This window comes from uncultured Tateyamaria sp. (genome assembly GCF_947488715.1).
In the GTDB taxonomy this organism is placed as follows: Bacteria; Pseudomonadota; Alphaproteobacteria; order Rhodobacterales; family Rhodobacteraceae; genus Tateyamaria.
The window spans coordinates 228953-339911 of sequence record NZ_CANLAG010000001.1 but is presented as its reverse complement, the minus strand read 5'-3'; the positions used below and the strand labels follow the sequence as shown (position 1 = coordinate 339911).

General features: G+C 62.5%; 118 protein-coding genes (2 of these 118 cut by a window edge). 61 read left to right on the top strand and 57 right to left on the bottom strand.

All coding sequences use genetic code 11. The features are described 5' to 3' along the window. Window positions 1-98: the final stretch of an MFS transporter gene (locus tag Q0936_RS01635; RefSeq protein WP_299297406.1), read on the top strand. Its footprint begins 1144 nt before the window's first position; only the last 98 of its 1242 coding nucleotides appear in the window; the start codon falls outside the window, past its left edge; its stop codon occupies window positions 96-98. Window positions 99-311: 213 nt separating this feature from the next. On the opposite strand, the gene Q0936_RS01630 is transcribed toward Q0936_RS01635, so the two are convergent. Further along, entirely contained in the window at window positions 312-998 is a 687-nt protein-coding gene (locus Q0936_RS01630; protein WP_299139175.1) for a response regulator transcription factor, read from the bottom strand. Window positions 999-1161: 163 nt separating this feature from the next. Between Q0936_RS01630 and ribA the strand changes: the two genes are divergently transcribed. Both ribA and Q0936_RS01620 read left to right on the top strand, forming a co-directional pair. Then, complete coding sequence (gene ribA, locus Q0936_RS01625; protein WP_299297437.1) at window positions 1162-2250, top strand: GTP cyclohydrolase II; 1089 nt, start codon at window positions 1162-1164, stop codon at window positions 2248-2250. A 20-nt stretch (window positions 2251-2270) separates the two neighbouring features. Beyond that, window positions 2271-2750 (top strand): L,D-transpeptidase family protein, encoded by a 480-nt coding sequence (locus Q0936_RS01620; RefSeq protein ID WP_299140123.1) that lies wholly within the window; start codon window positions 2271-2273, stop codon window positions 2748-2750. A 3-nt stretch (window positions 2751-2753) separates the two neighbouring features. Here the strand turns inward: Q0936_RS01620 and Q0936_RS01615 are convergent, their stop codons facing one another. After that, the gene (locus Q0936_RS01615; protein WP_299297405.1) at window positions 2754-3416 is read right to left on the bottom strand and encodes a YggS family pyridoxal phosphate-dependent enzyme; all 663 of its coding nucleotides are present in this window, start codon (window positions 3414-3416) and stop codon (window positions 2754-2756) included. Between the two features lie 129 nt (window positions 3417-3545). Beyond that, entirely contained in the window at window positions 3546-4448 is a 903-nt protein-coding gene (locus Q0936_RS01610; RefSeq protein WP_299139178.1) for a porin, read from the bottom strand. A gap of 275 nt (window positions 4449-4723) precedes the next feature. On the opposite strand from Q0936_RS01610, the gene Q0936_RS01605 reads away from it, so the two are divergent. The 4 genes from Q0936_RS01605 (at window position 4724) to holA (ending at window position 9311) form a co-directional block, all read left to right on the top strand. Continuing rightward, window positions 4724-5212: a DUF3576 domain-containing protein gene (locus tag Q0936_RS01605; RefSeq protein ID WP_299139181.1), complete on the top strand. Its 489-nt coding sequence runs from the start codon at window positions 4724-4726 to the stop codon at window positions 5210-5212. A 90-nt stretch (window positions 5213-5302) separates the two neighbouring features. Next, window positions 5303-7840, top strand: coding sequence for a leucine--tRNA ligase (gene leuS, locus Q0936_RS01600; protein ID WP_299297403.1), 2538 nt, complete (start codon window positions 5303-5305; stop codon window positions 7838-7840). Then, window positions 7840-8313: an LPS assembly lipoprotein LptE gene (gene lptE, locus Q0936_RS01595; protein WP_299139184.1), complete on the top strand. Its 474-nt coding sequence runs from the start codon at window positions 7840-7842 to the stop codon at window positions 8311-8313. Before leuS ends, lptE begins: the two co-directional genes overlap by 1 nt. Then, window positions 8310-9311 (top strand): DNA polymerase III subunit delta, encoded by a 1002-nt coding sequence (gene holA / locus Q0936_RS01590; RefSeq protein ID WP_299297401.1) that lies wholly within the window; start codon window positions 8310-8312, stop codon window positions 9309-9311. Before lptE ends, holA begins: the two co-directional genes overlap by 4 nt. A 78-nt stretch (window positions 9312-9389) precedes the next feature. Here the strand turns inward: holA and Q0936_RS01585 are convergent, their stop codons facing one another. Then, complete coding sequence (locus Q0936_RS01585) at window positions 9390-9821, bottom strand: GFA family protein (RefSeq protein ID WP_299297400.1); 432 nt, start codon at window positions 9819-9821, stop codon at window positions 9390-9392. Between the two features lie 129 nt (window positions 9822-9950). Here Q0936_RS01585 and Q0936_RS01580 point away from each other — a divergent pair, with 129 nt between their 5' ends. Further along, a complete protein-coding gene (locus Q0936_RS01580) occupies window positions 9951-10562 on the top strand; it encodes a glutathione S-transferase family protein (protein WP_299139190.1) in 612 nt (203 codons plus the stop codon). On the opposite strand, the gene Q0936_RS01575 is transcribed toward Q0936_RS01580, so the two are convergent. Then, a complete protein-coding gene (locus Q0936_RS01575) occupies window positions 10547-11728 on the bottom strand; it encodes a TIGR03862 family flavoprotein (protein WP_299297399.1) in 1182 nt (393 codons plus the stop codon). The genes Q0936_RS01580 and Q0936_RS01575 overlap by 16 nt on opposite strands. Further along, complete coding sequence (locus tag Q0936_RS01570; protein WP_299139193.1) at window positions 11725-13056, bottom strand: mechanosensitive ion channel domain-containing protein; 1332 nt, start codon at window positions 13054-13056, stop codon at window positions 11725-11727. Before Q0936_RS01570 ends, Q0936_RS01575 begins: the two co-directional genes overlap by 4 nt. A gap of 29 nt (window positions 13057-13085) precedes the next feature. On the opposite strand from Q0936_RS01570, the gene Q0936_RS01565 reads away from it, so the two are divergent. Further along, a complete protein-coding gene (locus Q0936_RS01565) occupies window positions 13086-13427 on the top strand; it encodes an HNH endonuclease (RefSeq protein ID WP_299297397.1) in 342 nt (113 codons plus the stop codon). Between the two features lies 1 nt (window position 13428). Here Q0936_RS01565 and Q0936_RS01560 read toward each other — a convergent pair whose 3' ends face one another. The 3 genes from Q0936_RS01560 to Q0936_RS01550 are packed head-to-tail and all read right to left on the bottom strand — an operon-like array spanning window position 13429 to window position 15011. Further along, window positions 13429-13593 (bottom strand): hypothetical protein, encoded by a 165-nt coding sequence (locus tag Q0936_RS01560; protein WP_299139197.1) that lies wholly within the window; start codon window positions 13591-13593, stop codon window positions 13429-13431. Between the two features lie 54 nt (window positions 13594-13647). Beyond that, window positions 13648-14262: an enoyl-CoA hydratase/isomerase family protein gene (locus Q0936_RS01555; RefSeq protein WP_299297395.1), complete on the bottom strand. Its 615-nt coding sequence runs from the start codon at window positions 14260-14262 to the stop codon at window positions 13648-13650. Then, window positions 14259-15011, bottom strand: a complete 753-nt coding sequence (locus Q0936_RS01550; protein ID WP_299297394.1) for an SDR family oxidoreductase — start codon at window positions 15009-15011, stop codon at window positions 14259-14261. The genes Q0936_RS01555 and Q0936_RS01550 overlap by 4 nt, the downstream gene beginning before the upstream one ends. Window positions 15012-15141: 130 nt before the next feature. On the opposite strand from Q0936_RS01550, the gene Q0936_RS01545 reads away from it, so the two are divergent. From Q0936_RS01545 to lpxK, 6 genes are all read left to right on the top strand, one after another. Next, window positions 15142-16674, top strand: a complete 1533-nt coding sequence (locus tag Q0936_RS01545) for a DUF2125 domain-containing protein (protein WP_299297392.1) — start codon at window positions 15142-15144, stop codon at window positions 16672-16674. A gap of 87 nt (window positions 16675-16761) precedes the next feature. Continuing rightward, entirely contained in the window at window positions 16762-18111 is a 1350-nt protein-coding gene (locus Q0936_RS01540) for a TldD/PmbA family protein (RefSeq protein ID WP_299297391.1), read from the top strand. Beyond that, window positions 18098-18883 (top strand): 3'(2'),5'-bisphosphate nucleotidase CysQ, encoded by a 786-nt coding sequence (locus tag Q0936_RS01535; RefSeq protein WP_299297390.1) that lies wholly within the window; start codon window positions 18098-18100, stop codon window positions 18881-18883. Before Q0936_RS01540 ends, Q0936_RS01535 begins: the two co-directional genes overlap by 14 nt. Before the next feature lie 65 nt (window positions 18884-18948). Beyond that, window positions 18949-19191, top strand: coding sequence for a DUF4170 domain-containing protein (locus Q0936_RS01530; RefSeq protein WP_299139210.1), 243 nt, complete (start codon window positions 18949-18951; stop codon window positions 19189-19191). A gap of 9 nt (window positions 19192-19200) precedes the next feature. Beyond that, window positions 19201-20421, top strand: a complete 1221-nt coding sequence (locus Q0936_RS01525; protein WP_299297389.1) for a glycosyltransferase N-terminal domain-containing protein — start codon at window positions 19201-19203, stop codon at window positions 20419-20421. Then, window positions 20421-21428, top strand: a complete 1008-nt coding sequence (lpxK, locus tag Q0936_RS01520; RefSeq protein ID WP_299297388.1) for a tetraacyldisaccharide 4'-kinase — start codon at window positions 20421-20423, stop codon at window positions 21426-21428. The genes Q0936_RS01525 and lpxK overlap by 1 nt, the downstream gene beginning before the upstream one ends. A gap of 72 nt (window positions 21429-21500) precedes the next feature. Here the strand turns inward: lpxK and Q0936_RS01515 are convergent, their stop codons facing one another. From Q0936_RS01515 to Q0936_RS01505, 3 genes are read right to left on the bottom strand one after another with little or no spacing between them, the layout of a single operon-like run. Then, window positions 21501-22625 (bottom strand): CaiB/BaiF CoA-transferase family protein, encoded by a 1125-nt coding sequence (locus Q0936_RS01515; RefSeq protein WP_299297386.1) that lies wholly within the window; start codon window positions 22623-22625, stop codon window positions 21501-21503. After that, the gene (locus tag Q0936_RS01510) at window positions 22625-23323 is read right to left on the bottom strand and encodes a thioredoxin domain-containing protein (RefSeq protein WP_299139222.1); all 699 of its coding nucleotides are present in this window, start codon (window positions 23321-23323) and stop codon (window positions 22625-22627) included. Before Q0936_RS01510 ends, Q0936_RS01515 begins: the two co-directional genes overlap by 1 nt. Continuing rightward, complete coding sequence (locus Q0936_RS01505; protein WP_299297385.1) at window positions 23320-23841, bottom strand: DciA family protein; 522 nt, start codon at window positions 23839-23841, stop codon at window positions 23320-23322. The genes Q0936_RS01510 and Q0936_RS01505 overlap by 4 nt, the downstream gene beginning before the upstream one ends. A gap of 84 nt (window positions 23842-23925) precedes the next feature. Here Q0936_RS01505 and mutY point away from each other — a divergent pair, with 84 nt between their 5' ends. Then, window positions 23926-24969 (top strand): A/G-specific adenine glycosylase, encoded by a 1044-nt coding sequence (gene mutY, locus Q0936_RS01500; protein WP_299297384.1) that lies wholly within the window; start codon window positions 23926-23928, stop codon window positions 24967-24969. 83 nt (window positions 24970-25052) lie between these two features. Beyond that, window positions 25053-26189 carry an alkane 1-monooxygenase gene (locus Q0936_RS01495; RefSeq protein ID WP_299139229.1) on the top strand — a complete coding sequence of 379 codons (1137 nt, stop codon included), beginning with the start codon at window positions 25053-25055 and terminating at the stop codon, window positions 26187-26189. Here Q0936_RS01495 and Q0936_RS01490 read toward each other — a convergent pair. From Q0936_RS01490 to Q0936_RS01470, 5 genes are all read right to left on the bottom strand, one after another. Further along, window positions 26186-26746 (bottom strand): pyridoxamine 5'-phosphate oxidase family protein, encoded by a 561-nt coding sequence (locus Q0936_RS01490; protein WP_299139230.1) that lies wholly within the window; start codon window positions 26744-26746, stop codon window positions 26186-26188. The genes Q0936_RS01495 and Q0936_RS01490 overlap by 4 nt on opposite strands. A gap of 59 nt (window positions 26747-26805) precedes the next feature. After that, the gene (locus tag Q0936_RS01485; RefSeq protein WP_299297382.1) at window positions 26806-28170 is read right to left on the bottom strand and encodes an adenylate/guanylate cyclase domain-containing protein; all 1365 of its coding nucleotides are present in this window, start codon (window positions 28168-28170) and stop codon (window positions 26806-26808) included. A 154-nt stretch (window positions 28171-28324) separates the two neighbouring features. Further along, window positions 28325-29425 carry a site-specific DNA-methyltransferase gene (locus Q0936_RS01480; protein ID WP_299139232.1) on the bottom strand — a complete coding sequence of 367 codons (1101 nt, stop codon included), beginning with the start codon at window positions 29423-29425 and terminating at the stop codon, window positions 28325-28327. A 112-nt stretch (window positions 29426-29537) separates the two neighbouring features. Beyond that, window positions 29538-30113, bottom strand: a complete 576-nt coding sequence (locus Q0936_RS01475) for a ribonuclease HII (RefSeq protein WP_299297436.1) — start codon at window positions 30111-30113, stop codon at window positions 29538-29540. Between the two features lie 190 nt (window positions 30114-30303). Next, window positions 30304-30780: a hypothetical protein gene (locus tag Q0936_RS01470; protein WP_299139234.1), complete on the bottom strand. Its 477-nt coding sequence runs from the start codon at window positions 30778-30780 to the stop codon at window positions 30304-30306. 173 nt (window positions 30781-30953) lie between these two features. On the opposite strand from Q0936_RS01470, the gene Q0936_RS01465 reads away from it, so the two are divergent. The 3 genes from Q0936_RS01465 to Q0936_RS01455 all read left to right on the top strand — a co-directional run bounded on the left by Q0936_RS01465 (window position 30954) and on the right by Q0936_RS01455 (window position 32833). Continuing rightward, the gene (locus tag Q0936_RS01465) at window positions 30954-31235 is read left to right on the top strand and encodes a hypothetical protein (RefSeq protein ID WP_299297381.1); all 282 of its coding nucleotides are present in this window, start codon (window positions 30954-30956) and stop codon (window positions 31233-31235) included. Beyond that, complete coding sequence (locus Q0936_RS01460; RefSeq protein WP_299297380.1) at window positions 31207-31911, top strand: hypothetical protein; 705 nt, start codon at window positions 31207-31209, stop codon at window positions 31909-31911. Before Q0936_RS01465 ends, Q0936_RS01460 begins: the two co-directional genes overlap by 29 nt. A gap of 154 nt (window positions 31912-32065) precedes the next feature. Then, window positions 32066-32833 carry an HpcH/HpaI aldolase/citrate lyase family protein gene (locus Q0936_RS01455; RefSeq protein WP_299297379.1) on the top strand — a complete coding sequence of 256 codons (768 nt, stop codon included), beginning with the start codon at window positions 32066-32068 and terminating at the stop codon, window positions 32831-32833. A 6-nt stretch (window positions 32834-32839) separates the two neighbouring features. Here the strand turns inward: Q0936_RS01455 and Q0936_RS01450 are convergent, their stop codons facing one another. Then, window positions 32840-33970, bottom strand: a complete 1131-nt coding sequence (locus Q0936_RS01450) for a DUF3095 domain-containing protein (protein WP_299297378.1) — start codon at window positions 33968-33970, stop codon at window positions 32840-32842. Between the two features lie 109 nt (window positions 33971-34079). On the opposite strand from Q0936_RS01450, the gene Q0936_RS01445 reads away from it, so the two are divergent. The 4 genes from Q0936_RS01445 (at window position 34080) to Q0936_RS01430 (ending at window position 38570) form a co-directional block, all read left to right on the top strand. Next, window positions 34080-35252, top strand: a complete 1173-nt coding sequence (locus tag Q0936_RS01445; RefSeq protein WP_299297377.1) for an MFS transporter — start codon at window positions 34080-34082, stop codon at window positions 35250-35252. 63 nt (window positions 35253-35315) lie between these two features. Then, the gene (locus tag Q0936_RS01440; RefSeq protein ID WP_299297376.1) at window positions 35316-36338 is read left to right on the top strand and encodes an aspartate-semialdehyde dehydrogenase; all 1023 of its coding nucleotides are present in this window, start codon (window positions 35316-35318) and stop codon (window positions 36336-36338) included. 98 nt (window positions 36339-36436) lie between these two features. Beyond that, the gene (locus Q0936_RS01435) at window positions 36437-38053 is read left to right on the top strand and encodes a DUF4139 domain-containing protein (RefSeq protein ID WP_299297375.1); all 1617 of its coding nucleotides are present in this window, start codon (window positions 36437-36439) and stop codon (window positions 38051-38053) included. Between the two features lie 322 nt (window positions 38054-38375). After that, complete coding sequence (locus Q0936_RS01430; protein WP_299377822.1) at window positions 38376-38570, top strand: hypothetical protein; 195 nt, start codon at window positions 38376-38378, stop codon at window positions 38568-38570. Between the two features lie 275 nt (window positions 38571-38845). Here the strand turns inward: Q0936_RS01430 and Q0936_RS01425 are convergent, their stop codons facing one another. The 3 genes from Q0936_RS01425 to Q0936_RS01415 are packed head-to-tail and all read right to left on the bottom strand — an operon-like array spanning window position 38846 to window position 40847. Further along, window positions 38846-39157, bottom strand: a complete 312-nt coding sequence (locus Q0936_RS01425; RefSeq protein WP_299139256.1) for a transcriptional regulator — start codon at window positions 39155-39157, stop codon at window positions 38846-38848. Between the two features lie 3 nt (window positions 39158-39160). Next, window positions 39161-40138, bottom strand: coding sequence for a sodium-dependent bicarbonate transport family permease (locus Q0936_RS01420; protein ID WP_299139258.1), 978 nt, complete (start codon window positions 40136-40138; stop codon window positions 39161-39163). A 58-nt stretch (window positions 40139-40196) separates the two neighbouring features. Next, window positions 40197-40847 carry a carbonic anhydrase gene (locus Q0936_RS01415; protein WP_299296913.1) on the bottom strand — a complete coding sequence of 217 codons (651 nt, stop codon included), beginning with the start codon at window positions 40845-40847 and terminating at the stop codon, window positions 40197-40199. A 159-nt stretch (window positions 40848-41006) separates the two neighbouring features. On the opposite strand from Q0936_RS01415, the gene Q0936_RS01410 reads away from it, so the two are divergent. From Q0936_RS01410 to Q0936_RS01400, 3 genes are all read left to right on the top strand, one after another. Then, window positions 41007-41396, top strand: a complete 390-nt coding sequence (locus Q0936_RS01410) for a hypothetical protein (RefSeq protein ID WP_363323298.1) — start codon at window positions 41007-41009, stop codon at window positions 41394-41396. Window positions 41397-41464: 68 nt separating this feature from the next. Continuing rightward, window positions 41465-42844 carry a M17 family metallopeptidase gene (locus Q0936_RS01405; RefSeq protein ID WP_299296908.1) on the top strand — a complete coding sequence of 460 codons (1380 nt, stop codon included), beginning with the start codon at window positions 41465-41467 and terminating at the stop codon, window positions 42842-42844. Window positions 42845-42849: 5 nt separating this feature from the next. Continuing rightward, window positions 42850-43623, top strand: coding sequence for an NlpC/P60 family protein (locus tag Q0936_RS01400; protein WP_299296906.1), 774 nt, complete (start codon window positions 42850-42852; stop codon window positions 43621-43623). A gap of 142 nt (window positions 43624-43765) precedes the next feature. Here Q0936_RS01400 and Q0936_RS01395 read toward each other — a convergent pair whose 3' ends face one another. Then, the gene (locus Q0936_RS01395) at window positions 43766-44113 is read right to left on the bottom strand and encodes a DUF2794 domain-containing protein (RefSeq protein ID WP_299139273.1); all 348 of its coding nucleotides are present in this window, start codon (window positions 44111-44113) and stop codon (window positions 43766-43768) included. A 112-nt stretch (window positions 44114-44225) separates the two neighbouring features. On the opposite strand from Q0936_RS01395, the gene paaI reads away from it, so the two are divergent. From paaI to Q0936_RS01380, 3 genes are all read left to right on the top strand, one after another. Further along, window positions 44226-44660: a hydroxyphenylacetyl-CoA thioesterase PaaI gene (gene paaI, locus Q0936_RS01390; protein ID WP_299296904.1), complete on the top strand. Its 435-nt coding sequence runs from the start codon at window positions 44226-44228 to the stop codon at window positions 44658-44660. Next, a complete protein-coding gene (paaK, locus tag Q0936_RS01385; RefSeq protein ID WP_299296902.1) occupies window positions 44657-45934 on the top strand; it encodes a phenylacetate--CoA ligase PaaK in 1278 nt (425 codons plus the stop codon). The genes paaI and paaK overlap by 4 nt, the downstream gene beginning before the upstream one ends. Before the next feature lie 66 nt (window positions 45935-46000). After that, window positions 46001-47290 carry an MFS transporter gene (locus Q0936_RS01380; protein WP_299296899.1) on the top strand — a complete coding sequence of 430 codons (1290 nt, stop codon included), beginning with the start codon at window positions 46001-46003 and terminating at the stop codon, window positions 47288-47290. 284 nt (window positions 47291-47574) lie between these two features. On the opposite strand, the gene Q0936_RS01375 is transcribed toward Q0936_RS01380, so the two are convergent. Both Q0936_RS01375 and Q0936_RS01370 read right to left on the bottom strand, forming a co-directional pair. Next, a complete protein-coding gene (locus tag Q0936_RS01375) occupies window positions 47575-49233 on the bottom strand; it encodes a DNA polymerase Y family protein (protein ID WP_299377819.1) in 1659 nt (552 codons plus the stop codon). 77 nt (window positions 49234-49310) lie between these two features. Further along, window positions 49311-49928, bottom strand: coding sequence for a TetR/AcrR family transcriptional regulator (locus Q0936_RS01370; RefSeq protein ID WP_299295991.1), 618 nt, complete (start codon window positions 49926-49928; stop codon window positions 49311-49313). Between the two features lie 138 nt (window positions 49929-50066). Between Q0936_RS01370 and mbfA the strand changes: the two genes are divergently transcribed. The 7 genes from mbfA (at window position 50067) to Q0936_RS01335 (ending at window position 55804) form a co-directional block, all read left to right on the top strand. Further along, complete coding sequence (mbfA, locus tag Q0936_RS01365) at window positions 50067-51041, top strand: iron exporter MbfA (protein ID WP_299139287.1); 975 nt, start codon at window positions 50067-50069, stop codon at window positions 51039-51041. A 28-nt stretch (window positions 51042-51069) separates the two neighbouring features. Then, a complete protein-coding gene (locus Q0936_RS01360) occupies window positions 51070-51993 on the top strand; it encodes an AEC family transporter (protein ID WP_299295988.1) in 924 nt (307 codons plus the stop codon). 95 nt (window positions 51994-52088) lie between these two features. Further along, entirely contained in the window at window positions 52089-52919 is an 831-nt protein-coding gene (fghA, locus tag Q0936_RS01355; protein WP_299295986.1) for an S-formylglutathione hydrolase, read from the top strand. Beyond that, the gene (locus tag Q0936_RS01350; protein ID WP_299377815.1) at window positions 52916-53365 is read left to right on the top strand and encodes a YaiI/YqxD family protein; all 450 of its coding nucleotides are present in this window, start codon (window positions 52916-52918) and stop codon (window positions 53363-53365) included. The genes fghA and Q0936_RS01350 overlap by 4 nt, the downstream gene beginning before the upstream one ends. Beyond that, window positions 53362-53982 carry an HAD family phosphatase gene (locus Q0936_RS01345; RefSeq protein ID WP_299297003.1) on the top strand — a complete coding sequence of 207 codons (621 nt, stop codon included), beginning with the start codon at window positions 53362-53364 and terminating at the stop codon, window positions 53980-53982. The genes Q0936_RS01350 and Q0936_RS01345 overlap by 4 nt, the downstream gene beginning before the upstream one ends. Then, the gene (locus Q0936_RS01340) at window positions 53979-54893 is read left to right on the top strand and encodes an ornithine cyclodeaminase (protein WP_299297001.1); all 915 of its coding nucleotides are present in this window, start codon (window positions 53979-53981) and stop codon (window positions 54891-54893) included. The genes Q0936_RS01345 and Q0936_RS01340 overlap by 4 nt, the downstream gene beginning before the upstream one ends. Continuing rightward, a complete protein-coding gene (locus Q0936_RS01335; protein ID WP_299296999.1) occupies window positions 54890-55804 on the top strand; it encodes an alpha/beta hydrolase in 915 nt (304 codons plus the stop codon). Before Q0936_RS01340 ends, Q0936_RS01335 begins: the two co-directional genes overlap by 4 nt. Here the strand turns inward: Q0936_RS01335 and Q0936_RS01330 are convergent. After that, window positions 55801-57042, bottom strand: a complete 1242-nt coding sequence (locus Q0936_RS01330; RefSeq protein ID WP_299296996.1) for an MFS transporter — start codon at window positions 57040-57042, stop codon at window positions 55801-55803. The genes Q0936_RS01335 and Q0936_RS01330 overlap by 4 nt on opposite strands. 133 nt (window positions 57043-57175) lie before the next feature. On the opposite strand from Q0936_RS01330, the gene zapE reads away from it, so the two are divergent. Continuing rightward, window positions 57176-58231 (top strand): cell division protein ZapE, encoded by a 1056-nt coding sequence (gene zapE, locus Q0936_RS01325; RefSeq protein WP_299377812.1) that lies wholly within the window; start codon window positions 57176-57178, stop codon window positions 58229-58231. Window positions 58232-58237: 6 nt separating this feature from the next. Here zapE and Q0936_RS01320 read toward each other — a convergent pair whose 3' ends face one another. The 5 genes from Q0936_RS01320 to Q0936_RS01300 form a co-directional block, all read right to left on the bottom strand. Then, on the bottom strand, window positions 58238-58822 hold the full coding sequence (locus tag Q0936_RS01320; RefSeq protein WP_299139307.1) for a hypothetical protein: 585 nt from the start codon (window positions 58820-58822) through the stop codon (window positions 58238-58240). A 138-nt stretch (window positions 58823-58960) separates the two neighbouring features. After that, window positions 58961-60241 (bottom strand): folylpolyglutamate synthase/dihydrofolate synthase family protein, encoded by a 1281-nt coding sequence (locus tag Q0936_RS01315; protein ID WP_299298802.1) that lies wholly within the window; start codon window positions 60239-60241, stop codon window positions 58961-58963. After that, entirely contained in the window at window positions 60238-61167 is a 930-nt protein-coding gene (accD, locus tag Q0936_RS01310; RefSeq protein ID WP_299298799.1) for an acetyl-CoA carboxylase, carboxyltransferase subunit beta, read from the bottom strand. The genes Q0936_RS01315 and accD overlap by 4 nt, the downstream gene beginning before the upstream one ends. Before the next feature lie 75 nt (window positions 61168-61242). Next, the gene (locus tag Q0936_RS01305; protein ID WP_299298796.1) at window positions 61243-62157 is read right to left on the bottom strand and encodes a CPBP family intramembrane glutamic endopeptidase; all 915 of its coding nucleotides are present in this window, start codon (window positions 62155-62157) and stop codon (window positions 61243-61245) included. Then, window positions 62154-65231 (bottom strand): ABC transporter transmembrane domain-containing protein, encoded by a 3078-nt coding sequence (locus Q0936_RS01300; RefSeq protein WP_299139311.1) that lies wholly within the window; start codon window positions 65229-65231, stop codon window positions 62154-62156. The genes Q0936_RS01305 and Q0936_RS01300 overlap by 4 nt, the downstream gene beginning before the upstream one ends. Window positions 65232-65400: 169 nt before the next feature. On the opposite strand from Q0936_RS01300, the gene ilvD reads away from it, so the two are divergent. Genes ilvD through Q0936_RS01280 form a run of 4 tightly spaced genes read left to right on the top strand, consistent with a single transcriptional unit; the run spans window position 65401 to window position 68996 of the window. After that, window positions 65401-67164, top strand: a complete 1764-nt coding sequence (gene ilvD, locus Q0936_RS01295) for a dihydroxy-acid dehydratase (protein WP_299139313.1) — start codon at window positions 65401-65403, stop codon at window positions 67162-67164. Then, window positions 67145-67786 carry a hypothetical protein gene (locus tag Q0936_RS01290; RefSeq protein ID WP_299139315.1) on the top strand — a complete coding sequence of 214 codons (642 nt, stop codon included), beginning with the start codon at window positions 67145-67147 and terminating at the stop codon, window positions 67784-67786. Before ilvD ends, Q0936_RS01290 begins: the two co-directional genes overlap by 20 nt. A gap of 51 nt (window positions 67787-67837) precedes the next feature. Then, window positions 67838-68611, top strand: a complete 774-nt coding sequence (locus tag Q0936_RS01285; protein WP_299377809.1) for a DUF6478 family protein — start codon at window positions 67838-67840, stop codon at window positions 68609-68611. A 13-nt stretch (window positions 68612-68624) separates the two neighbouring features. Continuing rightward, the gene (locus Q0936_RS01280; protein WP_299139319.1) at window positions 68625-68996 is read left to right on the top strand and encodes a hypothetical protein; all 372 of its coding nucleotides are present in this window, start codon (window positions 68625-68627) and stop codon (window positions 68994-68996) included. Here Q0936_RS01280 and Q0936_RS01275 read toward each other — a convergent pair. The 7 genes from Q0936_RS01275 to Q0936_RS01245 form a co-directional block, all read right to left on the bottom strand. Beyond that, entirely contained in the window at window positions 68975-69178 is a 204-nt protein-coding gene (locus Q0936_RS01275) for a DUF2783 domain-containing protein (protein WP_299297294.1), read from the bottom strand. The two genes, Q0936_RS01280 and Q0936_RS01275, sit on opposite strands and share 22 nt — an antisense overlap. Beyond that, a complete protein-coding gene (locus tag Q0936_RS01270) occupies window positions 69175-70794 on the bottom strand; it encodes an FAD-dependent oxidoreductase (protein ID WP_299297292.1) in 1620 nt (539 codons plus the stop codon). Before Q0936_RS01270 ends, Q0936_RS01275 begins: the two co-directional genes overlap by 4 nt. 283 nt (window positions 70795-71077) lie before the next feature. Beyond that, a complete protein-coding gene (locus Q0936_RS01265) occupies window positions 71078-72028 on the bottom strand; it encodes an MBL fold metallo-hydrolase (RefSeq protein WP_299297291.1) in 951 nt (316 codons plus the stop codon). Window positions 72029-72040: 12 nt separating this feature from the next. After that, window positions 72041-72691, bottom strand: a complete 651-nt coding sequence (maiA, locus tag Q0936_RS01260; RefSeq protein WP_299297289.1) for a maleylacetoacetate isomerase — start codon at window positions 72689-72691, stop codon at window positions 72041-72043. 61 nt (window positions 72692-72752) lie between these two features. Next, window positions 72753-73757: an ABC transporter substrate-binding protein gene (locus Q0936_RS01255; protein ID WP_299297288.1), complete on the bottom strand. Its 1005-nt coding sequence runs from the start codon at window positions 73755-73757 to the stop codon at window positions 72753-72755. Next, entirely contained in the window at window positions 73736-75094 is a 1359-nt protein-coding gene (locus Q0936_RS01250) for a sensor histidine kinase (protein ID WP_299297287.1), read from the bottom strand. Before Q0936_RS01250 ends, Q0936_RS01255 begins: the two co-directional genes overlap by 22 nt. Further along, the gene (locus Q0936_RS01245; RefSeq protein WP_299139337.1) at window positions 75084-75749 is read right to left on the bottom strand and encodes a response regulator transcription factor; all 666 of its coding nucleotides are present in this window, start codon (window positions 75747-75749) and stop codon (window positions 75084-75086) included. The genes Q0936_RS01250 and Q0936_RS01245 overlap by 11 nt, the downstream gene beginning before the upstream one ends. A gap of 103 nt (window positions 75750-75852) precedes the next feature. On the opposite strand from Q0936_RS01245, the gene Q0936_RS01240 reads away from it, so the two are divergent. The 6 genes from Q0936_RS01240 (at window position 75853) to Q0936_RS01215 (ending at window position 82253) form a co-directional block, all read left to right on the top strand. Beyond that, window positions 75853-76836: a tripartite tricarboxylate transporter substrate binding protein gene (locus Q0936_RS01240; protein WP_299297286.1), complete on the top strand. Its 984-nt coding sequence runs from the start codon at window positions 75853-75855 to the stop codon at window positions 76834-76836. A 340-nt stretch (window positions 76837-77176) separates the two neighbouring features. Beyond that, complete coding sequence (locus tag Q0936_RS01235) at window positions 77177-77671, top strand: tripartite tricarboxylate transporter TctB family protein (RefSeq protein ID WP_299139342.1); 495 nt, start codon at window positions 77177-77179, stop codon at window positions 77669-77671. Between the two features lie 4 nt (window positions 77672-77675). Further along, entirely contained in the window at window positions 77676-79190 is a 1515-nt protein-coding gene (locus Q0936_RS01230; protein ID WP_299139344.1) for a tripartite tricarboxylate transporter permease, read from the top strand. Continuing rightward, window positions 79183-80376 (top strand): CoA transferase, encoded by a 1194-nt coding sequence (locus Q0936_RS01225; protein WP_299297284.1) that lies wholly within the window; start codon window positions 79183-79185, stop codon window positions 80374-80376. Before Q0936_RS01230 ends, Q0936_RS01225 begins: the two co-directional genes overlap by 8 nt. Continuing rightward, window positions 80373-81158 (top strand): citryl-CoA lyase, encoded by a 786-nt coding sequence (locus Q0936_RS01220; RefSeq protein WP_299297283.1) that lies wholly within the window; start codon window positions 80373-80375, stop codon window positions 81156-81158. Before Q0936_RS01225 ends, Q0936_RS01220 begins: the two co-directional genes overlap by 4 nt. A 102-nt stretch (window positions 81159-81260) precedes the next feature. Beyond that, the gene (locus Q0936_RS01215; RefSeq protein WP_299297282.1) at window positions 81261-82253 is read left to right on the top strand and encodes an aldo/keto reductase; all 993 of its coding nucleotides are present in this window, start codon (window positions 81261-81263) and stop codon (window positions 82251-82253) included. A gap of 6 nt (window positions 82254-82259) precedes the next feature. Here the strand turns inward: Q0936_RS01215 and hpaH (Q0936_RS01210) are convergent, their stop codons facing one another. Genes hpaH (Q0936_RS01210) through hpaE form a run of 4 tightly spaced genes read right to left on the bottom strand, consistent with a single transcriptional unit; the run spans window position 82260 to window position 86448 of the window. After that, a complete protein-coding gene (hpaH, locus tag Q0936_RS01210; RefSeq protein ID WP_299297280.1) occupies window positions 82260-83060 on the bottom strand; it encodes a 2-oxo-hept-4-ene-1,7-dioate hydratase in 801 nt (266 codons plus the stop codon). Next, entirely contained in the window at window positions 83057-83911 is an 855-nt protein-coding gene (locus Q0936_RS01205; protein WP_299297278.1) for a fumarylacetoacetate hydrolase family protein, read from the bottom strand. Before Q0936_RS01205 ends, hpaH (Q0936_RS01210) begins: the two co-directional genes overlap by 4 nt. Window positions 83912-83929: 18 nt before the next feature. Beyond that, the gene (gene hpaD, locus Q0936_RS01200) at window positions 83930-84913 is read right to left on the bottom strand and encodes a 3,4-dihydroxyphenylacetate 2,3-dioxygenase (RefSeq protein ID WP_299297276.1); all 984 of its coding nucleotides are present in this window, start codon (window positions 84911-84913) and stop codon (window positions 83930-83932) included. 14 nt (window positions 84914-84927) lie between these two features. Next, the gene (gene hpaE / locus Q0936_RS01195; RefSeq protein WP_299297275.1) at window positions 84928-86448 is read right to left on the bottom strand and encodes a 5-carboxymethyl-2-hydroxymuconate semialdehyde dehydrogenase; all 1521 of its coding nucleotides are present in this window, start codon (window positions 86446-86448) and stop codon (window positions 84928-84930) included. A gap of 129 nt (window positions 86449-86577) precedes the next feature. On the opposite strand from hpaE, the gene hpaR reads away from it, so the two are divergent. Continuing rightward, window positions 86578-87015, top strand: coding sequence for a homoprotocatechuate degradation operon regulator HpaR (gene hpaR, locus Q0936_RS01190; RefSeq protein ID WP_299139360.1), 438 nt, complete (start codon window positions 86578-86580; stop codon window positions 87013-87015). Here hpaR and Q0936_RS01185 read toward each other — a convergent pair. The 3 genes from Q0936_RS01185 to Q0936_RS01175 form a co-directional block, all read right to left on the bottom strand. Continuing rightward, window positions 87012-88244: a Tm-1-like ATP-binding domain-containing protein gene (locus tag Q0936_RS01185; protein ID WP_299297273.1), complete on the bottom strand. Its 1233-nt coding sequence runs from the start codon at window positions 88242-88244 to the stop codon at window positions 87012-87014. The genes hpaR and Q0936_RS01185 overlap by 4 nt on opposite strands. A 10-nt stretch (window positions 88245-88254) precedes the next feature. After that, on the bottom strand, window positions 88255-89739 hold the full coding sequence (locus tag Q0936_RS01180; RefSeq protein ID WP_299297272.1) for an aldehyde dehydrogenase family protein: 1485 nt from the start codon (window positions 89737-89739) through the stop codon (window positions 88255-88257). Between the two features lie 124 nt (window positions 89740-89863). Then, window positions 89864-90397 carry a TetR/AcrR family transcriptional regulator gene (locus tag Q0936_RS01175; RefSeq protein WP_299297271.1) on the bottom strand — a complete coding sequence of 178 codons (534 nt, stop codon included), beginning with the start codon at window positions 90395-90397 and terminating at the stop codon, window positions 89864-89866. A 142-nt stretch (window positions 90398-90539) separates the two neighbouring features. On the opposite strand from Q0936_RS01175, the gene Q0936_RS01170 reads away from it, so the two are divergent. After that, window positions 90540-91301, top strand: coding sequence for an IclR family transcriptional regulator (locus tag Q0936_RS01170; protein ID WP_299297269.1), 762 nt, complete (start codon window positions 90540-90542; stop codon window positions 91299-91301). Here the strand turns inward: Q0936_RS01170 and Q0936_RS01165 are convergent. Together Q0936_RS01165 and Q0936_RS01160 are read right to left on the bottom strand one after the other, a co-directional pair. Further along, window positions 91298-91648 (bottom strand): cupin domain-containing protein, encoded by a 351-nt coding sequence (locus Q0936_RS01165; RefSeq protein ID WP_299297268.1) that lies wholly within the window; start codon window positions 91646-91648, stop codon window positions 91298-91300. The genes Q0936_RS01170 and Q0936_RS01165 overlap by 4 nt on opposite strands. Window positions 91649-91669: 21 nt before the next feature. After that, on the bottom strand, window positions 91670-92983 hold the full coding sequence (locus tag Q0936_RS01160; RefSeq protein WP_299297267.1) for an FAD-dependent oxidoreductase: 1314 nt from the start codon (window positions 92981-92983) through the stop codon (window positions 91670-91672). A gap of 186 nt (window positions 92984-93169) precedes the next feature. Here Q0936_RS01160 and Q0936_RS01155 point away from each other — a divergent pair, with 186 nt between their 5' ends. After that, on the top strand, window positions 93170-94165 hold the full coding sequence (locus tag Q0936_RS01155) for an ABC transporter substrate-binding protein (RefSeq protein WP_299139376.1): 996 nt from the start codon (window positions 93170-93172) through the stop codon (window positions 94163-94165). A gap of 224 nt (window positions 94166-94389) precedes the next feature. Here Q0936_RS01155 and Q0936_RS01150 read toward each other — a convergent pair whose 3' ends face one another. From Q0936_RS01150 to Q0936_RS01140, 3 genes are all read right to left on the bottom strand, one after another. Next, window positions 94390-94878, bottom strand: a complete 489-nt coding sequence (locus Q0936_RS01150; RefSeq protein WP_299139378.1) for a YHS domain-containing (seleno)protein — start codon at window positions 94876-94878, stop codon at window positions 94390-94392. A 371-nt stretch (window positions 94879-95249) separates the two neighbouring features. Next, entirely contained in the window at window positions 95250-95630 is a 381-nt protein-coding gene (locus Q0936_RS01145) for a tautomerase family protein (protein ID WP_299297266.1), read from the bottom strand. Window positions 95631-95774: 144 nt separating this feature from the next. Then, window positions 95775-96260 (bottom strand): GNAT family N-acetyltransferase, encoded by a 486-nt coding sequence (locus tag Q0936_RS01140; protein WP_299297265.1) that lies wholly within the window; start codon window positions 96258-96260, stop codon window positions 95775-95777. Between the two features lie 105 nt (window positions 96261-96365). Here Q0936_RS01140 and Q0936_RS01135 point away from each other — a divergent pair, with 105 nt between their 5' ends. Next, complete coding sequence (locus Q0936_RS01135) at window positions 96366-97334, top strand: LysR substrate-binding domain-containing protein (RefSeq protein ID WP_299297263.1); 969 nt, start codon at window positions 96366-96368, stop codon at window positions 97332-97334. Here Q0936_RS01135 and Q0936_RS01130 read toward each other — a convergent pair. Further along, window positions 97329-98435, bottom strand: coding sequence for a class II histone deacetylase (locus Q0936_RS01130; protein ID WP_299297298.1), 1107 nt, complete (start codon window positions 98433-98435; stop codon window positions 97329-97331). The two genes, Q0936_RS01135 and Q0936_RS01130, sit on opposite strands and share 6 nt — an antisense overlap. Before the next feature lie 27 nt (window positions 98436-98462). After that, on the bottom strand, window positions 98463-99659 hold the full coding sequence (locus tag Q0936_RS01125; protein WP_299297262.1) for an aminotransferase class V-fold PLP-dependent enzyme: 1197 nt from the start codon (window positions 99657-99659) through the stop codon (window positions 98463-98465). A gap of 228 nt (window positions 99660-99887) precedes the next feature. Between Q0936_RS01125 and Q0936_RS01120 the strand changes: the two genes are divergently transcribed. The 7 genes from Q0936_RS01120 to Q0936_RS01090 all read left to right on the top strand — a co-directional run bounded on the left by Q0936_RS01120 (window position 99888) and on the right by Q0936_RS01090 (window position 106041). Continuing rightward, window positions 99888-101330, top strand: a complete 1443-nt coding sequence (locus Q0936_RS01120) for an aldehyde dehydrogenase family protein (protein ID WP_299297261.1) — start codon at window positions 99888-99890, stop codon at window positions 101328-101330. A gap of 51 nt (window positions 101331-101381) precedes the next feature. Continuing rightward, window positions 101382-102197, top strand: a complete 816-nt coding sequence (hpaH, locus tag Q0936_RS01115; RefSeq protein ID WP_299297259.1) for a 2-oxo-hept-4-ene-1,7-dioate hydratase — start codon at window positions 101382-101384, stop codon at window positions 102195-102197. Then, complete coding sequence (locus tag Q0936_RS01110; protein ID WP_299297258.1) at window positions 102197-102979, top strand: HpcH/HpaI aldolase/citrate lyase family protein; 783 nt, start codon at window positions 102197-102199, stop codon at window positions 102977-102979. The genes hpaH (Q0936_RS01115) and Q0936_RS01110 overlap by 1 nt, the downstream gene beginning before the upstream one ends. Then, complete coding sequence (locus tag Q0936_RS01105) at window positions 102969-103748, top strand: ATP-binding cassette domain-containing protein (protein WP_299297256.1); 780 nt, start codon at window positions 102969-102971, stop codon at window positions 103746-103748. Before Q0936_RS01110 ends, Q0936_RS01105 begins: the two co-directional genes overlap by 11 nt. A 22-nt stretch (window positions 103749-103770) precedes the next feature. Then, window positions 103771-104508 (top strand): transporter substrate-binding domain-containing protein, encoded by a 738-nt coding sequence (locus tag Q0936_RS01100; RefSeq protein ID WP_299297255.1) that lies wholly within the window; start codon window positions 103771-103773, stop codon window positions 104506-104508. A 65-nt stretch (window positions 104509-104573) separates the two neighbouring features. After that, window positions 104574-105296 (top strand): ABC transporter permease subunit, encoded by a 723-nt coding sequence (locus Q0936_RS01095; RefSeq protein ID WP_299297254.1) that lies wholly within the window; start codon window positions 104574-104576, stop codon window positions 105294-105296. Window positions 105297-105300: 4 nt separating this feature from the next. After that, entirely contained in the window at window positions 105301-106041 is a 741-nt protein-coding gene (locus Q0936_RS01090) for an ABC transporter permease subunit (protein ID WP_299297252.1), read from the top strand. Between the two features lie 4 nt (window positions 106042-106045). Here Q0936_RS01090 and Q0936_RS01085 read toward each other — a convergent pair whose 3' ends face one another. From Q0936_RS01085 to Q0936_RS01060, 6 genes are all read right to left on the bottom strand, one after another. Continuing rightward, window positions 106046-106915: a DMT family transporter gene (locus Q0936_RS01085; RefSeq protein WP_299297251.1), complete on the bottom strand. Its 870-nt coding sequence runs from the start codon at window positions 106913-106915 to the stop codon at window positions 106046-106048. 100 nt (window positions 106916-107015) lie between these two features. Then, the gene (locus Q0936_RS01080; protein ID WP_299297249.1) at window positions 107016-107180 is read right to left on the bottom strand and encodes a hypothetical protein; all 165 of its coding nucleotides are present in this window, start codon (window positions 107178-107180) and stop codon (window positions 107016-107018) included. Window positions 107181-107245: 65 nt separating this feature from the next. Further along, window positions 107246-108328, bottom strand: a complete 1083-nt coding sequence (locus tag Q0936_RS01075) for an alkene reductase (RefSeq protein ID WP_299297248.1) — start codon at window positions 108326-108328, stop codon at window positions 107246-107248. Window positions 108329-108363: 35 nt separating this feature from the next. Further along, window positions 108364-108984, bottom strand: a complete 621-nt coding sequence (locus Q0936_RS01070) for a glutathione binding-like protein (protein ID WP_299297247.1) — start codon at window positions 108982-108984, stop codon at window positions 108364-108366. 139 nt (window positions 108985-109123) lie between these two features. Next, on the bottom strand, window positions 109124-109597 hold the full coding sequence (locus tag Q0936_RS01065) for a nuclear transport factor 2 family protein (protein WP_299297246.1): 474 nt from the start codon (window positions 109595-109597) through the stop codon (window positions 109124-109126). A gap of 52 nt (window positions 109598-109649) precedes the next feature. Then, window positions 109650-110006, bottom strand: coding sequence for a nuclear transport factor 2 family protein (locus Q0936_RS01060; protein WP_299297245.1), 357 nt, complete (start codon window positions 110004-110006; stop codon window positions 109650-109652). A gap of 209 nt (window positions 110007-110215) precedes the next feature. Here Q0936_RS01060 and Q0936_RS01055 point away from each other — a divergent pair, with 209 nt between their 5' ends. Both Q0936_RS01055 and Q0936_RS01050 read left to right on the top strand, forming a co-directional pair. Beyond that, entirely contained in the window at window positions 110216-110749 is a 534-nt protein-coding gene (locus Q0936_RS01055) for a TetR/AcrR family transcriptional regulator (protein WP_299139417.1), read from the top strand. 75 nt (window positions 110750-110824) lie between these two features. After that, a protein-coding gene (locus tag Q0936_RS01050; RefSeq protein WP_299297244.1) for a nuclear transport factor 2 family protein crosses the window boundary here: on the top strand, window positions 110825-110959 show its beginning. The gene runs 285 nt beyond the window's last position; only the first 135 of its 420 coding nucleotides appear in the window; the start codon lies at window positions 110825-110827; its stop codon lies off the right edge, out of view.

Genomic DNA, 110959 nt, shown 5'->3' with positions numbered 1-110959 from the left:
AAGATGCGCTGCGCCTGCCCTTTGCTGTCGGGGGTGTCGTGCTGTTCGCGATGTTCCTCTACAGCGCTGCCCGCATCCGCATCCCACCCCGCCGCTGATCTGTCCCCGCGGGGACAGATTATGTTAAATCGCGAAATCCGGGCATCACAACCCCCGTGGCGCGACACCCTGCTGGCCAAAAAAAACCCGGGCACGAAGCCCGGGCAAGTCCAACAGGGAGGTACATGTTTTGCCGAAGATCGGCTCCGACATGCGCGGATATGACTGAATCTGTGGCCCGTTGATGCGAATTTCAAGTGGGCCGCAGAATGTTAGGCAATCAAACGGTAACCGCCGGATTCGGTCACAAGAAGGCGGGCGTTTGACGGATCTGGTTCAATTTTTTGACGCAGACGGTAGATATGCGTTTCCAACGTGTGGGTTGTGACACCCGCATTATAGCCCCAAACCTCGTGCAGCAGCACGTCGCGGGCGACCACGCCTTCGGTCGAGCGATAGAGGAACTTGAGGATGTTCGTCTCTTTCTCGGTCAGGCGGATCTTGCGGTCGTCTTCGGTCACCAGCATCTTGACCGACGGCTTGAACGTGTACGGCCCAAGGGTGAAAACGGCGTCTTCGGATTGCTCGTGCTGGCGCAACTGGGCGCGGATGCGGGCCAGCAGTACCGGGAATTTGAAGGGTTTGGAGACGTAGTCATTCGCACCCGCATCGAGGCCCAGGATCGTATCGGCGTCGGTGTCGTGACCCGTCAGCATCAGGATCGGTGATTTGACCCCCTGTTTGCGCATCACGCGGCACAGCTCGCGGCCGTCCGTATCGGGCAGACCCACGTCGAGGATCACGAGGTCATAGATCGCTTCCTTGGCCTTGACCAAGGCATCCTGGCCGTTGCCCGCCTCAAAGACATCAAAGTCTTCGGTCATGATGAGCTGTTCGCTCAACGCTTCGCGCAGGTCCTCGTCGTCATCGACCAGCAGGATTTTCTTCAATTGTGCCATGGGTGTATCCTCCCTCTTGGTGTTGAAGAATAGATGATGCGCCAGAGCCGTTTGAGCAAGTTTCGTGGAAATTTCTCACGCCCATGTGTCGGAAGCGCGGGAAATGTTTCAATTCGGGCGTGATTTGCTTATGTCGGGCGAAACGACGGGTGGATTTTGTAACATGGGCCTCGGGCCGGACATCACCGAAGTACTGGCACGGGCGCGCGCCGACCTGCGGATGGGTGTGCCGATTGTGCTGACAGGCGCGCAAAGTGTCGTGGCCGTGGCCGTCGAAACGGTGACAGAGGCGCGGTTGGCCGGGCTGCGCGAGACGGGCACGCCCCCGGTTCTGGCCCTGACGGCGCGTCGGGCACAGACGCTCAAGGCGCGGGCCTATGACGGTGATCTGGCGCGCATCGCCGTTCCGGACGAGGTGGCATTGGGCTGGTTGCAGGCGCTGTCGGACCCCGCAGATGATCTGGCGACACCGATGAAGGGGCCATTGGCCTCAGTCCGCACCGGCGATCCGGCCCCGCACCGGGCCGCGTTGCAGTTGTGCAAATCGGCGCGGTTGTTGCCAGCAGCGCTGTGTGTGGACGTGGCAGATGGGCTGGCCCTTGCGGCGGCGCATGGTTTGACGGTGGTGCCGATGGCGCAGGCGGCCGTGATGCTGCAGGCACAAAACCCCTTGCACGAGATTGTTCAGGCACGTTTGCCGGTCGAAGTGTCCGAGGCCGGCCGGTTGCACGTGTTCCGACCCGAAGATGGCGGCGAAGAACACTATGCAATGGAGATCGGCCGCCCGGACCGGGCCAAGCCCGTGTTGGCGCGGCTGCATTCGGCTTGTTTCACCGGTGATGTAATGGGCAGCCTCAAATGCGATTGCGGACCGCAGTTGCGTGCGGCTCTTGCGCAGATGGGGGACGAGGGGACGGGTGTCCTGCTCTATCTCAATCAGGAAGGGCGCGGCATTGGCTTGGCCAACAAGATGCGGGCCTATGCGTTGCAGGATCAGGGGTTCGATACGGTCGAGGCCAATCACCGTCTGGGGTTCGAGGATGACGAGCGCGACTTTCGCCTTGGCTCGGACATTCTGAAGTCTCTGGGATTTTCGTCGGTCCGGTTGCTGACCAACAACCCGGCCAAGGTCGCGATGATGGAGGCCAGCGGCGTGACCGTGGCCGAACGTGTGCCGCTCAAGGTGGGTGAGAACCGGTTTAACTCCGGCTATCTGGCGACCAAGGCGGCCAAGTCCGGGCATCTTCTGTGAGCCAGGCGTCGCCCGTGGATATGGTTGTGACCCCTGCGGGCTTGCGGTTTGCGGGGCGGATGTTCCCCTGCACCGTGGGTCGTGGCGGAGTGTCTGATGCCAAACGCGAGGGCGATGGGGCCACGCCACGTGGCACCCACCGGATTGTGGGTATGCTGTATCGTCCCGACCGCATGGCCCGGCCCACCAATTGGGCGGTGCCGATCCGCCCCGGTGATCTGTGGTCGGATGATGGTGGGCATGAGGACTACAACCAAATGGTGCGAGCGCCCTATCCCTACAGTCACGAGGCGCTGCGGCGGGCCGACCCGCTCTATGATCTGGTGATTCTGACGGACTGGAACTGGCCCTATGCGGTGCCGGGACGTGGATCGGCGATCTTCATGCATCGCTGGCGCAGGCCGCTGTTCCCGACAGAGGGCTGTATCGGCTTGCGGCCACGTGATCTGGCATGGATCGCCCCGCGCATCCGGTTTGAAACCCGCCTGATTGTGCGCTGACCCCTAGCGTTCCGCCGGGGGGACACGGTCGCCAAAGATGGCGGACCCCACGCGCACATGCGTCGCACCCAGCGCAATAGCGGTGGCGAAATCACTGCTCATGCCCATGGACAACCCGGTCAGACCGTTGCGCGCCGCCATCTTGGCCAGCAGCGCAAAGTGCAATGCGGGTTCTTCGTCGACCGGCGGGATGCACATCAGCCCCTCAATCGGCAGGTCCAGCGCGCGGCACTCCGCCACAAAGGCGTCGGTGTCGGCGGGCAGAATCCCGGCCTTTTGCGGCTCTTCTCCGGTGTTGACCTGAACAAAAAGGCCGGGACAACCGCCCATTTCCTGCGCCAGACGGGCCAGCGTGTTGGCCAGTTTTGGGCGATCCACGGAATGGATGGACTGGCACAGGGCCATGGCATGACGGGCCTTGTTGGTTTGCAGCGGGCCAATCAGGTGAACGTCCACATCCCCGTAGGTCTCGCGGAAACCGGGCCATTTGTCCGCCGCCTCCTGTACGCGGTTCTCGCCAAAGACGCGGTGGCCTTGGTCCAGAACGGCGGCAACACGTTCGGGTGGCTGGACCTTGCTGACGGCGATCAGGGTCACCGACCCCGGCGCGCGCCCGGCGGCGGCTTCTGCGGCGGTGATCTGGGATTGAATGTCGGACAGGGGCATCGGCAGGGCCTTGGGGTCGTTTCGCGGGACGCCATCAGCAGATAGCACCGATATGGGAAAGAAAAGAGGGCCGGACAGAAAAAGGGCGGACCCGAAGGCCCGCCCCAAATCAACAGAAGTGTGTTCGACTTAGAAGTCGAAGATCACACCCAGGTCAGCGACAGTGTTGCCGGCTGTGTTGTTGCCGATACCACCGCGCAGGGACACGCCGCCGCCCAGCGAGTGGCGGAAGCCGATCGCATAGGTTTCGTCGTTGCCTGCAACACCCGAGTCAGCAAATGCGAAACGGATTTCTGTGGCCGCGCCAACGTCGTACTTGACCGAGAAGCCGTACGATGTGTCAGCGTTTGCGTCGTAGTCGGCGATCAGGATCGAGAACGCCAGGGCGCCGAACTCACCGTCGAACGATGCTGCGACGAAGTCGTTGTCGCCAGCGTCTTCGTTACCGAAGGCGATGCCTGCGGAGAAGTTGCCGAAGTTGTAGCCGAAGCCCAGCTGCCACTCTTCGCCGCCTGTCGCGTCGTCAGTGTACGATGCGGATGCGGTGAAGTCGCCTGCGGTGTAACGCAGTTTGACTGTGGGAGCGATCAGAGCGCCGTCAGCGGATGTGCCGAAGCCGGAAGCGGGCAGGCCGATGCCGGACGACTGTTCTGCGAACGATGTCAGACCAACGCCGTAGCCGTAGTAGTTAACCACGTCGCCGGAGTCGATGACGTCGGACACGTGGCCCACGTCCAAGCGGAAGCCGCCTGTGGAAACCGCGAAGCCAGCTGCCGAACGGTTTGCAACGTTCGATGCGCCTGCTGCGTTTTCATCTGTTTGGAAACGGATACGACCTTCGAATTCCAGGCCGTTGTCCGAAGTAGTTGTACCTGTGATGGTCAGGCGGAAACGCTGCTCGATGCGTGTTTCGTCTGCGTTGCCTTCATCATAGAACAGGCCAAAACGGCCAAAGCCGCCAAAGCTAACGTCCGCAGCGGCCATGCCAGCAGTGGCGACCAGAGCGGTTGTAGCGAAGAGAACTTTTTTCATGAGTTTTCCCTCGGTTTTCAGTCACACGCCCTAACCGGGGAATCCGGTGAGGGGATGGATGCTGTCTCAACCATTTGACGGGCTATCTCAAGCAACGCATGGCACCACGCCGCAATTCCGACATGGTTGGTGCAGCTTTGCCACAGTTGTGATTCCCGGCACCACGTCGTGATTTCACGCACCGTACACATAACAACACGTATGATGCGCGCATCTTGCGAGCGCCTGCCAACTTGGCTATCACGATGAACAATCAAATACGGGTGGGAATTCCGATGACAAAGGTGCAAGTGGCAGGCCGGATTGCCATTCTGTGTATGGCGGTTGCGCTGGTCGGGTGCGGACAACGGTTCGGCACCAGCGCCCCCAACGAGGCAAACGTGGACTCCGACATCGCCCGCAGCCGGGATGGCGTGGCCGGGACGACCTTGGGCGAGGCGCTGCGCGCACGCCGCAACGAAGAGTCCATTGTAAAGGTCAACAAATACATCTGGTCCTCGACGCTCCAAGTGCTCGACTTCCTGCCGATTCAGTCGGTCGACCCGTTCACCGGTGTGATTGTCACCGGCTTTGGCACCCCTCCCGGCGGCGGGCGGTCCTACCGTGCAACTGTATTGATCAGTGATCCCGCACTGGACGCCCGGTCGCTCAACGTCGCCTTACAAACCCGCAACGGCCCCGCAAGCGCAGCAACCGTGCGCGCGGTCGAGGATGCAATCCTGACCCGCGCCCGCCAGCTACGGATCGCTGACAACCGTCTCTAGGGTCTTTCCGCGCCTTTCATTCCACACTAAGACATGCGCCGGGCCTCAACAGCCCGGCGTTTGCACATCCAGAACCAGGATACGTTTCCCATGGCCACCTACACCCCGTCCGAAATCGAAGCCCGCTGGCAGGCCGCCTGGGACGAGGCCGGTATTTTCCGCGCCACGCGCAGTGCAGACAAACCCAAGTATTATGTGCTCGAGATGTTTCCCTATCCATCCGGGCGCATCCACATGGGCCACGTGCGTAACTATACAATGGGCGACGTGATCGCGCGGTATAAGATGTCGACGGGCCACAACGTGCTGCACCCGATGGGGTGGGACGCGTTTGGTATGCCCGCCGAAAACGCCGCAATGGCCATTGGCGGCCACCCCAAGACCTGGACCTATGACAACATCGCCGACATGCGCGGTCAGATGAAGCCCCTTGGCCTCAGCATCGACTGGAGCCGCGAATTCGCCACCTGTGACCCCGAATATTACGGACAACAGCAGGCTCTGTTCCTCGACATGCTCGAGGCGGGCCTTGTCTACCGCAAGAACGCGCAGGTGAACTGGGACCCGGTCGACATGACAGTGCTGGCCAACGAACAGGTGATCGACGGCAAGGGCTGGCGCTCAGGTGCCGAAGTCGAACGCCGCGAGCTGACGCAGTGGTTCTTCAAGATTTCCGACATGGCGGGCGAATTGAAATCCGCCCTCGACGGTCTCGACAACTGGCCCGCCAAGGTTCGGCTGATGCAGGACAACTGGATCGGCGAGAGCCGCGGCATCGACATCCCCTTTGTGCGCACGGACGACCAAGGCACGATCCTGTGCTATTCGACCCGTCCCGACACGATGCGCGGCGCATCCTTTATTGCCGTGTCGCCGGATCACCCCGTGGCCAAGGCGCTCGAGGCGGAAAACCCCGAGTTGGCCGCGTTCATCGATGAGTGTCGCAAGATGGACACCACCGAGGCGGCCATGGAAAAGGCCGAGAAGAAGGGCATGGACACCGGCATCCGCGTCGCACACCCGGTCTATCCTGATCAGGAACTGCCCGTGTGGATCGGCAACTTTGTCCTGATGGATTACGGCACGGGCGCTGTGTTTGGCTGTCCCGCCCATGACCAACGCGACCTCGATTTCGCGCGCAAATACGATCTGCCTGTGCGCAACGCATTCTACATGCCCGGCGACACCACCGAAGTCGGCACCGAGGCGCTGGTGCCCGCCAAGACGGAAAAGGTCGCCTTTATCGACCATTTCGCGGGCGTCGGCGAAGTCACCAGCCAGGAGGCCATCGACGCCACCATCGATTATTTCGAGCAACACGGACTGGGCAAGGGCCAGACGCAGTACCGCCTGCGCGACTGGGGCCTCAGCCGCCAACGCTATTGGGGTTGCCCGATTCCCGTGGTGCATTGCGACACCTGCGGCGTGGTTCCGGAAAAGAAAGAGAACCTGCCAGTCGAACTGCCCGATGATGTCAGCTTTGACATCCCCGGCAACCCGCTGGACCGGCACCCGACCTGGCGCGACGTACCCTGCCCGTCCTGTGGCAAACCGGCCAAGCGCGAGACGGACACGATGGACACGTTCGTCGATTCGTCGTGGTACTTTGCCCGGTTCACCGCGCCGCGTGCCGACACGCCCACCGTGGCCGAGGATGCGGCCTATTGGATGAACGTGGACCAGTACATTGGCGGTATCGAACACGCGATCCTGCACCTGCTCTATTCCCGCTTCTTTGCCCGCGCGATGCAGATCACCGGCCATTTGCCCGAAACAGCGATTGAACCGTTCGACGCGCTGTTCACCCAAGGCATGGTCACGCACGAGATCTACCAGACCCGCGACGCCAAGGGCCGGCCAGTCTATCACCTGCCCGAGGACGTGACCGACGGCAAATTGGCCAACGGCACAGAGGTCGAGATTATCCCATCGGCCAAGATGTCGAAGTCCAAGAAAAACGTGGTCGATCCACTGGGCATCATCGCCAGCTACGGGGCCGACACCGCGCGCTGGTTTGTCCTCAGCGACTCGCCCCCCGAACGGGATGTAGAATGGACCGCCTCGGGCGCCGAGGCTGCCTATAAACACCTGACCCGCGTGTGGAACATCTGTGACCGCATCGGTGCAATGGACAAGGACGCGCCCGGTCAGGGTGATGACGATTTGCTGCGCGCGATGCACAAGGCGATCCATGACGTGACGCTGGGGGTCGAATCCTTCGGCTTCAATGCGGCAATTGCGAAACTCTACGGCTTTACCGCCGTGCTGCAAAAATCCAAGGCAGGTCATGCCGCCCAACGCGAGGCGGTGATGACACTGGCCCAGTTGATGGCCCCCATGACACCCCACCTGGCCGAAGACATCTGGGCCCATCAGGGTGGCAAAGGGCTGGTCGTGAACGCGCCATGGCCTGTTGCAAACGAGGCGATGCTGGTCTCGGACACGGTCACGCTGCCCATCCAGATCAACGGCAAACGCCGCGGCGAACTGGTGGTGCCAGCAGATATGGACAAAGCAGAGGTTGAAAAACGCGCCCTCGCCACCGAAGCTGTGCAAAAGGCGCTGGACGGTGGCACCCCGAAAAAGGTGATCGTCGTGCCGGGCCGTATCGTCAACGTGGTGGTGTAATGCGTTTGTTCAAACCTGTCTTGCTGTGCCTGACCCTGGCGCTGGCCGCCTGCGGGTTTGAACCGGTCTATGGACCAAACGGCACAGGCACCCAGTTGCAGAACCGTGTGCTGGTCGACCCGCCACGGGACCGCGAGGGGTTCCTGCTGGTTCAGCGTCTCGAAGAACGTCTGGGGCGCGCCGGGGATCCCGCCTACCGCTTGTCGGTCGAGCTGAACCTGCGTCAGGAAGACCGCGCGATTGACCCCGATGGCGACATCCGGCGCTTTCACCTGATCGGCGCGGCGACCTATGCGCTCATGGACACAAGCACTGGCACCGTGATCAGATCGGACCGCGTCGACAACTTTGTGGGCTACTCGGCGACCGGCACCACGGTGGCCACACTCGCCGCGCAACGCGATGCGCAGGCGCGCTTGATGACCATCCTCGCTGACGAAATCGTGGTGCAGTTGCAGGCGTCTGACCTGTGAAACTGTCCAGCGGTCAGGCCACTGGTTACTTTGCCAAGCCGGACACGCAGGCCGCTGGTTTGCTGATCTACGGCGCTGACGCCATGCGCATCGCGCTCAAACGCCAAGAGGTCGTAGCCGCCCTGATTGGCCCCGCGGGCGAAGAAGAGATGCGCCTGACCCGCATCGCCGCGGGTGACCTGCGCAAGGAACCCGCGCTGTTGCTGGATGCGGTCAAGGCCATCGGCTTTTTCCCCGGCCCCCGCGTGGCACTGGTCGAGGATGCCAACGAAACGGTCGGTCCAACCGTGACACAGGCGCTGGACGACTGGCAGCCGGGCGATGCCCAGATCATCGTGACCGCCGGTGCGCTCAAACCCACCTCCAAGATGCGCAAGGCGTTCGAGGTCCACCCAACCGCCTACGCGGCGGGCATCTATGACAACCCGCCCACACGGGACGAGATTGAACGCGACCTCAAAGCCGCTGGCATTGACCAGCCCCCCGCCGAGGCGATGCACCTGCTGACCGACCTGGCGCGGTCCCTTGAGCCGGGCGACTTTCGCCAGACCCTGACCAAGATCGGCCTCTACAAGATGCACGATACTAGCCCGCTGAGCGCGGATGACATCACTGCCTGTGCGCCCGCCACGATCGAGGCGGATGTGGATGACGTGCTGCTGGTGGTGGCCGATGGTCAGGCCGCAGCCATCGGGCCCGTGATGCAACGGCTTCAGGCCCAGGGCGTGAACGCCGTCACCCTGTGCATCGGCGCCATGCGCCACTTCCGCAGCCTGCACCGCGCGGCCACGGACACATCCGGACGGCCGCAAATCTGGGGGCCGCACCGGGACAAGATGCTGGCGCAGGCCCGCACATGGGGGCCCATCAAACTGGAACAGGCCCTGACCGAACTCACGGACACCGATCTCAAACTGCGATCCGCAGGCCAGCACGCACCCGCACTGGCCTTGGTCGAACGGACGTTTATCCGCCTGGCGATGCTCGCGCGCCGCTGATCCCGGCACACAACAGTGCCGCAAGGGCCGGGGCGCAGCCCCACAAGAATAGCGTCGCGCGCCAGCGCGTCCTTTGGATCACGCCCCGCCCGAGAACATCTCGATCACCTGCGCCTCTGTCATCTGGTGCCGGCCCTCACCCGCGAAACTGTAGATGTCGGGCTTTACGTCGATATAGAGCTCACCGGTAAACGGAATGCCCGACACATCCGCCAGCGTTCCCAGCCCCACATGCATCTCACCCTGCATCGGCCCCTCCGCAGTCACGCGGTAAAACAGGCTGCTGCCGCAGGTCTTGCAAAACACACGCTCCGCCCAGGGTGACGACCCATAGACCGACAGGTTCTCGGCCCCTTCCAACTCCATGCCACCGGGCGGCACAGCCACGCTCATGAACACACCACCCGACCACTTGCGGCACATGCCGCAATGACACGCCCCCGTCTCTGCAACCTCTGTGGTGATGCTGTAAGTCACTGCGCCGCATACACACGATCCGTCACGCGCCATGGTGGAACCTCCTGTTGATCCGTTCTCCGTAACTTTACGTCACCCTGCTGACATTTCACGTCAGCACCGCATTGCACTCCGCAGGGCAGGCTGCAATCCTGCGCGCATTACCGCAATGGAGGACAGCCCATGTACCGCGTCATCGGATCCGTCAAAAGTCGCGCGTTTCGCGTTCTTTGGGCGCTCGAAGAGCTGGGGCAACCCTACACGCTGATTGACGCGGGACCACGCTCCGACACCGCGCGCCAGTACAATCCGCTGGGCAAGATCCCCGCGCTGGCGGACGGCGACGACGTCATGACCGACAGCGTGGCGATCATGACCTATCTCGCGGACAAGCACGGCGGCCTGACCGCCCCCGCTGGCACTCCCGCCCGCGCCCGCCAGGATGCGATCACCCTGTGGCTGATCGACGAGCTTGACGCGATTCTCTGGACCAATGCCAAACACAGCTTTGTCCTGCCGGAGAAACTGCGGGTGCCTGCGGTCGCGCCCACCCTGCACAAGGAATTTGCCCGCAACGCCGACACGCTTGCGGACATGCTCGAGGCGTCCGGCGATTTCCTGATGGGTGATCACCTGACGGTTCCGGACATCCTCGCCGTGCACTGTCTGGGTTGGGCCTTTGGTGCCAAGTTCCCCGACTTGCCCGAACCGGTCAAAGCCTACTCCAAGCGGCTGCGCGCACGTCCCGCGTTCCGGGCGGCACAGGCGGCCGAGGCCGTTCAGGCCGACACGTAATCCACCACGCCCTGCCCGGCCCAGCGCCCCGTGGCCAGACAGGCCGTCAAGAGGTAGCCCCCCGTGGGCGCCTCCCAATCCAGCATCTCACCGGCACAGAACACCCCGGCACGCGCCCGCAGCATCAACCGGTCTGTCAGCGCCTGCGCAGGCACGCCACCCGCGGTCGAAATCGCCTCGTCCAGCGGGCGCAGGCCCGCATGCGCAACCTTCAGCTTTTTCAGCCTGCGGGCCGTGGCGACATGATCATCGGGCCACGGACGGCCCCATTCCTGCGCCAGTGCGATCTTGAGCGGGTCCAGCTTCAACACCTTGCGCAGGTGGTTCGAGAAACTCGTCTTGCCACGTGGGCGCGCCAACCGCGCGGCCACATCATCCACGCTGAGGTCCGGCAGCAAGTCGACAAACAGCGGCGCGCCCTCGCGCACCCCGCGCGACACCGAATAGATGCCGCCGCCCTCAAGTCCGCGCTGTGACACAACCCCCTCGCCGCGTGACCGGTAAGGCCCCGACCGCCAGGCCACGCCTTTGATCGGTTGGCCCCGGTGCCGCCACATGTGCTCCGACCACGCCATCGCAAGGGCCGCATTGGCAGGCGCAAAAGGTGCAAGTTCCACACCCGCGCCCCGCACCGCCTCGGCCCAGGCCCCATCCGATCCCAGACGCGCCCAACTGGCCCCGCCCAGCGCCAAAACACAGGCATCCCCCGACACGGTTTGCGGCCCATCCGGCGTGTCAAAGGTCAGCGCACCATCGTCGCCCCACCCCTGCCAGCGCCAACGCGTGCTCTGCGCCACGCCCAACCCGTCCAGCCGCGCCAGCCAAGCGCGCAGCAGCGGTGACGCTTTCATCCGGGTGGGAAACACGCGGCCCGTGGTGCCCACGAACATCTCCTGGTCCAGCCCCTGCGCCCAGGCGATGATCGCATCATTGTCAAAGGCCCGGACCATGGGCGCCAGCCAATCACCCGCCTCGGCATAGCCCGCAATCAGCGCGTCCGGTGGCGTGGCCTTGGTCAGGTTCAGACCCGACTTGCCCGCCATCAGGAACTTGCGCCCCAGCGACGGCTTGGCATCATAGACCGTAACGGCCAACCCGGCCTGCGCCATCACTTCGGCGGCAGCCAGCCCGGCGGGGCCACCGCCGATCACGGCCACGGTCTTCATCGGCTGCGGGTGCGCAACTCACCCTTCAATTCCACGGTACGGTGCGGGTAAGGTATGGTGATGTTGTTTTCCTTGAGCGCATTCCAGATCAGGAACAGCACGTCCGAGGTGTATTTGTTCGGCCCATCGTCGATCCCGTTGACCCAGAATTCGACGGCAAAATCGATGCCGCTGTCGCCAAAGCCACGCAGCTCGCAATCCGGCGGATAGGGCGCGTCCAGCACTTCGGGATGTTTGGCCACCGCCGCCTCAATGATGGCGGGGACGGTGTTGATGTCGGTGTCATAGCTGACGGAAAACGGCGCCTCATAGCGGTTGGCGGACCCGCTGTCGGAATAGTTCACCACGCGGGTGGTGATGAAATCCTCGTTCGGGATTACGATCCAGCGTCCATCGTAGGTCTCGAGGATCGCGGCACGCGCCGTCATCTTGACGATGGTGCCCGCCTCGCCGCCATCCAACTCGACATAGTCGCCCACGGTGGCCTGCCCCTCGACCAGCAGGATGACGCCCGAGATGAAATTCGACGCGATCTTTTGCAGGCCAAAACCCAGACCCACACCAATCGCACCGGACAGAACGGCCAGTGCGGACAGGTTGATGCCCATGATGTTCATCAGCACCAGGAACGCCACGGCAAAGATCAGGAACTCCACCGCCTTGGCCACAAGCTGCCGCAACGAGGGCCGCATCTCTTCCTGTTTCTGGATAAAGTCGCTGGATTGGCTGTTCGACCACTGGCCCAGCCAGAAAATCACGCCACCCACGGCCAGGAATTGCAAAAGCCACAAAAGGTCAAACGACAGGTTGCCCAACGGCACCACGGTCGCCTCAAGCCGCGCGGCAACGGTCTCGATCAGGCCCAGCGCATAAAGCGCCGCCATCGGGATCAGGATGTAGCGGCCCAGCAGCTTGAGGAACGGATCCGACACGATGTCACGCACCAGCGCACGCACCGCAAGGAACAGGAACACTCGCTTGCCAAAGGCAATCACCGCCCCGCTGTCAAAGATCGAGCGCACGACGCTTTCGCCGATGCCGGTGAACACATAGGCCAGCAGCGGCAGCAACAACGGCAGGAATTGCGCAACAAAGCGGCGGGCCTTGGCGATGATGCTGTCGCTGTCGCCGGGATCGAGCAGCCGCGACAGCGTCGGTTGCAGCTTGCGCGACACCAGAACGGCGGCGACATAGGCAACGATCAAAAGCCCGAATTGCGACCACGCCGCCGGGCTCAGCAACCACGACAGGGCCAGTTCCCAACCCTGCTGCCCATAGCCCACGATCGTCTGCACGATCTCCGGCTGGCTCTCCAGATCAAACTCCACCCGGTTGCATCCCTTGTCTCATCCCCGACATGCGCCAATTGTCATGGACTGAGCCGCTTCTGCAAGGGATCACGCGCGTGTCCGACCCGATCTGCCCGTTATGTGACCGTCCCATCCCACCGGATGCCCCACAAAGCATGCATCACCTGATCCCCAAGCTCAAAGGCGGCAAAGGCGGACCAACCGTCCTGCTACACCACATCTGCCACCGCGAAATCCACGCAACACTGACCGAGGCCGAGCTGGCGCGCGACTATGCCACGCCCGAGGCGCTGCGCGCACATCCACGGCTGGCCAAGTTCTTTGCGTGGGTCGGGAAACGTCCACCCGGCTTTGCCTCCAAGGTGCCGGGCGCGCGGCGCAAACGCTAGGTCACAGCTTGCGGTCGCGTTTGGGCAGACGCCTGTCCTGCAACCTGCGGGTCACTTCGCGCAGGGCATCGTCCACCAGCAACCGAATTCTGGCATCACGCGACAGGTCTTCCTTGGGCGCTCTGATGAGCCGCCCAGGTCGTATGATATGCTGGTCGCGCGCCATTCGGGAACCTCTGGCGCAGGGTATAGCACACCGGCCCCAATACACCCACAGGTTTCATGTGACCGGGCACATAGCCTTGATCCCGTGGGCAATCTCGAGCGGGGCGGCGACCGTATCGGCACACAGCTCCCGCGCACGGTCCACAACCGATCCGTCCGCCACGATCTCGTCCACCAGTCCCCAGGCCAGCGCGGTTTCGGCATCCACCTTGTGCCCGCCCAGCAGGATCATCCGCGTCCGCGCCGGACCAATCAGCGCGGACATGCGCACCGGGTCACTGGGTTGCGGCAAATAGCCGAGCTTCATCACCGGATAGAAAAAACGCGCCTGCGGTACGGCGATGCGCATGTCGCAGGCCAGAACCATGCCCGTGGCACCCCCCGCCACCGTGCCGTTCAGCGCCGCGATCACGAGGCCAGGCAACGCCGCAATCGCGCCCGACACCTCTTCCCACAGGGGGGACGTGGCCAGCCCCGCACGTGCGGCATCCAGATCGGCACCGGCACTGAACACACGGCCCGTGCTGGTCAAAATCAGCGCCCGCGCGCTGTGGGCCGTGCGCAGCGTATCGGCAAGATCCTGCAACATCGCTTCGGTCAGCGCGCCCGCCTTTTCGGGACGGTCGATGCGGATTTCCCAGATCGGGCCGCTGTCGTCGACGCGGATCATACCAGACCCACCCGCGCCCGGATGTCCGGGTCGCGCAGGGAAATCTCTTGCCCGATCCACGCATCGGCATCCGCCGAACACATCCACAACAGCGCCTTGGCCGGCCAGTCGGCGGGAATGTGGTCGGACCAGTCAAGCTGACTGACCGGATTGATACCGCTCGCCTTGATCTCGCGCTGCATCTGCGTGGCGACGGTGCCGGGGCTCAGGCCCATGGCGCGAATGCCGTGGTCTGCGTTTTCCTTGTGCGCACAGGCGGTCAGCATGGCGGCCCCCGCCTTGGAGGCACAGTAATGCGACCACGCCTCGACCGGGCCGTGGGCGGCACCCGAACTGACGGTGATGATCGTGCCGCCCCCGGCGGCGGTCATCACCGGCAACGCGGCGCGCATGCCGTAAAACACACCCTTGAGATTGATGTCGATCACCTGTCCCCACGCCTCAGGGTCGGCCGTCGCCAGATGCGAAATCGGCTCGATCACACCGGCATTGCCGATCAGGATGTCCAGGCCGCCAAAGGTCTCGACCGCCTTGTCCACCGCCGCCTGCACATCGGCAAACCGGCTGACATCGCAGGGCAAGGCCAATGCGCGTTCGCCAATCTCTGCGGCCAGCGCGTCGATATCGCCCGCACTGCGCGCCACCAGCACCACATGCGCCCCGGCACCGGCGAAAACCCGCGCAGTGTCGGCCCCGATGCCGCGGCTTGCGCCGGTGATCAGAACGGTCTTTCCTGTCAAATCCTGCATGAATGGTGCCTCCGTGGATATCGAACTGACCTTGTCGTATGGCGACGGGGAACATAGGTCCAGCCCAAGCCTTGACGCGTCCCTCACCCTGCCGGACGATGTCACCATATTCAGAACCAAGGATTCTCCCATGCCCAGATTTTCCCTGCTTATCAACAGCACCGCGCTTTCGTTGTGTTTGCCCGCCACGATGGCGCTCGCTGACCTGACGGCGGACGAAGTGTGGGCCGACTGGCAGGCCTACATGGCCAGCACCGGCTATGTGGTGAGCGGATCAGAGGCGCGCGGCAATGGCTCGGTCACCGTGACCGACCTGTCCATGCGCAGCGCGCTGGGTGAGACACCCGCCGATGGCGCGCTAGAGGTGTCCATGGGCACAATCGAATTCCGCGAACAGGGCGACGGCACCGTCGCCGTGGTGCTGCCCGCGCGCAATGCCTACCGGATGGACCTGGCACCCGAGACCGGGGAAAAGATCGCCATGACCCTGGTCTATGACCAGACCGACCACAACATGGTTGCCTCCGGTGATCCATCGGAAATCACCTATGCCTACACGGCGCAATCGGCGCGCATGACGCTGGACAGCCTGACGGTGGACGGTGTCGCTATTGGCGAGGACGTGGCCCGCATCGCGATGACAATGACCGACGTCGCCTATGAAAACCGCACCAGCACAGACACCCTGCGCAACGTGGCGCAATCCATGGCCGTCGCGGGTCTCAGCTATGACCTGAACTTTGCCGATCCCGAGGGCGAAGGCACCGTTGGCCTCAAGGGCGCAATGCAGGGCCTCGCATTCGAAGGCGCAGGAACCCTGCCGCTGCAAAGCGAAACGCAGGACATCAACGCCATGCTGAGCGATGGCTTTGCCTTTGACGGCGCCTTCACCACGCAAAGCGGCAACTATGACATGTCGTTCTCCGGGCCGGATGGCAGCGGCACAGTCAACAACACCTCCCAAGGGGCCGACCTCCGGGCTTCGTTGGGGCCGGACGGGTTGACCTATGACGTGCGCCAGCGCGAGGTGAACACCAACATGCTGATGACCGAGTTCCCGCTGCCGCTGTCCTTTTCCGCGGCTGAGGTCGGCACCGGCATCACCATGCCGCTTCAGAAATCCAACGAAGAGCAGGACTTTGGCCTGGCCATTACCCTGTCGGATTTCACCATGTCCGACCTGATCTGGGGCCTGTTTGACCCCGAGGGCCAGTTGCCGCGCGATCCGGCCACAATCGCCGTCGACCTGTCGGGCAAAGCCAAGGTGCTTTTCGACTTCCTCGACCCCGCACAGGCGGCGGTGCTCGAAGAAACCGGCGCACTGCCGGGCGAGCTGAACGCACTGACCCTGAACGCGCTGACGCTGGATGTGGCCGGGGCCAAACTGACCGGAACGGGCGACTTTGTCTTTGACAACGGTGATCTGGTGACATTCGACGGCATGCCGCGCCCCGAGGGCACGGTGAACCTGTCGCTGGTCGGTGGCAACGGCCTGCTGGACAAGCTGGTCGGCATGGGTCTGGTGCCACAGGATCAGGCGATGGGCGCACGGATGATGATGGGCCTCTTTGCGGTGCCGGGTGCCGGGCCCGACACGCTGAATTCGCTGATCGAAGTCACACCCGAAGGCCAGGTCCTGGCCAACGGACAGCGCATCCGCTGATCTTGGGCGCGGGGGCGATCACGTCCCCGCCCTTGCACCCTCTGGCTTGCACCGCTACCTGAAACGCACCCCAGCGGAGCATGCCCGATGACCCCATCTGATCTACCCGACCTGACACAGCGCCTGTTGGCCGCGGCCAAGGCCGCAGGCGCAGACGCCGCCGACGCCATGGCCGTGCAGGGGACCTCCATATCCGTCGATGTGCGCGAGGGCGCGCTGGAGCAGGCCGAACGCTCTGAAGGCATCGATCTGGGGTTGCGTGTCTTTGTCGGACAGAAACAGGCGAACGTGTCGTCCTCGGACGTGTCCGACCGGACGGTCGAGGAAATGGCCACCCGCGCCGTCGCCATGGCCGCCGAAGCCCCCGACGACCCTCATGCTGGGCTCGCCGACCCCGATCAACTGGTGCGCGATTGGGATGTGGATGCCCTCGAACTGAACGACACCAGTGCCGAACCCGCCCCCGACGCCCTGCGCGCCGATGCGCTGGCGGCAGAGGCCGCAGCGATGGACATCGCAGGCGTCACACAGGTGCAGCAAGCAACTGGCGCCTATGGCGCACGCGACATCTGGCTGGCGGCATCCAACGGGTTTTCAGGCGGTTACCGCCGCACGGACCGGGCGCTGAGCTGTGTGGCAATTGCCGGTACCGGTGCCGGGATGGAACGCGACTATTCCGGGGACAGCCGCATCTTTCAGACCGACCTGCGCCCCGCCGCAGAGATCGGGCGCGAGGCAGGCGAACGCGCCATCGCCCGTGCGGGTGCGCGCAAGCCCCCTACCGGCAGCTATCCGGTCCTTTTTGACGAACGTATCTCCGCCTCCCTGATCGGTCACCTGCTGGCGGCGGCCAACGGCGCAAGCATCGCGCGCGGCGGCTCCTGGTTGCGCGACCTGCTGGGCGCACAGGTCCTGCCCACCGGCCTCAACCTGGTCGAAGACCCCCACCGCCCGCGCACCGGCGGCTCCCGCCCCTTTGACGCCGAAGGCCTACCCACACGCGTGCGCAAGATTGTCGAGGACGGCATGCTGACCGGCTGGACACTGGATCTGTCGGCGGCGCGCAAACTGGGCTTTGCACCCACCGGCAACGCGGCACGCAGCACATCCGCCCCACCCAGCCCGTCGAACTGGAACGTGACGCTGGACCCCGGGACGCACAGCCGCGCCGACCTGATCCGCGACATGGGCACCGGCCTGCTGGTCACCTCGATGATCGGCTCGACCATCAACCCGAACACCGGCGACTACTCGCGCGGTGCCGCAGGCATGTGGGTCGAAAACGGCGAAATCACGTACCCGGTCAACGAATGCACCATCGCAGGCAGCCTGCCCGACATGCTCAAGCGGATCATCCCCGCCAATGACGCGCGCACCCACCTCAGCCGCGTTGTTCCGTCCCTCCTGGTTCCGGGCATGACCCTTGCAGGCAGCTGACCTTCCCCTTCTGAAAGACGCCGCGCGCATCGCGGGACGGGTCGCCACCAGCTTTGTGGGGCCCGCCGCAACGCGCTGGGACAAACCCGACGGCGCAGGCCCCGTGACCGAGGCGGACCTCGCCGTAAACGACGTGCTGATGTCGACCCTGCGCACGGCGCGGCCCGACTATGGCTGGCTGTCCGAGGAAACCGAAGACGACGGCGGGCGGCTGGAACAGGACACGCTGTTCATCATCGACCCCATCGACGGCACCCGCAGCTTTGTCGAAGGTGCGCGCACCTGGGCCATCTCCATTGCCATCGCGCATCAGGGCCGCGTGACTGCCGCGGCGATCTACCTGCCCCTGCGCGACAAACTCTATGCCGCCGGTCTTGGCACCGGCGCCACACTGAACGGGGACGCTCTGCGCGCCAGCGCCAACCCGATCAGCCCCGCCAGCAAGGTGCTCGCCGCGCGCCCGAATTTCGAGCCCAAGAACTGGAAAGGCGACGTGCCGCATGTCGACCGCCACTACCGCCCATCCCTGGCCTACCGCCTGTCGCTTGTGGGCGAGGGCAAATTCGACGCGATGCTCACCCTGCGGCCCAGCTGGGAATGGGACATCGCCGCCGGTGCGCTGATCGTGAGCGAGGCAGGCGGCACGATCACCGACCGCACGGGCGGCCCGCTTCGGTTCAACAACCCGCGCCCCATGCTCAACGGTGTTCTGGCGGCTGGCCCCGCGCTACATGCCGACCTGCTGAACCAATTGGGGCCGCACTCTGCTTGACCCCCCCTGCCAATTGCGCAAACTGCGCGCAAAGCCGCTCAACCCTGATCTGCAAAGGATACCCAATGGCCCAACGCCTGCACCTCGTCTTTGGTGGCGAACTGGTGGACCCGTCCAAAAACGTGTTCAAAAACGTCGACGACCTGCACGTCGTGGGCATCTTTCCCGACTACGACACCGCCTATAACGCCTGGAAATCCGAGGCGCAGCGCACCGTGGACAACGCACACATGCGCTATTTCATCGCCCACCTGCACCGCCTCAGAGACGAAGAAAACGCCGCCACCTCAACCGAAGAGCTGGGCTGAGGCCTGCCCATGCGGGGGTCACTGGGGCTGTCTGCGTACCGGACCCTGTCGGGGCGCAGAGCGCCGTCCGACTTTGCCCCCGCACATGACCGTCCGCCCGGTGAACTGGTGTGGATACATGCCGCCGAACAGGGCAACAACCGGGCCATCAACGACCTTGCCCACCGGCTGGCCGGGTCCCGGCACGGGTGCCATGTTCTGCTGACCACAGATCACGACAGCTTTGGCGACCGCGGCGCCCCGGCCGTTCTGGTCGACGCGATGCCCCCCGACCACCCCGTAACGGCACAGGCATTTGCTGCCCACTGGTCGCCCGATGTGGTGGTCTGGGCCTGGGGCGGCCTGCGCCCGAACCTTGTCCTCGCCACCGCCGAAAGCGGCGCACACATGATGCTGGTGGACGCCGCGCGTGACGGTTTCGATGGCCGCCGCGACCGCTGGCTGCCCGAAGTGCCCAAGCGCCTTCTGGAACAGTTTCACCACGTCAGTGCGCGCGACCGGAACGCCCACTTGCGGCTGGCGCAACTGGGCCGCCCGCTGGACACCATTGCACTGTCCGCGCCGCTGCACCCCTTTGGCCGGATGCTGCCCGCCGCCGACAGCGACATCACGGACGTGACACAGGCCCTGGGCGGGCGTCCCGTCTGGCTGGCCGCATCCGTCGCCAGCGACGAAATCGACGCCGTGCTGCGCGCACATAAATCCAGCCTCAAGGCGTCCCACCGCCTGTTGCTGATCCTCGTCACCGCAGACAGCAAGGACGCCGACACCTGCACCGAATGTGCACACCGCGAAGGCCTGCGCACCGTGTTCTGGGGGGACGGCGAAATGCCCGATGACAACTGCCAGGTGCTGCTGGTGGATACGGACGACGATCTCGGCCTCTGGCTGCGCATTGCGCCCGTGACCTTTCTCGGCGGGTCCCTGCACGCGGGCCATCAGGTCTGCGACCCCTATTCCGCCGCAGCCCACGGTACGGCGATCATCTACGGACCACATGTGGGCGTGCAGGCTGATGCCTTTACCCGCCTGATGAACGCAGGGGCCGCGCGCATCGTGAACAGCTCGGACACGCTGGGGCGCTCGGTGGGCCAGATGATTGCACCCGACCACGCCGCCCAAATGGCCATGGCAGGCTGGGATGTGGTGACCCAGGGGGCCGACAGCCTCGACCGGATCATCGACCACATCGAGACCCATCTCGACACCCGCCCCCAAGGAGCCCTCTGATGCGCGCACCGGGTTTCTGGACATCCAAGGCCGGACCACGCGACTGGCGCGCCCGCCTGCTGTCGCCACTGGGCGCACTCTATGCGCGGGCCACGGCACGACGTCTGGCCGCAGGACCGCGCGACAAAATCGGCATCCCCGTCATCTGCGTGGGCAACATCAACGCGGGCGGCACCGGCAAAACCCCAACAGTGATCGCACTGGTCGAACGGCTCCGCGACGGGTTCCACACACCCCACGTGGTCAGCCGGGGCTATGGCGGATCACTGACCGGCCCGGTCGAAGTCCTGCCCGGCCAGCACCGCGCCCAAGAGGTGGGCGACGAACCGCTGCTCCTCTCAGCCTTCGCGCGGACATGGGTGGCACAGGACCGCGCAGCAGGCGCACGGGCCGCGCGGGACGCCGGAGCCACCGTGATCGTGCTGGACGACGGGTTCCAGAACCCCGCGCTGGCCCACGACTTGTCGGTGGTGGTGGTGGACGCCGAAACCGGCTTCGGCAACGGCCTCTGCCTGCCGGCCGGCCCCCTGCGCGAACCCGCCGAGACGGGGCTGATGCGCGCCGACCTGCTGGTCTCCATTGGCCCGCCGGCGGCACAAACAGCCTTCGACGCCACACCCCTGCCGCCACAGCTGCCACGCCTGCGCGCGGCACTCACACCGCTGCAAACCGGCATGGACTGGACCGACACACCGCTGATCGCCTTCGCCGGGATCGGACGGCCCGAGAAATTCTTCGACACCCTGCGCAGCCTCGGTGCCACACTCCTGCGGGCCGAAGCCCTCGCAGACCACCAACCCCTGTCCACAGCCTTCCTCACACGACTCGAGGCCGACGCCCGCCAACACGGCGCACAACTCGTCACCACTGAAAAAGACGCCGCCCGCCTGCCCAACAGCTTCCGATCCAAGGTCATCACCCTGCCCGTCCGCCTCGCCTTCGACGACCCCGCTCCCCTCGACGCAGCCCTCACCGCACTGATGGCGCCCCAAAACACCACCGACTGACGCTGCAATCCAGAAGGGTCTGAAAAGGCCCTTCTGAATAAAATCACGTGGCGCGGCAGCGCCTCAATGATCTCAGGTGTCGTCCTCGCCCAAACGCGGGGCGGGGCGATGCAGGGTCAGATCCGCATCCGAAAACCGAATGGGCGTGCGGATGCCCGGCACACCGTCCAGCGCCACCTGCATCCCGCGCGCCTGCACCTGTGGGTCCGCCATCACATCCGCCATGTCGTTGATCGGCCCCGCAGGCACGCCTTCGCCCTCGCAAGCAGCCAGCAAATCCGCGCGGGTCCGCATCCGGGTCGCATCGGTCAAGCGGCGGGTCATCTCGTCCCGATGCGCAATCCGGTCCGCATTGCGCAGGAACTCCGGCGCTTCCGCCATGTCTTCCAGACCCAGCAAACGGCACAGGCGCTGATACTGCCCGTCATTGCCCGTCGCGATGATGATATGGCCATCCGCACATTCAAACACCTGGTAGGGCGTCAGGTTCACATGCGCATTGCCCATCCGCCCCGGCACCGTGCCGCTGGTCAAATAGTTCATCGCCTGGTTCGAAGTCACCGCCACCGCAACGTCCAACAAGGCCATGTCGATCTGCTGCCCCCGACCCGTCGTTGCGCGCTGATGCACCGCCGCCAGAATCGCCGTGGTCGCATAAACGCCGGTAAAGATGTCGGTGATCGCAACGCCGGACTTCTGCGGCTCGCCGTCCGGTGCGCCCGTGATCGACATCAAACCCGACATGCCCTGCACGATAAAATCATACCCGGCCCGATGCGCATATGGCCCGGTCTGCCCAAAACCGGTGATCGAACAATAGATCAGACGCGGGAACCGGTCCTTCAGGCTGGCATAGTCCAGACCGTATTTGGCCAGCCCGCCCACCTTGTAGTTTTCGATCAGAATGTCCGCGCCATCCAGCAGGTCCAACAACTTGGTCTTGCCCGCCTCGGTGCGAAAATCGACAACAACCGACGCCTTGCCCCGGTTGGTGGAATGGAAATAGGCGGCCGACACATCATCGCCGCGCTCTACGAATGGCGGGCCCCACTGGCGCGTATCATCGCCGCGCGGGGCCTCGACCTTGATCACTTCTGCACCCAGATCGGCCAGCGTCTGACCGGCCCATGGGCCCGCCAGAACACGCGCCAGCTCGACAACCCGCAACCCGGCAAGCGGCCCGGTCGCGGCCGTCATCAGCTGCCCGCCGCTTCGTCGATCAGGCGGGCCATCTCGGGATAGGCCATGTTGTTGTACTTGGTGCCATTGATCATAAAGCTGGGGGTCGAGTTGATCCCGTCCGCCTCGGCGTTTTCCTGATACCAGGCCACCAGCGTCCGCAGGCTGTTGGCGTCTGTCAGGCAGGCCTCGATCATGTCACCGTCCAGACCGGCCAGACGGCCCACCTTGCGCAGTTCATCCGCGATCACCGCCGGATCACCACCGCCCGCGCGGCTCCACTCCGCCTGGGTTTCGTACAGCATGTCCGTGATGCCAAAAAACGCCTCGGGCGTACCGGCACAGCGCGCAATCGCCGATGCCCACAGACCAAAGCGGTCAAAATAGACCTCGCGGTAGACAAAGTTGATCTTGCCCGTGTCGATGTAATCCGCCTTGAGCTGCTTGTACGGCCCGGTGTGGAACCGGCCACAATGCGGGCAGGTATAGCTGGCATATTCGATGACCGTCACAGCCGCATCCGGGTTGCCGATGGACATGTCCACCACGGTGGATGTGTCCAGATCCTCGGTCGAACTTTGGGCATTTGCAGCCCCCAGCAGGCGCTCAGCCTGGGCCTGTTGCTGCGGCGATTGCCCGCTGTCCTGCATGGAACTGTAGGCAAAGTAACCGGCCACGCCGATCACGACAGCCAACAGGGGGATAATGCGTTTCATGTACGTGTTCCTTGTTTTTCTTTCGTCAGGATATGCGCGCCCAATCGTTCCAGGGCTGCGCGCAATGTCTCGTCTTCGACCGGGGCCACAACGTCCCCGGCGGCGCGGTGCATCTCGGGCGCAGGCGTGCGTGGGCCTTCCGCTTTGGGCCGGTGATCAAAGGCCACGCGCCCCTCGGAAAACCCCGTTGCCGCCGTTTGGGTGATGCGAATCCGCGCGATAGCATTATAGCCGTAAACCGCGTTCACCTTTTCGCGCAGCTGGTCCTTCTGCATCTCCAGCATCGGCGCCTGTGCGCCCGTGGTCAGCAGCGTCAGCGTCGCGCCCATGCCGCCCCGGCCATAGCTGACCTCGACAGGGCGCGCGATGGCCGCCACATCCGCACCCGCCACTTCGGCCCAGTCGGTCAACAGGCGGCTTTGCGCGAATCCCCGGCTCTCGCTCGCCTGCCGGATACGCCCGGTCAGCAGCGATGCCGTCCGTTTGAACCCTTTTGTAGTGGCGCGCCGTGGGGGCATGACTATGTTCTCCATCACCTGAATTTGAACATAGCGGATGCGCGCGTGAGCAACCACCCGTGAGCACCCCGAGGATTATAAATCTTGCGTGACCTGAGCGACGACTTGCTGGACTGGTACGACGTGCATGCGCGCGCGATGCCATGGCGCGTGCCACCTGCGGACAAAAAGGCCGGAGTACGGCCCGACGCCTACGCCGTGTGGATGTCCGAGATCATGCTGCAACAGACCACTGTGGCCGCCGTCACCGCCTATTTTCAACGCTTTATCGCGCGCTGGCCCACGGTGGCCGATCTGGCTGCGGCAGCGGATGCCGATGTCATGGGTGAATGGGCGGGACTTGGGTATTATGCGCGTGCGCGGAACCTGCTGAAATGCGCCCGCGCCGTGGTCGCCGATCACGGGGGCCAGTTTCCCGCAGATCACGCCGCCCTGCTCAAACTGCCGGGGATTGGTCCCTACACGGCGGCGGCGGTATCCTCGATTGCCTTTGACCTGCCTTTCACGGTTGTGGACGGCAATGTCGAACGGGTGATGGCGCGGCTGCACGACGAACACACGCCCCTGCCTGCCGCCAAACCCATCCTGACGGCACAGGCCGAGGCGCTGACCCCGAACACCCGCCCCGGCGACTATGCGCAGGCGGTGATGGATCTGGGGGCCACGATCTGCACGCCCAAGTCACCCGCCTGCGGCATCTGCCCCTGGCGTGACCCCTGCCAGGCCCGCGCCAAGGGCACTGCGCCCGACCTGCCCCGGAAAACGCCCAAGAAACCCAAACCGATCCGCCACGGCACCGTGTACCTCGCCCGACGCAGCGATGGCGCGTGGTTGCTGGAAACACGCCCGGATCGCGGGCTGCTCGGGGGGATGCTTGGCTGGCCAGGATCGGATTGGGTGGATGTCGCAACACCCCGGCCCACGGCCCCGCCCTTTGACGCTGCATGGCAACGGCTGAATGGCGAGGTCCGGCACACGTTTACGCATTTCCACCTGATCCTCGACGTGATGATGGCCACCGTCGGCGACATCACACCGCCCCACGGGGCCTTTGTGCCAAAGGCCCAATTCCGCCCCTCCGACCTGCCCACGGTGATGCGCAAGGCCTTCGACCTGACGGTGCTGTGAAAAACGCGGCGCTGCGTCACGCTTGGCACAGCCACCGCCTTGCCCCTAGAGTGACCCGCGCGCAGACAAGAGGTAGCCCGAGCATGACCCTGCCCCCCGAAACCGTCGCCAAGGTGCAGAACGCCCTGCCCTTTGCCCTGTCGTTCCTGTTGATCCCGCTGGCCATCGTCAGCGCCGTCTATGGCGGCTGGGCCGTGATCCTGTTGCCGGTGGTGACATGGTACATGTTCTCGATCCTCGATCTGGCCGTGGGCCTCAACACCGACAATGCCGACCTCGAGGCAACCGACGACGACCTGTTCTGGTACCGCATGATCACCACCGCCTGGGTCCCTGCGCAGTTCCTGACGCTGTTTGGCCTGATCGCATATGTCGCCCCCGCCACACACCTGAACACCGCCGAAAAGATCGCGATCTTCTTCGGCATCGGCGTCATCACAGGCACGGTCGGGATCAACTACAGCCACGAGCTGATGCACCAAAAGAACAAGCTCGAGCGCTGGCTGGGCGACGCCCTGCTGGCGATGGTGCTCTATTCCCACTTCCGCTCCGAACACCTGCTGGTGCATCACCGCTATGTCGCCACGCCCCGCGACCCGGTGACCGCGCGCATGAACGAAAGCTTCTACCGCTTTTACCCCCGCGTGCTGAAACAGTGCTTTCACTCCGCCTGGAACGCGGAAAAGGCGATGCTGGCGCGCAAGAGCCTGCCCGCAACCGACCGCTCCAACCCGTTCTGGAAATATGCAGGCCTGCAACTGTTCTGCCTCGTGCTGGCCTTTGTGCTGGGCGGCTGGGCCGGGATCGGCCTGTTCCTCGTGCAGGCGGGGGTGGCCATCTGGCAGCTTGAGCTGGTGAACTACATCGAACACTATGGCCTGACGCGCAAACACCTGGGCGAGGGCAAATACGAACACGTCCAGCCCCGCCATTCGTGGAACGCCGCGCACAAGGCGTCGAACTGGCTGCTGATCAACCTGCAACGCCACTCGGACCACCACTACAAACCCGACCGCCGGTTCCCCGTGCTGCAAACCTATACCGAGGCGGACGCGCCGCAACTGCCCTACGGCTATCCGGTGATGACCATCGCCGCGATGATGCCGCGCATCTGGAAACGGGTGATGAACCCCCGCGTGCAGAAATGGCGCGACATGTACTATCCCGAGATCACCGACTGGACCGCCTATAACAAGGCCGCCAACCCGCTCCCGCGCTAGGCGTCAGGCACAGTCAAACCCGTGGGCAGGCCGTCCATGCTGGTGCGGTTTTCCCGGTCCCAATAGTCGCGGATGCCGTCCGGGCCCTTGTTGTCGTGCCAGTTCTCCATCGATGCGCGTTCGCCTGCATAGTCGAACAGCGGCACACCGTAGCCGCACGACGTCTGCACCAGATCGAAATCCAGCCGCATGATCTGGCGCGTACCCAGTGGCGCAGCCCCAGCGTAGTGATCCGCGATGATCCGGGTGAACGCCTCACTGTCCCAAGGCACCGACGTGCCGCGCCCATAAAGACGCATGATTTGCGGGGGGCCTTCCACCGCGCAGAACATGATCGTCAGCCGCCCGTCCGCCAGCATATGCGCCGCCGTCTCATTGCCGCTGCCGGTCCGGTCGAGATAGGCCACCGTGTTGTCCCCAAGGATACGCAACGCTCCGATCTCGCGCGGGGATATGTTGATCCGGCTGTCCGCCGTGGCTGACGCTGTGAAAAAGATGTGCTGCCGCAGGATGAAATCGCGCTTGGCCTGATCAAGCGCCGGAAACTGTTTCGCCATGAGTTGCCCCGTGTTTGACTGATACGCACATGTGTCGCAGACCAACAGGGCAATGGGAACTACCCGCGCTCGTCCAGCACCCAAACGCTCAGCGGTTCCGCCACACCGCGCACCTTTTGGTCGGGCGCCCGGCGAAACCCGCCCGCCGCACCCGCCGCCACCATGGCCACGTCGCTGACCACGGCACGCACGTCCAGCGCGCGGGTCATCGCCTCAAGGCGGCTGGCCACGTTCACCGTGTCCCCCAGCACCGCAAACTCCAGCCGGTTGGCCCCGATATCCCCCAGAACAACCGTGCCAAAATGCAGCCCGAACCGCGCGTCAATCTCGGGCAGGCCCTCGATACGGCGATCCCCGTTCAACGCCTCCATCCGCCGCGCCATGGCCCGCACACAGGCCACCGCCCGCGCGGCATCATCCGCCAGCGGCAGCGGCGTGCCAAAAGTCGCCATCAACCCGTCGCCCAGATACTTGTCGAGCGTCCCGCCATGGGCGAACACCTCGCTTTCCATCCGGGCGTGGAACGCGCGCAGGGTCTCGATCACCTCCTGCGGCGGACGCCCATCAGAATAGGCGGTAAAGCCGACAATATCGACAAACAGCACCGCAGCGTCATGGCTGCGGATCTGGCCCAGCGGTTCGTCCTTGGTCGACAGCTCCTCCACCATCGTGGGCGAAAAATAGCGCGCCAGATTGGTCCGCTCGCGCACCATCTCGGCACTGTCCAGAACCAGGTTATGATACCGCCGCACCGCCACCGCCAGAATGACCGACACGATCATGAACACGACAACCTGCTGGATGCGCAAATCCCAATGCACCAGATTGGGGTCCATCTGAACCGCAAGGTCGGGGTTGTCCGGGAACATCGACATCGCACCTGCGCTCGCCTGCGGGTCAGACCAGCCGAACCACCACACGCACAGCGCCCCCAGCATCCACAAGGCCAGCGTCCAGTTGCCAATCGCGATCACCGTGCGCCACGAATAGGTCAAGACACCCGCCGCCAGCAGCACATAGAAATACTGGAACACCTCGAACTGATAGATCAGCGCCGTCGGCACCGGATCGTCCAGCAACGGGTTCGGCACCAACAGCGCACAGGTCATCAACAGCAGATCGGCAAACAGCAACGCCAGCTCGGCCCGCGACTGCCCCACGCGGCCCACCCGGCGCTGCGCCAACCCCACCAGCACCAGACACAGCAGCAGGAACAGATACCAGGCGACATCCCAATTGGGGTTGAGAAACACCAGCAACAGCGCCGTCACCGACAGCGCCGCAACCCGCGCCCGCACGGCCAGATCCATGCCCTCACGCTTGTTGCGCGCCAACGCCTCCTGCGCGTGGCGGTGCGTCGGCACGGCGTCTGTGTCGCCGCCCCTGCGCTCCGGGGTTGCTTGCGCGGTGCTGATGTCGACCATGTCACTCATCCTGCCTGTCTGCGGTATGACCCCACTGTAAAGCGCCCAAACAAAAAAGCCCCGCCAAAAGAGGCGGGGCATAGGTGCAGTGCCATTGGCGAAGCCTTGGGTAAGGCCGCAGGCACCTGGCGGTGTTGGTAAATTCCTGAGTGGGCTAGTCGTGCATCTCCGACCGGATCTGCTGGCGCAGCACGTCGATGGGCACAACCTTGCCCTCGCGCTTGAAACACCAGTAGGTCCAGCCGTTGCAGCTGGGTGCGCCTTCCAGATGGGCGCCGACCTGGTGGATCGACCCCTTGATATCGTCGCCGATCAACGTGCCATCCGCACGGACCTTGGCCTTGTGACGCTTGTTCATCGAATACAGCTCTTCGCCCGGACGCAGCATGCCGCGCTCGACCAGCTGGCCAAAAGGCACCCGCGGCTCCGCCCGTTTGGAGGCCGAAACGGTCAGCGCCTCTTTGTCGAACTTGCGCACCTTGGCGATGCGCGCCTCGGCCACCTTGCGATAGGCCGCCTCGCGCTCGATCCCGATAAACTCACGGCCCAGCATCTTGGCAACCGCGCCGGTGGTGCCGGTGCCAAAGAACGGGTCCAGCACCACATCGCCGGGATTGGTCGACCCCACCAGCACACGGTGCAGCAGGCTCTCGGGCTTTTGCGTCGGATGCGCCTTGTCGCCATGCTCGTCCTTGAGACGCTCATGCCCGGTGCAAATCGGCAGAACCCAGTCGCTGCGCATCTGGATGCCTTCATTCAGCGCCTTCAGCGCCTCATAGTTGAACGTATACTTGCTGGTTTCCGACTTGCCCGCCCAGATCATCGTCTCATGGGCATTGGTGAACCGCTTGCCCCGGAAATTCGGCATCGGGTTCGACTTGCGCCACACCACGTCATTCAGGATCCAGAACCCTTCGTTCTGCAAGGACGCCCCAACGCGGAAAATGTTGTGATAGCTGCCAATGACCCAGATCGCCCCATTGGGTTTCAGCAAGCGTCGCGCCGCCTTCAACCATGCAGTCGTGAACTCATCATAGGCCCGGAACGAATTGAACTGGTCCCAGTGGTCGTCCACCGCGTCCACCTTGCTGTTGTCCGGGCGATGCAGATCACCCTTCAACTGCAAGTTATACGGCGGATCGGCAAAGATCAGATCAACAGAGCCCGCAGGCAGGCTGTTCATCACGTCAATGCAGTCACCCGCAATAATCTGGTTCAAGGGAAGCGCCTCAGCGCCCTTTACATGTTTCGTCATCGTCTGCCTCTGTCCCCGGCACATTTTGTGCTCGTTGGTTGCAGCCAATGTGAGTCATACCCGATTCGCGGTCAAATTCTTTTTTGAATCAGCACCTTACGAAAAATACTTGTCACAACATATTGTGGACGGGTTTGAACGTACGTCTATGGTGTGGGGTCACCCCAAGATTTTCCAATGCCGATTTGTGACGTTTTGAAGGATATCCCATGTTGGTCTCCCAGCCATATCCGGGATGCTGTTGCGCCAAATCCACCATGATCCGATCGCGACATATTTTGGCCACAATTGAGGCCGCCGCAATCGACACCGACCGCCCGTCTCCGCGCACCACGGGGGTCGCAGGCACCGCCAATCCACGCGGCACCATCGTTCCGTCCACCAACACGTGATCCGGTGCGCTCCGCAAACCCGCAACCGCCCGCTCCATCGCCAGATGCGAGGCCCACAAAATGTTCAGCTCTTCGATCTCCGCGACACTTGCATGGGCCACGGACACATCCCCATGCGCTAGGATCGCCGCCCAGACCTGATCCCGCTTGCGCGCCGTCAACTTCTTGGAATCGTCCAACCCCTCCGGAATAAACGCAGGGTCCAGCACAACCGCCGCCGCCGTCACCGGCCCGGCCAGCGGTCCACGCCCCACCTCATCCACACCGGCAACGCGCCCGCCAATCCGCGCTTCCATCTCAAAGTCAGGCACCGCCCCAACCTTTCATTGTTCCAAAAATATGCAAATCCCGCCGCCAGTCACACCGAACCACCGCCCTGATTGCAACCACCTAAAGCAGGCACAATTAAAAAAGGGCGGTGCCCGAACACCGCCCTCTCCAGTCTGGCCGCCCCCAAGGGACCAAGGGGGCCGCCCGCGCCCGTTCTTACCGACGGGCCATCTGAAAACCATGGCGGTTCAGGCACCGCGCACCCCACCCCTGACGCCAGCCGCGATCCGTCCAAACCTGGCGATGGCACCGATCCGGCAGGCTGTTCACGTGACGGTAATGACGCTCAAGGCAACGCTGCGTGAACAGATGCGCCCGACCCCGATCCGTGTGCAGCGTGCGCAGACACTGGTTCGGCAACAACTTGCGGTTCACCCGTGGTGGTACGGGGCGCGGATGCACGGGCCGCGGCGCGGGGGTCACGTGATGCGGCGTGTGCACCTGCTGACGCGCCTTGCGGTCGTCGCGCTTGTCCTTGATGACCGCGCCCACAATGGCCAACCCCAAAAGGGCCGCCAGGGCCGCGCCCACCTCGTCCTCTCCGGCACGGGCCGGGGCCGCCGTGAACCCGGTGATGGCAATGGCCGCCGCAGCAACGGTGGCAATGAACTGGCGGTGAATGCGAAGGGTCATGGGCAGGTTTCCTTTGTTGTGGTCAGGCCGACATCCGGCCCGTGATCTGCAATGACCCAACCCTCGCCCCACCCCGCAAAGACAGGCAATAACACCCCCCTGTTATCGAATATCACCACCACGAACCGCCTGTGGTTATTGAATATCCGCCCCGGAACCCGCACTCTGGGCCCATGAAACAGATCACACTCACCACGGCCCTCCTGCTGGGCCTCGCCAGTGCGGCACAGGCGCAATGCTACGCCGACTACAAGGCCAAACAGGACAATCCCCTGCGCTTGCACTACGGTGTGGCCCAGATCAACGGCGCCTGCGCGGCGGGCAACGCACAACAACAGCTTGGCCCCCGCCTCGCCGCACAGGGCTGGACGCTGCTCCAGGTGCAATCCGTTTTCGGCCCCGAAGGCCTCGACCAAAGGAAAAACAGTGCCGGACAATACTACCTCCGCTTCTGACATGCGGCGCACCGGCGGACGGCTGGTGACTTTCGGCATCGCAGGCATCCTGCTACTGCTCATACTCGCGGCCGCGCTCCTGTTTCTGACCCTGCCCGACGCCGGGGCCTTCGACGCGCGGGTCGAACGCATGTTCATCGAAAACGCCGACCTGACTGCGCAGGCGGAGATCAAACTGCTCGAAATCCTCGCCCAATCCGGCACCGCCTTCGCCGACACGCTGGCCAGCTACCGGCTGGTGATCTTCGTGCTGCTGGTCTTCGCCACCGCCATGATGATCGCCGCCCTGGTTTTCCTGATCCTGCTGGTGGGCTTCAACCGCCGCATGGCCCAGATCGAACGCGTGGGCATCCAGGTCAATTCCCTGCTGATCAGCCGCGAGGAAAACACCGTCTACCTCAACAACCTCGGCTTCAAACTGACCGACGCTGCCATGGAAACCATGTCCGTCCTGGCCGAGGCGCGCATGGACGACGACGTCCTGTCCGGCTCCGAAATCGAAGGCGTCATCTCAGGCCGCAACGCCGCCGACTGCGAAGAGGCCGCAGGCGCCACCCGCATCAAACGCCTGCGCGACACGCTGGGCAACCAGATCGTCAGCGAACTGCTGGTCAAGAACATCGCCCGCCGCGGCTATATGCTCAGCGTCGAAAAGGACGTGATCAAGGTCCTCTGACCCCTTCATTGTTCTAAAAAACATGCCCGCCGGAGGCACCGCCTTTGCGCCCCGCAAAGGCCAGACATCGCGTGGCGCGCCAGCGCCGCATTTCCACAGTAGCCACGGGCGCACCGCTCCGGCTAGGGTGCCTCAACACCAAAGGAGACCGCCCATGCCCGCCCCCCACAACCCGTTCAAGGCCGCGATCAAGAACGGCGAAACCGTCATCGGATGCTGGCTCAGCCTCGGCGATCCGCTCGCCACCGAAATCGCAGGCACCGCCGGGTTCGACTGGCTGCTGATCGACGGCGAACACACGCCCTACGACATCTCGCGCATGCGGATGCAGCTCATGGCGCTACAGGCCTCCGACAGCCACGCCGCCGTCCGCGTGCCCACGGGCGAAACCTGGATCATCAAACAGGTGCTCGACGCCGGTGCGCAAACCGTGCTGGTCCCCATGGTCGAAACCGCCGAACAGGCCCGGCAACTGGTCCACGACGTGCGCTACCCGCCCACAGGCGGGCGCGGGGTCGGCTATTCCGGCGCGCGGTGCAGCCAGTTCGGCGCGATCACCGACTACGGCCACACCGCCGATGACCAGGTCTGCCTGCTGATCCAGGTGGAAAACCGCGCGGGCATCGCCAACCTCGACGACATCCTCGCCGTGGACGGCATCGACGGCGTGTTCATCGGCCCCGCCGATCTCAGCGCCGACATGGGCCACATGGGCAACCTGACCCACCCCGACGTGCAGGCCACGATCAAGGGCGCCTTCGCCCGCATCGAAGCCGCGGGCAAAGCACCCGGTGTCCTCGCCACCACGCAAGAGTTCACGCAGGACTGCCTCGACTGGGGCGCACGGTTTGTGGCCACGGGCATCGACCTGCTGATCCTCGCCAATCAACTGCGCACGCTGGCCAAAACCTGGAAGCGGTGACGCCGTTCAGCTGTCCGCCTTCATGCCCACCGCGGCCTGCGTGTACCCGCCCGCCGCACCATCGATGAAATGCACATGCGTGTCCTCCATGATGGAGGGCACGATACAGGTCATCATCGCCTCATCCTGCGCGTGCATCCCGTAAACCACGGTGCCCGCCTCGCGCGCACGGTCCAGCAGCGATCGCAACCGCGCCACCGTGTCGGCATCGCAGTCGATCGTCATCTTCAACCCGTCGTCAAATTTGCGGTAATCCGCATTCGCCCCCACGGTGCGCTGGTAATGCGCCGGATCAAACCCGCCCAGCTTGATCCGCGTGGTCAGAAACACCCAGGCCATCGCCGTCTCGACCATAATCTGCCGCTTGCGCTTGGCCGCCGACACACCGGGGGGCCGCGCCGTCACCTCCAGACCCGCACCGGGCGGCGGCCAACTGAACCCCGGCCCCTCTGCAGGCGACGGGTGTCCACTGCGCTGCAAATGCGCAACCAGATCCAGAACCGCCTGCGCCACTTCGGCAAACCGGGCGGCACCCACCCCCTCGCGGGGCTGCACCAACAGCGACAGGATGGTGCCATTGCGCGCCGACATGTGGTTCCAGCGACAACTCAACCCCGTCAGATCCGGCTGCGTCCCCGCCGGCGCCTCTGGCACCGTGTCCACACCCGACTTCATGCGGTCCTCGGCCCAACTGACCCCGCCCCCGGCGAACATCGCGTAATCGACCCCCTCGGACACCGAATAGCGCGCCACCGCGACCTCACGCCCGGCGGCCCGTATGTCGGCCACCGGAAACACACCAACCCTGAGGCCCATTCCAAACTCCGCCTGCGCCCAGACCCGCACTGCCGCCAACGCAGCGGCTGCGGCCTCCGCATGTTCGGGTGGATGCGCAAACGCCGCCCCGTCTCCGCCAAACACATAAGGAAAGGCACGCCCACCCGCGCCATTGATCTGCGCCGAAATCACCGCCGCACCAATCATGTTGACCGTCTTGTACTTGCTCGCCGCAATTGCTGCGGTTGACCCGATGATGTCCGATGTGCCGACAACCCAATCATCGGGCAACGGTGTATAAAGACCGGGATCGGCCAAATCCGAGAACGCCGCCTGTCGCGGCAACTGGTCATAAAACATGCGCTGACACCTCTCTGTGCTCAACCCTAACACGCATCCCCCATCCCGCAATGACACTTGCACCCGTCACGGTCCCATGGCACGGCTGTCCGCCGGACAAGGGGGCATCATGCAAAGCGGACTTCTGCTCTTGGGGCTGGCCTATGTGCTCAGCCAGTTCTTTCGCGCCTTTCTCGCCGTGCTCACCACACCACTGCGGGATGCGCTGGGGATCGAACCCGCCGTGCTCGCCACCGCGTCGGGCTACTGGTTCCTGGCCTTTGCCGCGATGCAGATCCCCGTGGGCCGCGCGCTCGACACCATCGGGCCACGCCGCACTGCCGGATGGCTCTTGCTGGTGGGCGGCGGTGGCGGGGCCGCACTGTTCGCGCTGGCACAAGGGCCGCTCTACATCCACGCCGCCATGGCCCTGATCGGCGTCGGCTGTTCGCCTGTGCTGATGGCCAGCTTCTATATCTTTGCCCGCGAATACCCGCCCGCCCGCTTTGCCACTCTGGCCGCGCTGATGATCGGCATCGGCACCGTGGGCAACCTGATCTCGTCCTACCCGCTGGCTTTCGCGGTCGAGGCAATCGGCTGGCGCGCCGCCCTCTGGGGCCTCGCCGCGGTCTCTGCCACCGTGGCCCTTGGCGTGCTGATCACCGTCCGCGACCCCGCCCGCGCCGAGGCCGCAGGGGACGGATCACTGCTCGACCTGCTGCGCATGCCGGTGCTGTGGCTGATCATCCCGATCATGTTCGTGAACTACGCGCCCGTGGCCGCTGTGCGCGGCCTGTGGATCGGCCCCTACCTGCGCGATGTGTTCGACCTGCAAACCAGCCAGATCGGTGTCGCCACACTGGTGATGAGCCTCGCCATGATCGTCGGCACCCTCGCCTATGGCCCTCTGGACCGGCTGCTGGGCACCCGCAAATGGGTGGTGTTCGGCGGCAACACCCTGACCATCGTGCTGCTCGCCGGGCTGATCACCCAGACGGATCGCAGCGCCACGCTCTCCATCGCGATGATGGCCGCCATCGGCTTCTTTGGCGCGTCCTTCCCGGTCATCATCGCCCACGCGCGCAGCTTCTTTCCCGCGCACCTGACCGGGCGGGGCGTGACGCTGATGAACCTCTTTGGCATTGGCGGCGTCGGCGTGATGCAGTTTTTCTCGGGCCAGCTTCACACAGCCTACGCAGGCGGCGCGCCCGCCGCGCCCTACACCGCAATCTTTGTCTTTTTTGCTGTCGCACTCGCCTTTGGTGTCGCGATCTACGCACTTAGCCGTGACTCCACCGACTGACGCCCTTTCCCCCGTGGAACAATGGGTGTAAGGGCCACGCACCTACCCAAAAAGGAGACCATCATGGGGTATCGTGTCGTCGTCGCGGGCGCCACCGGTAACGTGGGCCGCGAAATGCTGAACATCCTGGCCGAGCGCCAGTTTCCCGTGGACGAGATTGCCGTACTGGCAAGCCGCCGTTCGCTGGGAACAGAGGTGACGTTCGGTGACAAGACGCTGACGACCAAGGACCTTGATACGTTCGACTTCACGGGTTGGGACATGGCGCTCTTTGCCATCGGGTCCGACGCGACCAAGAAATATGCCCCCATCGCGGCCAAGGCCGGGTGCGTGGTCATCGATAACTCGTCGCTCTACCGCTACGACCCCGATGTGCCGCTGATCGTGCCCGAGGTGAATGCCGACGCGATCGAGGGTTACGCCAAGAAAAACATCATCGCCAACCCCAACTGCTCGACCGCGCAGATGGTTGTGGCCCTGAAACCCCTGCACGACCGCGCCACGATCAAGCGCGTCGTCGTGTCCACCTACCAATCCGTGTCGGGTGCCGGCAAGGAAGGGATGGACGAGCTGTGGGACCAGACCAAAGCCATCTACAACCCCACATCCGAGGTGGAACCCAAGAAGTTCCAGAAGCAGATCGCTTTCAACGTGATCCCGCAGATCGACGTCTTCATGGAAGACGGCTCGACCAAGGAAGAGTGGAAGATGATGGTGGAGACGAAAAAGATCGTCGACCCGTCGATCAAGGTCACGGCCACCTGCGTGCGCGTGCCCGTCTTTGTCGGCCACTCCGAGGCGGTGAATATCGAGACCGAGGATTTCCTCGACGAGGACGAAGCGCGCGACATCCTGCGCGAGGCGCCCGGCATCATGGTCATCGATAAACGCGAGGACGGCGGTTACGTGTCGCCCATCGAATGCGCGGGCGACTATGCGACGTTCATCAGCCGCATCCGCCAGGATTCGACGATTGATAACGGCCTGAACTTCTGGTGCGTCAGCGACAACCTGCGCAAGGGCGCTGCCCTGAACGCGGTGCAGATCGCGGAACTGCTGGGCCAGCGCGTGCTGCAAAAGGGCTGAACGCCCACCTGATGACAGGGGAACAAGGGGCCGATTGGCCCCTTTTTCTTTGCCCATATGCGGGGCATGGTGAGGCATCCGATCTGAAAGGTTGCCCCATGCGTCTTGCTGCTGCCCTCCTCTGCGCCCTGCCCTTTGCTGCGCACGCCGACACCTTCACCCTCACCGCGCCGCCCGTGGCCGTCACCGCCTATGCCAGCGGCGCCATGGTCACCCGTACCGCCAAAATCGACCTGCCCGCTGGGCAGCACGAGGTGCGCATCGACGCGCTGGACGCCACACTGCAACCCGGCCTGATTGACATCAGCCTCGACGGAGCGACGCTGCTGTCGCGCCGATGGGACGAAAACCGCGACACGCCCTACCGTGCGCCCCGCACCCCCGCATGGCTGGACGCCAAGGCCCGGCTGGACGCCGCCACCGAAGCGCTGGCCCTCAGCGACAACCAGATTGCCCGCGCCCGCGCTATGGGTCAGGCCGCCGACGACCAGATCCGCTTTCTCAACGGCATCACCCTGCCCGGAGAGGCCGCCACAGATGTGGACGCCTTGCGCGCCATCGGGCAACTGATCGCCAGCGACGGCACCGCCGCGCGGGGCGCCATGCAGGACGCTGCCGAAGAGGTCCGCCGCCTCACCCGTGACCGCACCGACCTGACATTCGCAATCCAGCAGGCCCGCGCCGCCCTCGACGCCGTCACCCCGCGCAACGACACACCCGCCACGCTGGCCCTGCGCATCGACAAGGCCGAAGACGGGCCGCTTGCCGTCACCCTGCGCTATCCGACGCCCGACGTCGGCTGGACGCCGGTCTACCGACTGGACCTGACCGACGACACCGCCCTGACCATCCGTCGCAGCGCCGAAATCACGCAGGCCTCATCCGAAGACTGGCAAGACGTCACCCTCACCCTGTCCACCCTGTCGCCCTTCGGCCCAACGGAACCCGCCCAGCTGCAACCGTTCAAGCGCGTGATCCTCGATCCGGACGCCAAACAACCACTCGCGCAACTGCCGCGTCGGCGCGGTGTCGCCTTCGATCGCGCAAACGTCGGCATCATGGCAGAAACCGCAGCCACCCTTGCCCGCACCGACATTTCAGACATCGGTGTCACCTACACGCTGCCCGGCACCGTCACCGTACCCGCCCAAACCGGCACTGTGCAGATCGCCCTCGACACCCTGCGCTTTGACGCCAGCCTCCTGGCCCGCGCTGTGCCCCGCGCCGATGAAACCGCCTACCGCCAGGTGAATTTTGCCAACACATCGCCCGAAATCCTGCTGCCCGGTGCTGCGACCCTCTATGTGGACGGGCAGTTGATCGGCCAGACCACCCTCGACACACAGCCGCCGGGCGCCGAAACAGACATCTTCTTTGGCCGCATCGAAGGACTGCGGATCGACCGCACCGTCCTCGACCGCAACGCCGGCGACCGTGGCCTCATCTCGCGCAGCAATGAACAAAGCGAAACCATCCAGATCGACGTCGAGAACCTGACCGACCGCACTTGGGACGTCCGCCTGCGCGATGTCGTACCCCATTCGGAACAAGAAGACCTGGTGATCGAATGGACCGCCACACCGGCCCCGGATCAAACCGCCGTGGACAACCAGCGCGGTATTCTCGAATGGGAATTCGACATCGACCCGGCCACCACGCGCACCATCACCATCGACACCCGGACCAATTGGCCCGAAGGCATGATTCTGCGGTGACACACACCTGATCATGGTTTCGATCCAGTTAGCAAAAAAGTAGACCCAGCAACCATTCTCGTGCGCGGCCAGGCTAAATACAGTTTTAAACACTGTTATTTTTCGCGTAACGCACTGATTTTACTTGATTAACAAAGACATTAACACGACGCCGAAAATCCCTTTAGGAACGGCAAGAAATTAGTAATTAGCCCCTGTCATACATATCCCATCGAACGGCCGGGGGGTCGGGAGAGACAGACCGATCCGGGGGGATCGGCACACCAACACCGGTCCGGGGGGGCCGGAGAAACATAAAGAGGTGAGTGGGATGATGACTTGGATGAAACAGCTGTTGGGTGAGACAGCGAACGAGGAAACGACAACAGACATGCCGGTTGTACCGGATGTCACGCGCGCCGAACTGTCGGATCTATTTGCCGACGACCTGGCCCGCCCGGCGCTGCAAAAGCGCGCCAAGGTACGGCTTGGGAAGCCGCGCCGCCTGATGGCAGGACGCCAGCTCCAGTTTGCATGACAGCAATTGCGCCGGTGTCAGACCGTGTGTGCCAATGCGCGGCACGCGGACTGCCGGCCGGTGCATCACGTCACCAAAACCAACACGGTGCCACCCCTCAGGGGACAGGCACCGGATCAGAGCACCAAGATCGGGACGCAGGCCAACGCCGTGCCGTCCACGAATATCCGCGCGCAAGTGGGTAGTGAGTTTCCAAAGACGAGTGGCGCGCGGAGCAGTGAGGTAACGAGTGGTACGGGGTGGCCCGCCAGCAATGGCGCGCTGCCCCGCTTTCGTCAGAACCGTTCAGCGCGCAGCACTTCGCAATCGCTGACCGACACGATGCCGATATGGCGCTCAACCACGGCAAAGGCCGCCTCCAGCAGTTCGTCCAGCCGTTCGGGCCGGATCACACAGACCACCTGCACCATCCCGGTGCCACGGCTGATCTGCCCTTCGCGGCTCCAGGCACCGGACTGACCGGACCCGCCCAGCACCGGCAACACGGTCCACCCTGTGACGCCCGCGGCGGTCATGGCGTCGGTCAGACGGCTTTGCATCACCTGTTCGATGATGATGGCAACACGTTTGGCCTGATGTGTCTGCATGGCTTATCCTCCGGTCAGCGCACTGGCGATGGCCACATAGATCGGGATGCCAAGCGTCAGATTGAATGGAAACGTCACCCCCAGCGACAGGGTAAGGTAAATGGACGGGTTCGCCTCGGGCAGGGCCACACGCATCGCCGCAGGCACCGCGATATAGCTGGCCGAGGCCGACAGCACCATAAACAGCGCCACGCCCCCCGTGGTCAAACCCAGCAACAGGCCGGTGCCAAGCCCCAGCGTCGCCCCCACCAGCGGCATCACCATGCCAAAGGTCAGCACACCGGGCCTGAGCACCCCCGACCCGCCGCGCAGGCCACGCCCCGCGACCAGACCCATGTCCAACAGGAACAGGCACAGCACACCCTGGAACGGCGACACGATAAACGCCTCGATCTTGGCCAGCCCCTCTGCACCGGTGATCCAACCAATGAGGAAACTGCCCACCAGCAGCACGATGGACCCGTTCAGCATGATCTCGCGCAACAGGTCGCTGTCCATCCGGCGGCTGTCGCCCCCCCGCGAAATCAGCCACAGCGCCGACAGGATGGCCGGGGCCTCCATCGCGGCAGCCACGGCGACCATGTACCCCTCGGACGCGATCCCGCTGCCCTCCAGAACGGATGTCGCCGCCACAAAGGTGACGATCGAGATCGACCCGTAGTGCGCCGCCACCGCCGCCGCATCCAGACGGCTCAGGTTGCCCATCACCTGCAACAGCGCAAAGGCAATCAGCGGCAGCACCGCCGACAGTACCACACCCGCCAAGAGCGACAGGCCCAGCGTCACGTCCAACCCGTGATCCGCAACGCTGACGCCGCCCTTGAACCCGATGGCAAACAGCAGATAGATCGACATCCCCTTGGCCACCGCCTCGGGAATGTTCAGATCAGACCGCGCAAGCGCCGCGGCAACGCCCAGCGCAAAACTCAGGATGATGGGCGACAACAGGTTTGTCGCCGCCAGGCTCAGGATCTGATCCATGTCGACCTCTTTCGCAGGTGTAACCGGTCACGTGGTCGGATGTGCGGCAAAGTCAAAGTCACACAGGCTGAAAATCAAGCGTCTTGCCCATGAACTGGCTCATGCTGCCCTCTGCGATGTCGGTCCACAGGCCATGAATGCTCAGCGATCCATTGTTCACCCGCTCCTCGACAAAGGGGAAGGTCATCAGGTTTTCCATGGATGTGACCACCGCCAACTGTTCCAGCCTGCGCGACTTTGACCCGTCATCGGACAATGTCGCCACCTCATCGTATTTCGGTTTCAGGATATCCATCCACCGCCCGACAAAGCTGGTCTTTTCCTCCAGCTCGGGCGCACGGCCCTCGCACATGTCCAGACACCCCTGCACCCCGCCGCAACGCGAATGTCCCAGCACCACCAGATGCGCAACCTGCAACACGTTCACCGCATATTCGACCGCCGCCGACGTGCCATGGTGATCCCCGTCCGGCTCATAGGGCGGCACGAGGTTGGCAATGTTGCGGTGGATGAAAAACTCGCCCTGATCCGCGCCAAAGATGGATGTGACATGCACCCGGCTGTCACAACACGAGATGATCATGGCCCGCGGCCGCTGCCCTTCGGTCGCCAGGCGTCGATACCACGCGCTGTTCTCGGTGTAGGTCGTCGCCTTCCACCCCTGATACCGCTGCAAAAGAAATGTCGGTAACGGTTTGACCCTGTGCATGTCGGTGTTCCGCCTGTCCCTGTTCGTACTGGCTGCGGTGGTTAGCCTGAATTCGCGGCAAATTCGAGCGAAAAGACCACTCCGCCCTAACGATTTGGGAACGGTGTTCATGCGATCACCCTCATAGCCGTGGGGGCACACCACATTGGGTGAGAAGAGGTGAGAGTTTTGACAAATGTAACACAAATCCGGCTGGCAGAGCCTGTGCAGGTCAATCACGACCGGCTTGACGCGCTCTATTCCGAAATGGATCCCGTAAACGCCGAGGACGTCGTTTGCCGCGCGATGGAGGAACTGGCCCTGCGCATGGCGCATTGCGACCGGTTGTACCGGGCGGGCAATCTGAACGAGCTGCGCAAATCCAGCCGCTCGCTCATCGCCATCGCCGACCAGATCGGCATGACCGTTCTGGCCCAGGTCGCCCGCGATGTGGTCACCTGCGCCGAGGCACGCGACCAGGTGGCACTGGCCGCAACACTGGGCCGCCTGCTCCGCACAGGCGAGGGGTCGCTGACCGCCATCTGGGACTTGCAGGACATCACCATCTGACGCTCCCTTGCGGCGACCGCCAAAGCAGCTAGGGTCAGCAGCACCTGCCCAACTCAAAGGTGCCGCACATGACCCTGGCCTTCGCCGCTACAGACCCGTCCGCCATTCCCCTGCATCTGCTGGACGAAGAGGCGGCGCACCACTGGATCGACACACAAAACGATGCAACCCGCGCATGGGCCACGGCCCAAGGGTTCACCGGCGCACTGGGCCAGGTGCTGACCTGCCCCGGACCGGACGGTATCGCCTGCGCTGCCATCGGTTACGGCACCCCGGCCACCCGCGCACGTGGCCGCTTTCACCTCGCCGCAGGGGCCGCGCGCCTGCCCGCAGGCACCTACACCCTGCACCACAGCCTCGACACCGCCACCGCCGAAGTCGAGGCACTGGGCTGGTTGCTCGCCAGCTACCGCTTTGACCGGTACAAGGCGCAGTCGCCCATGCGCGCCCAACTCACCGCCCCCGACGGCATCGACGCGCAACGCGTCACCGACATCGCCAATGGCGAGGCGCTGACCCGCACCCTGATCAACACACCCGCCAGCGACATGGGGCCACCAGACCTCGAAACCGCCGCGCGCGACCTGGCCGACCGCTTCGGCGCGGCCATCACCGTCACCGCGGGTGACGCTCTGCTGGGCGCCAATTTCCCCCTGATCCATACCGTTGGCCGCGCCGCCGACCGCGCCCCGCGCCTGATCGACCTGCGCTGGGGCGACACCGGACCAACCGTCACACTGGTGGGCAAGGGCGTCTGCTTTGACACCGGCGGCCTCAACCTCAAACCCGGCGCCTCCATGGGCCTGATGAAAAAGGACATGGGCGGCGCGGCCGCCACCCTCGGGCTGGCCCAGATGATCATGGCGACCGACATGCCCGTGCAACTGCGCCTGCTGATCCCCGCCGTGGAAAACAGCGTGTCCGGCAACGCCTTCCGCCCCGGCGACATCCTGACCTCGCGCAAAGGCCTGACGGTCGAGATCAACAACACCGACGCCGAAGGCCGCCTCGTGCTCGCCGACGCGCTGGCACTTGCCGACGAAGACACGCCAGACCTGATCATCTCCATGGCCACCCTCACAGGTGCTGCGCGCGTCGCTGTGGGCCCCGACCTCGCCCCCTACTATGCCGACGACGCGGGCCTCGTCGCCGCACTGGAACAGGCCGCAGACACACAGGCCGACCCGGTCTGGCGCATGCCCTTCCACACCCCCTACGAGACGATGATCGAACCGGGCATCGCCGACCTCGACAACGCCCCCAAAGGCGGGTTCGCCGGGTCCATCACCGCCGCCCTCTTCCTGCGCCGCTTCGTCAGCCAAAGCCGCTACATGCACTTCGACATTTACGGCTGGCAACCCGGCGACGCCCCCGCCCGCGCCAAAGGCGGCGTGGGCCAAGGCACCCGCGCGCTGCTGGCCGCGCTGCCTCAAATGCTGGCCAAGTGACGCCGATGGAAACAGACCCAAGGCTGACCCCCGACCCCCATCTGGTCGACGGCACCCGTCCGGGCCAGATCATCGCCCCGCACGCCGACCTCCTGCGCCGCCCGGACGGCCCCAGAGACCGGCAACTGATCGCAGGTGCCACCGTCACGATCCTCGGCATCCAGGGCGCATACGCCTATATCCGGGCCGACCTCGACGGCTATGTGGGCTTTGTCCCCACCTCCGCCATTGGCCCCCGCACAGATCCCAGCCACATTGTCATCAACCCGGCGGCCCATGCCTACGCACAGGCCAATATCAAATCACCCGACACCACGTCCCTGACCTTCGGCACCCGCCTCACGGCCCTGGCCGAAACACCGGACTTTATCGAAACCCCGCACGGCCACGTCCCCAAGGCTCAAATCGCGCCGCTGCCCTACAAGATGACCCCAACAGACACTGCCCGGCTGTTTCTCGGCACACCATACCTCTGGGGCGGCAACACCCGCGCGGGCATCGATTGCTCCGGCCTCACCCAAATCGCCCTGACCATGGCCGGAACGCCCTGCCCCGGCGACAGTGACCTGCAACAAAACGCCTTCCCAGACGCCACAGGACCCTACACCACAGGTGACCTCCTGTTCTGGAAAGGCCACGTGGCCCTCGTCACCTCTCCAACCCACATGATCCACGCCAACGCGTTCCACATGTCCGTGGTCGAAGAACCCATCGCAACCGCAACCACCCGCATCGCCCAAAAAAACGGCGGCGACATCACCGCCCACAAACGCCCCTGACCCTTTCCTTTCGCCGGAAATACCTTCGGGGGAGCACGAGGGGGCAGACAGCCCCCTCGTTAAGGAACAACGGGAGCGCGAGGGGGCAGACAGCCCCCTCGTCAAAAAGAATAGATAGCGCCCGCGCCAGCGGACAATTGGATCACTCGACCGCGCGGATCAACTTGCGCTCCAGCACCCGCAGCACCGTCTTCAGATCATGGCCACGGCGCAGCACCTGCCCGTCGATCCCGATCACCGCATACATCCCCTGCCGTCCCCGCAACTTCGGACGCTTCTCAATCCGGTACAGCGGGTTCTCCGCCGTCCGCCGAAACACCGAAAACACGGCCACTTCGCGCAAACAGGAAATGCCATAGTCGCGCCACTCCCCCGCCGCCACCATCCGCCCATACAGCGACAGGATAACAGCCAGTTCGGTGCGGTGAAACGCAACCTGCATGCTCGGCATTTCACGGGAATTGGACGGGGGTGGCGTGTGCAACGTCATGCCATGACAGTTGCGCGACAAATCCAACATTTCAAGAGGGTCTGACGGGAATGCTTGAAAGCGTTACAAAATCGGGGCAACACTAGGTCAATCGGAAACACATGAGGCCGCAATGACCCCGAACGACCGTGCCACCCGCTGCGCCGAGGCGATGTGGGCCAAGGATGTCGCCAGCCAGTCGCTGGGCCTCGCAATTGCCGATGTCGGCCCCGGCACGGCAACACTCACCATGACCGTGCGGCCTGATATGCTGAACGGCCACGGCATATGCCACGGCGGCATGATCTTCACTCTCGCCGACAGCGCCTTTGCCTTTGCCTGCAACACCTACAACACCCTGACCGTGGCCCAGCAAAACCAGATCACCTACCTCTCGCCGGGCCAACCCGGCGAAACCCTGACCGCCACCGCGACCGAAACAGCCCGCCAGGGCCGCTCCGGCACCTATGACGTCACCGTCACCGGCAGTGACGGCCGCACGGTCGCCCTCTTCCGCGGCCTGTCCCGCACCATCTCCGGCACCCATTTCGACGAGGACCAGCCATGAAGGATCTCACCCCCGACCGTAGCACGCTGGACCCTATCGAAATCGCCAGCCGCGATGAAATCACGGCCCTTCAGACCGACCGCCTGCGCTGGTCGCTGGCACATGCCTACGCCAACGTCCCGCACTATACCCAGGCCTTCGACGCGGCAGGCGTGCACCCCGACGACCTGACCGACCTGTCCGACCTGGCCAAATTCCCCTTCACCGTGAAATCCGACCTGCGTGCAAATTACCCCTTCGGCATGTTCGCCGTGCCACGGGATCAGGTCAAACGCATCCACGCCTCCTCCGGCACCACCGGGCAACCGACCGTCGTGGGCTACACCCAATCCGACTTGGACCACTGGGGCCAGGTCGTCGCTCGCTCCCTGCGCGCGGCGGGGATGCAGCCGGGTGACCTCTTGCACAACGCCTACGGCTACGGCCTCTTTACCGGCGGGCTCGGCATCCACCTCGGCGCCGACGCACTGGGCCTCAGCACAATTCCCATCTCGGGTGGCATGACCCCCAGACAGGTCCGCCTGATCCAAGACTTCAAACCCAAGGGCATCACCATCACCCCCTCCTACGCACTCTCCGTGCTCGACGAATTCCACGAACAGGGCCTCGACCCCCGCGCCTCCAGCCTCGAGGTCGGCATCTTCGGCGCCGAACCCTGGACCAACGCCATGCGCACCGAAATCGAACAGGCCTTCGACATGCACGCCGTCGACATCTACGGTCTGAGCGAGGTCATCGGCCCCGGCGTCTCCATGGAATGCGTCGAAACCAAAGACGGCCTCCACATCTGGGAAGACCACTTTTTCCCCGAAATCATCGACCCCACCACCGGCCAACCCGTCGCCGACGGCGAGATGGGCGAACTGGTCTTCACCTCCCTGACCAAGGAAGCGTTCCCGATCATCCGCTACCGCACCCGCGACCTCACTCGCCTGCTGCCCGGCACAGCGCGCAGCATGCGCCGCATGGAAAAGGTCACAGGCCGCAGCGACGACATGATCATCCTGCGCGGTGTCAACGTCTTCCCGACCCAGATCGAAGAATGCCTGATGGCCACCCCTGGCCTCGCCCCGCACTTCCAGATCGAACTGACCAAACCCGACCGCATGGACGTAATGGAAATCCGCTGCGAAGGGCCAGACCCGGCCGCAGGCACAGCCCTCGCCGCCCGGATCAAGGACAGCATCGGCATCTCGGTTCAGGTCACAGTCGGCGCACCCGGATCGGTCGCCCGGTCCCAGGGCAAGGCCGTGCGCATCGTCGACAACCGGTAACCGCACCATACGCACCAAGCCGCTTAAACAGTTGTGCGCACCGGCAACAACGCCAATAGTCCACCCATGGCCCCTGAAACCGAATTCTCTTTTTCCGCGCTGCCCGGCCCGGCGCAGCGACACATTCGGACGTTTCAGATACACCAGTTCCTCGACCGCTTTGCGATGGGCCTGACAGTTGCCGTTGTGGCGTTGGCGCTGACCGACCGTGGCATGGACCTGTTTCAGATATCCGTGCTCTTCGGGATCTACGCGCTGACCACCATGACGCTCGAACTCCCGTTTGGCGGGCTGGCCGACAGCATAGGCCGCAAACCGGTCTTCCTCGCCGCTGTGGTCGCCAGCTTGATATCCATCGCGCTCTTTCTCGCAACCCGCGACTTCTACGTCCTCGCGCTCTCCTTTGTCTGCATCGGCTTTGGGCGCGCCCTGCGCTCGGGCACGTTGGATGCGTGGTTTGTCGAAACCTTCAAAACCACCGCGCCGCACACCGACGTGCAGCCCGCCCTGGCCCAGGCGCAATGGGCCAATGCCATGGGTCTCGCGATTGGCGCGGTTGCGGGCGGCGTCCTGCCGGACCTTCTGGGCGCACAGGCCGTGACATACGGGTTCAGCGTCTATGACGTCTCCTATGTGACCAGCTTTGGCGTGATGCTCGGCGTCTTCGCCTTCACCGTCCTTGCCATCACCGAAACACCGCGCACACTGGCCCCCAACGCGCTGTGGTACGGGTTCTCGAATGTCCCCACCGTGATCGGGGACGCGGGGCGTCTGGCGCTGAAACACCCCACACTGTCGGTGCTCTTGGCGGCCTTGGCGCTGGCCCTCATGGCCACCAACCCGGTCGAGGTGATCTGGCCAACCCACGCACGGCCCATGCTCGACGCGGGCTATGCCAACACGCTGATTGGCGTCCTGACCGCGACCTATTTCTTTTCCATTGCATTTGGCGCGTGGCTGTCCCCTTGGATCAGCCGGATGTTCAACCGGCGGCACGCAGTCACGCTTATGGCGACCTTTGCCTGCCTCGCTGGCCTCCAGATTGCGCTGGCGCTTCAGGCTGGCATCGCGGGCTTTGTTGCCGCCTTCATTCTCTATTCCATCGTGCTGGGTGCCAGCGAAACACCGGCCAGCAGCATCCTGCACACATGCGTCCCGGACCACCAACGGTCCACGATGCTGTCTCTGAGGTCGTTGATACAGCAATTGGGTGCCGCAGTGGGCCTGATGGCCGTCGGCGCAATCGCAGAGATCTACTCCACGCCCGTCGCCTGGTGTGTGGGTGCCGCCTGCCTCCTCGTGGCCGTGATCCTGACCTTTGTGCTGGTCAAACGGATTGACGCGGACCCGGCCTAGCGCCCGGCGCGCGCGGATCGGGCGTCACACCCACCTGCCCGCTTCATTTGTTCAGCAAATTTTAACCAAGGTTAACGCGGCACAAGCCCTTACCAGCGGGTTAACGCGGATGCGGGGGCCAAGCCGCCGTAAACTGTACAGTTTGCCGGGGAAACTGCACACTTTCCCGATATTGCGCCGTTTCGGCCGGTTTCCAGACCGCGCAAAACGTACAGTTTGCGCGTGAAACTGCACAGTTTTGCCCACCTCTGCCCAGCGCACGCTGCATTAACCCGACCGTGCGGTCAGGCAAAGGATCCATGACAAAACCACCCCGGCGACATCGCCCCGCCATGCGCATAGAACAGCCACAGCCGCTGACCGTCCTCCGTGTCCGTCACCCAATAGTCCCGCGTGCCGCTGCGCCAGTTCGGGTCGTCCAGCCACCATTCCGGCGCGATCCGTTCAGGCCCCAGCGCACGCTGCCGCACCAGATCACGGCCCCGCCAGCGAAAGGTTTTCGGCAGGCGCGGCGTGGCCGGGGCGTGGACCGGTTCGGGGTGCCACAGCAGCAGCGGTCGCGGGTTGCTCGGCTTGGGCCACGGCCCCTCATGCGGCTTGGACCAGGCCGCGGCCAGCACCTTCTGAGACTTCTCGGGGATGTTGCTGTCGGCAGGCTGAATGCGCCGGATCGCGTCCAGCCCCACCCGCGCGCCCAGTCGCCCGATCAGGTCGTCCAACGCGTTGGCATTGTTCAGCCGCGCCTGCACCGCCGCCCCCGCCTGCAGGTGGCCCACGGCCATCGCGTCATGCACCGGCTCGACCTGCACCGCCACCAGCCGCAGCATGTCGATGCCAAAGCCCGCGTCGATCTCGTCAACCTTCATCTCCAGCAGTGGTCGGATCCGTTGCGGGTCGTGACTGGGACGGGCCAGCCCCACCTCTACTGCCTCAACCGCATGATCACTGCGGTAGGCCTGCAACATCACACGCCGCGCACCTTTTCCCTTATCTTTCAGCGTTTTGCATAGGCGGGGCAGGAGGCGGTCAACTGCGGCCATCACGTCTTCGACGAGGCCGATGGGGTCCGGCAAGGTCATGCGCACGGCAAAATGTTCCGGCGATCTGGCAGGGGAAACCGGCTCGGGTGCGCTGCCCATGGCCTGGTCCATCCGCATCACCAATCCACGGCCAAACCGCCGCGCCAACCCGGCCCGTGGCTGGCCCAGCAGGTCCCCCACACGGCGCAGGCCCAACCGCCCCAACTGGGCGGCGACCTCCGGCTCCAGCCGCAATGCGGCAATGGGCAGGGGCGACAGCGCGCCATAGGTCTGGCCCGGCGGCGCAATGCGGGTGACATTGCCCGCCCGCGCCACCACCGGCGGGGCGGCGCCGCCCTTGGTCCAGTGCCGCCGCTTGCCTGCGCGCGACCGGGTGGCGCGGGCCTCCTGGTCGATGGCATCGCCGGACCGGTCCGACGCAGCGGCCCGCCCCGCGTAACGCGCCAGCGCCCAGGCTGCGCCGCGCGTGTCGGCCAGCCCCATCAACACGCTCAGCCCCAGGTCGGTGCAGTCATCCTGCACCACCTGCATCAGCTCTGCCTCGCCGCCAAACAGATGCGCACACCCCGTCAAGTCCACCACAAGCGCGTCCCCGTCCTCCGGCGCGACCCACGGGCTGAACTTGCCCGCCCAGCGCTGCAGCGCCTCAAGAAACCGCGCCTCTCCCGGTGCGCTGCGGGCATAGGTCAAAAGCCCCGGACACATCGCATGCGCGTCCCGCACCGGCTGGCCCACCTGCAAACCCTGCGCCTGCGCGACCCCGCTCAGGGCGGTGATCACCTGCATGTTTTGCTGGTCCTCGACAATGGCAACCGGCTGATCGGCCAGCATCGGTTGACGCCGGATCAGGCGTTCCGCCCCCAATCGAGGGAACCACAGGGACAGGATACGGCGGTCAGGCATACACAAATGTTCACTATATGTTCTCACGCAAATTAAGCTGAGGCGCGGTCCTGAGTCGAGTCGTCAGATGTCTTGGATCAGACGCCGTAGCGCGCCAGGAACGTCTCGACCGCGCTGTCGACCACCCGGTCAATGTCTGCCTCGGACACGCTGTCGATCACCCCGAAAATCAGGCGCGGCCACAAGTCGGCTTTGCACAGCTCTCCGAACTGATCCGCCGCCAGCGTCAGGTCATCAACCCGCAGCTCACCACGGTCCACCGCCGCCTGAAAATAGTCACCCATCTCTGCCCGCATCCGCTCAGGCCCGGATTTGTAGAACGCCCGCCCGATCTCGGGAAACCGATCCGATTCCGCCACACAGATGCGAAACACCTGCTGCCCGAACTGGGACGTGATGAACCGCAGGAAATGCTTGCCAACCTGACACAACACGTCGCGCGGCGGCGCGCTCATGTCGATGTTGTCGATGGCGGTCTGGCTCTGGCGGGCGCACTCCATGTTGGCCACTTCCATGAACAACAACCGCTTGTCGGGAAAGTAGCTATAGAGCGTCGCTTTGCTGACTTGAGCCGCTTTGGCGATGTCATCCACACTGGCGCCTTCGAACCCATCCGCCATGAAAACCAGCCGCGCGCCCTCGAGCACCTGATCGAATTTGCGGCCCTTACGGACAATGGGAGTTGCGTCGTTCATGGATATTCCAGCAGCCAAGTCAGGTCTTAACATAAACCGATCCGTTCAGTTTCTACAGAAAAATCGCCGCACCCCCGTCTTGCAACTTGTGTCACGGGTGTCATCATATATTAGAATAATTCTAAAAGAGGGTTGGAAATGCGGTTCTCCATTCAGCGCAAGCGGTTTCGCGATCTCAGCGAACAAGAGGTCCTGGCCCTCGCCATTTCCTCCGAGGAAGACGACGCCCGCATCTATCGCGGCTATGCAGATCGGCTGCGCGGCGACTATCCCGCCAGTGCCGCAGTGTTCGACGGTATGGCCACCGAAGAGGACGACCACCGCGCCCGTCTGATCGACCTGCACCGCAGCCGTTTCGGCGACACGATACCCCTGATCCGGCGCGAGCATGTGTCAGGCTACTACGCGCGCCGCCCGGTGTGGCTGGTCGAAAACCTCAGCCTTGACCGCATCCGTTCCGAGGCCGAGGCGATGGAACGGGACGCGGAACGGTTCTATGCCGCTGCCGCCGCGCGCACCACGGATGCCGCCACACGCAAGCTGCTGGGTGATCTTGCCGCCGCCGAGGCCGGGCACGAAGCCAAAGCCGAGACGCTGAACGATCAACATCTCGATCCCGACACCCGGTCCGCCGAAGATGACAAGGACCGCCGCCAGTTCATCCTGACCTATGTGCAACCCGGTCTCGCGGGACTGATGGACGGGTCGGTTTCGACTCTCGCGCCGATCTTTGCCGTCGCCTTTGCCACCCAGGACACGTGGACCACGTTCCTCGTCGGGCTGGCCGCATCGGTGGGCGCGGGTATCTCCATGGGCTTTACCGAGGCCGCGTCGGATGATGGCGAATTGTCTGGGCGCGGCTCACCGGTCAAGCGCGGCTTTGCCTCGGGCATCATGACAACGGTGGGCGGGTTGGGGCACGCCCTGCCCTACCTCATCCCCGATTTCTGGACCGCGACGATCACCGCGATCCTTGTGGTGTTCGTGGAACTGTGGGCCATCGCCTGGATCCAGAACAAGTACATGGACACGCCGTTCTGGCGCGCCACGCTGCAAGTTGTTGTGGGGGGCGCACTGGTTTTTGCCGCTGGAGTCCTGATCGGCAGTGGATAGCAGCCGCGCGGCGCGCTATCCCTGATCCATGTTGCCGATCCTGTTCAAGACGCTCCCCTTCTTTGCCCTCATCGGTCTGGGCTATTGGGCGGGGCGCACGCGGTTCTTCAGCGCAGAGGCCACGGCCTATCTGACAAAATTCGTGTTCTACTTTGCCCTGTCGGCGATGATCTTTCGTTTTGCAGCCAATCTGGAACTGGCGCAGGTGTGGGATGGTCGTCTGGTCGCCGCGTATCTGTGGGGCACGGCCTTTGTCTACGGGATTGCCACGCTGGTCGGGTTCCTGCGCAAGCTGGATGTGGCCACCAACGCGGTCGAGGCGCAATGCGCCGTGATCGGCAACGCGGGGTTTCTGGGGCTGCCGATGCTGGTCCTGCTCTTTGGTCCGCAGGCGATTGGGCCGGTCATGCTGGTGCTGGCGACTGACCTGATCGTGTTCTCAAGCCTGATTGTCATCCTGATCACCGTTGGCCGGGATGGGCGGATGTCCGTTGGCATTTTCAAAACCATCGGCATCGGGTTGATCAAGAACCCGATGATCGTGGCCATGGCCACCGGCCTCTTGTGGGCGGGGTTGCGGATTCCGATCCCCGCGCCGATGAACGACTTTCTCAGCATTCTGGGTGGGGCCGCCACGCCCGGCGCGCTCTTTGCCATAGGCGCGTCGCTGGCGTCGAAAACAACCGAGCGGATCGAGATTGCGGGCTGGCTGAGTTTCTGCAAGCTGGTGCTGCATCCAGCCTTTGTCGCCTTTTCCGCGATCTACCTGTTCCACGTCGAACCCTTTGGCGCGGCGATGATCATTGCCTGTGCCGCCATGCCCGTGGCGGGCAACATCTATATGCTCGCCCAGCATTACGGCGTCGCACCGCAGCGGGTGTCGGCCGCTATCCTCGTATCGACCGCCCTGAGCCTCGTCACACTCACCGCCGTTATCGCCTGGGTTAGTTGACCCATCGGCGCGCAAATTAAAGCGCGGCTGAGGCACCGCAAACTTGCCGTGGGCGCACTGGCCCGATAGCCAAGAACAAACGAAAGGAACGTCCCATGGATACGATCTCGGAAAACGCGTGCTTTGGCGGCACCCAAGGTGTCTATTCCCACCGGTCTGCTGCATGCGCCTGCGACATGACCTTTGGCCTGTTCCTGCCCCAAGAGGCGCAGGACGGGCCGGTCCCGCTGTTGTGGTATCTGTCGGGTCTGACCTGCACCCACGAGAACGCGATGACCAAGGCGGGCGCGCAGGCCTGGGCGGCGGAGCATGGCATCGCGCTGGTCTTTCCGGACACATCCCCCCGGGGCGAGGACGTTGCGGATGACGATGGCTATGACCTGGGTAAGGGGGCGGGGTTCTATGTGAACGCGACCGAGGCGCCCTGGGCCGCGCATTACCGGATGTGGGATTATGTGATGCAGGACCTGCCCGAGCTGCTGGGCAATCAGTTTGCGCTGGATATGGACCGGCAGTCGATCACCGGGCATTCGATGGGTGGCCACGGGGCGCTGACCATGGCGATGTCCCCGCAGGGACAGTTCCGGTCGATGTCGGCCTTTGCGCCTATCGTGAACCCCACCGCAAGTGATTGGGGGCGCAAGCAGCTTGGTGCATATTTGGGGAACAATGAAGACCTGTGGTCGCCCCACGATGCAACGCTGTGCATGCGTGATCGGGGGTTTGACGGGCCGATGCTGATCGACACGGGCACGGCGGATCAGTTCATCGATTTGTTGAAACCCGAGGCGCTGGCAGAGGCGGCAACGGCCAAGCGTCAGCAGATCACCCTGCGGATGCAGCCGGGATACGACCATTCCTATTTCTTTGTCTCGACGTTCATGGAAGATCACGTGGCCTTTCACGCCGAGGCGCTGTGGGCGTGACCACGCTTTATATCGATGCGGATGCATGCCCTGTTAAGGCAGAGGCCGAGCGGGTCGCGACCCGCCACAAGGTGCCGATGAAGGTGGTGTCGAATGGCGGCTTGCGCCCGTCGCAAAACCCGTTGGTAGAGACGGTTATCGTGCCCGAAGGCCCGGACGTGGCGGATATGTGGATAGCGGATCGCGCGGGCGTAGGTGACGTGGTGATCACGGGCGACATACCGCTCGCGGCCAAGTGCGTCGAGGCGGGCGCGCGGGTGCTCAAGCACAATGGCGAGGCGTTGACGGCGGCCAACATTGGCAACGTGCTGGCCACGCGGGACCTGATGGCCGACCTGCGCGCGGCGGATCCATTTCGTCAGGGCGGCGGCAAGGGCTTTACCAAGGCGGACAGATCGCGTTTTCTGGACGCATTGGAACGGGAATTGAGGGCAGCAAAACGATGACGATCAAGGCAGTGGTATTCGACATCGGGAACGTGCTGATCGAATGGCAGCCCGAGCGGTTTTTCGACAGTGTGATCGGTGAGACGCGCAGGCGCGCGATGTTCGCGGCGGTCGATCTGCACGGCATGAACGACAAGGTCGACATGGGCCACCATTTCACCGAAACCGTGCACGCCACCGCCGACGCCTATCCCGAATGGCGCGACGAAATTCACATGTGGCACGACCGCTGGATCGAGATGGCCGCCCCCGTGATCGACCATTCCGTGCGCCTGATGGGGGCGTTGCAGGCCAAGGGCGTGCCGGTGTTTTCGCTGACGAATTTCGGTATTCAGACCTATGACCACGCGGCCACGTTCTATCCGTTCCTGCGCCAGTTCGACCGGGATTTCATCTCGGGGCATATGGGCGTGATCAAGCCGAATCCGACGATCTACCAGATGCTGGAGGACGCCAGCGGGCTGTCGGGGGATGCGTTGATCTTTGCCGATGACCGCGCCGACAATATCGAGGCCGCCGCCACACGGGGCTGGCGCACGCATCTGTTTGAGGGGCCGCAGGGCTGGGCCGATCGGCTGGTGGCCGAGGGGCTGTTGACGGCGGACGAGGCCGCATGAGCAGCATCCCCTTTATTCCCTTTGCCGAAGGTGAGGCGCTGCTGGACTGGATCGGGCTGACCGATGCGCTGGCGGCTGGGCATGATCTGCCGCGGGCCGAGATTGGGGACACGTTTCTGTATCGCGATCCCGACACGCTGCTGAGCCGGGCGGCCTGGATCAACGGGCTGGGCATGGCGGTCAAGACGGCGACGGTGTTTCCGGGCAATCCGGGACGCGGTGCTCCGATGATCAACGGGGGTGTGAACCTTTATGCCGATGGTGATGGCACGCTGGAGGCGATTGTCGATTTCCATCTGGTGACCAAGTGGAAGACGGCCGGCGACAGCCTGTTGGCCGCGCGCCGTCTGGCCCGGCCAGACAGCCGGCGCATCCTGATCGTGGGCGCAGGCACGGTGGGCCGGTCGCTGCACGATGCCTATACCGCCGCATTCCCGCAGGCGGAATTCACCGTCTGGAACCGCACCCGCGCCAGCGCGGAGGCCATGGCCGCCGAACGGCCCGGCCTGCGCGTGGCGGATGATCTGGAGGCGGCCGTGCAAGCGGCGGACATCATCACCAGCGCCACCATGTCGACCGAGCCGCTGATCCGTGGCGCGTGGTTGCAGCCCGGTCAGCACATCGACCTGATCGGAGCCTACCGCCCCGACATGCGCGAGGTGGATGATGCCGCGATTTCCAAGGCGCGGGTTTTCGTCGACAGTTACGACACCACCATCGGCCATATCGGAGAGATCAAGATCCCCCTCGAGGCAGGCACCATCACCCGCGATCACTTGCAGGCGGATTACTATGACCTGGCCGGGTTCACCCGCGCGCCTGACGATATCACCCTGTTCAAGAACGGCGGCGGCGCACATCTGGACCTGATGACCAGCCGCTACATTCTGGATCGGTGGCGCACGCAATGATGTGGGTGGTATTGATCCTGCTGGGCATCGTGGCCGTCCCGCTGACCATCGAATGGACCCGCAAGGGCATATCGGAAAAGGATCGCGCCCGCGCCACGGGGCAGTTTGCCCTGCTGTCACAAGGCACGACCCATTACGAATGGCTGGGACCGGAGCGCGGGCCGGTGGCGCTGTGCATCCATGGGCTGACGACACCGTCCTTTGTCTGGCGTGGCATGGCCAAGGGGCTGGCGCTGATGGGTTTTCGGGTGCTGGTCTATGATCTCTATGGCAGGGGCCTGTCGGAACGGGTACGGGGCAAGCAGGATGCCGCGTTCTTTGTCCGGCAGATCACGGACCTGTTGGCACATGAGAACGTCAAAGGGCACCTGACCGTGTTCGGCTATTCCATGGGCGGGGCCATTGCCGCACATTTCACAGCACAGCATCCCGGATCGGTCAAACAGCTGGTCCTGCTGGCACCTGCGGGCATGTTCGATCTGGGCGGAGGCAAGCTGCGCACGGCGCGGGATGTGCCGCTGATCGGGGATTGGCTGTTTTTGCTGGTCTATCCGTTCATGCTGCGCCAAGGCATCCGCGCAGAGGCGCACCTGCCCAGCAGTGTGCCGGACATTGCCGCCCTGCAAGCCGCCGAGACGGACAGGCGCGGCTTTTTTCCCGCGGTGCTGGCGTCGGTGCGCGGCATTCTGCGCGACACAACCGAAGAGCAACAGCGCGCCATTGCTGCAGCCGGTGTGCCGGTGCTGGCCATCTGGGCCGAAGAGGACGATGTCATCCCGGTGAGCGGCAAGGACACGCTGGCACAGTGGAATCCGCAGGCGATGCAGGTGGTCGTTCCAGAGGCCACACATTCCATCACCTACACCCACACCGATCAGGTGCTTGAGGTGTTCCGTACCTCGCGGGGTTAGGCGGGGGCGGTCTGTGCCAGAGGGCGTTCGCGTATCGGCAGGTGGATGATCGCGCTAAAGGCACCGACACCCACGCCGATCCACCAGACCAGCGTATAGTCGCCATAGACGTCATAAAGCCGTCCACCCAGCCACACGCCTAGGAACGAGCCAAGTTGGTGGCTGAGAAAGATAATGCCATAGAGCGTCCCCATGTACCTTAACCCGTAAATATGCGCGACCAGCCCGCTGGTCAGTGGCACAGTGGCCAGCCAAAGAGACCCCATAGCAATCGAAAACAGGATCACGGACTCTGGCGTGATCGGGAATATGATGAACAAGGCGGCAACGATGGTCCGCCCCACATAGATGCCCGCGAGGATGTACTTTTTCGAGTACCGCTTGCCCGCCCACCCGGCGGCGAGGGTGCCTGCGATATTGGCCAGCCCGATCAGCGAAATGGCCACAGCGCCCAAGGCCGAGGTGGTCGAGATGCCCATGTTGTCCAGCATCCCCCCCGGCAGGATCGGGCCGCACAACTCGGTCACAAAGGCCGGGAAATGCGCCGTGATGAACGCAACCTGATAGCCACAGGAGAAAAATCCGAGAAAGATCAGTGTGTAGGACGGATCGCGAAAGGCTTTGACCAGCACCTGCCCAAGGCTTTCTTCAAGCTGGTGTTTGGATGCCAGCACCGGCACGCGCATCATCGGCAGGGTCAGGAGAATGGCCATGATCGCCACGGCAAAGATCAGAAACACGCTCTGCCACGGCATGCTGGACAGCAACCCTTCGGCCACAGGCGGGCCAAAGATCTGGCCGACAGACCCCGCCGCCGCCGTGATCGCAAGGCTCATGGAGCGGTTTTCGTCGCTCGACGCGCGCCCGACCACAGCGAGGATCACGCCAAAACCGGTGCCAACCACGCCAAAGCCCACAAGCCACGCATACATCTGATGCTCAAACGGCGTGGTGGACCAGGCCGACAGCACAAGGCCCGCTGCATAGACAAAGGCCCCGATGACAATCGACCGCCGGTCACCGATCTTTTCGGCAATGGCACCAAAGATCGGCTGACCTATCCCCCATGCGAGGTTCTGGATCGCGATGGCCATCGAAAACTCCGCGCGCGCCCAGGCGAACTCTTCCGCAATCGGGATCTGGAACACGCCAAAGGACGCGCGGATCGAAAAGCTGACCATTATGATCACACAGCCCACAATCAGGACGGGCGTGAACAGGGGGGTGCGAGCAGTCATGGGCGGTCTCCGACGTGTTGGGGCGACAGTACGGACGCCAGCGGGCAGGTCAAATCAGGAATTCTGCGCGTCGCTTTAGTTTCCTTGATCCGAGGCGTCTTTTCACCGGGACGGCGGCACGTTACGACGGGGTATGACCACGTTGATGCAGGCATATGATACCCTTGTCGCGGACGGCACGTTGCATCGGGACGACGCGCAAGAGGCTGTGCTGCCCCAGTTCGAGCGTATCCGCGCCGCCCTCGCGGTACCTGTCAAACGGGGGCTGTTTCGCCGCGCACCGGAACCGCCCAAGGGGCTGTACCTGTGGGGCGGTGTCGGGCGCGGCAAATCCATGCTCATGGATTTCTTTGTCACTCAGGTCAAGGCCCCGGCGCGGCGCGTGCACTTCCACGCCTTTATGCAGGAAATCCACGCCGCGATGCACGAGGCCCGCAAACAAGGGGTCGACGACGCGATTGCCCCTGTGGCTGCGGACGTGGCCGCATCCGTGCGGCTGCTGGCCTTTGACGAGATGCAGATCACTGACATTACCGACGCCATGATTGTTGGCCGCCTGTTCGAGGCGCTGTTTGCCGCCGGGGTGGTTGTCGTGACGACGTCGAACCGGGTGCCCGACGATCTCTACAAGGACGGGCTGAACCGTCAGTTGTTTGTGCCTTTCATCGACCTGCTCAAGGAACGGATGGAGGTCTGGGAACTCGCCTCGCCCACCGACTACAGGCAGGACCGGTTGAGCGGCAGCCCAACCTATTTCTCGCCCCTGGGCGCCGAGGCACGGGACCAGATGAACACGATCTGGGCCGATTTGTCCGGCCAGGATGCACATGCACTGGATCTGACGATCAAGGGGCGCACGGTGACGTTGCCGCAGTTCAGCAACGGCGTTGGGCGGGCCAGTTTCTTTGACCTGTGTGCCAAACCTCTGGGACCGGGCGATTTCCTGGCCATCGCCGCGGCGTGCAAAGTTCTGATGATCGACGATATCCCTTGCCTGTCGCGGAGCAATTTCAACGAGGCCAAGCGGTTCGTAACGTTGATCGACGCACTGTACGAGGCGCGGGTGCGGTTGATTTGTTCTGCGGCGGCACTGCCCGAGATGCTCTATCTCGAGGGCGAAGGCACATTCGAATTTGAACGTACTGCGTCGCGTTTGCGCGAGATGCAAAGCGACGACTGGGCCGCTTAGCGTCGGTCAGCCGCGCGCGTAGCGGACCAGCGCCAGCAACAGCGTTTCGGTATCGAGACGGCCCGACGACATTTGTAACTGGATGGGTGGCTTGAATTCGCCGCGCGCCGCTGCGGTGTTCAGCAGCGCGTCGATATAGGCGTTTGATTGTCCTTCGGTCAGTGCCTGCACCAGCAGGGACTGCAACCGGTCGCCATTCTGCACCTGATGCCCAAATCCGGCCAGAACGGTGGCTGTGAGGCTGCGCAGGTCGCTGCGGCTGGCGTCGGTATCGGTGAGGCGGATGGGTTGGCGCAACTGGCGGCTGACCGCTTCAGAGGCCGAAAGCGTGTCGAGTTCCAGCAGCGACGCGTCAGAGCGGCTGACCTGTGCATCGATGTCGTCCACCTGTTCCACGGCAGGCACGGGCGTGTCCACGGCAGTTGCGTGCTGGGTGCTGGGGTCCGTGCCCGGCTGCAAAAGGATCAGGCCAATGGTCACCAAAAGGAACGCAGTCGCGATCAGCAGCATCTTGATGTTTGATGTGGATGCCGGGTCGTCAATTGCGGACGATTCCGGTTGCTTGGCCGCCTTGGCCCACCGCCTGAACATTTTCGCTTCCCCCAAAGCCTGACCCGCGTGATTGTGCCAAATCCGCGGCGTTATTCCGCAAAATATAGCAGAATTCCGCCTATTTGGTCAACATACAGTGGCGTCTACTATAGGTGGATTTTCAGCGACGAGGTGAAATCAGGCGTTTTCGCGCAACACCGCACCGGCAAGGTACAGCGACCCGCAAATCAGAACCCGCGCCGATGGGACCCGGTCCAGGATCTGGCGCAGCGCGGTTGTCACGTCACTGGCGGTGTCGGATGGCAGCCCCACGGCCTGCGCGGCCTTGGCGGTGTCGTCAGCAGGCAGGGTGTTCGCCTCACCGGGGATCGACAGAGCGGTCAGGCCCTGCGCAACCTCGGCCAGCGGGGCGAGGTAGCCGCGCGCGTCCTTGGTATTTAGCATACCGCAGATCAAAAACGTAGGCCGTTCGGGCAGCCGGGACAGATGCGCGGCCAGCGCCTTGCCCGCCGCCGGGTTATGCCCACCGTCCAGCCACAGCTCGGCCCCCGATGCGCGCGCGATCTCGGCCAGCGGCCCCGTATCCAGCCGCTGCATCCGGGCAGGCCAGTGGGCTTGCGTCACAGCAGCCGTACACGCGGCCTCCTCACAGCCGAGATGGCGCAGAGCGGCCAGCGCCATGCCTGCGTTCTGGATCTGGTGATCCCCCGGCAGCACGGGACGCGGCAGATCCAGCAGCCCGGTTTCATCCTGATAGACCATCCCGTCGCGTTCCGATGCGGCGTGCCAGTGCTGGCCATAGGCCAAAAGCGGCGCGCCGAGACGTGCGGCCTGCGCCTCGATCACGTCCATGCCCGCCTCGTCCTGGGGACCGACGACGCAGGGCACACGGCGTTTGATGATCCCGGCCTTTTCGCCCGCAATCGCGGCCAATGTGTCGCCCAGGAACGCCTCGTGATCCATCGAGACCGGGGTGATCACGGTCAGTTCGGGCGTGTCGATGACATTGGTGGCGTCCAGCCTGCCGCCCAGCCCGACCTCGAGCAGGGTGTAGTCGGCAGGCGTGCGCGCAAAGGCGAGCAGGGCCGCGCATGTCGTGATCTCGAAATAGGTAATGTCCGTGCCACCATTGGCGGCATAACATTCGTCCAGATAGGCGGTCAGCGCGGGCTCGGTGATCAGCGTTCCGGCAAGGCGGATGCGCTCGTGAAACCGTGCCAGATGGGGCGATGTATAGGCGTGGACGCTGTGGCCCGCCGCCTCAAGCCCGGCGCGGATCATCGCTTGCGTCGACCCTTTGCCATTTGTGCCAGCGATGTGGATCACAGGCGGCAGATCGTTTTGTGGATTGCCCAGCGCATCCAGAAGCCGCCACATACGGTCCAACGTCAGATCTATGACCTTGGGGTGCAGCGCCATCATCCGGGCCAGGATGGCATCCGATCCGGCGGTGGTCATGGCGCGGCAGTGTCGCCTTCGGCGTCTTGGGGCTCGGGCATATCAGTCGGCGCTGGCAGGTCGCCTTTGACGGCAGGCGGCAGGCCCATCAGCATGCGGGTGATCCCGATCAACTCGTCGCGCATCTGGGTCCGGCTGGTCACACGGTCCAGCATCCCGTGATCCAGCAGGTACTCGGCGCGCTGGAACCCTTCGGGCAGTTTTTCACGAATCGTCTGTTCGATCACGCGCGGCCCGGCAAAGCAGATCAGCGCATTGGGTTCAGCGATATGCACGTCCCCCAGCATCGCATAGGACGCCGTTACCCCACCCGTGGTCGGATGGGTCAGCACCACGATGTAAGGCAAGCCCGCCTCTTTCAGCATCTGCACAGCCACTGTCGTGCGCGGCATCTGCATCAGGCTCAGGATGCCCTCTTGCATCCGGGCACCGCCTGCGGCGGAAAACAGAACCAGCGGGCGGCGCAGTTTGACCGCCTCTTCGGCTGCGGCAATGATCGCATTGCCGACATACATGCCCATGGATCCCGCCATGAACGAGAAATCCTGCGCTGCTGCGATGATGGGCGTGCGCCCGATCTCGCCTGCGGCCACCAGCATTGCCTCTTCTTCGCCGGTGCCCTTTTGGGCGGCTTTCATCCGGTCGGGATATTTCTTTTGGTCGCGGAACTGGAGCGGGTCTGCCACGGGCGCGGGCACGTCGATCTGGGTGAAAATGCCACCGTCGAACAGCGCGATAAACCGGTCACGCGGGGTGATCGCCATGTGATGATTGCAGTTCGTGCAGACGTTCAGATTGTCCGACAGCTCGCGGTGAAACAGCATGGTGCCGCATTCATCGCATTTGGTCCAAAGGTTGTCCGGGGTCTCGCGCCGCGAAAAGATCGAGTTGATCCGGGGCCGGACGTAGTTGGTGATCCAGTTCATAAAGCTGTCCTGCTGCGATGTCGGATGTCAGATAATCCGGGACGGGACCAATTGCAATCAGCGCCGTCGGTTGCGTCAGGCGCGTATGGCAAGGCGCGCGGCCAGCCACATCACCAGCATGAACCCGAAATCCACCGGCAACCACGCCGCCATCGCGGCCTCGTCCCCGATACCGAACGGCAGCACATAGAGCGCGAGGCCAGACATCTCGTCGGGTGTGCTGGTCAGCACCATGGCCGAGATGTTGTTGACGAAATGCACCGCCATCGCAGGTCCCAACGTGCCTGAGCGCGCCGTCAGGTCTGCCATCAACAGGCCAAACACCGTGGCCCAGACAGCAATGGTCACGGCATTGCTGCCCGCACTTTCGGGCAGGTAGTGGCCGATGCCAAACAGAAACGCGGGCAACAGCATCCAGATCATCGGGGATCGGAACCGCGCAGCCAGTTGTTGCTGGATGTACCCGCGAAAGAAAATCTCTTCGGCCCCGGTCTGCACCAGTACCGCAATCAGCGCGAAGGGCAACAGCAACAGCCAGCGCCCCAGACCCATGTTCCGTTCCAATGCGCCGCCATCGTCGCCATAGCCGTAGGGTGGCAAGATCGTCAGCACCACGATCAGGATCGCGAGTATCGCCAGCACGGCCATGAACTGACGCGCCGCCAAACCCAACGGGCCGATAAGCGTCAAGGGGCGACGCTTGTGCACCATGATCACCACAATGGCCGCCGTGACCGCCAAGAGGCCCAGCTGGAACAGCATCAACAGCATCCCGCCCGCTGTCTGGCCCGACGACCCGTCCGCGATCAAGGTAGACCGTGCGCCCGGCTCAAGCACCGTGAACACGGTGCTGATCAACATCCGGGACAGCGCAAGAAATATCGCCGCAGCCAGCACGATGCCCAACAGCAAACGCCACACCTGCGCACTGTGTTCCGCCGTCGCAACGAAACGCCGGTGCGGGCGGTAATCAAAGGACCAGACGCTCATTCGTCAAGCGGCGGGGGTGGCGGGCCCTCTTCCTGTGGGATCTGCACGTTGGCTTGCCGCAACAGGTCGGCGGCACCGGTCAGGTGGCTGGACACGGTCTTGAGCAGGCTCATGAGCACGTTCGAGTCGTTTTCCAAAACCGCGCGGAATTCCGCAGCGCCAATCCGCAGGAAAGTCACGTCGCTCTGGGCTGTCAGATGCAACTGGCGCGGTTCGTCCAGAATGATCGACAGGTCCCCGATCAGGCGTCCCGGTTCCACGGTGGTCACCGCACGCTCAACCCCGTTGTCTGCGTCATAGCTGAGCACCGCGGTGCCGGACACACACAAATAGGCCGCGTCCGCGCGCTCTTCCATCGAGAAGATACGCTGCCCCGGCTCGGCGTCGTACCACTGTGCGGCAAAGGCCAGCAGACGCTGATTGCGGCCATCAATGCCCGCAAACAGATCGGCCCGCGATATCGCGCGCAGCTTGCGGCTGAGGTCATCGCCCTCTTCTTCGTCTTCGTTCACTTGCAGCCCGTCAATGCGCCCGTCCTTGATTTCGACAAAGAGGTCATAGGCGTCAGGGTTCTCGAACTTCTCTTCGAGAAAGATCAGTGTGGACTCGGGCAACAGCTTGCGCAGGGCGACCCGCGTACGCCGCCGTTCCTCGGCGCTGTGGCTGGCAAGTGCGCGATCCAGAACAAGTACATCGGGGCGTTTGATGCCCGCGCGCGAAAACGCTGCGCGCTCGTGGAAGATCGTAGGCAGGTTGGTGCCGCCCAACCCCGTGCGGATGTCAAAGATCGTCTCGGCCACCAAGCGGCGCAGGTCATTTTCGGTCAGCAGATCGGCAACGAGGTCTTCGATCAACTCACCCTTGGTGCCAGCCACCATCGAAATCCGGCCATAGAGGGCATTTTCAAGCAAGGTGAGACGCGGCAAGTACGTGTCCGGCTGGATCGGCACAAACACGTTCTGCGTCTGCGCGCGCAGGGCCGCACCGCTTGTTTTTCGGATGCCCACGATGTCCTTTTTAAAGCTGTCGGGAAAGGCCGGGCCGATCTGTTCGGCGGTGAAGGCGAACGGCACGGTGAGCAGCAGGGCAAATTCGTCATCGGTCAGCGCCACATCACCCCGTTCGCGGCGGCGACCGGCGATGTCGACCAATTGCTCGTACATCTCTTCCTCGATGTTGAGCGCGGTGAACAGCGGGTGGTTGGTGCCGTCCATACCAAAGGTCTGGTGCAGCGTTTCGATCAGGGTCTGCGAGATGGCGATGCCTTGTTCGGCGAGCCCATGTTCAAACAGCAGGTTGATGAAACGTGCATCGCGGGCCAGCCCCTGTTGGCTGATGTCACGCGACGGCGCCGCAAAGAGCAGGTTGCCGCCCAACGGAACCGCCGGATTGAATTCGTCCGGGTCAAACCGATAGACGGCGTCGATCACGCCCTTGTCTTGCAAACAGTGTTCCACCGCCGGGCGCAGGTCGACAATGGCCTTGGCCAGTTCCGGGTGCGCCTTGGGGTCGATCCGGCTGTTCAGCATGCGGCGGAACATGAATTCGTCGATACCCATGGCCTGCACCAACTCAAACCACCATTTGCGGATTTCGTCGGCACTGTTCAGCCCGGCCAGTGACGGATCCAGCCAATCCGCATCCACAGTATCAAGGCTGTTGCCCGACCGCCGTGCCTCGTTCAGGACGCGGTCCCTGCGCGGGGCGTCCTCGCGCGGCTTTGGGCTGGTCATCAGCGGCATCAGCAGGTTGGTGCCCAGGGTCCCGTCAAAGAGGTAGGGGCGCGAATGGGCGTAACCGATGCGTGCCGAGATCACCGCCTGGTGCAGATGCGCCAGATCATAGCCCGCCATCTCGACCGTGCCCCGGTCGGGCAGGACCTCGCGGGTCAGCAATTCGGCCAGCGCCGTACGCTCGGTCTGGTTCTTGGCCTGGATTGCGACGCGGCTGCCTTGTGGAATGGTCAGGTCCATCCGTTCCAGCACGGGGTTGTTGTCGGTGTTGCGCACGGTCACGTTGTTCAGAACAATGTCGCCGCGCAGGTGCGGGATTTCGTCTGGCTCACCCTCGAACAGGCTCTCGTCGACCATGTCGCGCGGGGCAAACCGGTCTGTGACAATCTCCCAACGCAGGGCCATATCCTGCGTCTGGTTGTAATAGGTCAGCAACTCTTTCCACGGGCTCGACAGGTCTTTGTAGGCCGCAATCGCCGCCACCAGCGCGCCCACGGTGATGTCCCCGCGAATGGCCAGATACCCACCCACCGAATAGAAAAAGAACGGCGTCAGCTGGGTGATGAAGTTGTTGAGGAACTTCATAAAGAACTTTTGCTGATAGATACGGAAGCGCAGGTCAAAGATGTGACCGAGGCGCGAGGTGAACTGGGCCAGACGGAACCGCAGGCCGCCATTGGTGCGCAGGTCGGAAATGCCCGCCGCACTCTCACCGATCTCGGCAGAGAACGCGCGCACGTGCTTGATCCGTTCCTTGTTCAGCAGGTTGATGCGCCGTTGCAACAGCGGGATAAGCCAAGCCTGAAGCGGGATCAGCGCGATACCGGCCAGCCCGAACCACACCGATTGCAGGAACAGAAACACGAGGATGATCAGCATCTGGCCAGCCTGGAACACCGGTTGGGCCACCATATCGCCCATCAGACCGCCCATCGGCTCGGCCTCGGATGTAACCATGCTGACCAGCTCGCCCTGGCTGGTGGATCGGAAATAGCTGCGCGGAAACCGCAACATGCGGCTGATCAACTGGAACCGGAAGCGGCGCAACAGGCGTTCGGCGGTCACACCTTTCATCGTGTTCAATCGCATCTTGAGCAGGCCATGCACCAACACCGCGCCCAGATATCCGAAACACAAGGCCAGCAGGAACTGGATCTGCGTAATCTGGAACCCCAGCACGTCGATGGTCGAATCCGTGGCGCCAATGGCGTCGTTGATGATCCGCTTGGGCAACTCCAGCGTGACGTAGAGAAACGGGAAGGTCACCACCGTCAGCGCCAGCAGCATCAGCTGGTCGCGCTTGGAGTGTTTCCAGATGAACGCAAAAAGGGTGGAATCCATACTCTGACCTGATCGACCGCGTCCCTGTCCAAATGGCCGATCAAACAGCCCGGCGCGTGCCGTTTGGGAAACCTAGTGCCCGCTATGTCCCATTACAACCGCGCGTGGCGCTTGCAGGCCACTGGGCCAATGGCTATTCCGGTCTGCAACGCTTTCAGGGAGACGCCAGATGCTCAAAGGCAAGTTCGACAAATCCAAGCTGCCCAGCCGTCACGTGACCGAGGGGCCCGCACGCGCGCCGCACCGGTCCTACTACTACGCCATGGGCATGACCGAAGAAGAAATCCACCAGCCGCTGGTTGGCGTCGCAACCTGCTGGAACGAGGCGGCCCCCTGTAACATCGCGCTGAACCGTCAGGCACAGTCGGTCAAGATGGGTGTGAAATCTGCCTATGGCACGCCCCGCGAATTCACCACCATCACCGTCACCGACGGGATCGCCATGGGCCACGAGGGCATGCGGTCGTCGCTCGCCTCCCGCGAGGCGATTGCCGACACGGTCGAGCTGACCATGCGCGGCCACTGCTATGACGCCATCGTGGGTCTGGCGGGTTGTGACAAATCCCTGCCCGGCATGATGATGGCGATGATCCGTCTGAACGTGCCGTCCGTGTTCCTCTATGGCGGGTCGATCCTGCCGGGTCGCGCGCCGTCGGGCGCACAGGTGCCCGCCGAATATGCAAACCGCGACCTCACAGTGCAGGACATGTTCGAGGCCGTGGGCCACCAGCAAAACGGCACCATGACAGAGGCCGAGCTGGACATTCTGGAGCGTGTGGCCTGCCCCTCCGCCGGGGCCTGCGGTGGCCAGTTCACCGCCAACACCATGGCCTGCGTGTCCGAAGCGATTGGCCTGGCGCTGCCCAATTCGTCCGGCGCACCCGCACCCTACCAGTCGCGCGACCAGTATGCCGAGGCGTCCGGCGCGGCCGTCATGACCCTGATCGAGCGCAACATCCGTGCGCGCGACATCTGCACCCGCGAAGCGTTCGAGAACGCGGCACGTGTCGTTGCCTGTACCGGTGGGTCGACCAATGCCGGTCTGCACCTGCCCGCAATGGCGCACGAGGCAGGCATCGACTTTTATCTCGATGATGTCTGCGAGATTTTCCGCGACACCCCCTATTTCGTCGACCTGAAACCCGGCGGGCAATACGTGGCCAAGGACCTCTATGAGGTGGGCGGCGTCTATGTGGTGATGAAAGAGCTGCGCAAGGCGGGCCTCTTGCACGAGGACTGCATCACCGCCTCCGGCAACTCCATTGGCGAGGAACTGGACAAGATCCAAGGCGAGGCCGATGGCCGCGTCATCCACCCGGTTGAGACACCGATCACCAAGACCGGCGGCGTTGTGGGCCTCAAGGGCAATATCGCCCCCGAAGGCGCCATCGTGAAGGTCGCGGGCATCGAGCCTCAGCACCAGATCTTTACCGGTCCGGCGCGCGTGTTCGAATGCGAGCAGGACGCGTTCGAGTCCGTACAGAACCGCACCTATGAAGAAGGCGAAGTCTTCGTTATCCGCAATGAAGGACCCTCGGGCGGTCCGGGCATGCGCGAGATGCTGGCCACCACTGCGGCCCTGTCGGGTCAAGGTATGGGCAAAAAGGTTGCGCTGATTACCGATGGCCGGTTCTCGGGCGCGACACGCGGCTTCTGCGTGGGTCACGTTGGTCCCGAGGCGGCCCATGGCGGTCCCATCGCGCTGCTCAAGGACGGCGACGTGATCACCATCAACGCCATCGAAGGGTCGATCAATGTCGACCTGACCGACGACGAACTGGCCGCGCGCAAAGCCGACTGGAAAGGCCCGCGCGAAACGATCTATGCCTCAGGCGCGCTGTGGAAATACGCACAGCTCGTGGGTGAAACCTACAAGGGGGCGGTGACGCATCCCGGCGCCAAGGTCGAACGCCATGAATACATGGACCTGTAAGGGTCTCGTTGCGGGGACCGCTCTGGCGGTTCTCGCAGGTTGCGACGATATCGGACAGATTGACCTGGGCGGCGCGGCCACACCCGCGCCGCTGCTGACGGCTGAACTGGGCCGTGGCGCGGTGACCTTGGTGCCGCCAGATGGTTACTGCATCGACCAGCGCAGCCTGCGCGCCAGCTTTGCCCTGATCGCACGGTGCGACACGCTGGGCGGGGAAACCGGGCTGGGCCAGCCGCTTGCGATCATCACGGCAACCACCGTGGCGGCACTGGACGGCCAAGACGTGTCGCCGGCGACACTTGGTGCGAATGGTGAAACCGTGTTGAACAGCACAACCACCGACACGCTGACCCTGGCGCAGGTGCGCGGCACCCCACCGGGGCCGGGTGTACGAGACGTGTTCTGGCGCGCGGTTGGCACCATCGGGACACAGGCGGTCGGGTTTGCCATTTACGAGGCTGCGGATGGCCCCGAACTGGGCGATGATGCACCCGCCCTGTTGATCCAGACTATGACCCGCACCCAAAGCCAAACAGCCGCGACACAGGACAAATCTGCAACGACACCGGCAAAACAATCGAGCAAATCAGGTCTCGCCGGTTTATTTCAGAGAAACCTTTGACATAGATAAAGTGTCCACCACGTCAGGTGGCGCAGGACGACGCAGGGGCATATGGCAGGCAAAAGCATCAGGCTCATCGACAAACTGGCGCATCGACGCGCGATGCGCCGCTGGGCCCGTGCCGCCCGCAATGCGGGCGAAACACGGCTGGATGAACTGCGCGGCCTGCGCAGTGCCGCGCGCCTCATGCGCAGCCACCTCGACCGTCTGATCCACAAGGCCGACGAACGGCTGGCCCTGCCCGCCATCGGTGCCACCAGCTTTCCACGCCCCCACAACGCCGACTGGTCCTGGCGGCCAGAGCTGTGGCGCGGCCCGTTGCCCACACCCGGTGCATCCTCGGTCCAGACGAAATCGATGCTGGGCCGCGAGGCGACGCTGTTCCACGACTGTGCACTGAGCGAATTGACCCTGCGCCAGATCCGCAACCTGCGCGAAGAAGACCTGGCGCCCTACGGCCTGCGCATGGACGTTTTCCAGTTTGACGGCTCGTTCCTGTCGCTGGTCATCGACCTGCCCCCCGAGTCCGTGCAGGGCCTGCGCAAAACCCACCTTGTGGGTATGAACGCCATCGTCGAGATGGAAAAACCGCTCGAAATCTTTGGCCGGCTCAACATCCGGCACGGCCCCAACACCGAACAGATTGTGCGCGAACTGCCTCTCAATCAGGAAAACGTCACCGTCGAGTTCGACCTGGCCTATTCCAAGCTGAACGAAAAGCGCGTGGAACGGGCATGGATCGACCTGATCTTTGAAGGGCCGGAAATGAACCAGGTCACGCTGCGTGACCTCACCTTCTCTCGCCGCCCCCGCGCCGCATTGTGACACAGGACCGCCCATGACCACCCTGACACTGACCCCGACCAAGATGCGCCACGGCATTTGGCAAGGCCTGATTGCCCAGTCAGGCAGCGGCGTGCCACAGATCAAGGTGACGCATCTCGACAAGGACGTGCCGGATGTTCAGGTCTCTGAGGGGGGCGAGGACGGCAATTGGCTGGTCCAGGTGCCGATCCCGGCAGAGGCGATTGCCGATGGTGTGCAGGTGTTTGTCGTCACGGACTCCACCGATGGCGAAAAGCTGGGTGAATTTACCTTGATCGCCGGTGAGGCGCTTGGCGACGATATCCGCGCCGAAGTCGAGTTGCTGCGCGCCGAACTGGACATGCTCAAGCGCGCGTTCCGCCGTCACTGCGTCGAAACCACCTGACGCTGCGCCGCGGCCAGCGCCGCGCGCAATACATCTCGATCCCCCACATGATTGGCCAGCACGAGGATCAGCCGCGCGTTCAGCGCGTCGCTGCCCTCTTTGCTCAGCCCCTGATGCGCAGCCAGCAGTTCGTCGTAAAACCCGTCCGGGTCCGGGATGTTCGGATCAAGGTTGAGTGTCATGCCGTCCCCTTTCCCAGCGCCGTGCGCATTGCCGCTGTCACATCGTCCGCAGTCGCGGTGGCCCAGCGCGCCACGATATGCTGATCCGGCCGGATCAGGTAAACGGCACTGTCCGCATCCCCCAAATACCGTTCTGTCAGATACGGGCTGCCCTTGCCCGTCAGTTCGAGGTGCGCAATCGGCACACCTTCCACGTTATCCAGATCGGGCGCGGCCGTATCAATGCACAGCAACGTAAACCCATCAGACAATCGGTCTAGCAAGTACGCATCGCCCAGCTTGGCATCCACCGCAGGTGCACCCACCCGCGTCCGCGCCGGCCCATCCAGCATGTCCGGCCCATTGAGCGACAGCCCGTCATAGACACACGGCACCGACAACCGCCCCGAATTGACCAAAGGCCGGGCAAAGGCGTGGTCCCGCGCCAGTTCCAGCACCGCATTGCGGAAAACCTTGCTGATCTCGCTCTTTGGGGTCAGGAAATCCGTGGCGCGGGTGGAGTTGAGGATGTTCTCATCCGCCGCCACCGCGCGTTCCTCGGAATAGCTGTCGAGCAGCGTCTCGGGCGCCAGCCCGCGCAGCACATAGTCCAGCTTCCACGCCAGATTGTCCGCGTCCTGCACCCCACTATTGGCCCCGCGCGCGCCAAAGGGTGACACCTGATGCGCCGAATCCCCGGCAAAGATCACCCGGTCGTGGCGAAACTCCTGCATCCGACGGCATTGGAAGGTGTAGATCGAGGTCCACTCCAACGTGTATTCCGCCCCCTCACCCAGCATCGCATCGACCCGCGCGCGGATGTTGTCGGGGTGCAGTTCCTTTTCCCGGTCGATGTCCCAACCCAGTTGGAAATCGATGCGCCAGATGTCATCGGGTTGCTTGTGCAGCAGCGCCGACTGGCCCGCATCCTTGAAAGGCGGCTCGAACCAGAACCACCGCTCGGTCGGGAAATCCGCTGTCATGTGCACGTCGGCAATCAGGAAATTGTCCTCGAACACACGACCATCAAAACTGAGGCCCATCATGTCCCGGATCGGACTGCGCGCGCCGTCGCAGGCGATCAGCCACTCCGCCTCGATCTGGTAGGGGCCGTCGGGCGTGTCCACGTCCAGCAGCACGTGGTCGCCGCGCTGGTCCATCCCGGTCAGCGCGTTTCGCCCCCGTATCTCAATCGGCGCGCCCTGTTCTTGTGCTGCGCGGATCTCGTCCACCAGGAATTTCTCGAAATAGGGCTGTTGCAGGTTGATAAAGGCCGGACAGCGATGCCCATCCTCGGGTTGCAGGTCGAACTGAAACACGCGGTCATCGCCATGGAACACTTTGCCCACGTTCCACACCACGCCCTTGTCAATCATGCGCTGCCCGGCACCGAGGCGGTTGGCGATCTCAAGCGTCCGCTTGGCAAAACAAATCGCCCGACTGCCCTGCCCCACACCGTCATGGTCATCGAGCACGAGCACAGGCGTCCCCTTGCGCCCAAGGTCCAGCGCCAAGGCCATCCCGATGGGGCCGCCACCGACGATCACAACAGGGTGGCGTTGCGCAGGCATCGTCTGCGCTTCGACAGGGGCGTAGGGGTAGAGTTGGAAAGCTATGTCATAGCGCACATCCACCATATTCAGCGTCTCCCCAATTCAAACATCAAGAAAATGCCGCCCAGAACAAAAATATCGATAGCAATCGACACCAACAGCGTTTTCCGAGCATTGCGTCTCAGTGAGGCGAGCTTCGGATCCAGCTTAACTTGCGCGGATCTTTGCGTCTGACCCATAGACGGGAATTTCGACTGGTGATCACGGACTGCGTCGTCATAGGCCCTTTGGGCATTGCGCCATTTGAGGCCACATACCCAAGCCATTGCCTCCAACATCAAGTTACGAGGATTGCTCAAGACAGGCATCACCCCTGCAACGCCTCCCACATCTCGATGTCCCGCTTGTCCGTCCAGATGCGGGGATGCGCGATGCCGCGGGCCTCGTCATAAGCGCGGGCGACGTTGAAGGGCAGGCAGTGCTCATAGATCGCGTAGTCGCTGAACTTCGGATCGCATTCGGCGCGCACTGCATCCCACGCCTCTTTCAACGTGCCCCCACGCGCCGCGACCCGTGCGGCGGGGCGGTAGGTGCTGTCCACGAAATCGCGGGTGCTTTCGATGGCCTTGTTCACCATCTCGGACCCCACCAGCGCATCGCCGCGCCCCGGCGCGATGGCGTCCACACCGTAGGCCTTGATCGCGTCCAGCGTCCCGCCCCAGTCGCCGAAATACCCGTCACCACAGTAACAGGCCGAATGGTATTCGACGATGTCGCCGGTAAACATCACATTCTGATCCGGCACGTGGATCACCGCATCCCCCGCGGTATGGGCGCGGCCCACGTGCTTGATGTCCACGCGCCGCGATCCGAGATAAACGGTCATCGCATCGGAAAAGGTCGTGGTCGGCCAGGTCAGCCCCGGAATGCTCTCGTGCCCTTCGAACAGACGGGGAAAGCGTTGGAACTCGCTGTCCCAATCCTCTTGCCCGCGCTCGGCCACCATGCCGCGTGCCATGTCGGACATGATGATCTGATCGGCGCCGTAAGCCGACGCGCCCAGCACGCGGACGGCGTGATAGTGGGTCAGCACCAGATGAGAGATCGGCTTGTCCGTCACCGTCCGCACCTTTTCGATCACCTTTTCGGCCAGACGCGGGGTCGCCTGCGCCTCGACAATCATCACGCTCTCATCGCCGATGATCACGCCCGAATTGGGGTCGCCCTCGGCGGTAAAGGCCCACAACCCCTCGCCGATCTCGTCAAAGGTGATGGTCTTTTCGGTCATGTCCCCTTGGGAGGCAAAGGCCTTGGCCATGGTCGGGTCCTTTCAGGATGCGTCGGGTTGTTGGTCAGGATGTGCGGCGGCAATGGCCGGGTGCGCAAGGCAGGCGGCTTCGATCCGCGCGACATTCGGGAAGGGGTCGAGGTCCACGCCCCAGCGCCGCGCATTATAGACTTGCGCCACGATACACAGGTCCGCCAGATCAGGCGCGGCGCCAAAGGCAAAAGGCGTGTCGTCGCGCACCAACACCTCGAGCGCGGCAAACCCTTGGGACATCCAGTGGCGCATCCACTCCATCGCGCCATCGGTGCCCGCATCATAGACGTCACGCAGATGGGTCACGACGCGCAGGTTGTTCACCGGATGCACGTCCAGCGCCATGGTATGCGCCGCTGCCAGCACCTGCGCCCGCGCAACCGGGTCCGCAGGCAAAAGCGCAGGGTCCGACCACGTCGCCTCGATATAGTCCAGAATGGCGAGCGACTGCGTCAGTACCGTCCCGTCGGCCAGAACCAGCGTCGGCACCCCCTGTCCGGGGTTCAGTGCGGCATAGCTGTCCGCCCGCTGCGCCCCCGCCACCAGATCCACCGGCACGATGTCATAGGCAACGCCCTTGAGGTTCAGCGCGGCACGCACACGGTAGGACGTCGTGGAACGCCAATAGCTATAGAGGGTCAGTGGGGCAGCAGTGGTCATGTAAACAACGGGTCCTGTTTGGTTACATGCGTAATGGTTGGTTTTGTAACCAACAAGGCTGTTAACGCACCAATGCCGACGACCACGCCCCCAGGAACAACTGCCGCTTGAGGCGGTCGAGATAGACCAGCAACCCCGGTTCAAGTGACACGACATTCAACAAAGAGGGGTCAGCGGCCCCAATCGAAGGCAGAGGATAACCGGGCCGATCCTGCGCGGTCCACGCCCCCGAGATCAGATGCCCCACCAGCGCGGTCGCCGCCGCCTCGCGGGTGGTGCTGTCCAACACCAGCACCGTGCGCATCATCGTCGTGGCAAAATCACGCGGGGTGATGATCGCCACCTTGTCCCGCGTCTCCGGACGGCTCGACGCATAGCTGCCCAGCACGTTGTAGGCCACAAACAGATCGCCCCGCGCCAGATCGTCGATCATGTCGCCCGAACAGCAATATAGCTGTGCATCAAGGTTCCCGAACACTTCCATCAGGCGCCAATAGGTCTCGGACGTGCGGGCATCCTGGGTGGCAAACAGGTATCCAAGGCCCGACAGGCGCACATCGTAGGTCCCCAGCTTGCCGCGAAAATGCTCCGGGTCCGCGCGCAGCGCCTCGATCAGTTCCTGCCGTGTTTCGGGCACATCCCGCCCGGCAAAGGCCTCACGGTTCAATACCACGGTTGCAGGCTCCAGCGTAAAGCCAAAGAGGCTCTGACGCCACTGGCTGCCCGGCGCGCCATTCAACCCCGGCAACCGCCGCGCCAACCCGTCATTCGCGAGCTTCAGTTGCAGGTCCATCGCGCTGGAGATCACAACATCGAAGCAATCGGGACAGTCGGAAATCAAGGTGACGATATCGGCTGATCCGGCCACGGCATAGTCGATGTCGATCGTCGGATTGCGCTCCAGAAACCCATCCAGAATAGGCGCAAAAATATCAGTGTCCGTGCTGGACAGAACGCGCAGCGTGACCTGCCCCGCCGCCCCCTCAAAGAGACGCCTGTCTTCCAGTTCGGCAGCATGTACCAGACCGGCCCACAGACCAAAGATCACAAATGCAAGATTGCGCATGCGCCGCCCGCCTCCATGTTTCGCAATTCCAACCGCCCGCCATGGGCCTCGGCCACATCCTTGGCAATGGTCAGGCCCAGACCGGACCCCACAGTCCCCTTGGCATTGTCACCGCGCTGAAACCGTTGCGACAGCGACGCCATTTCCGTCTGTGGAAACCCGATGCCCTGATCGGTGACCGTGATCGTCGGGCTGGGCCGTGCGGTAACCGTGATTTGTATCGCACCTTCGGCCGCCGAATACTTCAACGCGTTGTCCACCAGATTGCGCACCGCGTTCTGGATCAGGATCGGATCCGCTCGCACCGGCACCGGGCCATCACTCTGCAATCCCAACTCCAGATCCATCATCTCAGCCACCGGCGTCAGACGGTCCACGATCTCAGAACAGATGGTCACCAGATCGACGTCCTGCGTCTCCAACTGGTCACTGCGAAAGGTGACCATGGCATGATCCAAAAGCTGCCCCGCCGCGCGGCTGCTTTCGTCGATGGCGCGGATCATCGACCGCAGGGCCTGCCGGTTTTCGTCCTTGTCGACGCGCATCAGCGTGGCTTCGGCATGGCTGCGCACGGTGGCAAGCGGCGTCCGTACACGGTGGGCGGCCTCGGCGATAAAGGTCTCGGACTGGGTCAGCGAATGGCTCAACCGGGTCATCAGCGAGTTGAAGGACGCAACCAGTGGTGACAGCTCAAGCGGGACCGGACGGATCACAGGCCGCAGGTCACCTGGCCCACGACGCGCCACCGAGGCCGCGATTTGCCCCAGCGGACGCAAGGTCGATGCCGACGTCCAAAGCGCCATGCCCGCCGCCAACAGAAAGAACGCGGCACCAAACACGGCTGCATTGACCGAAATGGTCCACAACGTCCCTGCCAGACTGTCCCGCGTCTGTGCCACGCTGACCGTCAACAGAACGGGCCGCGGACTGGCCGGCAGGTTGCGCGTCAGGCGCGCCACCCGCACCTGAGTGCCTTGAAACGCGCGCGTCGCGAAAATTGGGCCAGCGCCGGGATCCGCATCGTCCAACGCCAACCCGTCATAGCCGCTCAGAAACTCATTGCCCTGCTGAATGGCATAGAACACCCGGTCATCCGCCGCCGTGTCCAGCATGGAAAAGGCGGCATAGGGCACGTCCAGTTCGATCTGACCGTCGCGCACCACGGCGGCGTCCAGCAATGATGTCACCGACGCCTCCAGGATACGGTCCTGGCTTTGTTGTGCGATCTGTTGCGCATAGGTGCGCACCACGAGATAGAACAAGATCGCCAAAACCGCCGCCCCGCCGATCAACGTCAGCGTCAGGCGTCGCCGCAGGGACCATGGCCTACCCGTCATCCAACCGATACCCCAGGCCGCGATGGGTCGAGATAGTCACGCTCGACGGCTCCAGATGTTTGCGCAGGCGCCCGACATAGACCTCGATCGCGTTTTCCGTGACCGTGTCGTCATAGGAAAACAGCCGGTCCACCAGCTTGCCCTTGGAAAAGATCTGGCCCGGCGCGTTCATGAACAATTCCAGCAAGCGCAGTTCGCGGTTGCGCAACGTGACCTCTGTGTCGCCAATCGTCAGCACACTCGCCACCGGGTCCAGCGCCGCCGTACCCCGCCGTATGACGGTTTGCGCGGACCCCGTCCGCCTGCGCAAAACCGCGCGACACCGCGCCTGCAGTTCCGCGTGATCGAACGGTTTGGTCAAATAGTCATCCGCGCCAAGGTCCAGCATGCCCACCCGGTCGGACACCTCGGACCGCGCCGTCAGCACAATCACTGGCGTGTCATTGGCCTGCGCGCGGTGCCGTTCCAGAAACCGCCGCCCATCCCCATCCGGCAACATGATGTCCAACAGAATCAGGTCATATTCCCCGACCCGCAGAAAATCCGCGCCTTCGGACAGGGTCGCGGCGTGATCCATGACATGCCCATCCAGCCGCATCCGGTCGCACAGCGCGGCCGCCAGCTCTGTATTGTCTTCGATCAGCAGATATTTCATGCGCATGTGCCGGTGTTCTGACCGTGACAGGTCTGTGTCAGGTTCGGGTGTTTGACTGTCACCATTCGCGTGCAACGCATGTGAAGTCAAATGGGAGGACATTATGAAAACGTTTGAACTGAGCCGCAGGGCTCTGCTCGGTGCTGCTTTGGCGTTGGGCCTTGGCGGTCAGGCAATGGCAGATGGCCATCAGGTCGTCGACAGCATCCACTTTCTGATCCCCGGCGGCGCCGGCGGCGGCTGGGATGGCACCGCGCGCGGTACGGGCGAGGCACTGACAGGGGCTGGCCTCGTGGGCACGGCATCCTTTGAGAACATGTCGGGCGGCGGCGGTGGCAAGGCGATCGGCTTCCTGATCGAAAACGCCGATAGCAACCACGGCACGCTGATGGTCAACTCGACCCCCATCGTGATCCGGTCGCTCACAGGCGTGTTCCCGCACAACTTCCGCGACCTGACACTGGTTGCAGGCACCATCGGTGACTACGCAGCCATGGTTGTGGGCAAGGACAGCCCGATCAACTCGATGGCCGACCTGATCGCAGCCTATGACGCCGATCCCGGTGCAACAGCCGTGGGCGGCGGATCTGTCCCCGGTGGTATGGACCACCTCGTCGCCGCGATGGTGATGGAAGCGGCAGGCAAAGATGCGCTTGGCGTGAAATACATCCCCTACGATGCGGGTGGCAAAGCCATGGCAGCCCTGCTGTCGGGTGAGATCGCAGCGCTGTCCACAGGCTTCTCCGAAGCGGTCGACCTGGCCAATGCGGGCGAGGTCAAGATCATCGGCGTCACCGCACCTGAGCGCGTGGATGCATACCCGGATGCGCAGACCATGATGGAACAGGGCATCGACACCGAGTTCGTGAACTGGCGCGGGTTCTTCGGAGCACCCGGTCTGCCCGAGGCACAACTGGCCGCTTATCAGGATGCCATCGCCAAAATGTATGCAACACCCGAATGGGAAGCCGTGCGCGCCCGCAACGGGTGGGTCAACATCCACAACAACGGTGACGACTTCAAAACCTTCCTCGAAGGTCAGGAAAAGGTCATCGGCGATCTGATGAAGAAACTCGGCTTCCTCTGATCCAAAGGCGCGGCTTGCGCCGCACACTATCTAAGCTTGTGCGAGGGGATTTTCCCCTCGCGCTCCCCAAGGTATTTTTGGCGAAAGGAAGAGGAGACCGCCATGGCCTCCCCTCCCGATCAAAGGCTTTTCAACGGCCTTCCTCTCGCACGGTCATCGGCTCCTCAGCCTGTACCGTACGGGTAGACTAGAGAGCATTTTCTCAAAATTTGCTTTCCTTTCGCCCAAAATACCTCGGGGGAGTCCGCAGGACGGGGGCAGCGCCCCCAGGATCGCGCCTCCCTCTCAGGTAAATTTAATGGGTGTCCCCGCGGGGACACCCCCCGTTGGGAGGGTGATAATGGCGCTTGATCGTTGGATCGGTTTGGTCCTGCTTGGAATATTTGTGGCTTATGGCTATGCCGCCTGGTTCACGATGGATGCGGGTCTTGCCCCGTTCATGCAGCGCAATCCCATATGGCCGTCGACCTTCCCCAAGGTGTTGTCCATCATTGGCATTCTTGTGGGGCTCATCATCGTGCTTGGGCTGGAAAAGCCCGACAAGCCCCGCGACCAAGACCCTTCGGTCACCGTCTATCGCCAGCTCAAAGAGTTCAAACTCGGCCAGGCCGGTTTGCTGCTTGGTTTAATGGTTGCCTATGCACTGCTGTTGCGTCCTGCGGGCTTCATCGCCGCAACGGTGGGGTTCTTGGTCATAGGTTCCGCCATTTTGGGCGAGCGCCGCTGGATCACGATGATCGTTGTCGCGGGCCTTGCCACTGGCATCGTATGGTATCTGGTGCAGGTGGTGCTGGGCATCTTCCTGCGCCCCCTGCCAGCATTCATGGGGGTTTGAGAACATGCTCGAAGGTATCCTGATCGGCCTGCAAACGGCCTTTTCTGTTCAAAACCTCCTCATGGTCATCGGCGGCTGTCTCATCGGCACGTTCATCGGTATGTTGCCGGGCCTTGGCCCGATGTCGATCATCGCCATCATGATCCCTGTCGCCATCTCGCTGGGTGATCCCTCAGCCGCGCTGATCCTGCTGGCTGGCGTCTACTACGGCGCCATCTTTGGTGGCTCGACCTCGTCCATTCTGCTGAACGCGCCGGGGGTCGCGGGCACGGTCGCAACCAGTTTTGATGGCTACCCCATGGCCCGTGACGGCAAGGCGGGCAAAGCACTGACCATCGCCGCCATCGCGTCTTTCTGTGGCGGCACGGTTGGGGCCATCCTGTTGATGATCTTTGCGCCAATGCTGTCATCCGTGGCCCTGCTGTTCCACTCTGCCGAGTACTTTGCACTGATGGTTGTGGGCCTGTCGGCCATCGCGGCCTTTGCGGGCACCGGTCAGGTGGCCAAGGCCATCATGATGACCCTGCTGGGCCTGATCATGGCCACCGTTGGCGAGGGCGCGCTCTTTAACATGCCGCGTTTCACGATGGGGCTGATGGACCTGCAATCCGGCTTTGCCTTCATCACGTTGGCCATGGCGATGTTTGCGCTGCCCGAGGCGCTGTATCTGGTCATGGACCCCGCGCGGTCCAAGTCCGGCCAGTCCGGCGATATCAAGGATCTGCGCATCACCCGCGACGAAGCCAAATCCATTGCGCCGGTGATTGGTCGCCAATCGCTGCAAGGCTTTTTCATCGGCGTGCTGCCCGGTGCGGGGGCGACCATCGCGTCGTTCCTGGGCTACGCGGTCGAGCGCAACATCGCGCCAGAGAAGGAAAAACAGGAGTTCGGCAAAGGGTCGATCAAGGGTCTTGCCGCGCCAGAGACTGCCAACAACGCGGCCTGTACCGGGTCCTTTGTCCCGCTGCTGACGCTGGGCATTCCCGGCTCGGGCACCACGGCCATCCTGTTGGGCGCGCTCATTGCGCTGAACGTCACGCCCGGCCCTCGGCTGATGCTCGACGATCCGCAGATCTTCTGGGCGGTGATCATCTCGATGTATATCGGTAACCTTGTGCTGCTGATCCTGAACCTGCCGTTGATCCCCTACATCGCCAAGATCCTCGCGGTGCCGCGCAATTTCCTGATCCCATTCATCCTCTTTTTTACGCTGATGGGGGCCTATATCGGGCAAAACAACGCGACCGAACTGCTGTTGCTTGTGGGCTTTGGCGTCTGTGCGACCGTGCTGCGCTTTGCCGATTATCCGTTGGCACCGCTGCTGATCGGCTTCATTCTGGGCGGCATGCTCGAGGACAACTTCAGCCGGTCCATGCAGCTTTATGATGGTATCGGGTTCATCTGGGAACGCCCCATGACGCTTGGTCTGTTGATCGTCGCGGCGCTGTTGGTGATCCTGCCCAGCTACCGGGCGCGGCGCGCGCGGGCACGGGCCGAGGGCGTGGCCGACGGTGACTAAACCGCTTGCCGGCATCCGGGTGCTCGACCTGACCAATGTTCTGGCCGGGCCCTTTTGCTGCCACCAGCTTGCGCATATGGGCGCTGACGTGATCAAGGTCGAGGCACCGGGGCGCGGCGATCTTGCCCGCCAGCTTGGTGCCGATCCGGAGCTGAATGCTGCGCATATGGGCGTGTCTTTTCTCGCCCAGAACGCGGGCAAGAGGTCGGTCACCGTCAACTTCAAGCACCCCGACGGCAAGGTGCTGTTTCTGCGGCTGGTGGCCACTGCAGATGTGGTGGTCGAGAATTTTCGCCCCGGAGTGATGGACCGGCTGGGTCTTGGGTATGACGCCCTAAGGGACGTGAAACCGGACTTGATCTATTGCGCAATCTCGGGCTTCGGGCAGGACGGACCGTGGGTCGACCGCCCCGCCTATGATCAGATCATTCAGGGCGTGTCGGGTGTGATGTCGATCACGGGCGACGCTGACAGCGCCCCGCTGCGTGTCGGATACCCTGTGGCGGACACGGTGGGCGGAATGACGGCGGCCTTTGCCATTGCATCGGCGTTGAATGCGCGGCCCAGGGGCTGCTTTATCGACTGCTCGATGCTGGAAAGCGTGCTGGCCACGATGGGCTGGGTTGTCTCCAACCACCTGATCGCGGGGGCGATGCCTGCGGCACATGGGAATGAAAACCCGACATCCGCACCATCGGGCGCGTTTCAAACAGGCGACGGGTTGATCAACATCGCCGCCAACAAGGACGAACAGTGGGTGCTGTTGTCGGACCATCTGGGGCTGGCGGTCTTGCGGGACGACCCCGACTATGCCACCCGCGAAGACCGCAAGCGCAACCGGCATGCCCTGCGCGCACGTATCGAGGCGGCACTGACCGATCACACCGCGCGCGATCTGGCGCGGGACCTGAACCGCATTGGCGTGCCTGCGGGGGCCGTCATGTCCGTGGCTGACGTGCTCGATCATCCTCAGGTGGCAGAGCGCGGATTGCTGTCGCAATTTGCCGATGTGCCGGGTGTGGGGCGCGATATCTCGGTGGTGAACACCGGGGTCAAACTGGACGGCGCACCGCTCGAGGTCGGCACGCCGCCACCCGAACTGGGCGCGCATGCGTCCGAGGTCTGGGGCGCGCTGGGGCTGGACGCGTCGGACATCAGGGACCTGACCGAAAAGGGGGCGATATGAGCGACGTATCCGATTGGTGGCAGACAGAGATCATCGACATGGCCCCCGGTCAGATCCGGATGCGCGGGCATCCGATCGAGGACCTGATCGGCACTGTCGGCTTTGTCCAGATGATCTGGCTGATGACGCGCGGTGACATGCCCAGCGCCGAAGAGGCCCATCTGCTCGAGGCGGCGCTGGTTGCGGCGGTGGACCATGGCCCGCAAGCGCCGTCCATTGCGACCGCGCGTATGGCCGTGACCTGCGGTTTGGGGCTGAACGGTGCAATGGCGTCGGCGGTGAACATGCTGGACGATGTGCATGGTGGCGCGGGCGAACAGGCGGTTGTGCTGTTTCACCGCATTGGCGACCCTGCGGATACTGAGGCTGTGCTGGACGAGTGGCGCGCTGAAAACGGGCCATACATCCCAGGCTTTGGCCACCGGTTTCACACGCCAGTCGACCCACGTGCGCCGCGTCTGTTGGCGCTGGTCGATGACGCCGCAGCGGCGGATGTCGTCACTGGCCGTTTTGCTGCTATTGCGCGCGCGGTCGAGACCACGTTGGCCGAGGCCAAGGGCAAACCCATTCCGATGAACATCGACGGCGCGACAGCCGTCATCTTTGCCGAACTGGGGTTTCCGGCACCGTTGGCGCGGGGCCTTTTCTGTTTGTCGCGCTCTGTTGGCATCCTGTCTCATGCGTGGGAACAGACCCAGCAGGGCGGGCGCAACAAGGGGCCGACCCCACCCGGCTATCGCTGGACCTACACTGGCAAAAATCCAATAGATAAAAGCACTTGAGTTTTGTCCCCGCGGGGACAGCACCTGCGCGCCGCAATTCGGGTGCGTTCCGCGGCCCGGCGGCCTATACCTGCACGGGCAGCAAGGCAGGGGAGTTCAGCCATGAAAACCATCCGTCTGGGGGCAAGTGGCCCTGCGGTGTCTCAGTTCGGCATTGGCGCGATGTCATTCGCCGGGATCTACGGAAACGCCACACCCGAAGACAGCCATGCCGTGCTGCATGCCTGCCGGGATGCGGGCGTGACCCATATCGACACCTCAAACGTCTATGGCGCGGGCCGGTCCGAAGAGATCATCGGCAGTTGGTTCAAGGACACACCCGGCGCGCGGGATGACATGGTGCTTGCGACCAAGGCCGGCATCACCGGCCAGCCGGAGCGACGGTTCAACAACGATCCCGCCTACCTCACGCAGTGTCTGGACGAGAGCCTGCAACGGCTGGGTGTTGATCATGTTGATCTGTTCTATGTGCACAGGCTGGACACCGCCCACAGCCCCGAGGACGTGGCCGGAACGCTCAAGTCACTGATCGACGCAGGCAAGACCCGCGCCGTGGGCTTTTCAGAGATTGCGCCCCACACCTTGCGTCGCGCCGCCACTGAATGCCCGATTGCGGCGGTGCAGTCCGAATATTCGCTGTCGACCCGCGCGCCTGAGTTGGGGCTGATCCAGACCTGCGCCGAAATGGACGTCACGCTGGTCGCGTTTTCCCCCGTTGGGCGGGCGTTTCTGACCGATGCGCCGTTCAGCTACGCACACGGGCAGTCGATGGCCTTTACCAAGGACAACCCGCGTTTCGTCGAGCCGAACTACAGCGCCAACATCGCCGCAACCGACCGGTTCCGCGCGCTGGCCGCAGAGATGGGCGCGCCCGCAGCGGCGGTGGCGATTGCGTGGCTGGTGTCGCGCGGCGACCACGTGTTGCCGATCCCCGGCACAAAGAACACTGCGCATCTGGCAGAACTGTTGCAGGGGATGGAGATGACGTTGAGCGCGGATGATCTGGCCCGGATCGACGCCGTTCTGCCAGTCGGATGGGCCGCCGGAGATCGCTATACATCGACGCAGTGGGAAGGCCCCGAGCGGTACTGCTGACCCCGGTCAGGCAAACGCGATCTCAACACCGCCGAACCGACCGAAATCGGCCGAAATCTGCGAACCGGGCGGGCATTCCACCGGGCGGATAAAGCTGCCGGACAGGATCACCTGACCCGGCGCGATGCTTTGCCCATAGTTGGCCATGCGACGCGCCAGCCAAACGACGCTTTGCACCGGGTCGTTCAGCACCCCGGCCCCAAGGCCGGTTTCCTCGACCTCGCCATTGCGGCTGGTGATGGCCCCGACCCATCGCAGATCAAATTCGCCAGGTTGGTACCGTTGGGGCCCAAGCACGATGCCCGCGTTTGCAGCATTGTCGCTGATGGTGTCGAACACATTGCGGGTCTGCCCGGTCTGGTGATCGGCCCGCACGATCCGCGTATCGAGAATTTCGAGCGATGGCGCGACATAATCCGTCGCCGCGAGCACCGCGTCGCGGGTGACGTCAGCGCCACCCAGCGCCCCTTTCATCACAAAGGCGATCTCGGCCTCGACCCGCGGCTGGATGAAACGCCCCGCAGGGACGGTCGAGCCATGTTCGAACACCATGTCGTCGAACAGGATGCCGCTGTCGGGTATGTCGATGTTCAGCGCGTATTGCATCGCCTTGGAGGTCAGCCCGATCTTCCAGCCCACAACCGACCGCCCCTGCGTCAGCTTGGCGGTGTGAATCGCGTTCTGGATGGCATAAGCGTCATCCACATCCATCGCGGGGTATTGTTGCGACAGCAGGCCAATCTGAGTGCCCGTCGCCTCGGCGTGCAATAGATCAGAGGCGGCCTGAGCGTGTTGTTCCGGCGTCATTCAATTTCGTCCTGAATTGTGTTTCGTAAAATACCAATGCCGTTAACCTCGACCTCTACCACGTCGCCGGGTGCCAGGAATTGAGGTGGATCAAGCCGTGCGCCGGACCCCGTGGGCGTACCCGTTACGATGATGTCGCCGGGTTGCAGTGCCATGAAGGTCGAGATGTATTCGATCTCTCGCCGGATGGGGTGCATCATACGGGCCAGAACATCGTCCTGTCGCACCTCGCCGTTCACGCGGGTGATGATGCGGGCGTCGTCCAATAGGCGCGCATCAGTGAACGGGACAAGCCATGGCCCCATTGCAGCCGACCGATCCCAGTTCTTGCCCTGAGTGACATTGAATTTCGCGTGGCGCACCCAGTCGCGGATCGTGCCTTCGTTGCAGATGGTGAGCGCCGCGATGTGGTCGTAGGCATCGGCCTGCGCGATGCGGCGCCCCCCCTTGCCAATGACAATCGCTACCTCGCCCTCGTAGTCGAGTTGGTGGCTTTCGGGGGGGCGGATCAGTGGCTGGTCGTGGCCTGTGAACCCGCTGGCAAAGCGCGGAAAGAGGGACATGTATTTTGGCTGTTCGCTGCCGTCCTTGTACTCGGCATTGCGGTCCGGGAAATTCACACCGACACAGAGAATGCGGCGGGCCTCGGGCAGGACCATTTCATATTGGACATCCCTGTGCGTCACGGGCCGGTCGCGTGCAATATCGGCCAGCGTTTGCAGCCCGTCCGCACAGACCGCGTCGAACAGGGTTGGCCACTGCGGCGCGGCACTGTTCAGGGCGATCATCCCGGCATCGGTCACAGCGCCGAAATAGGTGGCGCCCTCGGCGGAGTAGGTTGCGAATTTCATGTGATGCCTTCCTGCCTGTCAGGGCGCGATGATCGGGCTGGCCTTGATCTGGCTGTCCTGTGTGTCGACGCCGACAAAGAGGGACCCGTGTTTGAACCAGCTTTCTGGTGCGGCCGCGCCCCACAGCGTTTGTCGCTGCGGGTCCTTGAGGTCCCAATGGATCGGCTCGTGGTCCGGATCGACCGTCTGGTAATCCGAGCAGTAGATCTCGATCCTGTGGCCGTCGGGGTCGAGGACATAGAGGAAGAAGGCGTTGGAAATACCGTGCCGCCCCGGCCCGCGTTCGATGTGGTCGACATAGCCCGTGGTCGCCATCAGATCGAGCAGGTCAATGATGTTCAGCGGCGTTGGCACCCAGAACGCGACGTGGTGCAATCGCGGCCCGGTGCCGTTGGTAAAGGCCATATCATGCACGCCGCCCTTGCGGTGTAGCCACGCGGCCCAGAGCCGTTTGCTGTCTGCGTCCTCGGTGTATTCGGTGACGCGAAACCCAAAGTCGGAATAGAACGCGACGCTGGCGTCGACATCGTGGCTGAAGCAGTTGAAATGGTCGATCCGCAGCGGTTTGACACCACGGTAGAGCGCATAGTTCTGATGGATGGGTGGCAGGCGGTCCATCTTGTGATAGAATTCCAGCGGGATGCCGATGTTGTCCGACGTCAGCAGGGTACGGCCCTGAAACGGGCGATCCACCCAAGACACCGGGCGGTCCCTGGCCTCGAAATAGGCATGGGCGCGGTCCAGATCATCCTCGTCAAAGGTTTTGAACCCCACGGCGTCGACGGTGCCGGGCTGGTCTGATTTCTGCAGGATGAGGCAGTGGTGGCCGCGTTCCTCCATTGCGCGCAGATAGACGTGCGTGTCGGTTTCATCGGTGACTTGCAGGCCAAGGGTGTCGACATAGAACCGCTTGGACACATCCAGATCGCGGACGTTCAGGCAGGCGTGGCTGAGGCGGACCGTGTTGAAGTCCGGGTAAAGGTTGGGGGCTGGCACAGGCATGGGCGCGTTCCTTGCTATTGCGGGGCCGTGGCGCCGAGTTTGGTGATCTTGTGTTGGCCTGTGGCAAAGCCGATGTGCTTTTGTTCCATGTAGAACTCGAACGACCAGTCGCCGCCGTCCCGCCCGATGCCCGACGCCTTGACCCCACCAAAGGGCGTGGGCAGGTGCCGGACATTTTCGGAATTGACCCAGATCATTCCTGCCTCAAGCCGGTCTGTGAAACGCAGCGCGCGCGTGATGTCATTGGTCCAGACATAGCCGGTGAGGCCGTAGGGTGTGTCGTTGGCAATGTGCAGGGCCTCGTCCTCGGTGGTGAAAGGGATAGAGGTCAGCACGGGGCCAAAGATCTCTTCGCGCGCGATGCGCATGTCGTTGCGCGCATCGGTGAACAGGGTTGGGCGCACGTAGTACCCGGTATCACCCACCACATCGCCACCGGCGGCGATGGTGGCACCGTCCTGGCGGGCGATGTCAAAATAGCTGGTCACCTTGTCATAGTGTTCCTGCGTCACCAGCGGGCCGATTTCGGTGGCCGGGTCGAGGGGGTGGCCCACGCGGATATTGTTCACCCGTTCGACCAGCCGCGCCTCGAACTCTGTGCGGATCGTGTCCTGGATCAGCAGGCGGGACGACGACGTGCAGCGTTCGCCGTTGATCGAGTAGATCATAAAGATCACCGCATCCAGCGCCCGGTCCAGATCGGCGTCGTCAAAGACGATAACCGGGTTCTTACCCCCCAGTTCGAGGTGGTTACGCTTGAGCGTATCGGCCCCCTGTTTGGTGATCATCGACCCTGTCCGGCTTTCGCCGACAAAGGCGATGGCCCTGACCTTGGGGTGTTCACACAGCGCCTTGCCTGCCTCTTCGCCAAAGCCGTTGACCGTGTTCAGCACACCCGGCGGCAGGCCGGCGTCTTCGGCGATTTCGACAAGCAGGCGCGCGGTCACGGGTGACGCTTCGGCGGGTTTGTGAACCACCGTGCATCCCGCAGCCAGGGCAGGCGCGATTTTCCAGGTGGACAGCATGAATGGCGTGTTCCACGGCGTGATAACACCAACGGGACCGATTGGCACGCGAGTGGTGATGTTCATCAGGGTTGGGGATTTAAGGTGCTGCCCATCGCGGGCCTGCACCACCTGGTCCGCGAAATAGCGAAAGTTCTCGGCACCGCGCAGTGCGGCCTTGGACATGAATTTGTAGGCCTGCCCGGTGTCCCAACACTCGCAAAGCGCGATTTCTTCGGCGCGCGCCTCGATCCCTTCGGCAATACGGATAAGTATGGCGCGCCGCTCTTTGGCGGGCATGTCGCGCCAGGCGGGGAAGGCATCGTGCGCGGCGGTGGCGGCGGCATCAATATCTGCCGCGGTGCCGCGGGCCACGTCACAGATCACGCTCTTGTCCACGGGCGAGACGGATTGGAAGACTCCCCCGGCCCCGGCAGTGTCCTGACCCGCGATCCGGTTTGGGATGCCGCCCGTGCGGAAGCGGGCGAGATAGCCGCTCAGTTTCGCGACGTTGTCGTCAAGCTGGGTCACACGTTTTCCTCCGGTCCGCATCAGTATTTCGTTAACATGTTAATTGTTGCGAAGTTAAGTATTGATATGATGAGTTGTCAAGGCACAGGGTAAGGTGCAATTGGCGGTTGAGTACAGTTTGGGCTGCATATGACGATGTCACTTCCTTCGACTTCCCGATCTTTGCCGATTGCGCTGATCCGCGCCCGCGAGGGGGTGATGGCCCCCATTCGCGAGATGTTGGCAGAAACCGGGATTACGGAACAACAGTGGCGCGTGTTACGCGTGTTGTCAGAATTCGGAGTGCTGGATGCCAAGACGCTGGCCGACCGCGCCAGTCTGTTGTTCCCGAGCCTGACGCGCATTGTGGCAACCTTGCGCGACAAGGGGTTGGTGACCCAGACCCGTGATCAAAAGGACCGTCGCCGCCAGTTTATAGAGATCACGGACGCGGGTCAGAAAATCATCGACGACCGCGCGGATGAGGCCGCACAGATTGTGGCAGAGTTCAAGGCGACGCTGGGCGCAGAGCGGTACGAGACGCTGCTGGACCTGCTCGCGGATCTGGATCCTGGCGCGCGCGCCTAACGCTTGATCTGACCATTGGCGCACCAGGCGTCAAAGATGGCCAGCGCCTTGTTCGCAAAGGCCGGGTCGTTGATGTGGCAATCCAAACGGTGCGTTTCGACGTGTTCCGGCAGTTCCGAGGTGAGCACCTCGAGAAATGCACGCAGACCGGCCGCGTCGTGCAGGTCTGCGCCTGCGCGGTCCCATTCGCCCAGCCCATGTTCCGGCAGGATCATCGCCACCGGGCCAGTGGCCGTAGATAGCTGTCGGGCATGGGCGCGGGCCACGGCCTCTCGTTCGTCCGTGTTCAACACCACGGACGTCAGCAAACGGTTGTGCGCATGGGTGAGGTGTTCTGACCATTTATCTGGCAAGGGCTGCCAGCCGACGATGTCGACCAGATCATAGCACCCCGGTGCCACGATCTGCGGTGTGCCTGCCGCCCCGGCATTGGTCAGCCTGTCCGCCCCTGCAGAGATGTTGGAACCGTGGATGTGATTGCCTAACTCTTGGGTGCAAAAGTCGAGCACACAGGCAAAGGCCCCCTGTTTGGCGAGGCTTTCGAACGCGCGCCCGCCCATGCCGGTTGCGTGGAACACCGCAACCTCGAACCCGCGTTCTTCGAGGGCGGGTTTCAGCGGCACCACGTATTTCAGTGCTGACGTGCCCAGCGACATCATACCCACCAGCAGCTTGGTCCGGTCAGGCGGTCGAACGGCCCGCGCGGCACCCAGCACAGCGCCCGCCGCCTGAGACAGCGACGCCTTGCACACGGAGTTCAGACCATACAGCCCACCCGCCCACAGGATCATCTGAGTGTCCGGTGCCAACCGTTCAGGCGGGATCAACGGTGAAAAGGATACGGTCGACACGATGTATTTCGGCACGCCAAGCGGCAAGGCGGACGCCACATCGAGTGCCAGATCGGTTCCCATTGTCCCGCCAAGCACGATCATGCCGTCAAACACGCCTTGGGCATGCAGCCGCGCCGCCAACAGGCTGGCCCCGCGCGCCATGATCTGCATCGCGTGGTTTTCATCGCCGCTGTCAATCGCGGCCTGAATTGTGCTGTCCCCTTCGTGGGCGACGTCATGTTTGGAGTAGTCCGTCGGGTGCGCCGGGTCCCCCAGAACTGAGACATCCATTGTCACCACATGGCCGCCCTGCCCCCGGATCACATCGGCGAGAAAGGCCAGCTCGTCGTTTTTGGTGTCGTATGTGCCGATCACCAGAACCGTTTTGTCGGTCATCGCGGCCTCCTTACAGTTTGATCCATGCGGTCTTGAGATTGATATACTTGTCGATGGCGTGCAGCGACTTGTCCGACCCGTTGCCCGATTGCCCGACACCGCCCAGCGGGACCGTCCCGTCCGCCCCGCCATAGGTGTTGACGTGCATCACACCCGTGCGCACGGCGCGGATCATCCGATGTGCGCGGCCAAGGTTTGAGGTCCAGACACCACCGGCGAGGCCGTAGTTCGTGGCATTCGCCAGTTGGATCGCCTCGGTCTCGGTTTCAAACGGCGTGACGCCCAGAACAGGGCCGAACACTTCCTTTTGGGTCAGGGTGGCGTCGCGGGTCACGCCGGTGACGATTGTTGGGGCCATGTAGTAGCCGCCAGTCTCAGCCAGAACCCGGTCGCCGCCGGTGACGATCTCGCCGCCTTCGGCCTGCGCGGTTGCCACGAAGCGCAGGTTGGCGTCGAGTTGCGTTTGCGAGTTGATGGCCCCGATGTTGGTGTCCAGCGCAAGCGGATCGCCCACCCGCATCCCTTGGGCCGCTTTGGCCACCTCGGCGACAAAGTCGTCGTGTATCGACGCCTCGACCAAGAGCCGCGAACCGGCGACACAGACCTGACCGGCGTTGCGAAAGATGCCGGACGCCGCAACCTTGGCGGCCTGCACCAAGTCCGGTGCGTCGGCGAACACGATGTTCGGGGATTTGCCGCCCAGTTCGAGGTAGACACGTTTCAGGTTCGACCGTGCCGCGTAGCCCATTAGGCGACGCCCGGTGCCGCCTGACCCGGTAAAGACCAGCACGTCCACATCCATCGACAGGCCCATCGCCTCGCCAACCACAGCGCCCTCACCGGTGACTGCGTTCAGCACACCCGGAGGCAAACCCGCCTCGTGCGCGAGGTCGACCATCCGCATGAGGGACAGAGAGGCGGTTTCGGCGGGCTTCAGCACAACCGAGTTGCCCATGGCCAATGCCGGAGCCAGTTTCCAGGCCCCGATCATCATGGGGAAATTCCACGGCACGATGGCACCCACCACGCCCACGGGTTCCTTGTGGATCATGCCCAGCACGTCAGACGCGGTTGGCGCGATCTCGCCGTAAACCTTGTCCAATGCTTCGGCGTAATAGCGGATCGTTGCAGCGGCGGAAACCGGTTCGGCCTTGAGCGCCATGCTGATTTCGGTGCCGTTGTCGCGGACGCCCAGGACCGCAAGTTCTGGCGCGTTTGCCTCGATCAGATCGGCCCAGCGCATCAGGATCCTTTTGCGTGCGGCGGGGGCTTGGGCGGCCCAGCGACCGTCCTCGAAGGCTGCACGCGCCGCAGCGATGGCGGCGGTCATATCCGCCGCAGTGCCCCGCGCCACGGTGGTTAGGACCCGCCCGTCGATCGGAGAGATGACATCCAGCGTCTGACCGTCCGAGGCAGGCACGTGGCATCCGTCGATCATATGTTGAAATGCGGGCACCGAACGGGCACGTAGGTTTTCGATGATGTTCTGGTCCATTGTGCTCGCCCCTCGTGTCGCACGGTGCAGGATCACCGGCGCTGTGTCACAGGGTACGCACGCGGACCGCCAGCACAAGAACCTTTGATGCGGTGGCAGGATGTCAGACTTGCAAGTCGGTCTTTCAGACGGTGGACACCAGATGGTCGCGGGCATCGCCCAAAGGTGTTGGGTCACCTGTTGCAACCGCCAATGCCATCGCACCCTGCAGCGTTGCGATGACCAAAGCGGGCGATACCGGCGTTGCGCTGCCCTTGAGGGCTGCCGCGATCCACTGGCCGAGTTGATCGTAGAAGTGGCGCACCTGATCAGAGGTTGCGCCGGGAATATTCGCGGCAACGGACCCCAGGACCATGCAGAGGCAGGTGGATTCTTCGAGAGCGTAGGCCGCCTGATATGCGTCGGCCAAACGGTTGAGCCGTGCAGCAGGCGTCTCATCGGGCAGGTCTGGCGCGCCCAAGCCCGCGATAAAGCGTTCGGCATAGCGTTGTGTTACCCGTTCGGCGAGGTCCGCCTTGGTCGGGAAGTGGTAGTGGACCGATGCGCTTTTGATGCCGATTGCCGCTGCGACGTCGCGAAAGCTGACGGAATCGAGCCCGCCTTTGCGCATCGCGCGTTCGGCGAAATCGAGTATCTGCGTTTCCCGGTCGCTGCTCATCCGACTGCTCCACACTGGTTTGGCCTATCTGTAGATAGAGGGTTGAGGTGGAAACGCAAGCGGCGGCCACTGGTGCGTGCGAGTAGACCAAGGCCCGCCGCAACAGTTGTCGATATTTTTGAAACACGATACTCCGCTCTGCATGACCAGCTCGATTGTTCAGAAATTGATGTCCCTTGTGACCGTGATCAGCGAAGCGCGCACGCCGCTGACCTTTTCCGAACTGGTGGAACAAACGGGGCTGAACAAAAGCACACTGCACCGGTTGCTGGGCATCGCGGCGGATGAACAGTTGGTGCAGCATGTCAAAGGGTCCAAGGTCTACCTGTTGGGCCCCAAGGTGTTCGATTTGGTGCGCAACGCCTATTCGGGCTATGACATTCAAGCCGTGGCGCTGGATGAGATGATGCGCCTGCACGCGCAGTTTGATGGCAACGTGACGCTGGGTGTGCCAAACGGCACGGATGTTGTGTACCTGCGACTGATCGAGGCCAAGGGATCGCTTGGTGGGATACAGCGGCCCGGCATGCGCGAGCCGGTTCATTGTTCGGCCTCGGGCAAGGCGCTGATGGCATATCTGCCCCCTGCCGTGTGTGACGCGATGCTCAGCGATCATGTGTTTGAACGATTCACCGAGCGGACGATCACCGACGCCGATACGTTTCGCGCCGCCCTGCGCGAAGTCCGTGCGCAGGGATTTGCCGCGAACGACCGCGAGGAATACGATCATTTCCTCGGAATATCCGCGCCGATCTTTAATTATATGGGCGACCCCATTGCGGTGTTGAACATCTGGACGGTGCACACCCGTCACAGCATCGACGACATCATGGGGTGGTCTGACGCGCTGGTTGCCTCGGCCCAAGAGGTCACACGGATGATTGGCGGCAAGAACCCCGACTAGTCCACCGCGCAGATGACAAAGTGCTTTTTGATGTAGTGCGGCACTGTCCACGTGGTGCGCAGGCCCGCCGCCATAACAAAGGCGTCGCCCGCCGCCACTTCGTATGTTTCGCCGGTATCGGTGGTGATCGTCGCACCCCCTTCGAGCACGTGGCAAAATTCGGTGATGCCGTCATAGTCCGCGCGGAACGCACCTGCGGTGCAATCCCAGATGCCCGATTTGACCGTGTCGTCGTGGCCTGTAAATTTCAGCTCTGCATGCTGGACGGGGTCACCGGACAGGGTGGCGTCGCCAGTGTCCTTTTTCACGCGAGGCACAGCGGTGTCGCGGAAGAGAGTGAAAGTCATATGAGAAATCCTTTGGTGGGGTCAGCCGCGGTTGAACATGGTGTCGATCTTGTCCCGCACGGTCATGGCGGGGGCGGCCAACGGGATCAGTTTGCGCGACGCCCAGTGCAGCGGCAGTGCGTTTACCGGGCTGATGGCAAAGGGCAGCGTATCAGCGGCGGCCCCCGATGCCTTTTTGACCAATGTGCGGGCCATCACTGAGGTCATCGCAATGCCCCGCCCGCTAAAGCCCAACCCGGCCAGCACGCCGGGGGCGGGTTCGTGCAGATGTGGCATCATATCCGGCGTCACGGCGATGCGCCCGGCCCACGTCGCCTCGATCCCGATGTCTCGCAATTGCGGAAAGACGGTGACAAGGCCCTCTTTCAGCCGGGCGATGCCGCCAAAGTCGGCAGAGTTGTCCGTGCTGCCCACGCAGCCAAAGACAAGGCGATTGTCGCGGTCGTAGCGCGAGTAATAGATCGCGCGGCGCGTGTCGGCGATGGTCACACCACCGGGCAGAACGCTCGCCTGCTGTTCGGCTGACAGGGGCGCCGTTGCCAGCGATATGCTGACCAGTGGAAAGAACGTCTGTCGCAATTTGGGCCACAGATCGTCGGAATAGGCATTGGTGGTCAGGATCACCTGCGGCGCGGTCACGGATCCGACTTGGGTTGTCACCGTCCATTTGCCGCCGTTGTGGGTCATCGAGGTCACGGGGCTGTTTTCAAAGAGGGTGGCACCGCGGGTCACAGCCGCATGTGCAAAGCCGCGCGTCAACGAGAGTGGTTGCACATGCCCACCCTTGGTGTGGAACAGCGAAAAGTCATAGTTGGAAGAGCCACTGGTGCGGGCTGTGGCGGCTTTGTCCTGGAACCGGATGTCGGCGCCTGCGTCTGCCCATGCCTTGCCCAACCGTTCGAGGCCACGTTGTGCGCTGCGGCAGTGGGCGGCCTGTACCCAGCCGTTTTGGACGGGATCACAGGCGATGCCGTAGCGGTCGATATCCGCAAAGAGCGCATCGGCAGACCCGAGGGTCGTTTCCACCAGACGACCGGCCAGCGCGTCACCAAACCGCTTGGCCAGACCGTCGGGCGTGGCACGCCACATAGGATTGCATTGCCCACCACTGCGGCCCGATGCGCCAAAGCCGATTTGCCGACCTTCGAGCAAGACGACATTTGCCCCGCTTTCGGCCAAGCCAAGCGCCGTCCGAGTACCCGTCAGGCCACCACCGACCACCACAACATCGGCACTGAGCCGCGACGACAGCCTATCGCAAACCGGCGCAGGGCCAGCCGTGCGGTGCCAGTGGATTTGATCACCTGTGGAATTGGGATTTTGCCCTGTTGCCATTGCTGCGCCATGCCCCGGTCTGTGAAAATTTGTGCACTGCAAACCGCCGATGCTGGCGGGTGCAGTCGGCATTCAAAGAAAAGGTTTGACGGATCGGGTGCAAGCTTTTTATTCTCAATATGCAAAATAAAAGTTTTGTATTGCAAAACTATGATCACGTAGTGACATACCAACGGGAGTACACACATGAAGACTACATTCAGCATTTTGGCCGCTGCGGCCGTCGCAATGTCAGGCCATGTCGCACTGGCAGACGGGCACGAAGAAATCACCGTGGCCTATTTCCTCGAGTGGCCCATGCCCATGATGGCCGCCAAGGCGTCGGGCGCTTACGACGAAGCGTTGGGCATGAAGGTCAACTGGGTGTCCTTTGACACCGGCACCGCGATGAGCGCGGCCATGGCGTCGGGCGACGTGCAGATCGCGGTGAGCCAGGGCGTTCCACCGTTCGTGGTTGCCGCGTCTGGTGGGCAGGACCTGCAGGTCGTCGACGTGGCGGTGAGCTATTCCGACAATGACAACTGCGTGGTCAGCACCGGCTTGGAGGTCGACAAGGACAACGCAGGCGAACTGGCTGGCAAGACAGTGGCCGTCCCCCTTGGTACAGCGGCGCACTATGGCTTCTTGCGTCAGATGGACCATTTCGGCATCGCTCTGGACAGCCTGCAAGTGCTGGACATGGCGCCCGACCAAGGGGCGGCGGCCCTGAGCCAGGGTGCGGTTGATTTCGCCTGTGGCTATGGCGGCGGTTTGAGCCGGATGAAAGAGCACGGGAATGTCCTTCTGACCGGCGACGAGAAAGAAGCACTGGGCATTCTGGTGTTCGATGTGACCTCTGCGCCTGCAAGCTTTATCGCGGAAAACGGCGACGTGGTGGCGAAGTTCCTCAAGGTGACCGCCGATGCAAATGCCGCTTGGTACGCCGACCCCAGCGACGAGAATCTGGCCGTGATCGCGGAACAGGCGGGTATGGACCTGGATGCAGCCAAGTCAGCCATCGCGACCATGAAGTTCCCCAGCGTTGAGGACCAGTTGTCTCAGACATGGCTGGGTGGCAATGCCGCGACCTTTATGAAGGGTGTGGCGGATGTGTTCGTCACAGCAGGGTCCATCGACAGTGCTCTTGGCAGCTATGAAAACGCGGTCAACACTGGCCCGTTGCAAGCAGCCAGCGAGATGTAATCGGGATCGAATTGGGCGCGTTCCCGTCTGGTCGGGGTGCGCCCGTACATTGAATTATTGGCTGCTTCCGTGGCTGATCGCCTTGACCGGGCCCTTTATCGGGTCCGGTTCTTTTGTTTTGCGGCTGACGTTTTGGGACGCTTTGAAAATTGCCGCGCGGAAAGCGGTATGACCTTGATGGGGAGAGCCAAGTACAGGCCCTCCCGTCGCGTTTGTTCAGGACCTTACAGGTCTGTCGCTTTGACGCTCTTGATCTTGACCCAGTTTTCGTCCGCTTGTGCGGTCAGGGCGGCTTGGTCCTTGTTAAAGGCGTCCAGAGCGGCCTGGTTCACGAAGACAAACAGTTTGCCGTCCACAACAGTTGCGTAGTCCGGGTTGCCGTCCAGTTTCTTGGCGTATGCGACGCCGAGCGTGCAGAAGCCGCCGTTCTGAGGCATGAACTTTGCCGGGTTTGCTTCGAACGCGGCTTGGTTTTCGGCGCTTGTGAAGTAATACGCCACACCGTCGTGCGCGGCGAAGAACTGTGCGTCACCTTCCACCTGGTTACCAGCCAGCAGGGCAACCGGATCGGCACCGTGCAGACCAAGCGGGACGCCCGCATATGTCAGGCCGGGTGCGACGTTGAATTCGTCGGCAGCAAAGGCTGGCGTCATTGCGACCGAAGATCCGAGCAGGGCAAGAACGATGGCGCTGGTTGTTGCGAAATTTTTCATGGTGTTTTCCTTTCGGCCCTTTGGCCAATGATTGTATTGGGCGTGTCAAAAATGACTACCTACATGTATGTAGATTCTTTCAACGATGCAATCTTGTGTACTGCCTGCACCACTCACCTTTGCGTGAAACACCTTTTGGAAGGGCCGCCTTTTCGTGAGTTTTGACGAAGTCACTTCCGAGTGTCTGTGCACCCGCTTGCGATAGGGAGGGATCGACCCAAGGCATCCGCTCGCTCCCCCCGGTATTGTCGTTGGAATATTTGCGGGTTCAGAGCGCGCGGAGAATCCGACCGCTGGGATGAAAGCTTGGCCAATGTGCCCGCACCTGTGTTATCAGATGCGGGATACGTTTTTTCGTTTGGATTTGGCCCCTAGACGTACTGCGCGACGCCGTTGCCGAGCGACCAGTCCTGTTTAGCGACTTCGACCAGGTTAACGAAAATGTCCTCTTTCCGAACGCCAGGATCCTTTGCAAGTTCGCGCGCGATGGCAGCGTACAAGGCCTGTTTTTTCTCGACCGGGCGACCGGCTAAAAGCGTGATCTGGATCATCACGAGATCATCGGACCGGTCGACACCCAGATAGTCGCCGCTGGTGTTGAAACAGCTCGGGCTGTGCTCGGTGATCGTTGCAAAGCGGTCATTTTCCGGGATGCCAATTGCGTCCCGCATGGCGGTATAGATCCCTTCCATCAGCGCCTTGTGATACGCGGGCGATTTGCCTGCGCGGAGGGATATCTGTGTGAATGGCATTGCAGTGTCCTTTCCAATTTCAAAACAGCGTTGTCAGTTGGGCGTGTGTTCATACGCTGTAACTAGATATCTACTTACATATAGGTAGATTGCAAAGGCAAACGAGAATCGTTCTCGAAGATCGAGTGTTAGAAGTGCAAAATATCAGAGGTTTTTGATTTGCATCGAGACGATTTTGCCGGTGTCATAGGTGCGTTCACCCAATGCGACAAAGCCGTTTTTCTTGTGAAACCCCAACGATCCTTCGTTCGGGGGCACCAGGTCCATTTCTGCGGCCATGACCAAGCGGCCTTGGGCTTTCGCGTCGGCGGAAACTTGATCATAGAGCTGTTTGCCCAACCCCTTTCCGCGGCCACCGGCGCCGATCACGATACGATCAATGTAGACAAACTTGTTCAGGCGCTCTGAAAACCACGAGAAGTTCGCGTTGTCATAGGGCGCGCCGTCCTGCATCGCTATGACAAAGCCAATGACTGCGCCAGCGTCTTCGGCGACGATGCAGAAATCCGAGACATCCAGCAGGTGGAGGAATCGGGCGCTGTCCATCGGGCTGGTGACAGCCACAACGGCTTCGTTCAAAGCGACGATGGTTTCGGTGTCTTGCGGTTTCGGGGCGCGGAATGTGATCATGGCGGCGGGCCTTTTTGAACAGGTTTCCTAACCCAACCACATCCGCACTTGTTCATAAAATATATTTTTTGACATGAGTTAGCTACCAAATGTAATTCTGCACCTATGAGACTGACATATCGCCAGGTTGAGTACCTCAGGGAGGTGGCCCGACACGACAGCATTGCAGCTGCCTGCAAGGTGCTTGCGATTTCGCAATCCTCGGTATTGGCCGCGATTGATGTGGCCGAAGACGTGACCGGCACCCAGTTGTTTGCGCGGCGCAAAGGTCACGGTGTCATCCTGACCCCTGCTGGTCGCAATTTCCTGATTTCTGCGCATCGGTTTCTGGCCTCTGGCGAAGAGTTTTCGAGGTCGCTGGAGCAGTTCTCGCAGGCCTCCGGGTCCTCACTGCGCATTGGGTGTTTCGTGCCGTTTGGCGCGCTGCTGATCCCACAGGTGATCCGGCGGTTTATCGACCTGCATGGCGGTACGGAATTCACGTTGCTGGAAGGTGATCAGACGGAGTTGCGGACATGGTTAGCGACGGGTGAGGTCGATCTGGTCGTAACCTATGACATCGGGCAGGAGTTTGGCGGTGGGACGACACCGATCTGTAAATTCCCGACACATGCCTTGGTCAACAGGAACAACCCCATCGCCGAGATGGATGTTGTGTCGCTGGAAACGCTGGCAGAGAACCCTTTGATCCTTTTGGATCTGCCGGAAACGCGTGTCTATCTGTTGGCGTTGTTTGACCTCGTGGCGCGCCGTCCGAAAATCGGGCTTCGCACGCGGTCTTATGAAACGGTTCGGTCGGCGGTGTCCAACGGGCTTGGTGTTTCGGTTCTCAACATAAGGCCCACGCTGGATACCAGCCCGGATGGTCCCAACCTGAAACGTGTGCCAATTTCTGAGGACATAAGGCAGCCGACCCTGTTTGCCGCTGACCCTTACGGTGATCAGAAACCGGCCAGCGTCGCGGCCTTTATCAAGGTTCTGCATCAATACATGGTGGATCTTGGGTCTGAACGGTTTGCCGTGGTCGACCCGCGATATGCTCACGATCTGACCTATCCGGCACCGGACCTATAGCACCCCGCCATGTTGCAATTCGGCGTGCAGACGGGTGACCACATCGCGGTGAAATGCATCTGCATGTGCGTCGGGTTGTTGGCCGGTGATGCGCGCGTGCAGCGGATCGTCGGCCCGGATATCGGAGCCTGACATCTCTTCGAGCATCGCGTGACCGCAGAATGGCACGTATAGTTCTGAATACCCGCCCTCATGCGCGGCGACCAGTTTGCCGCCTGTCACCTCCATCACTTGCCGGGTCATCATCTTGTAAGTTTCGGGCGAACACATCATGCGGGCGAGCGGGTCAAAGCCCGAGGCGTCGAACCCGCAGGCAATGATGACGAGATCGGCGTCAAAGGCCCTGAGCTTGGGCAGGACCAAGCGTTCCATCGCGTCGAGGTATGCCTTGTGCCCGCATCCCGGCGGCAGCGGTATGTTCATGTTGAAACCCGCGCCAGCCCCCTCGCCGACGACCTCGGTGCCGCCGGTGTCATGGGGATAGCAGCGATCCTGGTGGAGGGAGATGGTCAGGACATCATCGCGGTCCAGAAAGATCGCCTCGGTTCCGTTGCCGTGATGCACATCCCAATCGATGACGGCGAACTTCTTGCCCAGACCCGCCGCACGCGCGGCCTCGATCGCGATGGCGATGTTCGCCAGCAAGCAGAACCCATTGGGGAAGTCTGGCAGGCAGTGGTGTCCGGGCGGGCGAGACAGAGCGTAGGCGTTGCGGGCCTGCCCGGTCTGCACGACTTCGATGGCCTTGATCACAAGGCCTGCGGACAAGGCCGCGATCTCGAACGCGCCGGGGCCAAAGGGGGTGCGCAGGCCAAGCTCACCGCCGCCATTGTCGGATTTCGATTTGAACGTGTCGAGGTACGTCTGCGGGTGGACACGGGCCAAGTCTTCCATGCTGGCGGGCGGCGCGCTCATCATGTCGAGTTCGCCCGACAGTCCCGTCACATCCATCAGGTTCTTGAGGCGACGCTTGGTTTCCGGCGCTTCGGGCAAACCGCCCGCCACCATCGGCTGCACCAGCCCGCCCACGGGGGCCAGCAGCGCGTAGTTCCCGCCGAAATGCCAAAAGCATTTTTCGTCCCAAACAAAGGCTGTCTTGATGGTCATGTTGGTTTCCTTTGTTCTTGTTCAGACCGCTTGATGCGCGGCGAGGACACGGGCGGCTGCGCTGAGCGCTCCGGCACCGTGCGGGATGTTCTGGGCGATCATCGCCGTTTCAATCGCACCCAGCACACCCATCACCATGTGAATGTTCAGATGCCCCATGTGACCGATGCGAAAGTGGTCCTCGACCTCGTCCAGCGGGAAGCCAAGCGAATTGCCAAGGGTCACCCCCGCCTCGTCCTGACACCAGCGCCGCATCTTGTGGGCCACGCCGGGGCTGGTGTTGATCGTGGTCACGCCGGTAGCGCGTTTGGCGGGGTCCGCGATGTTGAGCGCAAGTGCACCCGCCTCAGCCCACACATCAACGGCTGCCCAGACGGCGCGGGATATGGTCGCGTGCCGCGCCCACACGGCCTCCATCCCCTCTTCGTCGACCATCATTTGCAGCGTTTCACGCAGTGCGAACATGTGGTGACCCGGCGGGCTGCCGGACCAACGGGGGTAGAAGGATTTGGATTTGGCACGGTCGGTCCAGTCCCAGTATTGGCCGGGATTGGCGCCTGCGCGTGCGGCGTCCGCTTTTTCGTTGAAGAAGACAAAGGACAGACCGATAGGGTTCATCATCCCCTTCTGCCCGGCAGACACAGCGACATCGACGCCCCAGGCGTCCATCTCGAACCGATCACAGCCCAGAGATGCGATGCAGTCCACCATGAACAGTGCGTCATGTCCCGCCACATCAATCGCCGCCCTGAGGGCAGGGATGTCGTTGCGCACAGAGGAAGACGTTTCGGACTGCACCGCCAGAACGGCCTTGATCTGACCATCCGTGTCTGCGCGCAGGACATCTTCGAGCCGTGCAGGATCAGCGTCGGAGGCCATACCATAGTCGATATACTCGACATCGAATTTATGGGTGGCCGCCACCTCACCCCATTTGTGAGAAAAGAACCCGTTGCTGAGCACGACAATCTTGTCGCCCTCGTTCAGGGTGTTCTTGATCGCCGCCTCCCAAGCGCCATGACCGTTGGCCAGATAAATCGCCGCGTAACCGTCCGTGCGAACCACCTTTTTCAACTGATCCAGAAGGTGATCCGTCATCTCGACCAGCTCACCTTCGTAGATGTTGGCCGAGGGGCGGTGCATGGCGTTCAACACGCGGTCCGGCACAACGGTCGGTCCGGGGATCGCCATGATCGGATGGCCTTTGTTCAGCGACATATCTAGGTCACCTTTCTGTGTGCGGCGGCTGCGGGGCAATTTTCTCAGGCCTAAGAAATCACAAAGCTATAAGTCTATAAAATATAAACTTTGTGCGTATATCGCTACAAAATATACATCTGCGCGAGCGCGCTGCATATACATCCAATGACGAAACTCGCATAAATTATATATTTTATGCTCTTTTGGTTCTGTGTTTCCTTTCGGCAAAACACAGGAGTCGCGACGATGAAAGACGCTCGGAGTTTCTATATTGATGGCGCTTGGGTCTCTACGAATGGGGGCACCGATGCCCCTGTTATCAACCCATCGAAAGAAGAAGCCTTTGCCACCATCACGCTGGGCAGTGCAGCGGATGCAGACGCCGCCGTCGCCGCAGCCAAGGCAGCATTTCCCGCATGGAGCGCGACGACCAAGGCCGAGCGCCTCGCCCTGTTGCGCCGGGTGCACGAGGTCTACCTGAGCCGGAGCGCAGACATCGCCGCCGCTATGAGCGAAGAGATGGGCGCGCCGATTGATTTTGCCAACGGCATTCAGACCGGCATTGGTGCCGTGCATATCGACGAATATATCGAGGCGCTGGAAGCGTTCGAATTTGAGCGTCCCCTGAATGATGCCGCGCCAAACGACCGGATTATCTATGAGCCCATCGGGGTGTGTGCGCTGATCACACCGTGGAACTGGCCCTTGAACCAGGTGACGCTCAAGGTTGGGGCGGCGCTTGCGGCGGGCTGTACGATGGTTTTGAAACCGTCCGAGGAATCCCCGATGTCATCGATGATCTTTGCGGAAATCCTGCACGAGGCCGGGGTGCCTGCCGGGGTGTTTAACCTGGTGAATGGCGACGGCCTTGGTGTTGGCACACGGCTTTCGGGCCATCCGGACGTGGATTTTGTGTCCTTCACCGGATCAACGCGCGCCGGGACAGCCATCACGAAGAACGCAGCCGATTCCGTCAAGCGCGTGTCGCTCGAACTGGGTGGCAAAGGGGCGAACATCGTGTTCGCAGATGCGGACAAGGACGCTGTGCGCCGCGGTGCGCTGCACTGCTTCAACAACACCGGACAATCGTGCAACGCGCCGACCCGCATGTTGGTGGAACGCGCGCGCTATGACGAAGCAGTCGCCGAAGCCATTGCGGTGGCCGAGGGGCAAACTGTTGATGTCGCAGGCAAGCCCGGCGACCATATCGGCCCGTTGGTCAACAAAACACAGTTCGACAAGGTACAGGCCATGATCGACACCGGCATCAAGGAAGGCGCGCGCCTTGCTGCAGGTGGTATCGGACGCCCGCAGGACCTGAACCGCGGGTATTTTGTGCGCCCCACCGTCTTTGCGGACGTGACCAACGACATGCAAGTGATGCAGCAGGAAATCTTTGGGCCGGTCCTGTGCATCATGCCATTTGACAGCGAAGAAGACGCCATCGAAATCGCGAACGACACCCCTTACGGCCTGACCAACTATGTACAGACCACCGACCCTGTGCGTGCCAACCGTGTCGCCCGCGTGTTGAAGTCGGGCATGGTTGAGATGAATGGCAACTTCCGGTCGAAGGGCGCGCCGTTTGGCGGGTTCAAACAATCCGGCACAGGGCGCGAGGGCGGCTCTTGGGGGCTGGAAGAGTTTCTCGAGGTCAAAGCAGTGGGCGGATGGTTCCCCGAAACCTGACACCATCGCGCAGAACATCCCGCGCCTTTCAACCGCGACCTAGGACATGACATGACCCTGACCCCTAACCAGATCACTCAACTTGCAACCGCCTATGACGAGGCAGAGCACACCCGTCAGGTTGTTCGCGCGCCCAGTGTGCAGCATCCCGGCTTTTCGATGGATGATGCCTACAAGGTGCAATCGGCCTGGGTGGATCAGCGTCTGGCGCGCGGTGAACGGATTGTGGGTCACAAGATCGGCCTGACCAGTCGCGCCATGCAATTGGCCGTGGGTATTGATACGCCGGACTACGGCGTGTTGACCGATGCGATGGTGATCGATGATGGGGCGGTGATTGCACCCGACCGGTTCATCTTTCCCCGGTTCGAGGTTGAGCTGGGGTTTAAACTGAAATCCGGTTTGTCCGGTCCTGATGTCACTATCTTTGATGTACTGGATGCGACCGAATGGGTGATCCCCGCAATCGAAGTGATCGATTGTCGTGCGCATCTGAGCGATCCGGAAACGGGCACGCCGCTCAACGTCATGGACTCGATTGCGGACAATGCCGCGAATGCCGGGATTATCTGGGGCGGCACGCCCGTGCGCCCGGATGACATCGACCTGCGGATGGTGCCCGGCATCCTCTACCGCAATGGCAAGATCGAAGAGACCGGCGTGTCCGCTGGTGTTCTCGGGCATCCGGCCAACGGCCTTGTCTGGCTGACCCGGCAATTGCACGCGGTTGGAACATCCCTCGAAGCGGGCGAATTTGTTCTGGGCGGCAGTTTCACGCGCCCCGTCGCCGGAAAACCGGGTGACACGATCCAATGCGATTTCGGCACATTGGGCCAGATCACGTGCTCCATCGGAAAGGACGCCTGATGCCCGCCCCGAAAAACAGGTTCAAAGCTGCGATCCAGGGCGACCGTCCGCATATGGGTTGCTGGGTTGGCCTGGCGACGCAATACGCCGCCGAAATCGTTGGGACTGCCGGATTCGATTGGCTGTTGATTGACGGTGAACATGCGCCGAATGACCTGCGTTCGATCTCCGATCAGGTGGGCATTTTACAGGCCAGCGACAGCGACGTGGTCGTGCGGTTGCCCAATGGCGACGCTGATTTGATCAAACAGGTGCTGGATGCCGGGGTGCAAACCCTGCTGATCCCCATGGTCGACAGCGCGGAACAGGCGCGCGATCTGGTGCGTGCGGTGCGTTATCCCCCGCATGGGATACGCGGCGTTGGTTATGCCTTGGGCCGTGCATCGCGGTTTGCCGCCATCCCCGACTATCTGACCACAGCGGACCAAGAGATTTGCCTACTGATCCAGGTGGAAAGCCGAAAAGGGATCGAGGCGCTGGACGAGATCCTTGCCGTTGAAGGCATCGATGGCGTGTTCATTGGCCCCGCGGACTTGTCTGTCGATCTTGGATATGCGCCCACTGCGGATGCGCCCGAAATCCACGCTATCGTCCTTGATGCGCTGGACCGTATTCATGCGGCTGGCAAGGCATCCGGCATCCTGACGCTGGACTGGGATTTCATCGCAAAGTGCATTGCCCACAACGCCAGCTTTGTCGCTGTCGGCATTGACGTTCTGACCCTGGCCAACGGTTTGCGGGCGCTGGCGGCAGACGCGAAAGAGGCAGCCGATGCTCGATAACACCTCCTCCGCCTATCTGACCGTCGACGGGCTGCACAAGTCTTATGGTGCGCTTGAGGTGATCAAGGGCGTCAGCTTTTCCGGAACTGAGCACGAGGTGATTTCGCTGATCGGAGCATCGGGATCGGGCAAGTCGACCATTCTGCGCTGCATCAACCTGTTGGAGATACCGAACCGTGGTGAGATCACGATTGACGGTGTCCGCCTGCCGCTGTCAGACGTTGGGACAGGCGACCGCAAGGTTACGGACCAAAAGGCGCTCAGCGCGATACGTGCCCGTCTGGGCATGGTGTTTCAGGGGTTCAACCTGTGGGCACATATGACCATCCTTGAGAACGTCATCGAGGGACCAGTGCACGTTCTGGGCCTGTCCAAGGCAGAGGCCCGCGGCCGTGCCGAGGCATTGCTGGAACGGGTCGGGATCGCAGACAAGCGCAACAATTACCCCACCCAGCTGTCTGGCGGACAACAACAGCGTGTCGCCATCGCGCGCACATTGGCGATGGACCCCAAGGTCCTTCTGTTTGATGAACCCACATCGGCGCTGGACCCGGAAATGGTCGGCGAGGTGCTGAACGTTATGCACGACCTCGCAGACGACGGCCGCACGATGATTGTGGTCACACATGAAATGGGCTTTGCGCGCGAAGTCTCGAACAAAGCCATTTTTCTGCATCAAGGCAGAATATCCGAACAGGGCCCACCGGACGAGGTGTTCGGCAACCCGCAATCTGCGGAGTGTCAGCAATTCCTCGCCAAGGTTCTGTAACCATCACCTAGGGAGATAAGTCATGAAATTCAGTGTTTTAGCCGTCGGCCTGTTGGCCGGGGGACTGGCAAGTGCGGCCTCGGCTCAGGACGTTCTGCGCATCGCAACCGAAGGGGCATACCCTCCGTTCAACAACGTGACCGCCGATGGCGAATTGGTCGGTTTCGACGTTGAGATCGCAGAGGCACTGTGCGCCGCAATGGAGCGCGAATGCGAAATTGTTGCGCAGGACTGGGACGGGATCATCCCCGGTTTGGTCAATGACAAATACGACGCCATCATCGCGTCCATGTCGATCACCGAAGAACGCAAACAGGCCATCGACTTCAGCGCGCCGTATTACAGCAACTATCTCAGCGTTGTTGGCGCGGATGGGACGACCGCGACACTTGAAAAGCTGGGCGATGTGTCCATCGGTGCGCAGCGTTCGACCACCGGGTCGCAATGGGCCGAAGACACCTATGGCAACCGCGCTGACATCCGTCTGTACGACACCAACCCCGCGGCGTTTTCCGACCTGTCCTCTGGCCGGGTCGAGACGGTTGTCGCGGATTTCCTGCCCGCCGCTGCATGGGTGAAGGACAACGAGGGATTTGGGTTCGTTGCCGAAAAGATCGACATCGCGGACCAGATTGGCATCGGCGTGCGCAAGGGCGAAGACGCGCTGCGCGATGATCTGAACACCGCGATTGAGGCGATCCGCGCCGATGGGACGTATCAGACCATCAGCATCAAATACTTCGGCATCGACATCTTCTAAATCAAAGAAAGGGGCCTGACAGACAGCATGTCAGGCCCCCTTTGCGTACAATCGGAAGGCGCAAGATGGAGCAGATCAACACAGTTCTAGGTCCTTTGTCCTTCGGTCAGGGGGGATGGGGTGACGATCTGCTCAACGGTGCGTTGTTGACCTTGCAGCTGGCCTTGTGTGCCATGTTGGCCGGGTTGGTCATGGGCCTGGGTCTTGCGGGCATGAAGCTGTCCAGGACCCGAATGCTGCGGTGGCCCGCCGCTGCTTACACGCTGTTTATGCGGGGCGTTCCCGAATTCCTCATTCTGCTGTTTGTCTTCTTTGGCTCTGACAGTCTGATCAACGCAGTGGCCACGTCGCTTGGCTTTCAGGGCGGCTATGAGGTGCCGAAATTTATGGCTGCTGTGGCCGGGTTGTCGATCATCTTTGCTGCCTATGCCTGCGAGATCTTTCGCGGTGCGTACCTCGCGGTGCCATCGGGTCAGATCGAGGCAGGTCAGGCGATTGGGCTCAGCCGGAGCCAGGTCTTTTTCCGCATCCGCTTTCCACAGCTTTGGCGGTTTGCGATCCCCGGTTTGGGCAACCTTTGGATGGTTGTGCTCAAGGACACGTCCCTTGCCGCCGTCATTGCGTTGAATGAGCTGTTGCGCATTGCAAAACTTGGCGGCGAGACAGAGCAAAGCCCGCTGCTGTTCTTTGTCGCCGCTGGCGCGCTTTATCTCATGATGACATCGCTTTCCGATGTGGTCCGCAGCGCGCTGGAACGGCGCGCCAGACGTGGCATGGCGGGGGCCTAGAGCAATGTATCAAGACCTGAAATTCTGGGTGTCCGATACGATTTGCGCAGGGCTTTCCCCGATATCCGGACCTCTGTTCGCCAAGACCTGTTCGCGCTTTATCGATGGGTTCCTCGTAACCACGGAACTCTTGGCGCTGGCCTGCGGCATCGGGTTCTTCCTCGCCATCGCGCTGACATTTGCACGTGTGAGCGGGCGCAGCGTTCTGGTGTGGCCTGCACAGATCTTTGTCTATGTCTTTCGGGGAACGCCACTGCTGGTGCAGCTTTGGATCATCTATTTTGGGGTTGGCAGCCTTGGGGAACAAGGGTTGGGCCCAGTCCTGTGGACCTTCTTCAAAAACCCGTGGTTGGTGGGCCTGCTGGTCCTGACCCTCAACACCAGCGCCTATGTGTCGGAGATTTTTCGCGGCGGTTTGGCGAATGTCGAAAAGGGTCAGATGGAGGCCGCCCTGTCCATCGGCATGCCTTGGCTGCGGGCGATGCGCCGGATCATGTTGCCGCAGGCCATTCGCATCGCATGGCCAGCCTATGGCAACGAATTGATCCTGATGATGAAGGGCAGCGCGCTGATCTCGACCATCACGGTGATGGATTTGATGGGGCAGACGCGAACCATCTTTGCCCGCAATTTTGACCTCAATACGTATCTGTATGCCGCCATTCTCTATCTGGTGCTGGCGGCGTGCATTTCCGTGTTCGTTGCGGTGATGGAACGGCGGTTTCGCCGTAGTGTTGGGCGCTGATCCGTCACGCAGGTTTGGATTTCCCGAACATGACGACATTGCCCGCGATGGTCAGGGCGATCCCCGCAATGGCGAGGACGGTCCACTCAAACCCCTCGAATATCGACGATGCAACCAACGCGACAATCGGGAACAGCACCGTTGCATAGCCTGCCTGAGCAGCCCCGATGCGGTCCACCAACACAAGGTAGCATGTAAAGCCGATGATCGAGGCAAAGACCGCGAGATAGAACAAGGCCGCGACGTATCGAGCCTCAGTCGGCACAGGGATCGATACCCCACTCGCCGCGGCGATCAGCAACAGCATCGCGGCACCGAGGCCCATGCCCCATGCGTTGGCGATCACGGGCGTCACACCCACAGCGCTGTTCTGGCGCGATGCCATGTTGCCAAGCGAGAACAACGCGGTGCCCAGCGTTGCCCAAGCAACGCCGACCAAAGTACCCGCTTTGGCACTGATCGTGAGGTCGTCCCAAAAGAGCAGAATCAGCCCGAGAAACCCGATGAGTCCCGCAAACAGCACCCGCCGTGTGATCGCCGTGCCGAAAAACAGCCGTGCATTGATCGCATTGAACACGGATGCCAGCGAGAAAATGACGGAGACCTGGCCCGACGTGATAAAGGACGTCGCGTTGTAGAGCGCCACGAAATTAAAGCTGAACAACAGGGCCGCTTGAAGGGCGACAAAGCGCCAGACTTTGGGCCGGGCGAGCTTGCCAAATGCAGCCAGCACCAACAGCAACAGAACCGCCGCCAGACCCATGCGATAGGCCACCGACACCATCACCGAGATAGACCCAATCTGCCAAGTGATCGCAATCCAACTCGTGCCCCAAACGAACACGGTTGCGATAAATAGTACTGCGTTGTTCATGGCTTGGTTCACTTTTGGGCAATGCGCGTCTGGCACAAATTGGCTGCATAGAATGCGTTTGGTACGGCGCTTAGTGCATGTCACCAAAGGATGACATGGGTCACAGGCACGCCTTGGAAACAGTGGGGTTATTTGCCGCGTTCTGCGCCAAATGCGCATCGTCTGCGTTCGTGTTACCGAAGATCGAGCGCCGTTCGAGCACGGTGGCGGGATTGTACCCGTTCATCCTGGCAACCGTGTCGAATTGGATATTCGGGTGCAACATGTCTGCACACTTTCAAAGGCTGTTATGAGGGGCAGAGCGTTCACACTCCGCCCCCTTTTTCTGTGTCACGCTGCGGAAGACAGGGCCGGATAGTCGGTGTAACCCTTTTCGCTGCCGCCATAGAGGGTTGTGTCGTCCAACACGTTCAACTCGGCGCCAAGACGCAGCCGTTCGGGGAGGTCCGGGTTGGAAATGAACATCCGGCCAAAGGACACGGCCACAGCTCCATTTTCGACAGCGGCGGCCGCCGACGCGCCGTCGTATCCACCATTGGCGATGTAGTTTCCGCTGAATGTCTTGCGCAGGCTTTGATTCAGTTGCTGTTCCTCAGCCGACGGTTCGAAACCGGGGAAGGCCTCGACCACGTGCAAAAAGGCCAGATCGCGTTTGTCGATCTCTGCGAACAGGTGGCTGTACGTTGCGCCTGCTTCGGCATCATGGATGTCGTTGAAAGTCCCGGTGGGCGACAGGCGGACACCAACGCGCCCCCGACCAATACGGTCGGACACTGCATCGACAACATCCAAGAGCAGCTTGGAACGGTTTTCCGGGCTACCGCCGTACGCATCCGTTCTGTCATTGGTGTTTGTCGAAATGAACTGGTTCAACAGATAGCCATTTGCGCCATGCACCTCGACACCATCAACACCCGCGTCGATGGAGGCTTGGGCAGCGTTGGCGTATTCGGTCACGATTACCTCGATTTCGGCCACGGTCAGTTCCCGCGGCGACGACACGTTTGTCGGGCCTTCTTCGGTGAACGTGCCGGCGTCCGCCTGAATGGCCGAGGGTGCCAGTGGCGCGTTTCCATCGGGGAGCAGCGACGTGTGACTGATCCGGCCCACGTGCCAAAGTTGCAAGACGATCTTGCCACCCTTTGTGTGAACGGCGTCCGTGATGTCCTTCCAGGCGGCAATTTGCTTGGCGTTGTGGATGCCGGGCGTGTTGACATAGCCCTTGGCCATCGGAACGATCTGGACGCCCTCCGATATGATCAGACCCGCACTTGCGCGCTGTGTGTAGTATTCCACCGCCAATTGGTGCGGCGTGCCATCCGGATGAGCGCGGTTGCGCGTGAGGGGGGCCATGAAGACCCGGTTTTTGACGTCGATATCGCCCAGTTTTCCAGGCTCAAAGAGAGTGCTCATTTGATTGGTCCTTTGGAGTTGTGTGGTGAGGAGAGTTAGAAGTGCGGTTGATCGGGGATCAGAACGCCCTTGGCGCAGCCGGGGCGTTCCGCAAGCAGGTCATGCCAGCGTGCAAGGTTTGGAAACGCATCGAGGCTGATGTCTATGGCGCCGTGCATGCGCACCCAGCACCAGTTTGCGATATCCGCGATTGAAAAATCACCGGCGAGGTATTCGCGGTCCGCCAAGCGCGTATCAAGCACACCGTAAAGCCGCTGTGTCTCTGTAAGATACCGTTCAATGACCGCAGGCAGTTTCTCGGGAAAACTGTGCGAGAACACATAGGCCTGCCCTTGCATCGGACCGACGCCAGCCATTTGGAACAGCAGCCATTGGATAACTTCCGAACGGCCACGCGCATCTGTCGGCAAAAGCCTGCCTGTCATCTCAGCGAGGTAAATCATGATCGCGCCGGACTCAAAAACCGCAAAGTCATCGTTGTCGCGATCAACAATCGCTGGGATGCGACCGTTCGGGTTCACTTGCAGAAACGCCGGTTGCTTCTGATCACCTTGGCCAAGCTCAAGTGTGTTCAGGGTGTAGGGCAGGCCCAACTCTTCCAACGTGACAGAGGCTTTCCATCCATTTGGAGTGGCTGCCGTGTAGAGATCAATCATGGGTATCGTCTTTCCAGTACCTGAGCGGACTTGTCCTGCATCTGCCGGTTGTGGCCGAGACACAGGATGAGTTCGTTCACAGTGAAAGGGCGGGCTGCGGGTGGCGATCTTGGGCTGCCACCCGTGGTCCAACGTGGACCTAGTTGTTGGCGTGGGAGTTGTAGACCTTGCCACTGATCTTCCACTCTTCGCCTTCTTTGTAGAGCACAAAGAAATCGGTAAAGCGGTTGCCACCCCAATCGACGAACTCGACACGAGCTGCTGCAGCGGGTCCGGATACGTTGATCCACGAAATGTGATGGCGCACGTTTTCGGATGGGCCGCCATCGTCAATCGCAGCGGCGAATGTGTCTGCATCCAGGTTGTAGACTGTGCCGCCGATGGAGCCGACAATGTGGGCGTGGTCGTAGAACGCTGTGCGGGTCAGGTCGCCGTCACCCGTGCGCGCGGACACGATGTAGGGCTGCAACGCTTCTTCGATGGCTTTGTATTCCTCAAATGTTGCGGCCTCTTCGGCGGTTGCCGCGCTCTGCGCTGTTGCCATTTGGCTGGTTGCTGTGATCGAGGCGAGCGCCATCAAAAGGGCAAAACTGGTGTGCTTGGTGCGGATCATTGGAGGGTCCTTTTGGGTTAGGTATGAGGTGTTGGGATGCCGCGACGCGGGATCAGCTATGGGCGTGCGAGTCCCAGACTTTTTCGCTGATCGCCCACTGTTCGTTGCGCTTTTGCAAAACGTACAAGTCGGAGAATGACGCGCCGCTGCAGTCGGTGAACTCGACAATTGCAGCTGCCGAAGGACCCGCGACATCAATCAGCGAAACCTGATGGTTTTGATCCGGGCAAGGCGTGGGAATTGCCACAAACTCCGCGATCCCGAGATCCAGGACGTCATGCGATGCCGGACGGGCGTTTGTCGGCGCCGAGCGACCGAACGTGGATTTCAGAACGCGCTCAATGGCAGCGATTTCACCATAGCTGCTGTTTTCAACAACTGATGCGTTTGACGTTGCGATATCGACCATCTCGAATCTCCATACTTGCAGGGTGCCGCTTGCGACTGACCTTCATGTATGTAGGTTCATTCGAATAGTGAAGTGGGCGCGTCTCACAAAAAGTTCACTGTGCAGAAATTCTCCTATGTACAGCACAAGTGTGACTGATCGGATCACATGTCACTTTGCAATTGACTCAAAGAGCACCTACCTACATGTAGTTGTAAAGGAGAGTGGACATGACCGATACGCGCACGCGCATCCTGGACCTGGCTGAGGATCTTACCCAGACCAAGGGCTTTAACAACTTTAGCTATCTTGATCTGGCGGCGGCCATTGGCGTGAAAAATTCGAGCATTCACTACCACTTCAAAGCAAAGAAGGATCTGGCACTGGCGCTGGTCGAACGTTTGCGCGATGCGCACAACGAAGCCTTCAAGAGCTTTGAGCATGTCTATGTCACGCCTCAGGAACGGATCGGCGCGCTCATCAACCATTTCAAATGCTACATACAGAACAACAAAATATGTATGTGCGGGATGCTTGCCGCCGAGTTTGAAACTGTCAGTCCCGAAGTGCGCAAGGCGTTGTCGCTCTATTTTCGTGATCTACGCACATGGCTCGCCGATCAGTTCGCGCAAATGGACGACCCCAATCCCAAAGACCGCGCATTGCAGTTTCTCAGCGGCCTCGAAGGCGCGACCCTGCTCGCACGTCTGGAATCCGACCCCGCGATGATCGACCGTACGCTTGACGTTTTCGTGAAGCCGTAACTCTTTTTTTCTTCAAAACCTCTACTTACATGTAGGTCAATTAGATAACTGCAAAAACCCTGACGGAGATATCTCATGGCCAATACTGCCAACGCCGCACTCAGTATCGAAAACACAACAGACGAGGCGCACAGCTTTGATGAATACAAGGCAATCGAGCTGGCGCTGAAGCCCTACATCGAGTCCGCAAAATCCGGTGACGGCGCATTG

Excerpts from the sequence above, each read along its gene's own strand:
- Q0936_RS01630 (WP_299139175.1), bottom strand. The coding sequence starts at position 998 with ATGGCACAATTGAAGAAAATCCTGCTGGTCGATGACGACGAGGACCTG.
- ribA (WP_299297437.1), top strand. The coding sequence starts at position 1,162 with ATGGGCCTCGGGCCGGACATCACCGAAGTACTGGCACGGGCGCGCGCC.
- Q0936_RS01620 (WP_299140123.1), top strand. The coding sequence starts at position 2,271 with ATGGTTGTGACCCCTGCGGGCTTGCGGTTTGCGGGGCGGATGTTCCCC.
- Q0936_RS01615 (WP_299297405.1), bottom strand. The coding sequence starts at position 3,416 with ATGCCCCTGTCCGACATTCAATCCCAGATCACCGCCGCAGAAGCCGCC.
- Q0936_RS01610 (WP_299139178.1), bottom strand. The coding sequence starts at position 4,448 with ATGAAAAAAGTTCTCTTCGCTACAACCGCTCTGGTCGCCACTGCTGGC.
- Q0936_RS01605 (WP_299139181.1), top strand. The coding sequence starts at position 4,724 with ATGACAAAGGTGCAAGTGGCAGGCCGGATTGCCATTCTGTGTATGGCG.
- leuS (WP_299297403.1), top strand. The coding sequence starts at position 5,303 with ATGGCCACCTACACCCCGTCCGAAATCGAAGCCCGCTGGCAGGCCGCC.
- lptE (WP_299139184.1), top strand. The coding sequence starts at position 7,840 with ATGCGTTTGTTCAAACCTGTCTTGCTGTGCCTGACCCTGGCGCTGGCC.
- Q0936_RS01585 (WP_299297400.1), bottom strand. The coding sequence starts at position 9,821 with ATGGCGCGTGACGGATCGTGTGTATGCGGCGCAGTGACTTACAGCATC.
- Q0936_RS01580 (WP_299139190.1), top strand. The coding sequence starts at position 9,951 with ATGTACCGCGTCATCGGATCCGTCAAAAGTCGCGCGTTTCGCGTTCTT.
- Q0936_RS01575 (WP_299297399.1), bottom strand. The coding sequence starts at position 11,728 with ATGAAGACCGTGGCCGTGATCGGCGGTGGCCCCGCCGGGCTGGCTGCC.
- Q0936_RS01565 (WP_299297397.1), top strand. The coding sequence starts at position 13,086 with ATGCGCCAATTGTCATGGACTGAGCCGCTTCTGCAAGGGATCACGCGC.
- Q0936_RS01560 (WP_299139197.1), bottom strand. The coding sequence starts at position 13,593 with ATGGCGCGCGACCAGCATATCATACGACCTGGGCGGCTCATCAGAGCG.
- Q0936_RS01555 (WP_299297395.1), bottom strand. The coding sequence starts at position 14,262 with ATGATCCGCGTCGACGACAGCGGCCCGATCTGGGAAATCCGCATCGAC.
- Q0936_RS01550 (WP_299297394.1), bottom strand. The coding sequence starts at position 15,011 with ATGCAGGATTTGACAGGAAAGACCGTTCTGATCACCGGCGCAAGCCGC.
- Q0936_RS01545 (WP_299297392.1), top strand. The coding sequence starts at position 15,142 with ATGCCCAGATTTTCCCTGCTTATCAACAGCACCGCGCTTTCGTTGTGT.
- Q0936_RS01540 (WP_299297391.1), top strand. The coding sequence starts at position 16,762 with ATGACCCCATCTGATCTACCCGACCTGACACAGCGCCTGTTGGCCGCG.
- Q0936_RS01530 (WP_299139210.1), top strand. The coding sequence starts at position 18,949 with ATGGCCCAACGCCTGCACCTCGTCTTTGGTGGCGAACTGGTGGACCCG.
- Q0936_RS01525 (WP_299297389.1), top strand. The coding sequence starts at position 19,201 with ATGCGGGGGTCACTGGGGCTGTCTGCGTACCGGACCCTGTCGGGGCGC.
- lpxK (WP_299297388.1), top strand. The coding sequence starts at position 20,421 with ATGCGCGCACCGGGTTTCTGGACATCCAAGGCCGGACCACGCGACTGG.
- Q0936_RS01515 (WP_299297386.1), bottom strand. The coding sequence starts at position 22,625 with ATGACGGCCGCGACCGGGCCGCTTGCCGGGTTGCGGGTTGTCGAGCTG.
- Q0936_RS01510 (WP_299139222.1), bottom strand. The coding sequence starts at position 23,323 with ATGAAACGCATTATCCCCCTGTTGGCTGTCGTGATCGGCGTGGCCGGT.
- Q0936_RS01505 (WP_299297385.1), bottom strand. The coding sequence starts at position 23,841 with ATGCCCCCACGGCGCGCCACTACAAAAGGGTTCAAACGGACGGCATCG.
- Q0936_RS01495 (WP_299139229.1), top strand. The coding sequence starts at position 25,053 with ATGACCCTGCCCCCCGAAACCGTCGCCAAGGTGCAGAACGCCCTGCCC.
- Q0936_RS01490 (WP_299139230.1), bottom strand. The coding sequence starts at position 26,746 with ATGGCGAAACAGTTTCCGGCGCTTGATCAGGCCAAGCGCGATTTCATC.
- Q0936_RS01485 (WP_299297382.1), bottom strand. The coding sequence starts at position 28,170 with ATGGTCGACATCAGCACCGCGCAAGCAACCCCGGAGCGCAGGGGCGGC.
- Q0936_RS01480 (WP_299139232.1), bottom strand. The coding sequence starts at position 29,425 with ATGACGAAACATGTAAAGGGCGCTGAGGCGCTTCCCTTGAACCAGATT.
- Q0936_RS01475 (WP_299297436.1), bottom strand. The coding sequence starts at position 30,113 with ATGGAAGCGCGGATTGGCGGGCGCGTTGCCGGTGTGGATGAGGTGGGG.
- Q0936_RS01470 (WP_299139234.1), bottom strand. The coding sequence starts at position 30,780 with ATGACCCTTCGCATTCACCGCCAGTTCATTGCCACCGTTGCTGCGGCG.
- Q0936_RS01465 (WP_299297381.1), top strand. The coding sequence starts at position 30,954 with ATGAAACAGATCACACTCACCACGGCCCTCCTGCTGGGCCTCGCCAGT.
- Q0936_RS01455 (WP_299297379.1), top strand. The coding sequence starts at position 32,066 with ATGCCCGCCCCCCACAACCCGTTCAAGGCCGCGATCAAGAACGGCGAA.
- Q0936_RS01450 (WP_299297378.1), bottom strand. The coding sequence starts at position 33,970 with ATGTTTTATGACCAGTTGCCGCGACAGGCGGCGTTCTCGGATTTGGCC.
- Q0936_RS01445 (WP_299297377.1), top strand. The coding sequence starts at position 34,080 with ATGCAAAGCGGACTTCTGCTCTTGGGGCTGGCCTATGTGCTCAGCCAG.
- Q0936_RS01440 (WP_299297376.1), top strand. The coding sequence starts at position 35,316 with ATGGGGTATCGTGTCGTCGTCGCGGGCGCCACCGGTAACGTGGGCCGC.
- Q0936_RS01435 (WP_299297375.1), top strand. The coding sequence starts at position 36,437 with ATGCGTCTTGCTGCTGCCCTCCTCTGCGCCCTGCCCTTTGCTGCGCAC.
- Q0936_RS01430 (WP_299377822.1), top strand. The coding sequence starts at position 38,376 with ATGAAACAGCTGTTGGGTGAGACAGCGAACGAGGAAACGACAACAGAC.
- Q0936_RS01425 (WP_299139256.1), bottom strand. The coding sequence starts at position 39,157 with ATGCAGACACATCAGGCCAAACGTGTTGCCATCATCATCGAACAGGTG.
- Q0936_RS01420 (WP_299139258.1), bottom strand. The coding sequence starts at position 40,138 with ATGGATCAGATCCTGAGCCTGGCGGCGACAAACCTGTTGTCGCCCATC.
- Q0936_RS01415 (WP_299296913.1), bottom strand. The coding sequence starts at position 40,847 with ATGCACAGGGTCAAACCGTTACCGACATTTCTTTTGCAGCGGTATCAG.
- Q0936_RS01405 (WP_299296908.1), top strand. The coding sequence starts at position 41,465 with ATGACCCTGGCCTTCGCCGCTACAGACCCGTCCGCCATTCCCCTGCAT.
- Q0936_RS01400 (WP_299296906.1), top strand. The coding sequence starts at position 42,850 with ATGGAAACAGACCCAAGGCTGACCCCCGACCCCCATCTGGTCGACGGC.
- Q0936_RS01395 (WP_299139273.1), bottom strand. The coding sequence starts at position 44,113 with ATGACGTTGCACACGCCACCCCCGTCCAATTCCCGTGAAATGCCGAGC.
- paaI (WP_299296904.1), top strand. The coding sequence starts at position 44,226 with ATGACCCCGAACGACCGTGCCACCCGCTGCGCCGAGGCGATGTGGGCC.
- paaK (WP_299296902.1), top strand. The coding sequence starts at position 44,657 with ATGAAGGATCTCACCCCCGACCGTAGCACGCTGGACCCTATCGAAATC.
- Q0936_RS01380 (WP_299296899.1), top strand. The coding sequence starts at position 46,001 with ATGGCCCCTGAAACCGAATTCTCTTTTTCCGCGCTGCCCGGCCCGGCG.
- Q0936_RS01375 (WP_299377819.1), bottom strand. The coding sequence starts at position 49,233 with ATGCCTGACCGCCGTATCCTGTCCCTGTGGTTCCCTCGATTGGGGGCG.
- Q0936_RS01370 (WP_299295991.1), bottom strand. The coding sequence starts at position 49,928 with ATGAACGACGCAACTCCCATTGTCCGTAAGGGCCGCAAATTCGATCAG.
- mbfA (WP_299139287.1), top strand. The coding sequence starts at position 50,067 with ATGCGGTTCTCCATTCAGCGCAAGCGGTTTCGCGATCTCAGCGAACAA.
- Q0936_RS01360 (WP_299295988.1), top strand. The coding sequence starts at position 51,070 with ATGTTGCCGATCCTGTTCAAGACGCTCCCCTTCTTTGCCCTCATCGGT.
- fghA (WP_299295986.1), top strand. The coding sequence starts at position 52,089 with ATGGATACGATCTCGGAAAACGCGTGCTTTGGCGGCACCCAAGGTGTC.
- Q0936_RS01345 (WP_299297003.1), top strand. The coding sequence starts at position 53,362 with ATGACGATCAAGGCAGTGGTATTCGACATCGGGAACGTGCTGATCGAA.
- Q0936_RS01340 (WP_299297001.1), top strand. The coding sequence starts at position 53,979 with ATGAGCAGCATCCCCTTTATTCCCTTTGCCGAAGGTGAGGCGCTGCTG.
- Q0936_RS01335 (WP_299296999.1), top strand. The coding sequence starts at position 54,890 with ATGATGTGGGTGGTATTGATCCTGCTGGGCATCGTGGCCGTCCCGCTG.
- Q0936_RS01330 (WP_299296996.1), bottom strand. The coding sequence starts at position 57,042 with ATGACTGCTCGCACCCCCCTGTTCACGCCCGTCCTGATTGTGGGCTGT.
- zapE (WP_299377812.1), top strand. The coding sequence starts at position 57,176 with ATGACCACGTTGATGCAGGCATATGATACCCTTGTCGCGGACGGCACG.
- Q0936_RS01320 (WP_299139307.1), bottom strand. The coding sequence starts at position 58,822 with ATGTTCAGGCGGTGGGCCAAGGCGGCCAAGCAACCGGAATCGTCCGCA.
- Q0936_RS01315 (WP_299298802.1), bottom strand. The coding sequence starts at position 60,241 with ATGACCACCGCCGGATCGGATGCCATCCTGGCCCGGATGATGGCGCTG.
- accD (WP_299298799.1), bottom strand. The coding sequence starts at position 61,167 with ATGAACTGGATCACCAACTACGTCCGGCCCCGGATCAACTCGATCTTT.
- Q0936_RS01305 (WP_299298796.1), bottom strand. The coding sequence starts at position 62,157 with ATGAGCGTCTGGTCCTTTGATTACCGCCCGCACCGGCGTTTCGTTGCG.
- Q0936_RS01300 (WP_299139311.1), bottom strand. The coding sequence starts at position 65,231 with ATGGATTCCACCCTTTTTGCGTTCATCTGGAAACACTCCAAGCGCGAC.
- ilvD (WP_299139313.1), top strand. The coding sequence starts at position 65,401 with ATGCTCAAAGGCAAGTTCGACAAATCCAAGCTGCCCAGCCGTCACGTG.
- Q0936_RS01290 (WP_299139315.1), top strand. The coding sequence starts at position 67,145 with ATGAATACATGGACCTGTAAGGGTCTCGTTGCGGGGACCGCTCTGGCG.
- Q0936_RS01285 (WP_299377809.1), top strand. The coding sequence starts at position 67,838 with ATGGCAGGCAAAAGCATCAGGCTCATCGACAAACTGGCGCATCGACGC.
- Q0936_RS01280 (WP_299139319.1), top strand. The coding sequence starts at position 68,625 with ATGACCACCCTGACACTGACCCCGACCAAGATGCGCCACGGCATTTGG.
- Q0936_RS01275 (WP_299297294.1), bottom strand. The coding sequence starts at position 69,178 with ATGACACTCAACCTTGATCCGAACATCCCGGACCCGGACGGGTTTTAC.
- Q0936_RS01270 (WP_299297292.1), bottom strand. The coding sequence starts at position 70,794 with ATGGTGGATGTGCGCTATGACATAGCTTTCCAACTCTACCCCTACGCC.
- Q0936_RS01265 (WP_299297291.1), bottom strand. The coding sequence starts at position 72,028 with ATGGCCAAGGCCTTTGCCTCCCAAGGGGACATGACCGAAAAGACCATC.
- maiA (WP_299297289.1), bottom strand. The coding sequence starts at position 72,691 with ATGACCACTGCTGCCCCACTGACCCTCTATAGCTATTGGCGTTCCACG.
- Q0936_RS01255 (WP_299297288.1), bottom strand. The coding sequence starts at position 73,757 with ATGCGCAATCTTGCATTTGTGATCTTTGGTCTGTGGGCCGGTCTGGTA.
- Q0936_RS01250 (WP_299297287.1), bottom strand. The coding sequence starts at position 75,094 with ATGACGGGTAGGCCATGGTCCCTGCGGCGACGCCTGACGCTGACGTTG.
- Q0936_RS01245 (WP_299139337.1), bottom strand. The coding sequence starts at position 75,749 with ATGAAATATCTGCTGATCGAAGACAATACAGAGCTGGCGGCCGCGCTG.
- Q0936_RS01240 (WP_299297286.1), top strand. The coding sequence starts at position 75,853 with ATGAAAACGTTTGAACTGAGCCGCAGGGCTCTGCTCGGTGCTGCTTTG.
- Q0936_RS01235 (WP_299139342.1), top strand. The coding sequence starts at position 77,177 with ATGGCGCTTGATCGTTGGATCGGTTTGGTCCTGCTTGGAATATTTGTG.
- Q0936_RS01230 (WP_299139344.1), top strand. The coding sequence starts at position 77,676 with ATGCTCGAAGGTATCCTGATCGGCCTGCAAACGGCCTTTTCTGTTCAA.
- Q0936_RS01220 (WP_299297283.1), top strand. The coding sequence starts at position 80,373 with ATGAGCGACGTATCCGATTGGTGGCAGACAGAGATCATCGACATGGCC.
- Q0936_RS01215 (WP_299297282.1), top strand. The coding sequence starts at position 81,261 with ATGAAAACCATCCGTCTGGGGGCAAGTGGCCCTGCGGTGTCTCAGTTC.
- hpaH (WP_299297280.1), bottom strand. The coding sequence starts at position 83,060 with ATGACGCCGGAACAACACGCTCAGGCCGCCTCTGATCTATTGCACGCC.
- Q0936_RS01205 (WP_299297278.1), bottom strand. The coding sequence starts at position 83,911 with ATGAAATTCGCAACCTACTCCGCCGAGGGCGCCACCTATTTCGGCGCT.
- hpaD (WP_299297276.1), bottom strand. The coding sequence starts at position 84,913 with ATGCCTGTGCCAGCCCCCAACCTTTACCCGGACTTCAACACGGTCCGC.
- hpaR (WP_299139360.1), top strand. The coding sequence starts at position 86,578 with ATGACGATGTCACTTCCTTCGACTTCCCGATCTTTGCCGATTGCGCTG.
- Q0936_RS01185 (WP_299297273.1), bottom strand. The coding sequence starts at position 88,244 with ATGACCGACAAAACGGTTCTGGTGATCGGCACATACGACACCAAAAAC.
- Q0936_RS01180 (WP_299297272.1), bottom strand. The coding sequence starts at position 89,739 with ATGGACCAGAACATCATCGAAAACCTACGTGCCCGTTCGGTGCCCGCA.
- Q0936_RS01175 (WP_299297271.1), bottom strand. The coding sequence starts at position 90,397 with ATGAGCAGCGACCGGGAAACGCAGATACTCGATTTCGCCGAACGCGCG.
- Q0936_RS01170 (WP_299297269.1), top strand. The coding sequence starts at position 90,540 with ATGACCAGCTCGATTGTTCAGAAATTGATGTCCCTTGTGACCGTGATC.
- Q0936_RS01165 (WP_299297268.1), bottom strand. The coding sequence starts at position 91,648 with ATGACTTTCACTCTCTTCCGCGACACCGCTGTGCCTCGCGTGAAAAAG.
- Q0936_RS01160 (WP_299297267.1), bottom strand. The coding sequence starts at position 92,983 with ATGGCAACAGGGCAAAATCCCAATTCCACAGGTGATCAAATCCACTGG.
- Q0936_RS01155 (WP_299139376.1), top strand. The coding sequence starts at position 93,170 with ATGAAGACTACATTCAGCATTTTGGCCGCTGCGGCCGTCGCAATGTCA.
- Q0936_RS01150 (WP_299139378.1), bottom strand. The coding sequence starts at position 94,878 with ATGAAAAATTTCGCAACAACCAGCGCCATCGTTCTTGCCCTGCTCGGA.
- Q0936_RS01145 (WP_299297266.1), bottom strand. The coding sequence starts at position 95,630 with ATGCCATTCACACAGATATCCCTCCGCGCAGGCAAATCGCCCGCGTAT.
- Q0936_RS01140 (WP_299297265.1), bottom strand. The coding sequence starts at position 96,260 with ATGATCACATTCCGCGCCCCGAAACCGCAAGACACCGAAACCATCGTC.
- Q0936_RS01135 (WP_299297263.1), top strand. The coding sequence starts at position 96,366 with ATGAGACTGACATATCGCCAGGTTGAGTACCTCAGGGAGGTGGCCCGA.
- Q0936_RS01125 (WP_299297262.1), bottom strand. The coding sequence starts at position 99,659 with ATGTCGCTGAACAAAGGCCATCCGATCATGGCGATCCCCGGACCGACC.
- Q0936_RS01120 (WP_299297261.1), top strand. The coding sequence starts at position 99,888 with ATGAAAGACGCTCGGAGTTTCTATATTGATGGCGCTTGGGTCTCTACG.
- hpaH (WP_299297259.1), top strand. The coding sequence starts at position 101,382 with ATGACCCTGACCCCTAACCAGATCACTCAACTTGCAACCGCCTATGAC.
- Q0936_RS01110 (WP_299297258.1), top strand. The coding sequence starts at position 102,197 with ATGCCCGCCCCGAAAAACAGGTTCAAAGCTGCGATCCAGGGCGACCGT.
- Q0936_RS01105 (WP_299297256.1), top strand. The coding sequence starts at position 102,969 with ATGCTCGATAACACCTCCTCCGCCTATCTGACCGTCGACGGGCTGCAC.
- Q0936_RS01100 (WP_299297255.1), top strand. The coding sequence starts at position 103,771 with ATGAAATTCAGTGTTTTAGCCGTCGGCCTGTTGGCCGGGGGACTGGCA.
- Q0936_RS01095 (WP_299297254.1), top strand. The coding sequence starts at position 104,574 with ATGGAGCAGATCAACACAGTTCTAGGTCCTTTGTCCTTCGGTCAGGGG.
- Q0936_RS01090 (WP_299297252.1), top strand. The coding sequence starts at position 105,301 with ATGTATCAAGACCTGAAATTCTGGGTGTCCGATACGATTTGCGCAGGG.
- Q0936_RS01085 (WP_299297251.1), bottom strand. The coding sequence starts at position 106,915 with ATGAACAACGCAGTACTATTTATCGCAACCGTGTTCGTTTGGGGCACG.
- Q0936_RS01080 (WP_299297249.1), bottom strand. The coding sequence starts at position 107,180 with ATGTTGCACCCGAATATCCAATTCGACACGGTTGCCAGGATGAACGGG.
- Q0936_RS01075 (WP_299297248.1), bottom strand. The coding sequence starts at position 108,328 with ATGAGCACTCTCTTTGAGCCTGGAAAACTGGGCGATATCGACGTCAAA.
- Q0936_RS01070 (WP_299297247.1), bottom strand. The coding sequence starts at position 108,984 with ATGATTGATCTCTACACGGCAGCCACTCCAAATGGATGGAAAGCCTCT.
- Q0936_RS01065 (WP_299297246.1), bottom strand. The coding sequence starts at position 109,597 with ATGATCCGCACCAAGCACACCAGTTTTGCCCTTTTGATGGCGCTCGCC.
- Q0936_RS01060 (WP_299297245.1), bottom strand. The coding sequence starts at position 110,006 with ATGGTCGATATCGCAACGTCAAACGCATCAGTTGTTGAAAACAGCAGC.
- Q0936_RS01055 (WP_299139417.1), top strand. The coding sequence starts at position 110,216 with ATGACCGATACGCGCACGCGCATCCTGGACCTGGCTGAGGATCTTACC.